Below are 88474 nucleotides of genomic sequence, written 5' to 3'. Positions count from 1 at the left end.
AGCTGAACACTTCCTGGCCTTCACCAGCATCGCCTGCACCCTCACTTGCTACCGCAGACTCACCAAATGAGATGGCTTCTAAAGGCGACTACGTCTGTGAGGATGGGGCCAACGGCGGTGTCCACAGCCAGCTCAAGATCACACAAACTGACGTCGGAGTCACCGGCGCCAACGGTCAATGGCGGCCCATCACCGACCACGCCGTAGCCGACCTCAACGACAAGACTGCCATCGCGGGCGTGAACGGCGACAGCGGATCCCCCATCTTCGCCGGCGTGAACAACTTCACCGCCGACGAGGCGCGCGGCACACTCACCACCTTCGATAACACCGTCAGCTGCGACAACACAGGCGAATCAAGGGACACCATCACCGATGGTGACCAGCGCGACGCGTGGTGCTTCAACGATGTCTACTACGTCCCGATCCGCCAGACTCTCGCCGACATGAACTGGACCCTCGTCACTTCCAGTTGACCTCACGGCGGAGGCAGAGCCCGCCCCGCCGCTTCCTCCCTTCGGTTCCTGGATGGCAGGCTTGGCGCCTGCCTGCCATCCACCAGAAGACTACGGAGTATGCGACCGTGCCCCTGAAGAACGTCCTCACCTTGCGCCGCGTGATCTGGGGTGGCGTCGCATTGGTCATCCTCGCGGGCATCGCGGGCGGCTGTATGGCCGTCGATCGTTCGCTCCGTCATGACGGCCCGGTGAAAGGCGACGTTCTAGTGAGTAACCATGGCCGTACTCTGACCGCGTCCCTCGCATGGTCGGGAGGATGCGAGGACAAACCTCACATCGAAGCCAGCGAATCCGGGCATGCCGTCACGCTAGTTGTGAAGCGGAAGTGGAGCCATTGGCAAAGTTCTCACGCTGGGTGCGACGGAGATGACCCGCAGGCCGGTCTGGCCGGCACCTCCCTCGGCAAGCCGCTCGGCGACAGGAAGATCATTGACGCCGTCACCGGCCACACCATCAACCCGTTCGACGACACGCACTTTCCTTACCCTCGATACCTGCCGCCGGGCTACACCCTTGAGAACAGCTCCTACTGCCCTTCCGGGTCCACACGTTCGATATTCCGGAACGCTACGCCCAAATGGGACTGCTCCTACCCCAGCGGACGACGCGACAGGAATGGTCAGGCCGGCACCGTGGACATCACAGCGGTCACTGGCGAGACCGGGCCCAAGGAGGGCAAGCCGATGACGGTGAACGGTCACCCAGGCAGGATCCAGGTATCGGACTCCGAACGGACTGCTGCATGGACGCAGAACGGGTACACCATCACCGTCCAGACCGAGGACCAGTCGATGACTGACGCCGAGTTCCTGCGAATCACGCAGAGCCTGAGGAACTAGAAAGCCTGCCCGGGCGACCAGAACAGGGCCAGATGACCATGGATGCGTCGGTGACCGTGCCGAGGAGGACGGAACCACGTCTGCCGTAGCTCGTGGCGACGGCTCTGTATGCCTTGAGCTTGTCGATGGCGCGGTCACGGTCGTCCTCGCCACCTGGATCGAGGTGGTGTCCGGCCAAGTGGTGTAGGAATCCGGACCGCCTCGCTCCGGCGACCACCTCCACGGCGATCACCGTCGAGGCTCCTCGGCCGGTGTCGATGCTGTTCCAGACCACCGGAGCGGCCTCTGCCCGGGGTCGGCCCTGCAGGCGTGCGTGACCTGCGGAGTCGTGAACTCCACATCGCTACACCACTTCGCGGGACGCGACCTGGATCGGGCCCTGAAGAAGGTCGCGAAGCAGGGCGGAGTGGTGGGGTCCTGATCGGCGCCACCCTCATCCCACCCAGCGCCGCACCGGAAAGGCAGAGCGGTCGTGATCGTCACCGGTGTCACCGTCACCCGCATCCATAGGCTCACACCGAGCCAGAGGACCGCCCACCGGGTCCTCGCCTTGGGACGGGCCCGCTCGAACACGGCTTCGCCCACGTGACGAACTGGCGGGTCCTCACCAAGCTCCGCACCGATTCCGAGGCACCCATCACCCGCAGGCCCTGCTCGTTCTGACGGACTTCGGAGTCAACCGCTGGCAGACGATCTACTCCGCAGACAGCCGCCCACGACCAGCGCGAGCACCCGGAGCACCAGCCACACCAGCCCTTTGACCTGCGACGTCAGGTTGGCGGAGACTCACTGTGCAACAGCACTGCCGGCACCGAGCAGATTACTCATAACGGGCTTGAATGCAGGCCAGGTTCAGGACGCCACCCGTGATTGTTGCCATAACCCACGCAGCTTTTTCAGCCAAACAGACGCGGCTAGCGTGCAGGGTGTACATCCACCACACAGAAGGAAAGGAGGCGAACAATGAAGCAGGAAAGCAGCATCCTCGAGCTCTCCGAGGAGGAGATTGCGATCGAGGAGCTCGACGCGCGCCCCAGCCAGCGCATCTGTTACCCGCCCACCTGGTAGTCAGCGGGGCCGAACTGCCCTGAAAGGCATGCGGCTTCACCATCACCCAAAGTGAAGCCGCATGCCGCATACCACGTCGGGAAGAAAGTCGGTCGTCATGGGTGATCCCCTCGTGTGCTTTCCGCGGCACATGGGCGTCGAAATCATACCGGGAGCGGGCGTCTACCTGATATCCGGTGGGCGCAAAACGGTGCTGCGCGGCAAACTCATTGAGCAATTGGCCCCGCTGCTCCGGCAGGGCGCGACGCGCGTGGCCCTGCGGCGTGCGCCGGCACCGCCGGTTCCCGGCACCGCCGTTGACCGCGGCCTGGACCGGCTGCTCGCTGCCGGGCTCGTGGTCGAGCGGCAGGGAGATCCCGGACGTGAGGACACCGGGTTCTGGGATCTTGCCGGCGTGGATCCCAACACCGTGTGCGAGGCCGTCGCGCTCCGCAGTGTCCGCGCGGTCGCCGTCGGCGGCGCGAGGACGGAGCCGTTCACTCAGGCCGCAGCGGCGCAGGGCCTGCGTCTCGGCGACGGTGATCCGCACCTCACCGTCGTACTCACGCCCGATTTTCTCCACCCCGGCATCCCGGCGTTCAACCGGGACGCGCTGAGGACTGGCACCCCCTGGCTCGTGGCCAAGCTGACCGGGGAGAGTGCCTGGATCTCGCCCGTCCTCGAACCCGGGCACACCGCTTGCTTCAGCTGCCTCGTGCAGCGCGCACGGGGCCACCGCCCGATCGAGGTCGCGCTCGCCGCAATGACCCATCGTGACCATGTCCCGGTGACTGGTGATGTGCGGCTCACCACGGCCACGGACCTGGCCGCGCGGCTGGCTGTCCTGCGGGTCACACAGTGGATGGCCGCCCTCCCCGACGACCCGTCGACGGTCCTGAGTTTCGACCCCCTGACCCTGGAAACCCGCAAGCACCGTCTCACCCGGCGCCCGCAGTGCCCGGACTGCGGCGACCCGGACCTGATGGCGTCTGCCGCACAGCTGCCGCTGACCCTGCGAAGTGTGCCCGCGGCACCGGACACAGACGGCGGTTACCGCTCGCACGGCCGGCATCACATGCTCGACCGCTACGGACACCTCGTCAGCCCCGTCACGGGCGTCGTGTCAGAGCTGACCCGGATGGAGACGTCGTCCGAGCTGCTGCACGTCTACTCCGCGGGCCACAATTTCGCGATGGGCCGGACCCTGCAGCCCGGCCGGGCACAGCGTGTACTGCGCACCGAGAGCGCAGGCAAGGGCATGAGTGATCTCCAGGCCCGGGCAAGTGCGCTGGGCGAGGCCATCGAACGGTACTCCGGCCTCTGGCAGGGCGACGAAGCACACATCGTAACCTCGGCACGCGCCCTGGGCGCCGACGCGGTGGCGCTGGACACCCTGCAGCTCTTCAGCAAAGAGCAGTTCCGCAACCGCGAGAAGTGGCGCAGCCGCGGCACGCCCTTCACTTGGGTACCCGAACCCTTCGACGAAACACGGGACATGGCCTTCACGCCCGTCTGGTCGCTGAGCGAGGAGCGGCACAAGTACGTGCCGAGCGCCTACCTGTACTACGGCTTCCCCTCCCCGCCCGGTCCCGTCGTCGCCCTGGCCGACTCCAACGGCAACGCGGCCGGGAGCAGCCTGGAGGACGCGATCCTCCAGGGCTACTTCGAGCTGGTCGAACGGGACAGCGTCGCCATGTGGTGGTACAACCGCACCCCCCGCCCGGCCATCGACTTGAACCGCACGGACATCGCCTACACCGGACGCTGGCAGGAATACTATGCGAGCATCGGACGAGAGACCTGGGTCCTCGACCTGACCTCGGACCTGGGGATCCCCGTCGCCGCAGCGGTGTCACGCCGGACCGGCGGCCCCACCGAGGACATCCTCTTCGGCTTCGGCGCGCACGTCGACCCGGCCGTGGCCGTCACCAGGGCCCTGACGGAGATGAACCAGTTCCTGGCCGGATACCGGGAGTTCCACCGCGCCCCGGACCGCTGTGAGAGCGGCCCGGAGACCGAGTGGTGGCAGACCGCGACGCTGGAGAACCAGCCGTACCTCGCACCCCGCGGCACTTCGGACCTTTTCACCGAACAGGCCCGTCGGGTGCCCACGCGCCTCGACCTGCACTCCGGCGTTCGGGAGGCCCAGCGGATTGTCGAGCGCAACGGCATGGAGATGCTGGTGCTGAACCAGACACGGCCGGACATCGGCCTGCCGGTGGTCAAGGTCATGGTGCCCGGCCTGCGCAGCTTCTGGCCGCGCTACGCGCCCGGCAGGCTGTACGACGTTCCCGTTGCCCTCGGCTGGACACAGTCCAGGGTGCCGGAAGCGGAACTCAACCCGATTCCCATGTTCCTCTGATCCGCGCCTGAACGCCCGCACACCGCCGCACGAGGAGGGGCTCATGCACACGGTCCAGGAGAGCCCGGAGCCGCGACAGCGCCGCCGCCGTCACGTCCCGCCCCCGTCACGTCCGCCCGCATCGCCGGCCTCCTGGGCGGACGCCGACGAACCAGCCGCTGCGGCGGAGGAAATGCACGCGCCGGAATGCGGTGTCCCGGCCGGACGGGCCACCGCCCAGGTGCGCATCGCCACACATGACACTGCCCCGTTCGAGGCCCGTGCGCTGCTGTCCGCCGTGACCGGGGGCTTCGCCGCGACTGCGCGACGCAGTCACCGGACCGTGCCGGCGGCTGGCTTCGCACACGGCACACCCCCACGCGGCCCCGGTGCGCCGATGGCGAGGCGCGAGGCGGACGGCACCGCCGCGGTCAACCGGGTATCCGTTCCGGGCGAGTACGGTCCGCCATGGCCTGATCGCGGCCCCGCACGTCCGGCACGCGGCGAGGCCCTCTAGGAAGCCGGCAGCGTTCGGCCCGGCAGGTGGCCCGAACTGCCGCCGTCCGACTCCCTTGACCGCGCGTACCGGTTCTGACGCGACCGCGCATGCCCGTCCTGAGCGGCCGGTGCCGCCGGATCTGGTCCACACCATCCCAGACGCATCAGCTGGAGGTCCGATGCCCGACGACGAACTCTCCGTATTCGAGAGCGCCGAGGTGTTTCTCCTGCGCGTCCCCGTCCTGCCCAACGATGCCGCGGGCGGGGAGCAGACCGACGCCGACACGGTCATGGCGCTGTCCCGCGACGCACTGGCCACCGAGGCGCTGCTCGTGTCCAGCGCTTCGCTGGCACATGCCCTCAGCGGTGTCCCCGCCGACGGCCGACCGCCCGTTTCGGCGCAGCAACGATTGTCCCGGTCCCTGCTCCGCTACCACTTGCGGATGTCCCGCAGGGCAACACCTTTCGGCCTGCTCGCTGGAGTGGCCGTGGGTTCCTTCGGCGACCGGCCCCGCGGCCGGCTGACCGGTCGGCGCACCAAACTCGTCCAGCCGGACAGGGCCTGGCTCGGCACACTCCTCGACGCCCGGGACATCACCGACCCCCCGGCAACCCTGCGCGTCGTCGTCAACAACACCTGCCGCACACAGGGCGACCGGCTCCTCCTGCCCCTCGCGGTGCGCTCCCCGGCGCCCACCAGGCGCAGCGTGCGCAGGACCCCGCCCGTCGAAGCCGTGCTGCGCCGGGCGAAGCGGCCGGTCGCCTTCACGGACCTGGCCACCGCGCTCACCGCGGACTGCCCCGGCATCACGCCGCAGGAGGCCTCCGGGCTGCTGTCCCGCCTGATCGCACTGGAATTCCTCGTCACCGACAGCTCGCCGCCTCCCACCGCGCCCGACCCACTGGAGCACGTGGCGCGCACCGCGCCGGAACACACCGGGCTGCGGAACTACGCCGCACGGCTGCGGAACTACGCGTCACGTGACGTCGGCCGGGGCGCGCCGGAACTGGCCGAGTTGCACCGGGCCGCCGGGTCGACCGAATGTGTACAGGTCGACCTGGCACTCGCCGCCGACGTCCAGCTGCCCGCCCAGGTTGCCCGCGAGGCCGCACGGGCGGCCTCGGCGCTGTGGCGGTTGTCCACGCCGGAGAGCGACGAACAGCGCGCGCTGACGGCATACCACCGGGAATTCCTCGAGCACTACGGACTGGGGGAACTGGTGCCGGTGAGCGACCTGCTGGATCCCGACACCGGACTCGGCCCCCCGGCCGGCTACGAGCTGCCGGCCGGTCATCGCATGCCCCTTGCGGGCCAGGCCGATCCGGACCGCGCGAGCGTCCTCAACACGCTGTACGCAAGCGCCCTGACTGCCGGACGGACGAGCATCGAACTCGACGAGTCCACCATCCGGTCGCTTCACACCAGGGGCGGGGATCAGCCGCCGTCTGCCGAGCTGTTCGTCTCGGTCCTCGCCGAATCCCCCGGAGAACTGGCGGCCGGCCGCTTCCTCCTGACAGTTTCACCTTTCCGGGTCTCCCGCCCGGCCGGCACGGCCTGGGGGCGGTTCTCCGGGCTCCTCGCCGCCGACGGCCACCGCGCCGCGTTCGCCCGGCGTACGCGGGGCGAAGACCCCGCCGCTCCGTTGCCCGTACGGGTGGACCACGCAATCCGCGACCGGAGGCTGCTGAATGTCACCGGAGCCCCCGACAACGCCGCCCACCATCTCGCCGTGGGCATCTACACCGACCCCGCTTCACCGGGCACCGTCGAACTCGCAGACGTCTGCGTGTACGCCGACACCCAGCGGTTCCACCTCGTCGACACCGCCTCCGGACGCGAGATCAGCCCGTTCGCCCCGCACATGCTCAACAGTCGGCTCGCCCCCAACACGGCACGCTTCCTCCTCGAAGTCCCCCTCATGGGAACGACTCAGCTGAGGGCCTGGGACTGGGAACACCTGAGCAGCTGCCCCTACCTCCCCGCCGTACGCCACGGCCGGACCATACTGAGCCCCGCCACCTGGCGACTGCGTCTGGGCGACCTCGCCGGCCAGGAAACCGCGCAACGCCTGGCGGCATGGCGCGAACGGTGGCGGGTCCCCGACCGCATCCACCTGGTCAGCGCGGACCAGCGGCTGGCCCTGGACCTCCGGCTGCCCCGGCACGCGGAGCTGCTGTGCCATCAGGTCCGGTTGGACCGGGAGTGTGTACTGCACGAGGACTACGCCCCCGAGCCGCCGTCGGGATGGCTGCGCGGCCCGGACGGCACGCATGACGCGGAGATCGTCGTGCCGCTCTTCGCGAGATCCCTCCGCGCCCGCGCGCCGGCCGCCTCGGCCCCGGCGCGCACCCGCCCTTCGGTACCGCACCTGCCCGGCGGACCGTGGCTGTCCGCCCAGATCCCGTCATCGGCCCAAACCCAGAGACTGATCCTCTCAGCCCACTTGGAGCCGTGGCTCGCGCGCGAGGCCGAACACGTGGACCGCTGGTTCTTCATCCGCTACGCCGATGCCTCCACCGGCCGGCCGCACCTGCGGCTCCGGCTGCACGGCCACCCGTCCGCCCTCGTCCGGCACGTGCTGCCGAGCCTGCGGGACTGGGCCCGGGACCTCGCGGCCGCCGGGCTCGTCGGCGACCTGTCTCTGCACCCCTACCGCCCGGAGACCGAGCGGTACGGGGGCAGCGCCGCCATCGACGCCGCGGAGCGTTTCTTCTGCGCCGACAGCCGGCTGGCCCTGCGCCGCCCCGGTGACGACACCGACCCGCTGCCCGTGGCAGCCGATGCAGTCCGCCTGATCCGCGGGTTCCAGGAGACCTCGGCGGTGGGCTGGGAACAGTGGCTGATCGACCACTACGACAAGGACGAGACCCGGCACCGGGTCTTTGCCCGCAGGCGCCGCGAAGCACTGGCACTGATCCCCGACGACGGTCCGGACCCCCCGGCCGACGACGCCGACTGGCACGCCGCCCTGGCCGCATACGCCGCCACGGTTCACAGCGCGGCACAGCGGGAGAACTGGATCCTGCCCGACGCGGTTCTCAAGGCGCTGCTGCACATGCACTGCAACCGGCGACTGCGCTTCGGAACGGCCATGGAACAGGACGTCTACGCTGTCGCGCGCGGCGCCGCAGCCGCCCACCGCGACCGGCGCAATGCCCTGGCGCGGCCTTTTGATCCGTTTGATCCGTCATGCCAGCAGTGAGCCGCCGCGTCCACGCGGGCCGACGGCCGAGGGCGGGAGCAAGATGCGAATCCCGGCTGGACTTGCGTCGGACCCGCATTGGTGTGGCCATGTCACTACTCCGTGGGCTCCGGTGCTGGTCTTGTTTGCGTCGTGAGGCGCTGATGCGCCGTGAGGCGCGGGGAATCGAAGGAGGTGCAAGAACCTCCTCGCCGGGCCGTCGCAGCGGTCCCGTAGGAGCTGAGCGCAGTCCGACCCGGGAGATGCCGGGGAGGGCGGGAAGCAGCGCTGACAAAGCCGGGACGGCTCGGAACTGCCGGACGGGCCGGGTCCTGAACCTGAACCTGTCCAGCTACTACCAGTGGCTCGCCGGTGCCCAGGGGTGCTCCCGCAGTGGCTCGCCAGTGCCCAGGGGTGCTCCCGCAGTGACTGGGCCTGCACGGTCCGCGGTCATCGGTGCCGGGGCCGAGCTGAGCAGGAATGCTCTCGGGCGGCGCAGAACGGGTACGGCGCGGTGACAGGACGGGCCCGTCGTCATCGCCGACACCGCTCTCCGGATACCTCTGGCTGCCGGACCTGCGCACCAGCCCGCTCCAGAGGCCGGCTGCTGATAGCCGACCACCCGGTTACTATCGAGGAATGCCGCGACCCGCCAATCCCCTCGTCCGCGAACGCCTCCTTGCCGCGGGGCTTGAACTCATGCACACGAACGGCTTCAACGGGTGCGGCATCAAGGAGATCACCGACAGCGCCGGTGTGCCCAAGGGGTCGTTCTACAGCTACTACGCCAGCAAGGAGGACTTCGCGGTAGCAGTGCTTGAGCACTACTGGGCGAGCATCGACCGGGACTTCGGCTTCCACCTGCGGGATGCATCTCGGCGGCCCATCGAACGCGTCACGGCCTTCTTCCTGGCTCTTACGGACCACAACGCGCATCGCAACTTCACACTGGGCTGCCTTGTCGGCAACATGTCCCTCGAGCTGGCCGACCACAGCGCGGAGGTCAGGAACAAACTGGACCACATCATGGACCGGTGGACCGCTTTGATCGCCGCATGCCTGCGGGAGGCCCGGACGAGCGGAGACCTTCCCGGCGACGGGTCTCCGGAGGAACTCGCATTCGTGATCATCGAAGCGTGGGAGGGTGCCGTCATGCAAGGACGCATCCGGCAGCATCGTGACTCGTACGAAAGGTTCGCGACCCTGGCCATCCCGCGCCTCCTCGGCACATCGGCTGTTTCGCTGAGGTAATCGGCTGTTTCGCTGAGGTAAAAGGTTCCCGCAACAGCAGGTGGGCTGCTTCCCACCTCCATAAATAGACGACTGGACAGTTATAGTCGTCCTCGTCCGCCACCCTGCAGCGCGAGGAGCGATCCCATTCATGTCCGACGCCAGCCTCTACGCCGAACCCGACAGCCCCGCACTCCCCGGAAGCGGGTTCACCCTCGACCCCGCGCGGGCAGCGCTGGTCATCACCGACCCGCAGATCGACTTCCTCAGCCCTGAGGGCGTGACCTGGCCCGTCTTCGGCGACAGCATCACGGACAATGGCACCGTCGCCCACATCGGCCGGCTCCTCGCCTCCGCGAAGGAGGCAGGAATCACGGTTGCCGTGTCACCGCACTACTTCTACCCCTCCGACCAGGAATGGCAGTTCGGCGGCCCGCTGGAGCGGTTCATGCACAGCGTCGGCATGTTCAGCCGGACCGGTCCGCTCACCCTCGACGGCTTCACCGAATCCGGGGCCGACTTCCTGCCGGAGTACAAGGAACACATCCTGGACGGGAAGACCGTCATAGTCTCCCCGCACAAGATCGTGGGTCCGGAGTCGAACGACCTCGTCCTCCAGCTGCGCAAGCGTGGCATCTCGCAGGTGATCCTTGCCGGCATGGCCGCCAACCTGTGCACCGAGGGGCACCTCCGGGAACTGCTCGAGCAGGGATTCGAGGTTGTTGTCGTCCGCGACGCCACCGCAGGACCCCGACTGCCCGAAGGCGACGGCTACCTGGCTGCGCTGATCAACTTCCGTTTCCTGGCAAGCGCCGTGTGGTCCACCGAGCAGACCATCAGCCAGCTGCGCTCGGCCTGACGGCAGGCAACTCCCCCGGAAAGCAGAAGGCGAGACATGAACAGAAGCGAAGTCACCGAACGGATCAAGGAATCGAAGATCCAAAACGGTATCCGGTGGTCAGACGTGGCCGCGGCACTCGGGGGGAGCAAGGAGTGGGTCACGGCCGGCTGCCTTGGCCAAATGGCCTTCACCGCGGAGCAGGCGGCCCAGGTCGCCGCCATCTTCAAGCTTCCTCACGAAGCGATTGCCGTGCTGCAGGTGCCCCCGGCCCGAGGCACGCTGGACACACCGGTGCCCTCGGACCCTCTCATCTACCGGCTCTACGAGATCGTGAGCGTCTACGGCACAACTCTCAAGGAACTCATCCACGAGGAATTCGGTGACGGCATCATGAGCGCCATCGATTTCCGCATGGAAGTGGTCCGGCACGAGGACGATGCCGGCGACCGAGTCGGCATCACCATGAGCGGCAAGTTCCTTCCCTACAAGCCGTACTGAGCCCGTGTGCCGACGAAGCAGCTCCCGGCGGAGATCCCTCCTCGCCGGGAGCGACCACTCGACCATCTCGGCGCGTCACACCGCGGCAGGGAGCGACATACGGCCAGGCGGGTGCTCCATGCGATGCTCCGCTTCGCAGGCGCCCAGGTAGCCTGCTGCCCGGGCCCGGTCCGCGCCGACAGCTTCACAGCCGCGAGCTGTCCCAAGGGCCGCTCGCTGCGGCTTCCCGGTTGTACCGGTCGAGCGCAGCCTTGTTGGTCGAGGCGTCCCGGAAGTCAGATCAGCTCCCAGGGACCGGTGTTGACCTCCGTCTCCCTGCCGACGCCGACACGCTTCCCCGCCATCCGGCGGCCGGTGGGCGCGGAGTAGGTCCGGGCGCGAAATCCTGTCGCAGGGCCATCCATTCGATCGAGCTGACGCACCGTCATTTGACGTCCCGCGTCGGGCCCCTGCTCTCAACCGCGACCTGCAGCTTCCCGCTGCGAAACGGTGAAGTCTGCATTCTTCAAGGTAAATTGCGGCTCATATTGAACCTTCAAGTCCGCGAATACGTTGAACAGATGCGCACTGTAGGGTCAATTAAGCCTGCCCTGGGCACCCCCGGATTCGCTTGGACTGGATTCGCAGAAACCCCTACCCGCAACACCACGGGAGGTCTACAGTTGGCCCCATCACGGTGGGCTGCGGCTAATTATGGCACGTCCCGCAGCAGGCGACTGACAGTTGTTCCAGGATTTGGAATGCGTTGTCCGGAGTGCGCGCACTGATTCACCCTGCGTCATCCGATGATTGCCACTGGAGCTCCGGATTGTCGGCACCTGCTCCCCCATCAGGAGAACTACCCAAGAATGGAGACAGACATGAAGAACTCTCCGAAGAAGATTTACGCCGGCATCGCGGCGCTCCTTGTCGGCACCTTCGCGGCGGGCACACTGGTCCTGACAACCGCCACGGCCCACGGTGACTCCGGCCACAAGGTTGAGGCGTCGTGCCGGTTCGGCTGCTACTGACCTCCTGTACAGCGCCGCCCAGCGGAAGGTTCCAGCGCTCGCGAACTCCTCGGAGTGCTGACCCGGCGGCCAGCAGACGGACTGACTTGCACTCGACGGCGTGGAGCGGGATGTCAGGCATGGCACGGTAGGCGACTGACGTGAAGCCTTTGGCAGCGGACATGACTTGGCAGATTGTCCATGCCAGGGGCTTCATGTCTATTTGTTTCCAGGCCCCGCGCACGTGGCCTGAACTTCCGCGCCACAAGGGGCTGTCCCTCTACAACGCATGCGAGCGGGTGAGGCAACGGTCAGCGTTATTTGACCAAGCCCCGGACACCCACCCATATCCACGATTGATCCACTGTCACCTCCCGCCTCGTCTCGGGGAAGCCTCAGGCAGCCCACCACCAGGCGGTTCCTGGGTAGGGCAGCGGGTCGGCGGACAATCGCGGTGCGCAGGCTACGACGTGGTCGGGAAGGCTGGCTGGATTGTCATGGTTGCGGTAGCGTCCGCTGCCGAAGCCCCAGTCCAAGTTGCCCCTGATCCACTGGTCGAGAAGTTTCAGATATCGCTGTCCCTCGGCTCCGAGGCGACCCGTGGTGGTCTCGCGTAGTTGCTGATAACGCGTGAGGATCCCGTCGCGTACAGTGATGGCCATCGGCAGGGCCTCCGCAGGCGTACAGGCGTTGTCTGCAGCCAGAACGTCGATCAGATTGATCCCATCGCCGCAGCGCAATGTTTCCTTCCAGTGCGACATGATGTCGTTGTCCACGCCCACCACGGCACAGCACATCTCCGTCAGCGCGCGCACGTCAGCCCGGTTGATCTCCTCTGCGGGGACCTCGAAGCCGCTGGTGATGTCCAAGACCGCACAGCAGACGGGCACCGAGCCGTTGGCTATGCGTGCGGTCAGGTAAGCGTCCGGCTCAGGCCTGGTTCCCAGGGCGCGGTGTGCAGCCTCCCACACCTGGTATCCCAGATAGGTGCGAAGTGCATCGATCCAACGCACGAGCTGCGTGGGGGAGGCTGTTGCGGCGATGCGGCAACGTAGATCCAACAAGGCGTGCTCTTGGGGGGTCATGCTTGACAGGGAAGCTCCGGTTTCGGCTATCCGGAGCAGTCGTGCCACGAGTAGGCTCATCGCTGCCGGATCCGAACTGTGGATTCCTTCATCGCAGTAGGTGTCGTCGAAGATGAACAGCCACAGCATGCTGTCAACGGAGATTTGGGCCAGGACTGTGGGAGCGTTGGGTTCGACGACTCTGGCGCCCAACTCGCCGCAGCCTATCGCGCGCGCCCGGCGTTCTTGCCCGGAATCCCGTGCGAGTTCCATGTCGCGCATCCAGTTGAGGGCTTTGGATTCCATCTCCTGCTGTGCCGGATGCAAGCCAGGAGCGAAGGGGCACCACAGGGCGGGAATGGCCAAAGGTGCGTTTGTCTGACTTGTCATGAGATTCTCCCACGAAGATTCTCGCTCAGAATTACGGCGGGTGTGACGACGCCCGCGTGGTGGAATGCCGGCGTCCGGGGTCGGACACCTAGACGATGCTGCGGTGTGGCCTGGGAAGCGCGAAGCTCACGGTTTCCGTGGCTGCGGTGATTTCGGTGACTTCCGTCCATCCATGGTCGTTCAGAAGTGCCAGGACGTCCTGGACAAGGATTTCGGGAGCAGAAGCGCCGGAGGTGACGCCGACGGTGGAGATCTCATGCAGCCAGGTCGTGTCGATGGCGTCAGCATGGTCCACTAGGCGGGCATGGGGTGCGCCGGAGTCCAGGGCTACTTCGACCAGGCGCCGACTGTTGGAGGAATTGGACGATCCGACGACGAGTACAAGATCGGCCTCGGCGCTCATCTTCTTCACCGCTAGCTGCCTGTTCTGCGTGGCGTAGCAGATGTCGTTGCGGTGCGGGGAGAGCAGGCGGGGGAATTTGCGCTTCAGGGCTTGGACCGTCTCCATGGTTTCGTCGACGCTGAGGGTGGTCTGTGACGCCCACACCACCCGGTTGGGGTCTCTGACCTGGATGTGCTCGATGTCGCTTGGGCCGGCGACCAGTTGAATGCGGTGCGGAGCGTGGCCCAGGGTTCCGGTGACTTCCTCGTGGCCCTCGTGGCCGATCAGGAGGATGTCGTAGTCCTGCTGCGCGTATTGCGTAACCTCACGGTGCACCTTGGTGACCAAGGGACAGGTGGCGTCGATGACCGTAAGACTCCGTCGAGCCGCTTCCTTGTGGACTTCGGGTGCAACCCCGTGAGCGGAGAACAGTACGACAGCGCCTTGCGGGACCTCGTTGGTGTGTTCGACGAACACCGCACCCTGCTTGCGCAGGTCCGCGACGACACGCTTGTTATGCACGATCTCGTGACGGACGTAGACGGGTGGCCCGTATTTCTTGAGCGCTTGTTCCACGGCCTGTACGGCTCGCACTACGCCGGCGCAAAATCCGCGTGGTACTGCCAGAAGCACGCGCTTGGGTCGAGCGGTCATGATGTCCTCCGCACCGCGCTGTCGGCCAGGATCCGCAGCTGCTGGACAGCTCGGGGGCTGAGGTGACAGACGGCATCGAGACAGGCACGCACCTGTCGGCAGCGGTCCAGGATCATCTGCTCGACCGCGCGGCGAGCTCCGCAGACGATAAGAATATTGCGGATTTGCTCTGCTTCGTCTTCAGTGAGGCCGGGCCTGCCCAGCAGGGCGTCGAGTCGGGCGCGGTGAGCTGGGGCGGCATCACGGTGCGCGATGGCGATCAACGCGGTCTTCTTGCCCTCACGCAGGTCGCTCAGGCGAGACTTGCCGGTCACTCTTGGATCGCCAAAGACACCCAGGAGGTCGTCGCGCAGCTGGAAAGCCTCGCCCAGCGGGATGGCGTATCGGGCGAGTTCCTCCATTTGCCGCCGTGTTCCGCCGGCCAGTGCAGCCCCGAGGTGCAGGGGGCGCTCGACGGTGTACTTGGCGGTCTTGTAGCGCACGACCGCCAAAGCGGTGCCCAGGTCTGCTGTCGGTGAGGATTGAGCTATGAGATCCAAGTACTGACCACCGATGACCTCGGTGCGCATGGCGTCCAGGATCGGCCGCACCGCGGTTCGCTGGGCCGCGGTGAAGCCGCAGGAGTGCAGCATCTCGTCCGACCACACGAGGGCAAGATCGCCCAGGAGGATGGCTCTGCCGACACCGTCCCGTTCCGCGCTTGGCTTGTCGGACAGCGTGCTTGAGTCCGCTAGAGCGCGGTGGAGGGCAGGACGGCCTCGCCGGGTATCGGAGCCATCCATGATGTCGTCGTGTATCAGGGCGAAGGCGTGGAACAACTCCAGTGAGGCGGCGGCCTTCAGTACAGCAGGGGTGGGGTTGTTCCCGGTGACGGCGGCGTATCCGACGCAGACCATCAGTGGGCGTACACGTTTGCCGCCGCGGAGCACGAAGTCGTGCAGCAGGCTGACGACGTGTTCCAGGCGCGGATCGTCGAAACGGTGGGCGCTCAAGAAGGTGTGCAAAGCCCGGTCAATGTGCACTCGTGCATCGGGCAGGGACAGCCTGCTGGGTGCGATGGGAGCGGTGGTCACGGCATCTCCTACTGAGGGGCGGCAGTGAGCTTGAGGGCCTCGTCAACCAGGGCCTCAACTATGCGGTGTTCGGAAACGGTGCGTACGACTTCGCCGCGGACGAAGATCTGGCCATTGCCGTTGCCGCAGGAGGCGCCGATGTCGGCATCCCGCGCTTCGCCGGGGCCATTGACCAGACAGCCCATGAGGGCGACTCGCAACGGGTGCGGGAAGTCGTCGAAGGCTGCTTCGACCTTCGCCGCAAGCTTGTGAATCCCGCCCTGCAGGCGGCCACAGACTGGGCAGGAGACGATCTCCAGTTTTCGCGGTCGGAGACCGAGCGAAGCCAGGATGTGGGACCCGGCCTTGACCTGGTCCTCAGGCGGGGTCGAAGCCGAGACGTGGATGGTGTCGCCGATCCCCTCGGACAACAGGATCCCGAAGGCGACCGCGGACTTGACCGTTCCCTGCACAGGGGTGCCTGCTTCGGTGATACCCAGATGAAGCGGGTAGTCACATTGCTCGGCCAGTTGCCGATACGCGGCAATCATGGTGAGGGGGTCATGGTGCTTGACGGCGATCTTGATGTCCCGGAAGCCGTGCTCCTCGAAAAGAGATGCCTCCCAAAGAGCGGATTCGACGAGCGCTTCGGCAGTGGCGCCGCCGTGCTCGGCCAGCAGACGTAGGTCGAGCGATCCGGCATTGACACCGATCCGGATCGGTACTCCTGCATCTGCTGCGGCGCGGCAGACGGGGGCGACCTGGTCGTCGAACTTTTTGATGCTGCCAGGGTTGACGCGTACGCCGGAGCAGCCGGCGTCGATGGCGGCCAGGGCGTACCGGGGCTGGAAGTGGACGTCGGCGACCACCGGGATGGGCGACCGGTTCACGATTTCGAGAAGTGCGTCCGCGGCTTCCTGGTTCGGGCACGCCACACGGATGATGTCGCAGCCCACGGACACGCACGCAGCAATCTGCTGCAGGGTGGCGTCGACGTCTTCCGTCCGTGTCGTCGTCATCGTTTGCACACTGACCGGCGCACCGCCGCCGACGGCAACGGTGCCCACATGGATTTGCCGGGATGAGCGCCGCGGGAAGCCTCGAGGAGGCATGGGCAGGCCGACATCGGTGGTCGTCATGCCGGCCTCCTGGTGGTGATGAAGCCGCTCGTGTCGCCGCAGGCCGTGAGGATGTGATCAGCGAGCCTGCTCGCGGACAGGCCTGCCTGGTCAAGCAGGTCGGTGCGATCACCGACAGGCGTGAACGCAGTTGGCAGGCCGAGGTTGTCGACAGGTGTCTTCACTCCCGCTTGGCGGCAGGCATGGGCCAAGCGGCTGCCTGCCCCGCCATCGGCGAGTCCGTCTTCGACCGTCACGACCCGCTCGTGTTGTGCTGCCAGCTCCATCAGTGCGCCGCTCACAGGCAGTTCCCACACGGGGGCTGCTACGGTGACGTTGATGTCACAGGCCTCGAGCCAGGTTGCTGCCTGGAGCGCCGGCTCGGCCAGTGGGCCATGGGCGACCAGCAGCACATCGTTGCCCTTGTGGGTCGGCGTCAGCAGGTCTACGTCGCCGTAGCGTTGCACGGCTGGAAGGTCGGCGCCCGCAGAAGCTTTGGGATAGCGCACCACCGTCGGCCCGTTGGCGTGAGCGACGGCCTCAGCGAGGGCAAGGCGCAGCGTATGGGGGTCGCGGGGCGCGGCCAAGCGCAGTCCGGGAACCATCGCCAGGAGGTTGACGTCCCACATGCCGTGGTGGGAGGCCCCATCTGGACCGGTGATCCCTGCGCGGTCCAGAACGAACGTCACACCGAGCCGATGGAGAGCAACGTCCATGAGCACTTGGTCAAAGGCGCGGTTCAGGAAGGTGGAGTAGATGGCGACAACGGGGTGAGCCCCACCCATCGCCAGGCCGGCGGCGGAGGTCACGGCGTGCTGCTCGGCAATACCGACGTCGAAGAATCGTTTCGGGTACCGGGCGGCGAAGGCTGCCAGCCCGGTGGGACCCGGCATCGCCGCAGTGATCGCAACAAGGTGAGGGTGTTGCTCTGCCAGCCGGCACAACTCCTCGGCGAACGCGTCTGTCCACGTCGACTTCACAGGCTTTGCGGCAGCTCCCGTTGCCGGGTCGATGAGACCGATCGCGTGCATGCGCTCTGCCGAGTCGTTCTCCGCCGGGGCGTAACCCCTGCCCTTGGCGGTTACTGCGTGCACCACCACCGGTCCGCCCAGGTCCCGGGCCCGGCGCAGCGCCCGTTCCAGCGCTTGTTCGTCATGGCCGTCCACGGGCCCGACGTAGGCGAAGCCCAATGTGGTGAACAGGTTGTCCTGTACGGCGCCGGGAACGCGTTCGTGTTGCGGGGGCACCCCTCGCTGACCAGTGCTCATGTCGGCGAGAAGCATGCCGATCCGGCCTGCAGTGGGCGCGTAGGCACGGCCGTTGTCATTCAGCACCACGATGACGGGCCGCTCGGGTGCCGCGCCGAGGTTGTTCAAGGCTTCCCACGCCATGCCGCCCGTCAGGGCGCCGTCGCCAATCAGTGCAACCACTCTGCCCTGATGCCCCTGCAATGCGCGTGCTTTTGCCAGACCGTCGGCATAGGACAGGACGGTGGAGGCATGGGAGTTTTCGATCCAGTCGTGGGGCGATTCCGCCCGCGACGGGTAGCCCGACAGCCCATCGGCCTGGCGAAGCGTTGAAAACCTCCCGGCCCGTCCGGTCAGAATTTTGTGCACATAACTTTGATGACCGGTATCGAACAGCAGCGCATCGCGGGGTGAGTCGAACACCCGGTGCAGCGCGATGGCCAGCTCCACCGCGCCCAGGTTCGAACCCAGATGTCCGCCGCTCGCCGCCACCTGAGTGACGAGGAAACTGCGGATCTCGTGTGCCAATCGGACCAGTTCACCGCGGTCCATCCGGCGAAGGATCCGTGGTTGCAATCCGTCGAGTTGAACAGACTTATCGGCGAGAGAAGTCACTGGCCGGCTCCTTCCTGTGAATGAAACAGGTGTCCACCTATCTCCCGGCTAGCAGACGCCCTGCGGGCCTCCGGTGGAGGAGCCCGCCGCCAACCGCGGCTGTAGCAGCCCAGTGAACCCAGGATTCAGCCTCAACGGAAGGACTCACCGCAGTCGAGATCGCGCAAAGCAGGCAAGTTTGCGACTTTGTGAAACGTGGTGCAGATATCGCTCATTGAGTGGTACCGTTCTCGACCCGTTATATCGATCACCGCCTTGATGTCGCTCGCGCGAATCGGGCTTCATTGGTGAAATCCGAAGCCTCAAGACAGTTGGGGTTGGGCCTCGGCCTGCCAGCTGAGGTGCAGGAGAGGTGCCGTGATGAAAACACCGAATACGCAGTTGCAGCAGCTATGCCAGGCTGCCGGCTACAGCGCTGCGGGGCTGGCCCGTGCGATCAGTAACCTGGCCCGTGAGCAGTCAACCCCGTTCTCCTGTGACCCCAGTACCGTGCGACGCTGGCTGGGCGGGACGACACCGCGGCCGCCTGCTCCGGCACTTGTCCTGGAATGCTTGGCCAGACGTTTGGGCAGGCCTGTCACTGCATACGAAGCCGGGCTCAGCAACGCGCCCCTCAGCGTCGCGGACCCATCCTGGGATGCCGACGCCGACCCACTCCGTCTCCTGGGTCGCCTCATCAAAGCGGACCCGAGCGGCCTCGCGATACTTGGCAGCAGAGCCTTCAGCTTCGCCGCCCTGACCCTGCCGCCCCTGCAGGTACAGTCCCAAGCGGCTCGCACGTATCCCGGCACACAATTTCACAACCGCCGCGTGACACAGTCCGACGTTTTTAAGATGCAGGCCGTGGCCGCCACCTTCCACGGCTTGGCAGAACAATACGGCGGCGCTCACCTGACTGCTGCGCTGACGGCGTACCTGCGCCAGGAAGCCGTGCCACGTCTCAGCGCCCCGGCCGAGGCCGGAATCCACCGGGCCCTGCTGTCGACCGCGGCTCAGCTCACGCTCATCCTCGCCGCTATGTACACAGACTCCGCTCACGACGGCACCGCACAGCAGTACCACCGCCTCGCCATTCGCCTTGCTGCAGAAAGCAAAGACCAAGCCATGCTGGCCATCGCACTCCGAGCCATGGCCACCCACGCCCACCAGCTCGGCCACCACGGCCCGGCCGTGCTGCATCTCGCCGAACAGGCCTCCACCCACGCCCGCCACGCCTCCCCCACAGCTCAGGCCTATGCGGCCGCCGAACTCGCCGCTCTCCAGGCCCACCACGACCGCCGCGCCGCCATCAGAACCCTGAGCGAGGCAGAGCGCTTCCACTCACGCGCCCACGGCGCTCCAGGCCCCTTCACGGATTACCCTGCGGGAGCTCTGCTCTACCAGCGCGCCCTCGTCCAGGAAGCCTTCGGCGACCACACAGCAGCCGTCCAATCCCTGGCCGATTCCCTGCGCCTGCGAGGCCCCGCCGAAACCCGCGCCACGGCCCTCACCCACGCGCGGCGTGCGCAAATTCTGCAGAAAATGAGGCGCATGGATGAAGCCGTTCACGATTGGCGAATATTTCTACAAGCCGCCCCCACTCTGCAGTCAGCACGTACCGGACGAGCTCTCAATAGCATGCACTGCAGCCTCCGCCCCCACAGACACAACCCCGCCGTCGCCGCACTTCTCAAAGATAGTAGTACCTGACTTTTTTCGGTGAAATTTCCGGGAATTGGGACTTCGCTCGCAGCCCATCCAACGGGTCGAACCCAACCGGCCCGGCAGATACCGCCGAGCCGCGGCAGAGAGCCGGGGGCAGGTCGGGGGAAGAAGCCAACTCACTCCGGAACGCAAGGAAGCGCCGGTTGGGTCTACCAGGGTCTGCCACTCACGCGGGGACTGCCGTACGCGGCGCGGAACGCCCGGCTGAAATGGGCGGGACTGACGAAGCCCCAACGCTGCGCCACCGCGGCCACGGTCGGCCTGGCGCGGTGCGGCCGGCCGAGTTCCCGGCGGCATTTCCCCAGCCGACGGCGCCTGATCCATCCGCCCACGGTCACGCCTTCCGCTTGGAAGAGGCGCTGCAGATGGCGCACGGAGATGTGGTGCGCGCCGGCGATCACCTCCGCCGACAGTCCCGGATCCGCAGATGCAGGATCCCTCAGGCCGCCGCGGTGCGTTGGGCGTCCCGGCCGAGGTGTTCGGTGAGGACGGTCGTGAGCAGATCCGCCACGTTGCGGCGAGCAACCTGTCGACCGCCGGATGGCAGGAAGCGGCTTCGGCTGCCGGCCTGGACAGGAACGGCATCACGAGCGCGGCCAAGCCCCCGTCGGGCCCCAGGATCATGCCGGTGACGCACCAGAGGTCGGACTCGGGGAGCCCGAACACATGCCGGGGCATCTGGAAGACCACCGTCTCGAAACGGTCGGGGAAGTCGAGGATGCAGCTCGAGTTGTGTCTTACCGGGCCAACTCCCCCGGGCGCAGCACCGCGGTCCGCCCGTCCTGGATCACCACGCCCGTGCTCCGGGTCTGCTGGCCGGTACCGAGCCTCATCGGCAGGCACATCAGCTGTCGCCCCTGCCAGGTGAGGCCCCAGGAACCAGCAGCCCCGATGAGGCTGGAGTGATGCCCACAAGGCATCACAGGGGACGCAAATGGTCTTGGACGCGATAGCGGTGAGCCCGCAACTGTTGAGTACACAAGCGGTCGACTGCCTGGCAGGCGTCGGCCAGGCCGAAAAATTGGGAAGGCATCACTGTGGATCTCACCGGGCCGCGCGTCGTGCTCATGGGCGGCGCCTCGAGCATCGGGCCGGCGACGACCAAGACCGTCGGCGCGCAGGGCGCTCGGGCCGGTGCCGTCTTCAGCCGGCAGTCGAGCGTGGCGTCCCGGAAGCCAAGTCGCCCAGCAGGTTCACCATGGTCTCCCCCAGCGAACAGCGAATCCCGGCCGAACGGGCCGGCCCTGGTGGACGGGTGCAATCTGGTCGTCGGGACGCCACGTAAGCGTGCGAGCCCTTGGTCCGGCTCGACGGCCATCGCCGGGCGATTCCTCCGGCACCACGGTCCGGTAGTCCTCGGACGCACACGGCCACGGGATCGCCGGCGCGGACTCGGACCCTATGCCATCGATCAGCCGTTCCTGGCCCGGGCGCCCGGCCGGCCTGGCTACTTGGCTTCGGCAACACCGGCTCCAGCACCCGTTGCGGTGTCTCTATGCCCAAGATCAGCGTCCGCCACGCACCCCGGCTGGACACCATGTTGGACATCGTGTCCAATCCACTCTAGCCTTTGAACTGCTGCAGCCACGACCAAACCTGCAGCAGTTGCAGCATCCGGCAGTCGACCTCCCCCATCGGCTGCCGGATGCGCATCAACAATCGTTGACACACCGGCGGGTTTCATTCCGGCCGAGAAGGCGGAGGAACGCGACGCTGCCACGGTTTGTCTCAGCAATTCAGGGAAAGTTGAGACCTCCTGCGTTCGGTGGTCCGCACACCAGCGCCCAGCCGCCGCTTGTCATGCACAGCCTCGTCCCTGGGCTGCGCCGACACAGCGTGTAACTGCAGCGCTTTATGGAAGCAGCTCCTTGACTCGTACTGTTCGCGATCCGCAGTTCCCAAAGTCACCGTTTTTCTGAACGGCTAGGAGATTCGACTTGGCTACCACCGAAGTACCCCGTCCCACTCTGCTCCTGGTGCACGGAGCTTGGCACGGCCCCTGGTGCTGGGAGAGACTGGAGTCCGCGCTCGCTGACGACGGCTGGAGGACTCGCACGGTCGCACTGCCCAGTGCTGTGAGGTCAGGCGTTCCGGCGAACGAGCCGCTCGCCGGCGTTCACAGGGACGCGCAGGCCGTCCAGGAGACCATTGAAGGCATCGAAGGTCCCGTGGTGGTCGTCGGTCACTCCTACGGCGGCATTCCAGTCACCCAAGCCATAGCCGACGCCCCAAACGTCTCACATGCCGTCTACCTGGCGGCATATCAACTGGACGTGGGAGAGAGCCTGTTCGGCTTCCACGGCGCTCCCGAACCGGAGAATCCGAAAGGCCTCATCCCGCCTGCGGAAAACAGCGATGCTGCTCTCTACGCCGATGTATCCGAGGCGGAGACTACGCGAGCGGTGCAGCAGCTGGTGCCGCAAAGTCTGAGATCCTTCAGCGAGCGCGTGACAAAGGCAGGGTGGCGAACCGTTCCCTCCACCTACATCATTTGCGAGCAGGACCAGGCTCTGCCGCCCCAGGCGCAGGAGAACCTCGCTGCCCGAGCCAAGAACATTTGTCGGCTGCAAAGCAGCCACTCGCCGTTCCTGTCGATGCCCTCGGAACTTGCGTCCCTTCTCGCGCACATCGCACTCAAAGAAGCTGGCTGACCCCAACAGCGGAGCTCGAGCCGGTGCGCGAAACTGCAGTGTCGCCCGTAGACATCTCAAGCGCTTCAACACGTCAGGCTGCAAAGGCGAGTTGATTCACCACGCGGAAGGCCGTTCCGGGCTGCGAGGTCGACGCCGAGAACACTCAGTGGATCGCCCAACTCGTCGAACGCCGCCTGGTCCGGCCCCCGTTTGTGCCGCCGGAGCCGATCCATCAGGAGCAGGACCTCAGCCTCTACCGCACCGAGGTCGTCCGCGAACGCGCCGGCGAAGCTCGGCGGCTGGAGAAGCTCCTCGAAGACGCGGGCATCGAACTGTCCAGCATGGTCTCCAACATCCTGGGCTCCCGGGCCGGAGCGTGCTGGAAATCCTTGATCGCCGGGAAACGCGCCCCCGCGTGCCGTCCAGGTCGGCCAGAGGCTTCATGCGCCGCAGACCGACGCCCGCATCGAGGTCCCGACCAGGAACCTCGACGATCACCATGCGTCCTCGGGCGAACCATGCCGGACCAAATCGTCGCCCGCCGCGCAACCGACAGTCGCCTCAGCGAACCCATCGGCCTGCAGATCACCCCCTTTCGCCGCCAAATCGAGCCCCTGATGGCCGTCCCCGGGGTCAACACCCGGACACCGATGTGATGCCCTCCGAGAGGGTCAAGGCGGCCTGAGCTGCGGAAACCGCAGAGCATTCGGAACCTTCGTACTAGGATGGGTGTATGGCATCAACCACTCGACGGCCCTCCACCGCTGCCGACCGACGCGCCGCGGTGGAAGCACGGATACTGTCCGGGATCGGCGAATTGCTGCGCGACGGCAGGACTTATACCGAACTGGGGGTGGAGCAGATCGCGGCTGCCGGGGGTATCTCCCGATCGGGGTTCTACCTGTATTTCCGCGACAAGGTGGATCTGCTCCTGCGGCTGAGTGGATTCCTCAAGTCGGACAGCTTCGAGATCGTGCAGCGCTGGCAGCCCTGCGGCCCCGTCGGCGGACTTGACGGGCTTGCCCACACGTATGAGCAGGTGTTCAGGCACTACCGCAAGCACGCGTCCCTCCTCGCAGCGATCAGCGAAGTGGCTGCTTACGACCCTTCTGTACGCGACTCATGGACATCGGCTCAAGACCGATTCATCGACCACACTACGAACCTGCTGATCGAGGAACAGTTGGCCGGTCGCACGCCTGCTGATGTCGATCCGCGGTGCGCCGCCGGCGTGGTGGTGCGAGGCGGCGCACAGGTCATCGCCCAACAGGTGGCCACAAGCGATGGACATGACGATGCCTTGGTCGCCCGTGAGCTGGCATGCGGCTACTGGTACGGCGTCTTCCGGCGGCCTGAGCGACCGTAAAGCTTCATGAGCGGTGCGTGGCTCATCTCCCGTGAGAACGGCGGAGGCTTCTCGCTACGCGGCTTGTGTTTCGCGACGGGCAAGCCCGGCCCGTCGGACGCCCGTCGGACCGTGAGCGCGCCCACCGTGTCCGCGTGCGCCGCGTGGTCACGTCCAACGCAGCTGAACCACTCAGATGTGGCCCGGTGTTCCTTGCCGATGCCCCGCATGCGCGACACCGCCCTGCTGCAGATGCTCCATGACAACAGTGCCCGCGGACAACGGCGTGCCAGCTTCCCCGGCGACTTCCTGACCGCGCTCACCACGCTGTACAACGAGAGCGCCGAGAACCTGTCCGCCTGCCTTAGAGAAGCGGTCGACGCCATCGATCAGGCCTCCGGCTGCGTCAAGGACTCCGCTGGAGAACGACCCAAGAGAGCCGGCGTGTACTTCGCCGCTCACGCAAACGGTGCCGCCCACCGATCCGACGGTTGCCGCACCTCTCCAGCGATGTGGGCGGGCTGGTAGCGCCGCGTCGCTGCCCAACCCGTCAGCGCCTTGTACAGGATGAACCACTGCGACATCAATGGGCGGTGGCAAGTCTGGTACCGCAACGGCGCGATTCACCTATGAACGACGATGACCAGCGGCACGTAGAGGAAAGAGGACAAGCGTCTGCCGCGCACCGAGGAGGAAGACGGCAATGGATGACGAATACTTTGGGGAAACACCGGATCTTATTGCCAGGACTCTGCAGGAGCTATCGCCCAACGCGTCCTTCTCCTTCGATGGCATACTCAGATACACCCCGATCGCCGATAAGGGGAAGGTCGAGGAAGTTGCTCAGAGTATGATCGAGGCTGGCGCGATCGTGCGGACCAAGCGGACTTGGTTCGACATCCGTTCCAGATCCACCCGCTTCGACCCGAAACAGCACTTTCGTGTCGTTCCCGAGGCGCTCAATCGGTACCGCGAATCCTTCGCCCCGCCCCCCGCCTATGAGATTGCTCGGTCCGGCGCACCTCCCGCATATTCGCGACCGCCGGCGAGGCTGCCTCCCACCGATGGCCACGGGAGAAAGCCGCGGCCGATGAAAGAGCCGCTGCCGCCGCTGCCGCCCATGTCTCTGGCCCTGGCTGCCGGGCATATCATGCGGGATCCCGAGCCGGGAGCTGCCCCGCGTGATCATTCGCCCACGATTGCGTCGGCAGCTTCCCTCCACGTACCGAGAACCGGTGATCAGCAATCGACTGAACCTGCGCCCCGCCATCAGCCATTCTCTACAGCCGCGCACCCCCACTCCATCGCGAAGCAACGCACTGGCCCTCAGTGAAGGAATGATGAAGTGACCAGGCGCGGGGACGTCGCGATGAGGTGAGGACCGTGTCGCTGCATCCCCGGGACCGGCGAAGTGCCGGAGCGGACGGCCGAGGTAGCGCGGCTGGTATTTCCCAGGGGCTGCTCGTGCATGCGGATCCGTGAGGTGCTCGGGCCGCTGTCCCGTGACTAGGACTTCGCGGAGCTGTATCCGCGACGCGATCAGCCCGCCTGGCCGCCCCACCAGCTCGCCCTCGCCTCGGTGCTCCAGTTCGTGGAGGGCCTGTCGGACCCTGGATCATTGTGTGATCGGGATCTGTCTGGGTTCGTCAGGTGAGACCGAGCGCTTGTATCGGTCGGTGGTAGTCGCGGCGGGTGTGGCGGAGGGCGGCGGCGATGTTGGTCTGGCCGTCTGGGCGGAAGATACTGATGGCGAGGTTGCGCAGGGAGGCCATGACGCGGGGCAGGTTGCCGGTGCGGATCTTGGAGTTGTCCTTGCGGAACGTGCGGTCCCGCACGTGGTGCAGAAGGTTCTCGATACCCCAATGGCCTCTGATCCGGGTGGCGAGCTCGGTGCAGGTGGCGTCGAAGACGCTCAGGCCGGTGATCAGGTAGAGGCGCTCGATGGTCAGCTTCCCGGTGCTCAAATCGCGTCGCCACCTGACCACTCGGATCGCCTGGCGGGCGCCGGGGTAGTCGAGGTGGCGGAACGCGGCGACCTTGAGCCGGCGGATCTCGTCACGGTGGCGGGCGTGGCCGCGCGTGCGGTGCCCGAGCAGGATGTCCCGCCAGGGCAGCTTCCCGACCTGGGCGTACAGGCCCGGATGGTTCTTCTTCCCGACGGCCACGTAGTGCGCGCCGCGACTGGTCAGATAGGTGCCGTGATCGTGCTGGGTGTGCAGGGCGTCGGCGGTCACCACCGTGTTCTCCAGCTCGAGACCGCCCAGCGACGGTGCGAAGGAGGGGATCTCATTGCTCTTGGCAGCGACCTGCCGCTGGGCCAGGACCACGCCGTGGTGGTCCATCGCCGCCAGCAGCTGGATCGCCGTGGCCGTTGCGGTTCGCGATCCGCGGACCACTTTGCCGTCGACCGCGATCACCCGTCGTACTGGCGCTTTCTCCGCCTCCGGTTCGGCCGGGGTCAGCGTTCTGGCCTGTAGATATGCGCTGATCGCTGTGTCCAGCGCGTCACCGTCCACGCACTGCAGCAGGCGGCGCACGGTTGCGGAGTGCGGCGCTGGCCGCAGACCGGTAAGCGGGTCGACGGCGAAGCCGAGGAGCCCAGCACATGCCCTGGGGCATCCGTGATCCACTCGCCGATCGCGGCGAGCGACCGCGCCCCGGTCAGCACCGCCGAGACGGTCGCGCACGGCAACGCGAGGGCCCGATAGCGCAGTCCGCGCGCATGGCGGGGATCGGCGACCAGGATCGGGAAACGTCGCAGTCCAACGACATCGCTTCAGGTGAGGGGATCACCAGGGAACCCGGTTGCTCCAGTGCGGAAGGGCTGCGCGATGATTTTCGGGCAGGCACGGTCTCGCTCGGTTCTCATGGGTCTCGACAACCACGTGATCACCAGCACCATGCCTGCTCTGCTCTGCGGGATTCCTTGCCGCACAGCGGACATGACGGCACGTCACCCGCAAGACCGGCGAACCCGGACCAATCCTCATCACGCAATGCCCCTGGGCGCGCCAGAGAGTGAAGATGGTGACGAAGGTTGGTGCTTGCCGGTCATCTTGCCGGGGGCTGTGACGCTCGTGATCGAGGTTCGGGGGAACCCGTGGTCTCGTATCGTGTCTCCCGCAGCTCAGACATGCGACCTCGCCGTCCACAGTTCGGGGAAGACATGTTTCTGAACCCGCTTCTGCAACCAGGCCAGTCCGGTGGACCCTCCGGTTCCCGCCTTGGCGCCCATGGCCCGGCTGACTGCGAGCAGGTGATCGTGGCGCCAGCGCCACATCAGTTCGGCGACGTCCGTCAGCGCTTCACCGAGGCGCACCAGTTCACCGCCCTCGTCACCTGCGTACAGGGTAATCCACACGGCCTCCACATCGGGCGAGGGCTCATAGCGGCGCGCCACGTCACGCCGCAGTACCGACTCGGGGATCGCGTGCCCGCGTCGGGCGAGCAGTCGAAGCGTCTGGTCGTAAAGGCTCGGATCGTGCAGGGCTTTCTGCAGCTCGGCGTGCAAATCCGGATTCGTCTGATAAGGGATGAGCACCGACGCAGATTTCTCGCCGAGCAGGAACTCCATGCGCCGGTACATCACCGACTGGAAGCCGGAAGCGTCACCGAGGGCGCCGCGAAAGGAGTTGAACTGCGCGGGGGTGAGCCGGCCGAGCGGCTTCCAGGAAGAAGTGAGCGCCTCCAGTTCCCGCACCGAACGCTTTAGGGCGGCCATGGCGACGGGTACCCGGTCCTGGCCAAGCGCACAGGCCGCGGTCTCCCACTCGTGCACGATGACGGTGAACCACAGCTCCATAACCTGGGTCGTCACCAGGAAGGCCATCTCTGCGGGATCTGCCGAACGCGGATGCTGGAGGTGAGTGAGCACGTCTGTCCTGACGTAGTCTTCGTACGGTGTCCTTCCCTTAAAGACACGAGTCGGGGTCTCGGGCTGTTGAGCCTGAAGAGGCATATGAGCCTGCTGGGACAAAGCTGTCTCCTGTCTTACTCCGAATCGCCCGTGTCTGCTAATACGACCAGGGCTGGTTTCCGGTTCATGGCTGCAGTGGCCTGTCCGGGTAAGCCCGGCCCGACGCACCGAGGTTCGCCCCCGGTCGAACGACCGTTCTGACCGATCGCCGGGACGCAAAGCGTTGTGGGTTAAGGGCCGGTGGTCTGTGCGGTCGCAGTCTTGGGAGGCCTGCCCTCGCGCGCGCCTGGCTTCGCTGTAGCCCCCTGCCTCCGTTCGTTCATGCTGAGGGCCACCCCGGCGATGATGATGACGCCGCCCGTCGCCTGGGCCGGCCGGATCGACTCACCGTTGATCACCATGGCACCGATGACGCCGAAGACCGGGACCAAGTTGAGAATGTTCACCGCGACGCTCGACGCCATCCTGCACAGACCGTAGTTGTAGAGCAGGAAGCCGCCGACCGAGCACGCCACGGTCAGGTAGATCAGCAGCGACGAGGCAGTCGCGCCCGGCATCCGCCAGTCGCCGGCTTCCAGCAGGGACGCGAGCAGGAAACCGGCCGCGCCCGCCAGCGTCTGGTAGTAGGTGACGCTCACGGCGTCCTGGCCGGCACTCGCCCGCTTGACAAGCACGTTGTAGCCGGCCCAGGCCAACCCGCCGAGCAGCAGGAGGATATCGCCCAGCCAGCACGAACTGCCGCCGAACTCTGCTCCGTTGCATACGACGAGGAAGGCGCCGACGATGGCCAGGAACACGCCCGTCACCCGCAGCAGCGACATCCGGGCGCCGAAGACGACTAGTTCAAACAGCATCGTCATCAGCGGGTACGTGGCCACGATCAGCGACGCGTCGCACGCTGTGGACAGATCGACGCCGACGTTCTCCAGCGTGAAGTAGACAGTGATGCCCAGGAGTCCGCTCAGGTAGAGCAGCCGCCGCTGCCGGACGTCCGGCTGGGCCGGGCGGCGCCGGTTCAGCCGGACCATCACGCCCAGGAGTAAGGCCGCGAGGGTGAACCTGACGGCGCCGATACTGAGTGGGCCGACGTCCTCCAGCACCCGCTTGGTCACCGCGTACGAACTGCTCCAGAACAGTGCGGCTGCTACAACCGCACACACCGCCCACACGTCGGGCCATCGTTCACGCATCCGAGGTCTGCCCCTTTCCACTGCCACCGAACACACCGCGACCGAACGAACGTCGGCCAACCAAGGCAGAAGCCAATGAGATCATCGAAGTAGAATCCGAATTACGTTCCAACCGGGACTTTGCCCACAAAATACGTTTGGAGCGGGGGAGGGTGAAGTTTGGCCTCTGAGGCGGGAAGGGGCCCGGATGAATTCACTTGGTATGGGAAGGGCCATTCGCAGCCCGGGAGATTAGGAACAGGTCGACGTGGCCGCTCCGGAAGAGGGGGCGTTGACATATTGAATGGTCCTCAATCGCAAAGATGACTTGTAGTTGGGCATGCTCTCCATACAGATCTACTTGTTTCTACGTATGCGGCGGCTGCAGGGTTCGCAGACGAGCCCGGAGAGTCCGGGTGGTCGTGGTGGGCGACATCGCCGCTGCAGTCATCAGCCGCATTCGCTGCATACATGCGCCTGTTTGTTGCAGTGGCCCAACTCGTGAGCGACATTCGCTTTCGCCCCACCTTGCGCCCCCGCGACCACGGTATGCCGTTTTCATGAGTTAAGCGCAGGGTGTGGTCTGGCCGCCCAACGCCAGGCTTTTTGGGAGCAGTTGCGCGCGGAGGCGGCTGAGCGGCTCGCCGGAGGGGACGAGACGGCAACTGTTGCTGCACGGGACCTGCGCGTGACCGTCCGCTCGCGGCAGCGCCGGCGGAAGGTCTCACCGTCTTCCAGATGCCCTCCTGCGCACCCGACCTCAACCCGGCCGAAGGCATCTGGCCTGTTGTCCGGCCGGTGCGGCTGTGGATCGTCGAACCGGTCGGGGACACCGGTAACTGGGGACAGCGCTACTACCCCCACCGGCTGCTCGCCCACCAGATCCGCGTCGTGGGGGAAACCGACGTCTGGCCGGCCCTCGGAGCCGGCGGCCGTCGTCCGGGACGTCACCGCCCACCAGCTCCCCGAGCGCGCCCACCGGTGGGCATCCGACTGGGACGCCGGCTCCGAGGGCATGCGCGAACGGCGCTGGAACTGGCAACTGTGCGGCGGCCGGCACGGCGGCAACGGTGCGTGGGCGCAGTCGGTGGCCCAAGCGACCGCCCGCGGCTGGCGCGAGTCCGCCGCCCACCGGTGGACCCGGCGCCTGGCCGGCGACACCGTCGACAAGGTCCTCGCCGCCTCCGGCGCCAGCCCGCAGGCCGTCAGCTACGCCCGAAGCCGCGCCACCGACCTGGCCACCGCATCCCAGCACCAGGCCCGCTTCGACACGTACGTGCTCGAGCGATGATGTTCGGGCAAGGCACGGTCTCGCTCGGTTCTCATGGGTCTCGACAACCACGTGATCACCAGCACCGTGCCTGCTCTGCCCTGCGGGGTTCCTTGCCGCACAGCGGACATGACGGCACGTCACCGGCGAGACCGGCGAACCCCGACCAATCCTCATCACGCAATGCCCCCTGTCGGACCGCCGGGCCACGGCCACTGCCCGGGCGCGCATCGACTGGAAGTTTCTCCTTGGGCTGGAGCTCACCGATCCGGGGTTCGATACATTCGTTACTGACCGGGTTCCGCGATCGCAATCTCGCGGGCAGCAGGCCGGAGCGGCTACTCGATCTGGTGCACCTCCGCTCAGCTGGGCGTTGCACCCCGCACCACTCAGCCTCCAGAATTCCGATTCGGTAGACGGTCAGCATAGGCCCGGCACGGTTGCGGCATCGCTCGCTGGGAAGACCTCGGCAGGCTTCCGAAAAGGCCGTTTCACACCATCGCACCCGTAGCGAACACACACAACGCATTCGTGGAGCAAATAGTTCAGCGGAAGCTCGAATTCGGGGGAATTGTTGACCCTCGAGCGAGGGCCGCTCTAACCTCAGGGCCGTCAAACGACACTCCGGTAGAAGACTGTCGGGGATCCTGTCGAAAAGAGGAGTCGAAATGAACTGCACTTCTGCCACAGCCATCGCGGAGCAGATCCTGGCGGGTGACCGGGACGTCGAAGTGCTCGATTTCACCGACGAGGAGGACTACACGGTGACCAACGAAACGGCCGGTCAGGGCACGGGGGTCTTCTGGTACTGCTGAATCGGCGAGCGTTGCTTCGCTGACTCAGCCCTCGTACGACGTCGTCGACCACGTCTCGTGGCTCGTCCAAGTCCGAAGGCGTGAACTCGCTTTCCGATGGCGCAGGCTGGGCTGCTTCAACCTCTGGATGGATACTCAAAGCGGCTTCGGCGACTGATGTCCCGCCCGCAAACGGTGCCCCGTGGCCTGTGAGGATGCAAGTGTCCAGGTCGCATCCAGAGTAGAGCCAGGGGCACCTTTGTGGTGGCAGAGCTTGAAGTGCTCTCCCGGCTGAGGCCGGGAGATTCCTGCCTACCTTGCGGTGGCGGGCTTGACGCCTCGGGGACGCCTGACGACTGCCCTCCCGGCAGCCGGGATGAGCCCGTGACCCATTCGGTACAGGTGCAGGATGTTGCGGGCGGCGTTGTGGTCGGCGTTGCCTGACCAGCCGCAGCCTTCGTTCTTGCACACGAACATTGCCTGGGACTCGCGGCTGCCCCGGGTGGTGAAGCCGCAGGCTGAGCAGCGCTGGGAAGTGCCGGCGGCGCGGACCGTGGCCACGGGCGTGTGACCGCGCAGGGACCAGGTCCGTGCCTTCGGCGGTCGCAGCACTTGCCCGACTCGTCCGCGAAGCACAGCCACGCGTTCTGTTCCCTCACCGTCTTTCCACCCGCGGCCACGTCTCTTCGATCCACGTGGCCACCGCGTCCTCGTCCCGTTCGGCCGCCCGGCCCAACCGAAACCTCTGGCCGGATGCGCAATGTCAGCCGAGAGAAGGACGCCGTGCCGCAACGCGTCGCAAGTGGTGCAGCACGACACGCCGAACATTTCGTCACCTTGACGCTAATCTAATAACCGGCTCCGGCTTGGTCTGAGATGCTGGGTGCATCGCGTGAGAGGGGCGGCGTTCATGCAGTGGAAGACCCATGGCGAGCGGCAGATCTACACCAATAAGTGGGTGAATCTGTGTCTGGTCGACGTTCAGCAGCCTGACGGGCGCAGGTGGGAGTACCACGTCGTCCGCCTTCGGCACCTGGCCGTGGCCGCCGTGGTCAATGACCGCCAAGAGGTCCTCATGATGTGGCGGCACCGCTTCATCACGGACTCGTGGGCCTGGGAGCTGCCCATGGGCCTGGTCGAGGAGGGCGAGACCCCTGAGGAGGCGGCCGCCCGCGAAGTCCTGGAGGAGACGGGCTGGCGCCCTGGCCCCATCAAGCCACTGATCTACGCCGAGCCGGCCAACGGGATCACTGACTCACAGCACCACGTCTTCCGCATGGACGGCGCCACCTACGCCGGGCCACCCACGGAGAAGAACGAGTCCGACCGCATCGAGTGGATTCCCCTCTCGGAGGTGCGGGGAATGATCGACCGTCGGGAGATCGTGAGCAGTGGATCGCTCGTCGGTCTGCTGTACCTGCTCATGGACGAAGCGATCCGCTGACTGGTGGGAGGAGCTCCCGTAGCCGCGCCTCGAACGCCAGCGCTACGGGCTCCTGTCTGTACGGGGCCAACTGGTCGTAGAACTCTCGGAGATGACCCGATACCCGCTCGGAGGCCACCGCCGCCGCGGGCTCCAGAGCTTGCGTAGCGGTGTGGCACGCCTGATCAAGCTTGCCTTGGTCCAGCTGCGTCCGTGCCAGCCAGAACGAGTGGAACGCGCGGCCTCGCTGGTTGGTCCGGTCCTCCCGCCGCAGAGCATCCGCGATCAAAGGTTCGGCAGCCGCTGCTTCGCCCAGTCGGCCATGGGCGATGCCCGTGTCCACGATGAGCTTCGGCTCATCGAAGTAGGTCACCCATGACGGGTCCGGGTCGCTCGCCTGGATCTGCTCGAAATGGCGGTGCGCTTCCCCGATCGCGCGGTGAGTGGCGTCCCGGTTGCCGAGGGTCGCGTGGGCGAAGGCTTCCCGCATGGACAGCATTGACAGGACGCGCGGGGTGGTGCTGAGTGCCGAGCGGGCCTGGTCCTGGGCAGCGGTCACGAGTGCCAGAGAGTCCGCAGGCTTGTCCTGGTAGGTGGCTTGCAAGCTCATGCAGGCAAGGACGTTGGCCATGCACTGCCGGTCGTCGATCTCTTTGGCCAGTTGCAGGGCCTCGGTGAAGTACGCGCGGGCCTGGTTGTACTGGCGGGCGTCGAAGTAGGTCCAGCCGGTGAGCCGAGCCAGCTCGGCTGCGATGCCGTACAGGCCGTTCTGGATGGACGGCGGTCGGTTCTCCTTCAGGAGCCCGACGACATACCGGAGCTGGCCGACGATGGCCGGCCGCAGAGCCTCGCCGCCGTGCTGGTCGTCCCGTCGCCAGTAGTCCTCGATGGAGGAACGGAAAGCTACAAGTGTGGCTGCGCTCATGCTCGTTCGCGTGGCCAGAGCCAAGATGCTGTCCATATCGGGACCTGGCAGAGACGCGGGCGTCTGCTGCTCGCGCTCCGGTACTACCTGGGCTGCCTCCCGCTCGGTGACGACGAGAGCCTGCGGCGTCTCCCACCCTCGGCGGGCAAGCCCGAGCATGTGTCCTGGGATGCGCAAGCCGTCCGCGATGCGCTCGATTACGTCCATGTGCTGCAACTGGCGTCGTCCTGCGATCACTTCGCCGACACGGCTTGGGGTCAGGTCGCAGCGCCTGGCAATCATCGAGGGATAGATGCCCGCCTTGGTCTTCACCAGCCGGAAGACCCTGGCGAAGTCCCGCACCCGACACGCGTTAATCATCTCGGGATCGGTGAGCAGCCTGGCAGGCAGTTCCTGCGGCCGGTCGGGGTCGGGCATTGGGTGGCTCCCCACTGCGAGGGCTACGCAACGTCGCTGGGTCTCTACTTCCAGCGATGTTACCCAAGTTGGGTAATCAGCCTGACCTTTTGGCGGCCGCCCCCGAATCGCGATGCTCCTGTGCATGGCGAGCAACCAGCAGACCAGACCAGGCATCGGTGAACTGGCGAAAGACAGCGCCAGTGGACGTATCGGCGTCGTCATGGGGGAGGTCGGCGGCCGTGTGCAGATAAGGCCCGTCGGTGGCGGCAAAGAGTGGGATGCCATGCCGGACAAGGTCGTGGCGTCGCGTGCGCGGGAGGAACTGAGCGCACGCCTGGCCATCCGGAACGGCAACAGCCGGAACGGGCTGTGATGCGCGCCAACGGCCGGCATGCGGGAGTCCTGTTCATCATCATGATCAGCGGGTCGTGCGGCCTGGTGATCGGCACGGCTCTCGCCATCGGCCAGTAGACCGGCCGCCCCGAACGGGTGCCAGTTCCCCGGCTCCCCCGTCCCCGTTCGGGGCCGGCCATCCAAGCCCGCGTCCTGGTCGCCCATGCTCGGCGACCGATGCGGCCGGTAAGTGCCATGCACCGCCACATACGAGGAGCATTCGCATGACGGCAACAGCGAACGATCAGAGGACCGGTCGCGCGGTAGCTGATGAGGAGCTGTTCGAAAGCCTCACCCGCTTCCTGATCGTCCACAACGGGCAGTCGCCCGAGCGTGCCGAGCGGATCGCGGACCAGGCGGTGGCCTTCGTGGTCACCGCAGCCACCGCCACCGTCCCCATGGTCCCGTCGGACGACGTGGACTTCGGCCTACACGCGCTCATCCTGCACACGAAGGAGTACGCCGCGCTGTGCGAGCGGTACGCGGGCCGCTTCCTGCACCACAACCCGATGCCGGGCGGAGGGGCCCGTGACCCCGAGAAGGTCGCCGCCTCTGCGCACGCCATGAAGGCAGCCGGGTTCATGGTCTTCGACGACCTGTGGACCGTGGACGGCACGAACCTCGCGCAGTGCGACTCGGACTGCGGCCGACCGTACGGTCAGGCGTAGCACACGACAGCAGCGACGCGGCCGGCCTCGACTCGTGGTCGGCCGTGTTCGCCCGGGAGGAGAAGAGACATTGTCCGGTTCACCCCCTGACCTGCCGATCGTGGTGCTCGACGCGCTGATGCCCAAGGCTCAGCGCCTGGTCCTGGACCGCCGGGGTTCCATGGTCTGGGAGGTCGAAAGCCATCGGGGCCACTACGCCGTGAAACTCGGCTACCCGATCGAGGCCACAGCCGACTGGCCCGGCCAGCCTTGGACCGCCCTCGCACCCGCGCGCGAGGGAGCCGTGCTGCATCGCCTCGGCTTCGATGACTTCGCATACGGCGAGTGGGAACGCGGGACGTGGAACCTCCAGCCGTGGCACGAGGGGCCGGACCTGTACCAACTCTGGGAGCCATGCCGTAGGCAAGCCTCACCCCTCGAACCGCACGCCAGGGTGGCGCTGGGCTGCGTAGAGGCTCTGGCCGAACTCCACGCCAAGGGCTGGGCACACGGTGACGTACAACCCGCGCACTTCCTCATCGGATCGGAACGGACACACCTCATCGACCTCGCCCTAGCCCGAGGCGGACAGGTCCCCGAGGGGTACGACTTCCCGTTCCGCGGCTGCCTCGTCCACTACGAGGCGCCCGAGATCGCGCGCAGCGTCCTCGCCACAGGGGAAGCCGAGCCGACGCAGGAAGCCGACATCTACGCACTCGGCGCTTCCCTGCTCATCTCGGCCACCGGCTGGCGAGCTGTCGAGTACCCGGACGACGCTCCGCGCCGTGTCCAGCGAGAGGCCGTGGCCGACGGCAGGCGCCGACCCGTGAAGGCGCCCGGTGAGCTGGGCGAGCTGATCGAGGCGATGCTCAGCCACGCTCCCGAGGATCGGCCAACCATCTACGAGGTGGGTAAGGCCCTGAGCTGCCTCTGAGGCGCCGGTTCACCAACGCCGCTCGCAAGACCAAGGCCAACAGCCAAAGACCGGACCACCCCTCAGCCTGGACAGCATTCCGGTTGGTCCGGTCGCGGAAGCCCTGCTCAGGACCCCGGTGCCGATGGTACGGGGGCAGTTGGCGTGCTCGGATGCGGGTGCTGATCCAACCCCGGCTCCACCTTGCGAATTGAGAGGGGTCCTGACCTGAGCCACCGAAAGTCAGCCAAGACGGCGGGTGCGCCGATCGAGCACCCGTCACGTGTGTTTCCAGCAACCCCGTACCGGCCTCAGCGACGCTACTTCCTGCGTCCCGGGCCGCACCTCGATCCGGCCTGGGCGCTGCCGACCTGGCATGTCAACTGGGCTGCGACTGCGGCTCTGTGGGCTATGCGGCTTGGAACGGTGGGCGGTTACTGATGATCTTTGCGTGATGTCGCGTCATGGCCGACGATCGTCGCAGTTCAAGCGGACGCCGTCTGCGACATTACGCGTGGAATCTCAGTAGATGGCGTGGTCGTGCTTCGGCGGGTGTCGGCCTGGTCCTGGTGCTCGGACTGGTCGGGTTGCTTCCTGGTCTGGCTGCCCGCTTTGGCGGTGCTGCGCGCTGAGCGGGTGGGGGCCGCCGGAGCGGTGGCGGAGACATGGAGCGGCGGGGGCCCCTGGCCGCCAGCGCGCGCGGCCCGCCGCACGCGGGCCGCCTTGATCCATTAAAGATGGCCCTGCTGCACGAACTGGAGGACGAGGACGTCCGTTCCGGCGTCTATGGGGCCTTTGACGGCGCGTCCGAGTTGCTGCGCGGCCTGCCTCCGGGGCGTGGGCGCTGGTGACCTCGAACTACCAGCACCAGGTGCGCGGCCGTTTCCTACGGGCGGGCCTGCCTGTGCCCGACGTGATCGTGGATGCGGTCGCGGTCGCGGTCGAGGAAAGCAAGCCCTCTCCCGTCCCGTATCTGCAGGCGCCGTGCGGTTGGGTGTCGAGCCGAGAGACTGCCTGGCCATCGAGGACGCCCCTTCCGGAGTGCACGCCGGGTTGCGCGTCGGCATGACGGGGGTGGGGCATGAACGCCACTGTCGCGGTGGAAGGCGTGCACACGTCGGGCTATGACGGGAACGCGCATCCTCGCCGCCCTCCGGGTCGGTCTGGAGGGCCTGGCAGGTCGGCTGGGTCAGGCGTCGGGTCATCAGAGGGATCGCGGCCCAGGTGATCAGGGCCTGACTGTGCTGCGGGAGCCGTCCGTCGCCGCAGGCCGGGCGGCAAGTGTGCATGATTCAGCCCAGGCCCCGTTTCACCGTGGGGACGGTGACGCCCAGCAGGTCCTCCGCCCAGTCCACGAGCTGGCCGGCGTAGGCGGAGTCCGCGCAGACCGCAGTGCGTTCGGGACTTCAGCCGGAACCCCGAGCGGACCATTCACCGGCGTCGAGGCCGCACAGTCAACGCATACGTCGATTAAGTAGTTCAGAGTGAACTCGAATCTATTTGAGCTTTGACGCTCAAATGACGGCCGCTCTACCGTCAACATCGTCAAACGACGCCTCCGGCAGGAGACTGTCGGGGGCTCCCTCGAAAGGTGGAGCTGATATGAACTGCACGACGGCTACGGCGAATGCAGAGCAGATCCTGGATGATGACCGAGACGTCGACATTCCCGATCTCGGCGGCCAGGTCGACTACACGGTGAGCAATGAAGAGTGTGGCGGCGGCTATGGCAACAATGCCTACTGCTGAGCGGATCTCACCTGGACCGGCGAGTGTGTCTCTATTTCCCTGATCTACACGCTTGCGAAGCGTGGGCCGTGAGTGCCGCGAGCTGGGGCGGATCATTTCCTCCGCCGCAATGCTCCGGCGCTCACGGCTCCAGCTCTCATATTCGAAGGTTTTCTGAGTTATGGCTATCATTGACGTCACCCGGGCCTACAAGGACCTGCTGGCCCGGGAAGAGGAGATTACGGCAGCAGTACGAACGTCCGTTGGCCTGTTCGGCGACGATCAACCCTTGCTCGCAGACGCCGTCGCGCGACTTCTTCACAGCGACTGCAGTAAGGCCAGCGTCTTCCGGCTGCTGCCAATTCCTGTCCTGGGCGCTCTTGGCGGCGACCCCGATCATGCGCTGCCGCTTGTCGTCGCTTCCCGCATCTGGTGGACGGGGGCGGAGGTCTTCGACGATCTGGCGGATGGTCAGTACGACGCAGTTGCGACCGGGGTGCCGGCAGCCCAGGCGAGCATCGCCAGTGCGGCGTGTCTCGCCCTTGTCCCTCTGACCGTGCTCGACCAGCAGGCACTGCCCCGCCACCTCAAATCGAGCTGGGTGCGGGAGTGCGTTGACAGCTCGCTGCAGGCCGCCGAGGGCCAGCTGGCCGATGTCTCCTCGGCCTCCGGTTTTCCCTCGTGGGCCACGGCGATGAGGACGTACGCCGACAAATGCGGAGCGCCGTACGCCAGGGACGCGGCGATGGCCGCTCAGCTGGCCGGTGCGAGCGACGAGTTGCTGCGCGGGTGGCGGGCCTTCGGCAGGCTCTTCGGTGTACTGCGCCAGCTGGCCAACGACCGGTCCGCGGAGTCGGCCGAGACCGACGAGGACCTGATCAACGGTACCAATACCCTGCTGCTCGCCCATGCGGCCGAGTCGGCGGCCGGAACCGCTGAATGGGATACGTTGACGTCGCTTCGCGTCCGGGCACGGCACGATCCGGCGGCGCGAGTGGCCTTCGGCGAGCGGCTCAACGCACCGGACATATCGGGCACGTACAACCAGCGCGTACGCTCACTGCACCGGAACCTGTGCGTTCTGCTCGAAACGCTGGCGGATCCGTCCGAGGACAGAGACCTGATCCGGTGGATGCTGGACGCGTCGGCCAAGGCGTCGCGGCTGGGCAGGACGGAGGACGCGGCGTGATTTCGGACAGCCGTATCCAGGAGCTGCGCCGCATGGCGGCGGCCATGGCGCCTGACATCCCGGTGTCAGGGAGCATGCTCGCCAGGCTCACCGACGACATCGTCGCGCGGGGCCCGATCAGCCGACTGATAGCACATCACCCGGAGGCGGGCGAGCCCTTGTTCTGTCTCAGGGCCTTGGCGGGAGTGCGTCTGCTGGTGCTCACCGGGCGGGCTCCGGATCTGGCCGCGCATCTGGAACGCCTCACACCCAACCTCGGCAACGCCGAGTACATCGAACGCACATGGACATTGTTCCGGCAGGCGCTGTTGAGTCACCCGGCCGAGATCCTGGCGGCCATGGACCGCCCGGTTCAGCAGCACCAGCCGACGCGCGCCGGGGTTCTGCTGCGCGGGCTCGGCATGCTGGGGGCGCCCCGGATAAGACTGCTCGAGCTCGGTGCGTGCGCCGGCCTCAACCTTCTGCTCGACCGGTATCGCTGGTTCGGTCCCGGTTGGGAGTGGGGAGATGCCAACTCGCCGGTCAGACTGGCGACGGACGGACCGGTGCCGGGGGACTTCGGGATCGTGGACCGCGCCGGGTGCGACCTGGCGCCCCGCGATGCCGCGGATCCGGTCGACGCGATGATACTGCGCTCGTTCATTCCGCCTGAGCGTGACATCGAGCAGATGGAACTCGATGACGCCATGGCACTTGCTGCTCGTACAGGGCTGCGCATCGACAAGGCCGACGTCATCGAGTGGCTCGTTACGAAACTCTCGGCCACGTACGACGAACCGGGCGTACTCACGGTGGTGTGGCACAGCCTCTTCTGGTGGTACCTCCCGCCGGAGAAGCAGGTGGCGATCGACAGGATCCTCGCCATGGCGTCACGCCGCATTCAGCTGGCCAGAGTGGCGTTCGAGCCCACCAGCTGGTCCGAAGCGGCACGGCTTCAAGTGCACGTCTACTCATGACACATCACGACTTTGGTAACCGTCACCGTCCCAGGAAGGCGCCAGTGCGCTCATGAGTGCACCGAACATTCCGCTGCATCTGCGCAGGAACCGCTTCGCTCTTACCGATGAACTCGCACGGCTGCGCGCCCACGAGCCCGTCACTCACGTCACTCTGCCGTCCGGAGCCACGGCTTGGCTGATCACTCAGTACGAGCACGTGCGTCACGTGCTGTCGGACCCGGTGCGGTTCGGCAACGACGGCCGGGCCGTGCCGGATCCGTCGAGCGGCCATGTGGGTGGGGTACCGTCCAACTTCCCGGCAAGGCACGGAGATCTCACCGCGTACGATCCGCCTGAACACGGCAGGCTGCGTCGCCTGGTCGCCGCGGGCTTCACCGCCCGGCGGGTCCAGCGGCTGCGTCCACGTGTCGAGAGCATCGTGTCGGCCGTTGTGGACGCGATGGAAGAGGCGGGACCGCCTGCCGATCTCGTGCAGTCCTTCGCAGCGCCCATCCCGTCCATGGTGATCTGCGAGTTGCTCGGGGTGCCGTACGCGGACCGCGCAGAATTCCAGCAGCGCACCATCACACGTTTCGACGGTACGCGTGACGTGCGCACCCGCATGTCCGCTGAAACTGCCTCCCTGAAATACATGGCCGCCCTCGTCGCCCGGAAACGGGCAGACCCTGACGATGGGCTGCTCGGCACGCTCGTGCGTGAGCACGGTGATGAAATGGACGACGGCGAACTTGTCGGCATTGGCGATCTGCTGCTGTTCGGCGGACACGAGACGACCGCCAACATGCTGGCTCTGGGAGCCCTGTTCCTACTGGAGAACCCCGAGCATGCCGAGGCAGCACGCGACGACGAGCGCATCGGCGAAATCGTCGAGGAACTGCTGCGCTATCTGTCCGTCGTCCAAAGCGGCGTACCCCGGATCGCGCGGGAGGACGTGACTCTTGCCGGCAGACGCATAAGACGTGGTGAACGGCTGCTGTGCTCCCTGTCGTCCGCCAACCACGACGACGCCCTGACGCCGGAAGCTGAACGTTTCGACGCCACGCGCAGGGCCGCGCATCTTGCCTTCGGTCATGGAATCCACTACTGCGTCGGAGCACCACTGGCCCGTATGGAGATGCGGCTCGCCTACCCGGCGCTCCTGCGCCGCTTCCCCGGCCTGGGCCTCGCCGTGGCGTCCGACGAGGTCGCCTTTCGCCCTTCGGTCTTCTACGGCCTGCGAGAGCTTCCCGTCACATGGTGAACGCGTTCCCCCTCACCCGCTGCGCCGGGGTGTGGGCCCAGGTTGAGAGGCATGAGAGAAATGACAGTTCTGGACCCGGAATCCACAGAGGGACGGCTCCTCAGGGCTCTTCTGCACCTGCGTGGACTCTTCACCGCGGATCAGCTCCACTTGATGGCCGGCAGGCCGATGGCAGGATCGTACGCCGCTTTCAGCCAGTTGGAGGGCAACCAGTTCATTCGCCGCGGCTACGGCGTGCCGCAGTCGTATCAGGTCTACTCGGCGACACCGAAGGGACTGGCGTGGGCCCGCGTGCTGGAAGACCTCGTCGCCAATCCGCAAGCGCTCGTCAAGAGTCCCTCCCATCCGTGGGGCAGGCTTCTGCTCGCCGCATTCCACCGGAAGCAGGGGCAGTTCACCGCAGAAGAGCTCGAGCAGGTCTTGGGGCTCGCTGTGGGCAGCCTGCGGGAGACCCTGATGACAAACGTTGTCTTCTTCGCCCCGGCCAGCACATCTGCAGGTTCTCCCGCGTACTGCCTGACGGCTACGGGGCTGCAGAACGCCGCGGTGCTCGACCGTGCGTGGCGCGAGATGTATGCGATGCACACCTCCTCGCATGCCGTCCACGAGACCGCACCCGTAGCCGCCGAGTCTGCGGGCCCCGTGAAACCGCTCCAACCTGGTCTGCGGCCAACACCATGGGCGCCTGGCCGCAACGAGCCGCTGATCAAGGCCCACGGTCTTGCACGGCAGTTTCGGCAGCGAGGCCGCAACGGCACTGCGGTGCACGCCGTTCGGAGCGTCGACATCGCCGTCGCGCGTGGTGAGCTGGTGGGCTTTCTCGGGCCGAACGGCGCCGGCAAAACGACCACCTTGCGTATGCTGACGACGCTGCTTCGGCCGACCGCCGGCAAGGCCGTCGTCGCCGGGTGCGACCTGCTGAGCGACCCGCGCGGGGTGCGCAGACGGATCGGTTATGTGGCCCAGGGAAGTGGCTGCTCACCGGAGAGCACGGTCGAGGAAGAGCTGCGGTTGCAGGGCCGACTGCATGGTCTGTCCAAGTCCGCCGCAATCGCACGTAGTGCTGAACTCCTCGAGCAACTCGACCTCCTGGGTCTGGAGCGAAGACTGACCCGAACGCTGTCGGGCGGCCAGCGGCGACGACTCGACATCGCCCTGGGCCTGGTCCAGACGCCTGAACTCGTCTTCCTGGATGAACCGACCACAGGGCTGGATCCGCAGAGCCGGGCGAACCTGTGGGACCACATCCGTCGGCTACGAGCCGAGCAAGGCGTGACCGCCTTCCTGACCACGCACTACCTGGACGAGGCCGATGCTCTCTGCGACCGGATCCTCATCATGGACAACGGGCGAATCATCGCCGAAGGAACACCGGACACCCTCAAAGCGAGCGTATCCGGTGATGTGCTGGAACTCCGCTCGGCGCCCGGGCACATCGCAGCCACAGCCGAGATCGCGGGTCGTCTGGACGGGGCCCGTGACGTCTCCGCCGCGGACGGACTGGTCCGCCTACGGGTGCCACGCGGCGACATCGCGCTACCGGTCCTCATGCGGACGCTGAACAGCGCACAGATAGCGGCGACGTCCATCCAGGTCAACCGGCCGAGCCTTGACGACGTATTCCTCGCACTCACCGGCCGCAGTCTGCGCGAAGGCGGACACGACGGATCCCCGAGAGTCCTGCAGGAGGAACTGGTCAATGCGTGACATCTGGCTGATCTTCTGCCGCGAGCTGAACCATCGGCTCCGCAATCCGGTGTGGCTCATCATGGGCCTCGTCCAACCGGTGCTGTACATGTTCTTCTTCGGTCCGCTGGTCGAGAAGTTCGTCGCCCACACCCCCGGGTTCCCGCCCGGCGGCACCTGGACCATCTTCGCACCGGCGCTGATGGTGCAGATGGTCATCATCGGCAGCACCTTCGTCGGCGTGAACCTACTGGTGGAGTACAGGGCGGGTGTGTTCGATCGGTTCCGCGTGACGCCTGCCAGCCCCGTGGCACTCCTCCTGGGCAAAGTGCTCACAGTGGCCACCACGGTGCTGATGCAGTCGTGCCTGATCGTTCTCGTGTGCCACCTGGCGTTCGGGCTCAACCCGTCGCTCGCGGGCTTGAGTGTGTGCCTGCTCATCGTCGGCCTCCTGTCCATGTCACTCGCCTCCTGCTCGTACGCGATCGCGCTGCGCGTCAAGAACGAGGAGGGCGTGCAGGCGCTGCTCAACGCCTTCGTGCTGCCGCTGTTCCTCCTGTCCGGGACCCTGCTGCCGATCACCGCGAAATTGGCGCCCCGATGGCTGTGGAACCTGTCCCGGTTAAACCCGGTGGCGCATGTCATGGATGCGAGCCGGGCAAGCTTCCGTGGTGATTTCGGCGCGGCCGCTCTGCCCTCCGGTCTGATCGCCCTCGCCGTCATGACCACGATCTCCCTGTGGTGGGGTGTGGCGACGTTTTCCAGGGAAAACAACTGAAGCCACTTCAGCAGGTTGTTGGGCGCTGGTTGATGCGTGGTGCGTCGTACGAACAGGCCGCTCCCCCGGGAGCCGACACCACCGCGTGCCGCGATCGCGACTGTCGGGGGGCCGCAGCTGCACGGCGATGAACCGCCAGCGGCGTGTCTTCGTTGAGGCACCACGAAGAGACGACAGCCCCCGGTCTGTCGAAGGGCGATTACTCGGCCTTTCTTGCGCTCAGTGACGGGCAGGCGCAGGGCAACGGCTGCAGCATCGGCGCGAGGAAGGAAATCCATGACCAGGCGGAACGTGACCGCGGCCAAGCATACTCACCGAGACGAGGAACACGACGCTCGCGCTCCGCGGCCCGTGCGGCAGACCTCGACCACCCGGAGCGTGATCAGCCCGGTCCCAGTCTTCGTACAGGCTTGGGACCCGATCTCGCTGGCCGGGGTCACCAGCCAACTCGAACTGCACCCATCGATCTCTCTCGTGACCCGTCCGGATGAGAGTCCTGGCACCGTAGCGGTGCTGGTCTCGGACATCGAGGATGACTCTGCGTCCGTCCTGCTGCACCGACGCCTCATGCGCAGCGGCTGCGCTCGGACAGTGCTCGTCACCAACGACATACGAGTGACCGAACTTCTCGATCTGATCGAGTGCGGAGTCAGTGCCGTTGTGTGGCGTCATGAGGCCTCTGCCGGACGGCTTCACCAGGCCGTCCACACAGTGGCCCGCGGTGAGGGGTGCATGCCGCCCGACCTCCTCGCCGGGCTCATGAGGCGGGTGGCGGAGCTGCACCGCCGGGCAGTTGGCCAAGTGGCCCCGCCGACCGTCATGTCGGCCCTCGAGATCGACATCCTGCACCTCGTCGCCGCGGGTATGGACGACAAGGAGATCGCGGGCCGACTCGGCCGTCCCGAATCCGACGTCAAGCGCGCTCTGCGCAGCATGACCGCCAGACTGGGCCTCCGCAGCCGTGCTCACGCCATTGCCCACGCGCTGCGTGAAGGTTACATCTGACCGGTCACGCGGAGCGCCCGAGGGGCAATCCGGCGGAGCCGGTTGGTGCTCGCACGTCGCTCAGGGCCACTGCATTTCCTCTACGCGAGCCGTGGTCCGCGTCGCGCGGCCGGGGCCGGCACGGTCGGGGGCCGGTGCGGGGTGGGCAGGGGTTGGTCCGTGCTGGCCGAGGCAAGGCGCGCACCAAGGTCGGATCTCATCCTCGCTGCCTCCGAGGAGAAACGCCTGGAGCGACCAAGTTCGCCCCGCCGGGGGGCGAACTCGCCTTCCGGCGCGGCCGCCAGTCGATACGGGTGGTTCGGATATGAATCAAAGGGTATGTCGCGGCGTCTTCCGGTTTCCATGTCATATCGGTCCCGGTCAACTCCCTCCGGCCTCGAAGAAGGAGAAGGCTGCGGCGGGCCCGCCGGCGACTGGTTGGCATGTGAGGCGTGCACGCCATGCGAGGGAAGTGCGTGCATCGGCAAAGGGGGGTAGTACATATCGGTTTGAGCGGGCAAGTACGGCTTGACGAAGCCACCAAGGCCGACAACGAGCAACCCAGCGCCAGCCCAGTCGGGGGGCAGTGCGCCGGCGCTTGAGGCACCGTACAAGGCGTAACCAGCCATATTCATGATCCCGTGGACGGCACGTGAGTAATCGGGCTTCACATGCCCCTTGTCAGGATATCGAGAGATATGGTAAGCGGCATAGAGCTGCCTTGACAGTTGATATAGACCATCCAGTCCGCCCAAACCTGTGCCGAGGCCGTAGATGGGCAGACTGTCCTCGAATTTCCCAAACGCTTTGAACAGCGGTGGCACTCCATTGATGGCGCCAATGATCAACGCGTCCCTGCTCTTCCATGTAATCTCACCCACTTGCGCCATCATCTCGGCTACGGAGGAAAAAGAAACGGGGGGCATGACGTCTCCAGGGGGCTCTGGCCATGAGATGCGGTCCAGCCAGTTGCGCACAGCATCCTGCAATGGCGCGAGGACAACACGAAAATTCTACTTAGCCCTTCAAATGACACTCAGTAGCGTTTGCGTAGAATTATTCAAGAGTTCAGGTTGCAGCTTCGGCGCGTCCCAGCGCGCACGGGCGGCGGGAACCTGATGACCCCAGCCGTGGCCTCGCAGCATCTGGCTGATGCCAGACGGCGTGCCGCGTTCGCGTAGGCCTGCTCGTTGGGGCCGCAGACGGTACACGCGAACCTGCTTGGCTCTTGCGAGAGTTGGCATCCACGCATCCGCACCGGTTGCACGTCTGATGAGAGCCGCTGCCACGACGCCCCTGTCGATGCCGATCAACGTGTTCGGGAGCGCGTTCGTTGGGGGTGTGGTGGTTTCATCGTCCACGACGTAGGAGACGAACCAGCGTCCGCCCTTCCGGACCAGCGTCCGCCCTTCCGGACAACGTCTGGTGTCCGTGCTCTGGGTCAATCTCACCATCAGACAGCGGCCGCGACGAACCAGACTCCTGGGACACGCGTAGAGCAGACCAGAACGGCTACCGGGAGAGGTCGACAACCATGACCAAGACAACGCCAGGCGCGGCACCCACAACTCAGCCTCCGAGACTACCGCCGCAAGTCGGCAACGCATGCCGCGCGACACCACAACAAACCACGTTCAAAGGCCACTTCACCATCCCTGCCGCCGTCAATCCCACCGACCTCGCAGACCACCATCTGGAAGTGGTCCGGCGTGGGTCCCATGACTCGTACATCAAGAAGGCGGGGCAACTGGTGATCGAACTGGTCGCCCTGACTGTGGGGTTCCAACCCGGAGACAACTTTCTGCCCGAAGCAGCCGATCTACGTTGGCGCGATGGAGCGCTCCTGCACACCTTCACCTACGGCCGGGACAGCGAGCTGGCCCACCAGCATCTGGCCTTGCTGCAGCACAGACTCGCCGCTTTCTCAGTAGCGCACTTCCTGGCCGCGCTCGCCGGCGACCTCAGCTCCCACAGTTCGACGACCGCGCCGGCGACACCTCAACGAGGCATGGGGCTTGCACCCCTGTCAGCCGGCCCTAGCCGGACCTTGCCACCTGGGCGCCTGGCGGCAGCTGTTCGCCGCCGCCCGCAAGGGCCGAGAAATGATCAAGGCCGATCTCAAGAAGACCATTCGTAACCTGTCCGCCGTTGCTGACACGATGCGTGTCACGCGCGCCTTGACCGCCGGATCGCCGCCAGCGGCAAGGTTCCGGCCGCTCCACGGGGCCACGTTCACCTGCACCTGTCAACAGGCCGGTGACGGCCACTTGCCCGGGCCGAAGTCGGCGGCGCGCCAGTGGACTTACTCATGGGTGCCGAGCCCAAGTCGGTTTGGATGTACGTCGGTTGCCCGCGTCGGTGCGCCTTGGGCAGGCTGGGCTGGAGCGAGGCAGACGGTGCCCGGACGGCCGCATGTCACCCGACTGAACCGATTACCGAGACCTCATCCAGACCGCTCACCGCCAACTTGCTGGCCCGATCGCGCTGTTGCGTTCGAGACAGGGCACTTGATGGGAAGTCGGCGTGAAGCCCCGAGCGGGCAGGGAGCGCGCGGATGCGTTAGGTCGCGGCCCGACCCTGTCCCAGGGCACGCTCAGAGCCGCGCGCGGAGGACCCCCGGGTGATGCGCCGCAAGAGCAATTCTGCGGGGCCGTATCGGGTGCGTGCCATGACATGTCTGGCGACCAGGAGCTGTGTTCCGTAGAGGACAAGGCAACCCAGTGCCAGCACGCCGGGGCCGACGCGTCCGTACAGTGCGAACCCGTAGCCGGTGAAGACGAACGCGAGGACCGCGGACTGAAGCAGATAGTTTGTCAGCGCCATGCGTCCCGCCGGGGCCAGCATGTCCCGCAGCCGCCTGCCGAATCGTGCACGTCCCATCAGCAGCAGAAGGCCACACACGTAGGCAGCGGTCAGTGCAGGAGCTGTCAGGATGCCGAAGGCCCTCCCGATGTAAGCGAAGCGGTCGTCCAGCGGGCCGTTCTCACACATCGCCATGAACATGCTTCCCGGAAGCCCGATCAGCGCGCCGAGTCCCAGTATCCGTTTCGCCCACACGGTGTACCGTGCCGGTTCCTCGAGAACCCGGTGTTTTCCGGCTGCGAAGCCGATCAGGAATGCGGCGAAGAGATGGCCCCCGTAGAGAATGGCTCCCCCGGCCATCTCTCGATAAAGACCCACGTTGGCATGGATGATGTCAAGCGGTCCGCCCCGATAGGCTGCGGTGTCCCTCGCGGCAAGATCAGTGGCAGCACCGGGGTCCGGCTTCGCCAGGACCACCGTCAGCAAGCCGATCACCAGGAAGACCGCCGTCAGGAAGGCGATGATCAGGCAGGCGAGACGCAGCGCGGTTCGCGCCCGCAGACGTCGTACGGCCGTCAACACCAGCCCCAGCGCTGCGTAGGTCATCAGGATGTCGCCGGGATAGAGCAGTACCGCGTGCGCGGCGCCTATGAGGAACAGTCCAAGAAGGCGTCGCCCATGGCGCCGGGCGAAGGGCACCCCGTCCCTGTCGGCAGCACGTATCTGCAGGGTGAAGCTGTATCCGAAGAGAAAGGAGAAGAGCAGATAGAACTTCATCGTGCACAGAGCCGTGACAAGCCATGCGGCAACGTGGTCGCCGACGGCGAAAGGACCTGTGGGCAAGCCGTACACGCCCGCGATGACCTGGGCGTTGACCAAACAGATGCCGAGCAGAGCGAAGCCGCGCAGGGCGTCGATTTCCTGAATGCGGGCAGCCGTACGCTCCATGCCGCTCTCAGGGGCCGGCTTTCCTCGCAGGGTGCCTGGCAGGTGAAGCGGAACCATCTCCATCGCCCTCCATGGTCGAGATGTGCTTGAGGCGAGCCGCCCGAGGCGCGATTCGGCCGGAGGCCCAGCTGATGCCGACCGGTTGATGAGCGTGGGACATCGGAAGTCGGGCCGGGCACCGAACGTGCTGACAAAGTGGGGCTGGATCCCCGCCCTTCAGGGCCCGGAGGATGTCAGGCGACGCCCCCTCGGGAACACAGCGGGTCGCCCTCGCTGTCACTCCATCCCGTCCTCGACGTACGGTGGTTCCTTTGGCCGGTGACCGCCCGCCTTGCACCCGGCGAACGGCCCGGAAGGATCGCGCAGGGAGGCCATCACCGGCTGGAGGAAGTCGCGGTGCCATGAGGCCGGCCCGGTCAGCGGTGCCTTGGACCCGGTGAGCTCCTGCCAGGCCATCCAGAGGCCGTAGAGCTGGGCGATGGCCTCCATGTGTTCCCACCAGCGTGGGCACCAGGGAGCGCTGGTGCTGGTCTCCCTGCCGTAGACCGGCAGCAACAGATGATTGACCCAGCGCATCAGATCGTGCAGCGCCGCCGTGAAATCCTCATCCATCTTGTAGAGGATGAAGGGGGATTCGGCGTCCTCGGGGGGCTGCTCGTCGCCGCCGGGGTCCGCGGTCGGCGGGGAGTGGGAGCCGGCCTCGTGTTCGGGGTTTGTATCGTACGTTCCCGCGATCTCGGGATTCCTCACCCTCGTGGGATATTCCTCATCCGCCGAAGACCGCGGATGTTCATCCGGTGTGGCTGATGCCCCGTCCATTTCTTCTTCGGGCGGCGTGGTTCCCGTCCCATCCGGCAGCACGCCCACCTGCCGGGGCCTACCGGTGACCGGCGGCGTGTTCGGCGCGGCAGACAGCTCATCGTTGTTCGACAGCATGTGTGGTCCATTTCTGTGCGGCGCGGAGGGTGATGGCCTCGGCCTCCTTGGCCGCCGCCGCCGAGATGGCCGCCGCGCCGGGCTCCTTGTACCAAGGGCGGAGGCGGATCAGGGCCGGCCTGATGCCGGTGGCCAGCAACAAAGCGGTGCCCTTGGGGAGGGCGCGGATCCGGTCGGGCGGGAGGATCGGATCCAGGCGGTAGGAGAGGGAACGGGAGGTGCCTTCCTTGCCTTTGGAGACGCTGACCGTGCTGACGTCCTGCTGGCCGACGAGCTTGGAGATTTTCTCCACGAAGTCGGCGTCGTCGAGCCCGGCACCGAGCAGCTTGATGGTCGCGGCACTCCACAGCGCGTCCATGCCGGCTTCTCCCCACACTCGGCTGCCCTGCCGGTAACTCTGCAGTAGGGTCACGACGTTGATGCCACGGGATCCCAAGTGGCTGTAGAGATCGGGCAAGTCGGAGATGCGGCAGACGTTGGCGGCCTCGTCCAGGACCGCTGTCATGGGCGGGTCGAGGCGGCCGCCCATACGCTCGGCCGCGCCCACCCCTGCACGCATGGTCGCATCCGCAAGACCGGCGATGACGCCGGCTGCCGAGCCGCCGCCGTCTTTGGACAGCAGGTACAGCGTGTCGTTACCGAGGACATGCTCGTGCGGCCGGAACTCCGGTAGGTCCGGGTCGGGCATCACCCAGGCGACGATTTCGGGGTCGAGCAGACAGGAGACGCACTGGCGTGAGGTCTCGTAGATGCCGTCGCGGGTTTCCACAGCGCCGCGGATGGTGCCCTGCAGTTGCTCGGCGAGGGCTGTCATGTCGGCGTCGCGCAGTAGGTCGATCGGGCTCCGGTCGGCCGGGTCGGCCAGCCAGGCAAGAAGGTCGTGCACTGTTGCCTTGCCGCGTGCGGCGGCGAGGAAGAGGGCGGTCAGCGTGTTCTGAGCGGCCGAAATCCAGAAGTCCTTCTTCGACGCGTCGTCGTTGATGGATGCTACGAAGTGACCGGCCAGGCGGCGCGCGCCCTCGACGGTCATGCATTCGGCGAGCATGTCCCACCACATCTCGCGCGGTGCATGGGCAATGCCTTGTGGATCGAACGTCCATACCTTGCCGACTTTGGCGCGCTCGGCCCTGGTGACCGTGTAGACATCGGACTTGTTGGAGGTCAGGAGCACCGAGCCGCGGGCCCTGAGGACTCGGGGGATCGCGATGCCCGTGGACTTGCCCGCGCGGGGAGCCATCAGATCGAGTTCGACGTCCTCGAAGGAGGAGCGCAGTTCGGGGCCGTCGGGTTCCAGGTTGCCGAGGAGATTGCCGGTGTCGTCGGGTTGCAGTTCCTTCTTGCCCTTGAGCGAGGGGCGCAGGTCGCGGGCGCGTCCGGCGATGCCCTGGGGTGTCAGGGCCGCCAGATCGCGCGCGTTTGCCAGTCCCTTGGGTCGTGAACTCGCCTTGAGTACTTTGCGCAGCACAAGGACCATCACTATGGCGCCCGCGGCGAACACGGCGACGACGCCGGCGAACACACCAGCAGGCGCAGCGCCTGGCCACAGGCGGCCGGGGCCGTGGGCAGCCAGCTCAGCGAAGGTCGAAAGGGTGAAGGGCGGTGGGTCCCAGCCTGCTCCGGTCACGGCGGCACCGAGGGTTCCGCCGAGCCAGACGCCGCCGAACACGATCAGGGACACCGCTGCCACGGCGACGATCGCCCACGGCGCCAGTTCGGAGCCGTACATCCTCCCCTTGGCTGCGGAGGTGGTTTTCATCTGATTTCCTCCCGGGTGACCCCGCCTTTCAGGGCGGTGGGGTATCGGACCTCTGCGGAGTGGGGCAAGGACGGACGGCTCTCCGCCAGGGCGGACCCATGCTCGTTCACAACTGCGCGCAGGTGGTGGAGTCGTGGGGGAGCCATGAACACGACGTCGCTGCACATCCGGCCCTGGACGTGCGCGGCCACGGCAGCACCCACGACCACGACGTGAACGCGGCATGGAACCTCTTGGCCGCCGGGCCGGCGGCATCGGTCTGTGGAGTCGGTGCGAGACCTCAAGGGAACACTCCGGGCGGGCAGTCGGCGATGAAGCAGGAGGCCCCACGGCGCGAGCCGTGGGAGTCCCCGCGCTTCAGTACCGGGACGATGTCAGACTTGTGCTTCCCAGCCCGAGTTGACGGGCCGGCTCTGCGGCTGGTTGGCCGTCCAGCGGCTGTTGGTGTCGTGGAGTTCGCGTTCCGTATCGGTGATCGCGACCTTGATGGGGATGCCGGGCCGACCGCCGACCTTGATCAGGAACCGGCCGCGACCGGGCGGCTCCTCGTGTCCTGCGCTCATCGCCCAGCCGGGCGGCGACGACCAGGAGGAGACCAGTTCGACCTCGCGTGCCGAGAGCCCGACGACCCGGCCGAGTTCCTCCATCTCCGTGCGGGGCAGCCCGGCGCAGACGACCATGCCCGCACGCTCGACGAACCCTCGTGCTTTGGCCCGGTCGGACTCGCTGCCCAGGGCTTCCGCGTCCTTCAGGGTGTGGGTGATCTTGGCGTCACCCAGGCCCAGGGAGCGGTTGAGCCGGGTGAGTGCGTCGATGCGGTCGACGATGCCGGAGGCGGCACGCAGCGGCCGCCACAGCTCGTCGAGCACGGCGAAGAACCAGCGGCGCGGGGCGAGTCCGGCATCGGCCAGAGCGTGGGAGGCGGCCACCGTGCCCAGGCCGTCCGACCACGCCGCCAGCATGGCTCCCGCCGTCAGCTGGGTGTCCGCCTCACCGATGCGCGAGATGTCGATGCACACGGCGGGTGCGTTGGGGTTGATGCGGGTGGAGGTCTCGGAGGCGAAGGTGTCGCCGAGCGGACCGTCGAGGATGCCGAGCAGGGAGCGGTGCAGCGGGTCGACGGCGTCGTGGTAGCGGGATTCGTCGCCCCGGTCGAGGGTCACGGAGCGGACCCGGTCCGGGCCTTCACGCAGCACCGCCAGCAGATCGGGCAGCAGCGGCGCCTTGCCCGTTGATGTCCTCTCCCGCAAGTGGTGCAGGGCGGCGGAGAGCACCGACTGCTCGTGGTCGTCCATCGGGCGGGAACGTACGACCGAGATGAGCGCGGCGACCATGTTGAGGACGCGGCCGTGGGTCTCGGCCTCCAGCGCCTTTCCGGCCTCGCCTCCGAGCTTGGCCGCCGCGGCACCCATCGCGCCCGGGTCGAGGATGTTGATGCCGCCGACGCCGCGCCCGATGGAGATCACCTGCCCGCCCAGCGCCCTTACGGTGTCGGCGTAGTCGGGCTTGAGGTCGCCGAGCACCAGCGGTACGACGCCGGTCGCGGACAGCCCGATGAGCATCCGGTTGACGAGGGTGGACTTGCCCAGGCCCGGCATGCCGAGCATGAACAGCGAGGGGTTGGAGATGTAGCGGGCGCGGGTGAACCAGGAGATCGGGTCCCCGCACACGGTGGCACCGGTGTGCAGGTGCTGGCCGAGCGGCACCCCGGTCATGGGCGCGCCGGAGCCCGCCGCGAACGGCCACAGCCCGCACGCCTGCACGGTGGTGGCGCGCCACATGGTCGGCGGATCCATATTGCCGATCTGCCCTCCGCCCGGGCCTGGCCAGCCGCGTGTGCCGGCGAGCGCGGCCCGAGAGGCGGAAGCACCTCGGCCGCCGTTGGTCCGGGACCGGCTCGACGAAGCCGAGGGGGCTGCCTTGCCGTTCACAGTGCCTCCTGCAGCTCGTGCGGAATGAGAGTGTGCTGCCACGGCAGGACGCCGACGGGAAGCGTGCAGGAGAAGGCCGCAGCCTGCATTCGGTCGGCCGGGCGCAGGGTGATGCGGGCGGCTGCCTGGAGGTTGCGTACGGTCACATTGGCATCCGAGAGCTGGTCGGCGGAGTCGACGGTCACCGTGAGCATCAGCGAGAACTCCACCAGACCGGCACCTGCTGCCTCCTCCGCCGCCGTCTGCTCGGCCGCCTGCATCTCCGAGGCCGCCCGCGCCTGGACCATGCCGCGGCCCGAGGTGGCCATGAACTGCGCGGCGCGACGGTCGGCTTCGACGATCCGTGCCGAGGTCGCCGGGTCGATCGGGCGGTACAGCAGGGCGACCCGCTTGCGCCGTGTGCCTGGCGCGTCCTCCAGGAGTCCGTGCAGCACGTTGGAGCGGACTGTGCCACGTGGGGCCAGGGTCAGCAGCCACGTGCGCGAGACACCGGAGTCGTGGTGGTAGGCGTTGACCGTCTCCACGCACGCGGCCGGACCGGCGTCGTCCCACTCGAGGCCCGTGCCGCCGTACTGGGCGCGGGCCTCGAGGACCTCCGCCGAGACGGCGGGATCGTAGGCGACCCGTACGACCTCGGCGATGCGCTCCGCCGACAGCGGCGTGGCCGAGCCGCCGCCGGCTCCGACCAGTCCCGCGAGCAGGCCCGGGATGCGGATGGCCAGATCTGTGATCACCTCGGCCTGGTCCCGTTTTTGCCCCTGGGGTATCCCGTAGGTGAGGGTGATGTAGGTGTGCATCTCGGAGGAGGCCGACGGATAGCGCTGGACCACCTCTTCCATGACCGCCCGCGCCGCGGGCGGCGCGTCCTGCCTGATGCGCGGCAGCACCTCGCTGGCCAGCCGGGTGCCCGGGTCGGGGGCCGTCTCCACGACGACGGAGGCACCGCGCAGTTCCGGCTCGTGCGACAGCCGGGCCAGCCATTCACCCCAGGAGGCCACCCACACGTCCACCTGGTCGGGGTCGACGAGAGAGCCGCCGTCCGGCTCGCAGCCGAGCACGATGGTGTAGAGGTTGCGGCCCCGGTGATGCAGTACGCCGAAGGGCCGGTCGTACGCGTCGCGCCCTTCGCTCACCGTGACCCGGCTGAGCAGCCCCGGGGGGCGGAACCGCCCGCCGGGGCGCTGGGACAGCGGTCCCGAGACGTAGGTATGGGACCCCTTCGCCTTGCGGCGGAACCAGCCGATGCGCAGGGCGAGCAACTGGTAGAGATTGCGCCCGTCCTGAGTACGCATCGTGAGGGGTACGAGGACGAGGGTGAGAGGGAGGGCCACGGCCAGCGCGGCCAGCAGGGAGGCCAGAGAGACCAGCAAGATCAGCACGAGCCCGCCGAACACTCCGAAGGTGCCGATCAGACCGAACGGGCCGAGCCCGGGACGTCTGGGCCGACGCCAGTTCCCGTAGGTGGGGCGCGCTGCCACTTCCGTGGACATGGAGATTCCTTCCCGAAGAGCTGTGCGTGTGCAGGTGCTGGAACTGCGAGTGCTGAGAGGGCGGGAGCGGACGCACCGGCCGGTCACCGGTCCCTTTCGTCCCGGGGAGCGACCGGGGGTGGCTTTGCCTGCGGGAGCGGTGAAGGCGACCGGAGAGTGCAGGGCCTCCCGCCCCCGCTGCCGTCCCGGTGGCCGCGGCGGGCGCACGGTCACCGGGACCTCCATGCAGCGGGAGCCATGCCCTTGCGCGGCCGGTGTTGCCCTGACGACCGGGCGGAGGCTGTGGCCCGGCCATCGTGGCGGCCGGCCTGCCGTCAGCGTTGGCCGCCATTGGGACCGTCGACCGCATTGGCGGCGTTCTGCCCGGCTGCCCTGGCAGTCTGCGCGGCCGCCCCGATCACCATCCCCGCGGGACCGCCCGCTGCGGCTGAACGGGCACCCGCGGCGCCGCTGGGCGCGTTGCCGCCCTGCCCTGCCGAAGCCCCGCCGCCCGCCGACTGGCCGGCGCTGCCGGCTCCCTCGGCCCGGCCGGCTCCCCCGGCGCTGCCGGGTGCACCGGCCGCACCGACCGCACCGGAGGCTCCCGAAGGGCCGGACCGACCGCCTGCGCCGGGAGCGGACATCATCCCGCCTGCGATCGACTTCGCACCGGAAGCCGCCACATTCTTGACTGCGCCCGTGGCCACCTCCGTTCCCCTTTGCCCGATGTCTCCGTCCAGCTCCGGGGTGGGCGAGACGAGTTTGAGCAGCGCCGGCAGAGCCAGCGCGGACAGGAGCATGACGCCGATACCGGCGATCTTCTCGTGGATGCCGCTCTGCGGACCGCTGTTGATCATGGCTGAACCGGCGAACATGACGAGTCCTGCAGAAGGTTTGTACAGCAGCCAGGCGAACATCCAGCCGATGTGCTTGCGCCACCAGGTACTGCCCCACTCCGTCATGGATGCGGCGGCGGCGACCGGCAGAGTCCCCAGCAGGATGATCATCACGCCCAGGCGGATGTACAGCAGGATGGTCTGCATGATCGCGGCGATGAGCAGCAGGAACGCCAGGATCAGCAGCAGGAATCCCTCGAGCCCGGTGCCGTCGCTGCACCCGATGCTGGTGAGCTGCTTTTGCGCGCCGGCCTGGAAGAGATGGTCCGCGTAGCGGTCCGACAGACTGGCGAGCGCCGTCATCACGGCCGTCGCACCGCCCGCCACCAGGACCACCCGCAGCAGGCCTTTGAGTGCCACCGTGCCCGGTTCTCCTCGGCGCTCCAAAGCCATTCGGGCGGCGGCGAAGAGGAGGGATCCCACGGCTGTATAGACGACAATCCACTGAGTCTGGGTACTGATGTCCCGTGCCGCACCGCCCGCCACCAGGGTGGGGATGTTCGTGGCCAGATCGCCGAAAACGGAGATGGCGGCCGAGAGCATGGCATTGGCGATTCCCTTGATGATGGTGCCGATGGGATCGCCCAGGAAGCTGAAGAATCCGACGACGACGTCGGTGACCGGATTTCCAGTGGGGCATGCCATGTCAGACCTCCCACCGGACGAATCCGTCGGCGCCGCTCACAGGGGACACCGTCGAGTGCAGCCCTCCATCGGTTCCCGGCTCGATCTTCCAGTCGCCGCCGCTCCACCGCACCGAGAGCGACGTCGTGTTGAAGCCGCCCTGCACGGTGTTGATGAGCAGGACCACTGTCGCCTTGTCACGGCTGTAGTCCGCGAGAGAGAACCCGGCGTACCTGCCTGTCTCGCGCTCCTTCACGCTGGCCTCCGGGATCGAAGCACGCTGCGAGGCGAACATGTCCCTGCCGAATCCGGCCACGACCTGCTCCTCGGCAACCGTGCGCCAGTTGGGCCCGCTCATCTGCGCGGGGATGACATGAGCGGCCATCACGGCCCCCATGGGGGTATGGGCGAAACACCACAGCACCGGTCCCTCGGAGAGGGTAGGCCCCGCCGAAGGCGAGGTCGGCACCTGCGTGCCGCCGATCGTTCGCCACTGCACATCGCGCGGCGCCGACCTGGGCACGGAGGTGTCGGTGTCGTCCGTGCGGCACGTCCCTGGCCGTCCGTGCGCGCTCGCGGACTGCGCCGACAGCAGCCCAGGGGCCGTGTGTTGCGCGTCCATTCCGTCACTGCCGCCGGCTGTGACCAGCGAAATCAGGGACAGGACAAGGACGGCGGCGAGAAACCCGGCCGCCAGGAGCCGACTTCGCTGTTTCCAGAACGGCGTACTTGCCTCGCCGTTGTCCTCGTACGGTGTCTGCATTTCAAATCCCGCCCGACTCAAGCGAAAACGAACTGGATCAAAGGTCCGGCGGTCGACACAAGGACACAGCCGCCGAGCACCATGCCCAGCCGGCCCATGTGTTCGGAGCTCTCACCCCGCTTCAGCGAGATGGCCATCATCGCGCCCGTCACCAGCACTCCGGCGACGCCCGCCGCGGTACCCGCCCATGCGGCGATGCCGAGTACGAGATTGACCTTGTTGGTGAGTTCCGCAGGGGCGTTGCGACCTGGGTTGGGGACGGCGGCAGCCAGGAAGAGCGACGCAGCCTTGGTGAGCATGACAAACTCCTGGGTGAGGTAAAGGTATTTCGGCGGCTAGGGTCAAATCGTGAGCGGGCCGAGGAATTGGATGATCGGTCCCGCGGTCGCGGCCAGGACGCATCCGCCGAGCACGATGGCGAGCTTGCGCATGTGGGACGCCCCCTCGCCCGGTTCTCCGCGGTGCAGCTGCAAGGCCAGCAGCATGCCCGTGATGATGACGCCGGCCACACCTGCCGCGGACGCACACCAGGCGAGAATCCCCAGCAACTTGTCGGCCTCGTCGCCGGGGTTGAAGGTGCCTGCGAGCGCGCGCGCCATCGATCCGTTGGTCATCATGAGCTTCTCCCCGAGACGGACATCCATGTTTGGACAAGCGCGGCGATTTCGGTGATCTCCTTCGGAGCCTTCTCCACCGGTCGGCCCATGCGCCAGGCCGGGACCCAGGGAACCCGCAACGAACGGACCGCCGAGCAGAGCACACGGACACGTTGTGCCAGTCCCAGAGGGAGGCGACCGGGCGCATCCGCGACAAGGACGAGAGCCATCAACTCGATGCCCGCCGGATGCCGGCCCGTACGCACAGACTCCAAAGCGCGGGACGCGGCTTGCAGACCCGCGGCGTGAGTCCTGGCCACGAACAGGAACCGGCCGGGATCGCCCCGCGTGACGTCCGGCCAGCGAGTTCCGATGTCGACACCACCCAGCGCCCCCGAGAGCGTCGTCGCCCCGGCTCCGCCGTGCGCGTTGACCCAGCCGATGCCGGGGCCGGTACTCCACCCATCAGCATGCGTGGCCATACCTGGAGAAGAGGCTTGCCGTGGTCCAGATTCGGGACGTGCTGCGACGGGTCCGCGCACCCAGATCTGTGCCGCGGATTCCGTAGCGGGAACGCCCATCGGTAACGCCTCTCTCCCAGACTGGTGGGATCTCCCCTCCCTCGGCCGCACCGAGCACACGGGAACCCCGGATGGTTGTCCAACAGCCGCAACGGGTCCTACGCCCGCCGGTGGGCTGCATCTCCTTCAGAGCACAGGAGAGAGGTGGAACGCCGCTTCGTCCGCCTCTCCGGCCCGGCTCGCCCTTCAGCAGCCACAACGGGCACACGTGGACAGCTGGTTCACGGCATTTATCAACGGATGACGTTGAACCCGAACCCGGCCGCACCCGTTTCGGCGAGCGAGAGCTTCGCACTACAGCGGGCGGCGGCGGCAGGGCGCACACCCGCCAGTTCACGGCAGGCGGCCGTCCCGTTCACCGGTCTTCGGCAAAGAAGGTGGTTCATCATGAGCGGCAGGGCGAGCACGAAGCGCCGAGGGGGTGCTGCCACGGGTACAAGCGTCGCCGTCAAAGCTGCCGCGGCGACAGGCGGCCTGGGCTGCCTCACCTCCCCCATCGTCGTACTCGTCGCGACCGTCGTGATCATCATCATGGGGGGCTTCGGCGTCCTCCTGGCTCCGCTGATCGCGTTCATCATGCTCTTCAAGGGGGGCGGGGGCCCGCATGTGGACCCGAACAACGTGGTCAATGTGTTCCAGAGCGACGGCAAAGCGCCACTCGACCCGACCACGGTGCCTCCGGACCTTGTGGAACCGATTCAGAAAGCCGGCACGTTGTGCCCGGAAATCAGTCCCGTCGTGATCGCCGCACAGATCGACCGGGAGTCCGGGTTCGACGCCAACCTGGTCGGCCCCGACGGTGAACAGGGCATCTCCCAGCTGTCGCCGGAGAACTTCGCGCGCTTCGGAAAGGACGAAAACGGCGACAACAGCGCCTCCGCACTCGACCCGGCCGACGCCATCCTCGCGCAAGGCAGATACCTGTGCTCATTGGCCCAGCAGGTAAGGCCGTTCGCCACCTCCGCGCAGCCCCCACAGGACGAGCTGAGCATCACTCTCGCAGCATACGACGTGGGCATCGACGCGGTGCGGGTAGCGCAGGGTGTCCCGAAGACCAACCGGTCACAGGCCTATGTCCTGGGCATCCGGGCCCAGTTCGCCACGTACGAGGGAATCGTGCCCAAGCCGTCCCCCTCGCCCTCCGGCTCGACCAACATCAGCGGACAGTGAGACCTTGTCATGCCCGCACGACAGCGGCCGCACAGCAGCTCGCCCCGACACGCCGGTCCACCGCAGGACTCTCCCGACAGGTTCCACGTGCTCGTCGCCCCCGACGGCACGGCGGCCGTCAATGGCAAACGCCTTCCGCCGACCAGCATGCCCGTGCAGACAGCGGTCCTGGACGAGCTGCACCAGCACGCACAGGTGCGGAACCTGGCGGTCGAGGCGACGGTCCTCGACCAGCAGCACAAATGGGCTCTGCGCCTTCGGGTCAGGCCCGACGGTTCGAGCGAACTTCTCGAAGAGCCCGAGACGATGCACCCCGCCGAACCCGTCGGGGCAGCCGGGGCCGGCCAACCCGTGCGCAGGCCACCGGACCCGCGCCCGGACGTGGGCGGCGGTGTCCCCGACGCAACGCCGCTGGACCAGGACACCACCTTGAGGATCACCACTGACCGGGTGGCGGCGACGCCCCGCCGGCCGGAGTCGTCCCCCGACGCCGAAGCCCGCGGGGGCGACCAGGCCGTGGCGCAGCCCCAGCACTCCGCCCCAGACGGGCAGCCGCTCGCACCCCTGCGGCCCCTTGCGGCCACACACGCACCTTCCACGCCGAGCGGCGATCCGATACCCGAGGAGCTTGCCGGAACGCTAGTACGGATCGGTGAGGCGGTGGCGGCCGGAAAGACCGCTCTCGCCGCGGATCTCGCCACCACGCTCAAACAGGAGGCCCTGCGCAGGTTCGGGCCGGAGCACCCCCACACCCTGGAGGCGTACGCCGTCGACGCCTACGCCGCCCACCTGGACGGCCGTCAGGAGCATTCCACCGCTGTCTCGCTGCGCCTGGCACGCCTCAGGTACGCACAAGGAGACCCTCGCGCCCGGGACGAAATTCTGCGAGCGGCCAACACCTGGAACCTGCTGAAGGCGCCGGACGTGGCTGTACCGCTCGGCGAGGAACTCCACTCCCTGTGGTTGCAGTTGGCGGCGGAAGCAGGAGACACCGCGGTCGATGCCCACGGGCTGCAGCATGTGCAGAGCCGGCTGGCGGCGCTCACGCGAAATGTCGGCCACCAGTCACAGGCCACCGATGCCCCACAGACGGCATCCGGTTGAATCCGAGGAGCCCGAAGGCATGACAGCGGTTACGAGCAGCGTCTTGGCTGTTGACCTGCGGCCGATTAGTCCCTCACGAGCCTTCTGGTGACGTAGGTGACGACCTGGTAGACCTGGTAGACCTGGTAGACCTGGTAGAGACTCAGCCCTGCGCCGCGTCTCATGGGGCCTGTGCCAAGCGTTGGAGTGTACAGAAGGCATGGGCGGCGGATGTGCGACGCCGGTGCAAACCCGGGCGGATGGGCAACCACGGGAAGCCTGGCAAAAGTCCATTGGGAAGTCTGGCGACTCCTGCGCAGGGCTCCGCTGCTCGACGACTCGGATCACGAGCCTCGTCCAGGCCGTGCTCGGCCTCCGTCCGGCCAGCTCAGACTGAGGATGGAAAAGGCGCAGTGCTCAAGCAACGCACTTTCGACGACAAGAAACGGTTGTAGCCTACGCGTCCGGGCGCACTACGCCTAGGATCTGCATGGAGGCGATAGGCGCAAGAGTGACCGTGCGCCCCGGCCGCGGTGCGTGAACTATCGAGCCGTTCCCTGCATACATACCGACGTGGCTGGCGTCGTCGAAATAGATGACCAGATCACCTGGCCGAATATCCTCGATCCCAACATGGGGCAGTTGACGCCACTGCTCCTGCGAGGTGCGCGGGATGGGGTGGCTTGCCGCGGCCCACGCCTGCGAGGTCAGGCCCGAGCAGTCGAAGGAATCCGGCCCCTGTGCACCCCAGACGTAGGGCTTGCCGATCTGCTGTAGCGCATAGGCAACAGCCGTCCCTCCGGCTGAACTCGCCTTCGCACTCGGATGCTTGACGATCCCGGACCTGAGCCAGGCGTTCTGGGCGTCTGCAGCCGCCCTCTGCTCAAGTTGTGCCAGGCGCGTCTTGTCGTCCGCCTTGAGGTCGGCCTCTATGCTCCTCGCCCGGGAGATTCGCTCTTCGATGTCCCGCCGCGCTGCATCCCGCTGCCTGCGGATTTCCTCCAGGCTCTTCAACTCGTTCGCAACGTCAGCAGCACGAGTGTGCAGGCTCTTCTCTGCTGTGTCCAAGGCCTGAATGAGTTTCTCGGTATCGTGTTGAGCCTGGACGGCCTGGGCCGCGTTGTCCAGCGCGTACCCGGGGGCACCGGCAAGCATCAGCTGGACTTCAACGGGTACTCCGCCACCCCGATACTGCGCACGGGCCGCTGCGCCTGCTTGTGCCGTCAGGCGTTGCAGGCGAAGTTGAACGACGTGGTCCTCCTCGGTCAGAACAGCAACACGCTTCGACTGCTTCCTCACCTTCTCGTCGGCTGCGTTGTACGCGTCTGTAGCAACTTCGGCGTCGTGGTACAAGCTTCCCAGTTCCTCACGCACGTATGCCAGAGCCGACTGCGGAGGCGGACTCCCAGGATCTGCCTCAGCTTTCGCAACAGTCATCGTTATGGTCCATGAAAGGGTCATTGCAGCAACAGCCCGGCATCTCAAGGAAATCATGTGCCATCTCTGTGTCCAGGGGCCAGCCGACGATAGGTCGTAGCGGTCAGCGGTCAACTCATGTCGCGCCTACATCGCGCAGAAAGGCACGAACACGCGCCGATCGCTACGACGCACCCCTCCGGCAGTCAGTTCACTGCCGATCGCGGTAGATCGTCTCAAGATGCAATGAACGAAAGCGTTGCGCCCTCCGTTGTGTCTTGTGGTACCCCCATCGCCACGACGTCCCGACACTCCGGAGCAACCGGGGACGGTGGACAGATATGTCTTCCCGGCAGTGTCGCTCGCGCAGCACGAGCGACGTACTACGGAGCAAAGACGTATCGAACAGAGGAGTCGACCTGAAAGCCTTCGGATCAGTGGTGAGGACTCGTTCGAGCAGGAACCGAACAGTTCCAGCTGCTCAGCCCTCTGAGACACCGGCTTACTTCGAGGTCCTGATTCCCCGTGAGGGCGAGGCCGTGATCAACGGCAAGCACCTCTCGGTCCTCGATGAACAAACTGTCCACAGTGCCGTACTCGACACTCTCCACCGGCATGCCATGTCCCTGGAGCAGCCGATCGTGGCTGATATATCCGACCACCCGGTAGAAGCGGCGTTCCGCATCGAAGTTGCACCGGACGGCTCGAGCCGCGTCCTTGAGCACCCCAGCCCGTGGCTGGGCTCGGACCAGCCTTCAGCCCTCGGTACGGACATCGGCCAGGTCAAGAGCCCAGACGAGGAAGAACCTGCCGCCGTTGCTCCGCGCCAGGCGAACTCCGGAGGAGCTCCACCAACAGGCGCGACTCAGACCATCTCGTCCGTTCGGCTCCTGCCAGACCGTGCAGTGCCGCCTGTTCCCGTTCCCGATTATCTGGCGAGTGCAATCCTTCACATCAACGAGCTGCTGGAGACGGGACATCTCAGCCAGGCGCTCGTCACCGCCGGCGCGCTCCGTGAGAAGCTCACGGAAGACGCCGGTGCCGAGCACCCTGACGCGCTGGAAACGCGTTCGCTCGAGGCTTACATCGCCTACCTGCTGGGCGATCACCGCAATGCGATCGTCTTGACGCTGGCTGTTGCCCGTATCCGTTGCCGGCAGCAGGATCCTTCGGCCATTGACGACGCGACCCGAGCTACGGCGATTTGGCAGAAACTCAGCGACGTGCAAGCCATTGCCGCACATGGATCCGAGCTGCTGGGGATGTGGCACGGACTGGCCTCCCGTGCTCAGCTGACAACCTGGCATGCTGTTATGACGCAGTACATCGAACAACGTCTGCGCGAGAACGCAGACGGACTTTCTTCCGCTACTTGGCGTGATTACCCGGTGCACGAAGGTCGGCAGCGAATGACCGCTTGGGGCTCGCAGTGAAGCACAGGGAACAATAACGCTTTCCACCGTGCGTGTTGCAGGCCGGAGTTGAGGTGGGTTCTGACCCACCCATTGGGAATCGGCCTTTCCAGCTCGGGCCTTCGGTTCCTGTCCGCCCTGCTGCGGGGCCGACCGCTGGAGCGGGGCGCCCGGCCGGCGCCGACGCCCAGCTGGTAGGCGGGCGATGCTCGTGTTGATCCGCCTGAAGTACGGGCACACGTACGAGCAGCTCGCGGCCGGGTTCGGCGTCGGGATCGCCACAGTATATCGGTGCGTGGCCGAATCCGTCGGCGTTCACCGCCTGCGCACCAGACCTCGCCGCTGCCTACGGCGCGGCCATACGCAAGGCGTTCGTCGTTCTCGACGGGACGATCCGGCCGATCGACCGGATCGTCGCCAACCGCCCCTTCTGCTCCGGCAAGGGGAGGGCGTCTCGAGGTGACGGCTGTTCGGTCCGCGTCCTCTCCGCGCCTCATCAACCTCGTCGACCTGTCCCGACCAGTCGTCTCGCCCGCGCAAACTGAGGGTTGGAAGGGTCTCGGTGAGGGTGTTTTCAGCCTCGGCCGCCCGAACCCAGCCGCCGTACCGTGCCATGATCCGAGCCATGCCCGAGGCCACCTCACCATCAGCCGGAGCCGTGAAGCTCTTCACGAGAGCCAGGGCCCTGAGCGGGGCTGGCGCGACGGGTGATGGATTTGCGAATCCCGCCCCCCCTTTGACCCTCAGGTGGGCGGAGTCCAGGATCGCCCGGGACAGCTCGGCGAGGCCCCGATCAACCAGCTGCTCACGCGCCCTCCGGTGCAACCGTCCCCATGCATCCGCTCCGGACCGGATCAGGGCACGCTGGTGGACCGTTGTCGGCTTCGACGCTCTGAAACACGGCGTCGGCGCTGCCCCCACGACCCGTGCCGCCGGCCTGGGGATGGCACCGGCGATACTGCTGCACCGATCGGTCGGATTGTCACGGATGTGTCCGCGTTCCATGGCCGTTGTGTTCCTGGGTGAGCCACGTGAGCCGCAGAGGTGTATCTCCTGGTGACCGTCCCGGACAGTGCGGATCGCGCCGAACCGGGCTGGAGGGAGCTGAACAGGCGGCCGCCGCGCGAATGCGACCGGTTCGGTCAGGTCTCCTTCTCGGCCCTCCCGTGCGCGCGGCGTGCTCACCGCGGACAAGACCCTCAAAGAGCGATTGGCCGTCAGATGTCGACGACATGGAATCAAAAAGAGGACGTGCCTTCGTCCTCTGACCGAGTAGAAGCCCTCCGCTTCGCGCTTCTCGGGCCCGTTCGGGCCTGGAACGGGGGCCGCGAAGTAAAACTCGGAACGCCCCAGCAGCAGGCGGTACTGCTGGCGTTGCTGCTTGGCCAGGGGCGGCCTGTCCCGATCCATGAGTTGGTCGATGCCGTTTGGGGCAGCGTTCCCCCGCTCGGCGCGGTGTCCACAGTGCGTACCTACGCCTCCCGGTTGCGTAGGGCTCTGGAACCCGACCGGCCGGCCAGCAGGCCACCGCGGGTGGTGCTGTCCGCTGGTGGCGGCTACGCGGTGCGGACCTCCGGAAGCGGCGCCCTGGACATAACCGAGTTCGAGGCAGGTGTCTCCCAGGCCGCGCGCCTACGGGGTAGGGGCGAGCACGCCGAGGCTGCGAGGTTGCTGGCACAAGCTCTCGATATCTGGCAGGGTCACCCTTTGGCCGGGATTCCCGGTCCTCTCGCCGAGGCCGAACGCGCGCGCCTGTCCGAACGGCGCTTGAGCGTGCTGGAAACGCGCCTGGAGCTCGACGTTCAGCTGGGACGTCATGACCAAGTGGTGGGTCAACTGGCCGCGCTGAGCGAAGTGAACCCACTGCGAGAGCGGCTGCATGCCCTGCTGATGCTGACGCTGTACCGATGTGGCCGGCAGGCCGAGGCGTTGGAGGTCTACCGCAGGACGAGCCGGATTCTGGCAGTGGAACTGGGCACCGCACCAGGGCTCGAGTTGAGGGAACTCCACGCCCGGATACTGGCCTCGGACCCGGCGATGGCGCACCCGGACCATGCCGACCCGACGGCCTCCCGCATCGACGTCACGGGCATGCTCCATACCGAGCCTGCCGCTTACGAATCCCGCAGGACAGCGGACGGCGGTTCACATGGCGCGGCGGCGGCCGCAGGACAGTTGGCCGCACGCACGTCGAGAGCGGGTTCCCGGCTCTCCGACAAGCATGCCGCGAGGCGACCCGGCGCCTCCCCCGAGGCCACCGCCGTCCGGCCGCGACAACTGCCGCCCGACCTGCCCATCTACACGGGGCGTTCAGGGGAACTCGCCCGCGCGCAAGGGTTGGTCCCTACTCCTCATGAGCCATCGGCCGTCGTCACGATCGGGGGTATGGCCGGCGTCGGCAAGACCGCGCTGGCGGTACGGCTCGCGCACTCTGTGGCGGACCAGTTCCCCGACGGACAGCTCTACATCAATCTCCGCGGTTTCGATCCCGCCGGTGCGATGGTCGACGCATCCGCGGCCATCCGCGCCTTCCTCTCTGCCCTTGGCGTATCCCCCAAGCATGTTCCGAAGGACGTGGACGCGCAGGCGGCGCTGTATCGCAGTGTCCTGGCCAACCGGCGGCTACTGATCGTGCTGGACAACGTGAGAGACAGCAACCATGTGCGTACCTTGCTGCCCGGCAGCCCTGGTTGCTTGGTGATCGTCACCAGCCGTGATCAGCTGGCGGGGCTCGTCGCCACGCACGGATCGCATCCGTTCACCCTTGACGTCCTCAGCGAGGAAGAGGGCGCCGTCTTCATGGCGGAGCGTATCGGTGCGGTGCGTGTGGCATCCGAACCACAGGTGGTGAAGGACATCGTTGGCGCCTGCGGGCGGTTGCCCCTGGCGCTTGCCATCGTGGCTGCCCGTGCTGCCATCCACGCCGGCTTTCCGTTGTCCACCATCGCCTCGGAGCTTTATGAGGCCAAGGGAAGTCTGGATGCTTTCGTCGGTAGCGATCCCACCATGGACGCGCGCGCCGCGTTCTCATGGTCGTACCAGGTGTTGACGTCGCCGGCCGCCCGGCTGTTCCGGCTGCTGGGCCTGCACCCCGGGCCCAACCTGACGATTTCAGCGGCGGCCAGTCTCGTTGGTCTCGCACCGGCCGATACTCAGCTCCTGCTCGCCGAACTGAAACGCGCTCACCTCCTGGTCGAATATGCGCCCAAGGCCTACAGCCTCCACGACCTGCTGCGCGATTACGCCGCTGAACTCACCGAGGAGTTCGACTCCGTTGAGGATCACCGTGACGCGGTGCACCGGCTGTTCGATCATTATGTGCACACTGCGCACAGCGCCGCGCTGTGTCTGTCGCCGAGCCTTCCCAGGCTCCCCCTCTCACCGCCCGTCGCGGGAAGCAGTCCGCAGACGTTCCGCGATCGAAATCAGGCTCAGGCGTGGATCGATTCGGCTCGCTCCACCGTGTTCGCGGTGGCCAAGCAGTCGGCGGATGAGGGATTCGAGACCCACGGCTGGCAACTCGCCTGGGCACTTGTGTACTACATGCAGCGACAGTGGGGTTCCGGACCGAGCAAGTGACCTCGCGCCAAGTCAGCCTGGAGACGGCGCGGTGTCGTGGCCACCCGGTACCGACGGAGTCTCGGTTGGAGGCCGTGACCGCGGGGCTTCCTGGCTGCTTGGCAGGAGTTGGCCTCGGGCTCGAGGGGCGGGATGTCCTGATCCCCACCCTCGGTGGGGACGGTAATGATTGCGCCAGTTTACTCGCTTGGCGGTGGCGAGTTCGACGTCCGGAAACGTCTTTGAGGGCGCTGCAGTTCGACGACTTCAGTCTTGTTACAGGGATCAGATGGTGTTCGGAACGGTAGCATCGCCTCCTACGGTTCCGACCCGAACGGATTCACGGGTGTGGGCGTGAACCCGAAGCCATGCTTTTGCGTTGACGGGTTGATGGGATCAGCCGATTCCGTGAGCCGCCGGCAAAGATGCCGCAGCGGATGGGGTGGTCCCTGGTAGCAGTCAAAGGGGACACCATGCCATGGACCACACCTCGTTCAGCTCCGGACCCAGCGTTCCCGTCCTCGCCTTCCGGTCAAGGGGCGACCACGCCCTCGCGGACCTGGCGAGCCGCCATCGGTACGGTCCCGGCCTCGCGGCCGGCCCCGGGGGATGGCGGGTTCCCGGATATGCAGTCTCCCGGCAGCCGGTCCTGCGCGGTGAGCATGGCCAGACAGCTGACGACGTGGTCGTCAGACACGGGCCCCGCAGGCGGCAGCGCCTCGTATGGCCGTCCAGCTCCGATGGCCATGACGGAACTGCCGGGAGCGGCGGCTGCCCCATCCGTCAAGGGCGATGACATACCCGGCTCGGGGTCCGAGGACCTATTGGCCTTGCACGCCGAGTGCACGGGCAGGACGGCCACAAACGGCCGCAGCCTGCACCGGCAGGGCCGCGCACCGGACGTCCTGCTGAGCGGGCAATGCCGTACGGTACCTGCCCACGCGCGCGGCGTGCCGTGCCGCATGCTTCCGCTGGGGCGGCAACGGGGCGGCGAAGCCTGATGGCGGCGGACCGTCCGATGAGCAACAGTGGCGCCGTTGACGGGAGCGGGAACGAGGCCGCCGGCGGGCGCACCGTCGGCGACACCGGGCGGCGACCGGACGTGGCTCCCCAGCCCGCTGCAATCGCCGCACCCGGACTGGGAGATCCACTGGACGTCGACCCCATGGTGCGCTCCGTCGGTGTGCCCAAAGACAGGCTTCCCGGCGTGCCGGAACTCATCGCCGAGCTGAGGCAACAGGTGGCGAAGGCCGGTCACCAGGTGGCGGACGACGTGTGGGAGGAGCTGCCGAAGAAGCTGCTCAGCACCTACCGCTATCTGCTGGGTGGCGACGAGGAGCTGGCGCAGGGCGGGCTGGTGGTCACGCTGGGACCGGTCGAGGCCCTGATCGTCCTGGACCTGCAGCAGCCACGTAAGGTGCCCCGCTCTGTGGCCTCGGTGGATTCGACTTCCGCTTCTCCGGTCTCCGGGCACTCTGGGGTGACCTCGGGCGAGACCCTTAACGCCGCCTTCCAGACCGGTGCGCACGTTCAGTCCCACTCCGGTACCACCGGCGCGGCCCGGGCCGCGATGGGGGCGTCGGTCGGCGTCGGCGTGGCGCCTGTCCGGGTCGGCGTAAGCCTGTCCGCGGTCGCCAACGAATCCCAACGCTCCACCCGCCACGTCGTCGACGCCGCAGCCGGGCATGCCGAGGACAGCCGGGATGAGTCGACGCTTGTGGAATACGTGCCGTGCTGGTCGTTCAAGACACGTGCCAGCACCGACCAGGAGTGGTCCTCACTGGACGCACACCCGGTGACGGCCTCACAGGACGCCAGGCTGCTGCTGTGGTTGCCCGACCACTACCTGGGCCGGGCGCCGGGCGATCAGATTGTGTGGGCTCGGGCCGACAACAAGCGGCTGCCGACGGTCTTCTACGCCTCCGGACTCACCCAACTGCCCGCGGTGTACGACGCGACGCTGAAGACGCTGCGTGCGCAGGGCCTGAAGCTGGACATCGGGAGCACGCTCACCGACGAGTTGCGGCAGAAACTGTGGAATCTGGACGCTCATCTCGACAAGGCCGTCAACGAGAAGCACGGCTACCGCTTCGCTCTGCACGAAAGCGGACGGCCGGTGGCCGTGATCGAACTGCACACGGTCCGACAGCGACTGAACGACACCACCGACACCGCACGGGTCGGCGAGACCAGCAACAAGGCGCACATTGAAAACGTGCGCACGGCCGTCGACGGGGCCGGCGGCACCCACGCCCTGAACCACTCGACCACGCTGAGCGCGAGCGTTGCAGTGGACATCGTCCCCCACGAAGTACCTGCGCTGACACTGGGCGGCACCGTCGGCCCGAGCTACACCTCGTCCTACTCCGACAGTCTCGGCGCGAGCCGTACGGGACTGAGGGTGGTGGATCTTCGCTACACGGGCCCCACCGCGGGATATGGGATTGTTCTCTTGCACTACGCCGACGTCACCGTCCGGGGCAGCGGAACCAAGGCCCGAACCGATCAGGTCAAGGGCCGTGCCCTGTTGCGTATACCCGAGCCCGAAGCCTTCGCCCACGGATTCCCCGTGGACCGGGCCGCGCTCGACAAGAGCCCCGACAGCGCCCCTCCCCCGGAGGCGTCCGGCGTGTCCACTGCAGGCAACAGCACGCGGTTGGCCATGAAGGTTGGTATCCCCGAAGACCGCCAACGGACCGCGATGGTGAACACCGGCCCGGGTGAGCTGCGCAATGCGGGCCGTCGTCCCATGGAATCGCCAACCACAGCCCTGCCGGATCCCATCGCGGACGGCAAGGGCATCGGCATGGGCCTGCCCGAGGTCGAGCAGCAGACCGTCAACGACGTCTACGCCGCGATCCGGCGCGAGGTCGAGAAGTACGGTTTCCTGCCTCCGGAGGACAACCCGTTCAAAGGACACGGCCCACTGGCCCACGGGAACGACCTCGACAGCCGGATCTCAAACGAGGAACTGCTCCAGAAGATGGTCTCCCGGGCCGGCTTCGCGTTGCACTGGGACGAGATGCACCAGGACGGGGTGCGTTTCACCCTCCGCCGCCGCCGGGGCTTTGCGAAAACCGACATCGACATCGACTCCGCCAGAATCACGATCACGGCGAAACCAGACGCCAAGAACCCTGCAACGTTCAAGCGCAGTACCAACGAGTTCGACACGGTGAACCTGGCCATGGGCATGGACACCGCCGAGCAGTCGGTCAGCGGCAGCAGGAAGATCGCGTTCGGAGGGAGGTTTCGGGCGGCGTTCGCCAATCTACGGTCGGCCGTGCTGGGCCTGGAGGTGCAGCGCACCGTCGGCGCCACCAACGCAGTCACTTCACTCAGCAGCCGAGCGGAACTGCTTGAATTCGCCGGCACAACGTATGAGTTCGACACGCCCACGGATTTCGAGGTTCGGATCGAGTTCCAACACAGCGGCCTGCAGGGGCAGCTGCGGCCGGGCACACGCGACCCTCAGCCGATCAGCCTTCCCGGCCAGAAGGCGCTCGCCCGTGTCGTGCCACTGACCGGCGGGGTATCGCAGCCGTCGGCGACTGCCCCACCGCCACGCATCCTCGACCACGCTGTCGTGTACCACCTGGACACCACAGGTGTCCGCGAGGCAGCGACCGCCGCGCTTCGTGGCCTCGCAGGCCCGTCCGCCGAGGCGGACCCCACACTGAACTCCTTCGCCGGCAACATCGCCATGCGTGCGCACACCAAGGAGATCTTCAACGGTGAATACGCTACGGACCAGCCCTTCGCCTCGGGGATATTCCGGGACACCCACGGCGCAGTGGATATCTCCGGCACGATGGGAAAAGCGGCCTTCATCGGCGCCACCGAGGACAAGTTCGTGCTCGGCATCATCAAGCTGGGGCTGACACAAACCGCCCATAACGACACTTCGTCGTGGGGTATCAACTGGGGCCAGCTCGACGTCAGCGCGGGTGACACAGCGGGGCCGACCGTCGAGACCGGCGGAATGGACTTCAGCCGTAGCTGGCTTTGGGACACTTCGGCCGGCCATGGACGGACCGGCGGCAAGGAGCTGATCCAGCTCGACTTCCATCACGCGTACGCCTACTCGATGCCTGTGTCGTTCACCGTGAGCAGTCGGCAGGAGAAGCACGCCAAGCTGCTGCCCAGCAGTCATCGGGCGAGCCGGCTGCCGGTGGACAACAAGAAGATGCTCTTTTTGCTGTCCGAGCCCGAGGCGCTGAAGCACTACGCCGACGGCACGCTCCCGGTCACCGACATCCAGCTGACGAAGGCGCTCAGCCGCTGGCAGCAGGGAGAGCTGACGCTTAGCGGCAATGTGGCAGCCGGCGTGCTCACCCGATGGACGAAGGAGCGTCCTGACCTGCCCGGCACCGACCGTCCAGCACTGGCCGGGCTCGTGTCCCAGCTGCACGCCGCCGGTGCCTCACCGGTGCTGGACCCAGCGGTGCGCGACGCTTTCAATGCCACCTTTCCCGACGACGGGCGACTGGATCCCCCAGGCGACCGGGGAGCGGGATTCCGGCTGCCCGAGTACCTGACACGTGAGGACCCCGGAGGTAAGGGCCTGGGGCACAGCGGGTTCACCTCCCTGACCTACGACAGCGGCAGGTCGACGTACCAGATCGTCAAAGAGCTCGTCGACAAGGCGGCACCGGGCCTGCTCGCAGCTGGAGCGGAGCTGTGGACCGCCGACGGCCGGGTCGTCGGTCGGATGCAGGGCGGCATCGACGCCCTGCAGGGACTGCTGGCGCGGGGCCGGGACCAAACCATGTGGCAGGACCTGCTCTCGACGAACGGGCGCTCGTTCTACCTGGTCAACCCGATCGGCTGGCTGCTGTCCGACGTCGTGGAAATCAACCTCTCCGACATCCTGCACCCACAGCCACGGTTTCACGACTTCAAGCCGCAGACCGGCCTGGAGAACTACGGCCACGGCTCTGTCAGTACGTCCGTCGGCCGGTCCGCGCACGGCGTGCAGGCGGTTACGGTGGGGAAGCAGAGCTCGGGATGGACACACGGCTCGCAAACCGCTGCGCTGAAACTGTCCACGGGCAAGCACCGGGGCACCGACCGGACGGAGACTGCGGTTACCAAGCAGACCGTCTACGACTGGGGCGGTCACTACACGGTAACGTTCCCCCACAGTCTGACGGCAAGGGTCCGACGCGTCCGTATGGGCGGTCGCCCGCTCAATGACATCCTGGCGAACTCCTACCGCGGTCTGACGGACCGAACCGAACCGCTGACGGCCACCGAGCACGGCTCGATCGAACTCCAGGTGCCCAAAGCGATCGCCGAGTCGTCGCCCTTCGCAGGACCGTCACCGCTGAACTCCCCCGTCCCGCTGCCCCAGCTGCCCGAAGACTCCACCATCGTCGAGGTGATGATGGACGACCTTCTGCCGGAGGGCCGACGGCTGCTGTCGAGGGTCTTCGGGCGGAAGACGGACGGTATCACCACACGCTCGAACGGCTCACTCGACGTGCTCCTGTCGCGCTCGCACCTGACGAACCATCTGCGGGAGGCCACGGGCGACAAGGGCTGCAAGCTCGCCGACAACCTGTTCATGCCGGGAGATTCCTCCAACCGCGCCACACTACGGCTGAAGGCCGAGTTGTGCGATCTCCAGGTGATCGCCCCGATCGACGGCAGCGGCACAGGCCGTTACAACAAGCACGAGAGCGGCACCACGGCGTTCAACTGCACCGACCAGTGGCGGCCGGAATTCAGCGTGTCCGGGTCCGGCACGGGCGGCCCCCACTCGCACACCGTGCCCACGGACCTCAAGAGCAGCCGCGTCGGCCCGGCGGGCCAGTCAAGCGGAAACACCGCCAACTACAGCCGTGAGCAGCACGTCAAGCAGCAGGGCCGTATGTACCTGGTACGGATGCGCGCCCGGTGCACTTTGTCGGCCGAACGCAAAAAGCACCACCTGTTCCGCAAACCGACTTCGAAGGGCACGTACCACAGCCATCCAGTCACAGGCGATGTGTATGCGGAACTCTATGAGGACGTCGTCGACGACCTGCGTGCCCGGCTCCACGAGGCCCAGAAGAAGGCCGCCAAAGGAGAACAACACCCCTGGCACTCTCCCACCCGCGCTACCGCCTACGACCTCGGCGCCCTGCTGGACACCGCAGCGCAGGAGCCCGGCGCGGACGTCTCCCGCGCTCATCTGTCTTTGGCGCGCAGGATCCGCGCCGAGGCGGGCAAGGACGTCCGCGCTCTGGCTCTGACCGCTGACCCACAAGACATCACCCGACGGATCCGCCGCTCCGTGCTGCAATGGGCCCACATCCTTCGGGCCCAGGGGCAGTTCGGCGAACTCCCGCTTCTCCCGGAAAGCTGCAAGGACCCCATCGGCGACGTGATCCGGTCGCTCAACAACATGTCTTTGCAGGGATCGGCGCCGCACGGGCCCCTGAAACTCCCGCCGCAGGTGTCCCTGCTCGGCATGGACCCGGTGTACCTGGCGCGGAAGCTCGCACTCGAGATGGAGGCGTCCGTCACCTTGGACATCGCCCGTCCGGACGGGACGTCACGTCGGCAGTGGATAAGCCCGGACGGTCGTGTCCACGCCTTCGACCCTGCATCCTTCGACGATGCGACACTGACGGCCGACCTCGCGCAACAGGCCGGACTTCTCACGCCGGCATTGCGGCCGAAGGTGGACGCCCTCCGGCTCGGCGCCACCGACTTGGGTGCGCTGTACCGCACCTCCTGGACCTGGCCCCGGACATTCGAACAGGCCGTCTCTGCCGAGATCGACCATCGCCTGGCCTCCCTGAGCCCCGAACTGCCGGCGCTCTTCGACCGGGCTTGCCAGGCCGACGGCCGCCATCGCAAGGAACTGGAACGCCTGACGGAGGAGCATGCCGCTGCTCAGCAGGCAACCCGGCAAACCCTCGAGGACATCGTCAAGGTCACCGTGCGGCTGGCCGAAGTGAATCAGGAACGTGTCAGTGCCGTCGACAAGGGGACGAGCATCAGTACCGAGCAACTCCTGAAACTCGATGTGTATACGCGCGAGCTGGAGAGAGAGCAAAAGGAGCTGGAGGACGGCCTGCTGATTGTCCAAGAACGCGAGAACGCGCTGGCTGATAAACTCCACATGACGAAAACGCAGCTGCAAGTCATCGCGAGTTGGTTCGACGAGGTGAGTCACCTCGCTCGTCCCCACATCGGCGACCGGCGGGCCGGGCGGGCGGACAAAGCGATGGTCGCCGGCAAAGAGATGTTTGATCCGCCGTCTGCACTCGCCAGCGTTGCACGGACCGCTCCGGTACCGAGTCGAACTCGGCGGACGTCGGTCCTGGACTTGCAAGGGCAGCTGCCGCCATTCCGGGCAGGAGCGGCTGATCGGACGGGAGCGGAGGTCAGTCGGAGTTCGATGGCCGAGGCTGGTTCACCGGCGGGCGGCTCGAGGGGGCGGCCCTGGGAGGCCGCGAGCCGGTGCACCAGGTAGCGGCGGGTTTCCGTCCACTCACCGGTCCATCCGGCCAGGATAGCGTCCATCAGGCACATGACGGCGATCCGTACCACGGGGATCCGTACCAGCGGCTGCGTCCTGAACCGGGACGGGGACGGGGCACGTCGAGTAAGAGAGGGTTTCGACCCTCGGAGTCGGCACGAAAGGGGTGCACGGTCATTCCACCACGGAGCCATGAACAACCACGTTGCCGCATCCGAATTCCCCGAGCCAGCAACAGTCGGGCACGGCACCGAGCGCTGGCGTAACCCAGGATGAATTTGCTTCACAATGCGGGGAGATGCACTCCGGCTGACAGACCTACGAGCGAGTCCCCCTGCTGTTCGCACGCCCCTGAATCCTTATACAAGCGAAGCACCCAGGATCACGAGGAACATCATGGCCACGCCACCCCAGCCTGAATACACATATGACAGGGCGAGCCGTCTCGCCAAGCAACTCATCGCCATTGACCGGGACTACAGCCCATCCTCCGATCCGGATGGATTCATGGCGGCCGTCGAGATCATGGAGTTGAGCGAAGCAGACCGCCGAGATGTCATCGCGGCGGTACAGAAAGAGATACTTGCCGACGAATGGCTCGGGAAGGACCTCTTTGCGGGGCAACTGCCCAACATCCGGACCCTGCTGACCGACAACTTCCCGAAACAGGTTGCTGGGGCGGGGCTGAAACGCAAACCTCGCATCAAGCGACCACCCAGGCAAGAAAGCATCGCTTCTGCCGCTGCCGCCAGGCCTTCCGCCGGTATCGCACCGACCGACGCGGCGAAGCCGCAACGCAAACCTCACATCGTGCGAAAGACAGCACCCGATCCGGTCAGCCCTGAAAGCGTCCAGCCAGCGCCTCCCCCTCCAGGGACCGGACAGCAACGGACGGCAGACGGCTCGGGGAAGAGCGTCAGGCGCCTTCCCGCCAGGCCCCTGCCTCCGACCCCTCAGCAACCATGGATCGCTTCTGCAGCTGCCACCAGGCATCCCCTCGGTAACCCAGAGCCCCGCAAGCAGTCCCCAACCCCTACCACGGCCGCATCGACACGGACCACCAGCACGCCGACCAGGGCTCCACGCAGGAACGTCCGGTAATCCCTGTTCACGTGCGCCATCGGCGGGTCCATCGCAACACCACGTCACTTGCTGGGCACCACCACTGGCTGTTGCCCGAACTTGCGCGATGCGACGCCGCGCATCGGCGCGGGCTCGTTGCCAACGGAAAACGCAGTCCGGTCAAACGAACGGCTCATGTAGAGCGATCAGCCCGAAGGCTGACGATCTGACTGTGAGGATGGCGGTGGCACCGTCCGAGGGGTCTGACCCTCATCACCGAGGCCGTCACCCACAACCACGCCAATGGCTAGTCTGCACGTTGTCACGTCAAAATGTGGTTGCATTATGAAGGCTTCGTCGACCGTGTCGCTCGGAAGGGATCGATCGCTGTGCGTTTCACCGTCCTGGGACCGGTGCAGGCATGGGTCAACGGCGGGGAGGCGTCCCTGGGGCCGCCTCAGCAACGTGCGGTTCTCGCGGCCCTTCTGCTGCAGCGCGGCCGGCCCGTCGGCGTCACTGAGCTGGTCGACGCGCTGTGGGGGGACGAACCGCCCTCGGATCCCGTCGCGATCGTGCGTACGTACGTGTCGCGGTTGCGCAGGGTGCTGGAACCGGACCGAGTGCCCGGCACACCCCCGCAGCTGGTGGTGTCCATAGCCGACGGTTACGTGCTGTGCCTCGATGAGTCCTGCCTCGACTTGGCCGTCTTCGAGGCGCGGCTCGCGGAAGCCCGACGACTGTCAAAGGAGGGCAACCCGGCGCGTGCCAGTGAGTTGCTGCGGTCTGCGCTTGCCGAGTGGGGCGGCACTCCACTGTCCGGAGTGCCCGGCCCGCTCGCCGAAGCCGAACGGTCCCGGCTGGTCGAACTCCGGCTGGGGGCGATCGAGGCCCGGTTGTCCATCGACCTCGTACTGGGCCGCCACGAGGACCTGGTCAGCGAGCTGACATCGCTGCGGGCTCGCCACCCGCTGCGGGAACGGCTCAGTGAACTGCTGCTGCTGGCTTTGTACCGGTGCGGCCGTCAGGCGGAGGCACTGGAGGTGTACCGCTCGACGCGCCAGATGCTCGTGGAAGAGCTGGGTGTCGAGCCGGGCCCCGCACTGCGTGAGCTGCACAGCCGTGTGCTGACCGCGGATCCGTCACTGTCCTTGCCCGGAGCGGTGTTGGCAGGTGGTGGCGTGGACGGCGTCGATGCAGTAGACCGCGACGGCGAATGCGACGGCTCGGTGCCAGATCGGGAAACCGGTGTCGACTCGGACGTTCCCTCCCCGGACGAGGGTGAAAGACACAGAGACGGAACAGACGAAGGCGCGATCACCGTGCAGCCTTCCCAGCTCCCTGCGGTCTTGAACGTCTTCAGCGGGCGTATGGCCGAGCTCGCCGACGCTGAGGCGCTCCTGTCGGAGAAGAGGCGACCCGCCGTGGTGACCATCAGCGGCATGGCAGGCACCGGCAAGACCACCTTCGCCGTCCACTGGGCACACCGGATCGCCTCGCGCTTCCCCGATGGCCAGCTGTTCGTCAGTCTGCGCGGTTTCGATTCCGACAGCACGGCAGACCCTGAAGCCGTGATTCGGCACGTTCTCGACGCGCTGGGAATGCCCCCGCATGAGATACCGGCGGATCCCCTCGCGCAGGCCGCCCTTTACCGCAGCCTGCTGGCAGAGCGCCGAATGCTGATCGTGCTCGACAACGCGCAGAGCGCCGAACAAGTGCGTCCGCTGCTTCCCGGCACGTCGTCGTGCTTCGTCATCGTCACGAGCAGGACCCAGTTGCAGGGGCTGGTGGCGAGCAACGGCGCCCGCCCCCTGTGGCTCGATCTGATGTCTCCGGACGAGGCCAGGGACATGCTGGCTCGCCGGATCGGTGCCGCACGCGTGGCGGCCGAGCCTCAGGCCCTGGACGCGATCGTAGACCTCTGTGGGCGACTGCCGCTCGCCCTGGCCGTCGTGGCGGCGCGGGCCGCCATGCATCCCTGCTTTCCGCTCTCCGCCATTGCCGCGGAACTCACCGAAGGCCAGGGCAGCCTGGACGCCTTCGCCTACGGCGATCCCGCCACCGACGCGCGAGCGGCGTTCTCGTGGTCGTATCGCGCCCTGCCTACCGGGGCAGCGCGACTGTTTCGGCTGCTCTCGCTCCATCTCGGACCGGAGATCTCCCTGCCCACCGCGGCCAGTCTCGCCGCGCTGCCACCGCGCGAGGCACGTACGTTTCTCGCCGATCTGGCCCGCGTTCATCTGCTCACCGAGATCGCCCCCGGCCGCTTCGTCTTCCATGACCTGCTGCGGTGCTACGCCGCCGAACTCGCCCGTGAGCACGACACCGAGGCGGAACGGCACCGCGCTGAGCGGCGCCTGCTCGATCACCTCCTGCACACCGCACTCGGGGCCTCCGCGCTGATCGCGCCGTACCGCGAGACCGTGAGACCACCAGACCTGCTGCCCGGCACGACCCTTGAGCAGTTCACCGACGTGCAGCGTGCCATGGGCTGGCTGCACACCGAGCGCCGGATGCTGTGCACCACAGTCGTGCAGGCAAGCACCGGTCCCTTCGCCGGGCATGCCTGGCGGCTGGCGTTCGCGATGGTTTCCTTCCTGGACAGACAGGGATACTGGCACGACTTACTCCTGACCCAGCAGGCTGCTCTCACCGCTGCGCGGCGCGTGAGCGACCGCACTGGACAGGCGCACGCACACCAAGCGCTGGGGTTTGCTTTCGTCCGGCTGCAGCGCACACAAGAAGCACGCCCTCACTTGGAGCGGGCTCTTGAGCTCTTCACCTCGCTCGGGGACCCTCTTGGGCAGGCCAAGACGCACCGCCTGCTGGCCCTGCAGGACATTCGCGATGGCCGGTACGAGGCCGCGTGCGGTCGCCATCAACTGGCGTACGCGCTGTACGAGGGCGCCGGACACCTGAGCGGGCAGGCAAGCGTGCTCAACGAACTCGGCTGGATTCACATCATGCTGGGCTGGTTCAAGCAGGCAGTCGACTACTGTGCCCGAGCCATCACCCTGCACCAGGAGAGCGGGGACTTGATGGGCGAGGCGGCCGCGCACGACGGCCTCGGGTACGCCCATCACTGCGCCGGTGACCACGCCACGGCCATCGACTGCTACCAGCGCGCCCTGGTGCCGGGCCGGCGCATCGGCGACCGGTGTCTGGAGGCCTCGGCCCTGGGCCACCTTGGCGAGGCCGAGCGCGCCTTGGGGAACACCGAGGCGGCCCGTGCCGCATGGCAGGCGGCCCTCTCCATTCTGGAGGAGCTCGACCACCCGGACGCCCGGAAGGTCCGGGACGGTCTTCGCCTCCTGGACCAGCCGCAGCCGAGCGGGTAGCCGCAGCCGGTGACGCAGGGGCGTACCGGAGCGCGGACGCGTGGTGCTGCGGGCGTGAACCATACGGTTCCTGGGAGCCGTAGGTGTTCCCCGTACAGCCCCTGCTTCGGTGACGGAGGAACATCTTGTCGAACTCACCGGCCGATCAGACCCCTGCACATGGCGTCGTCGGCTCCCTCGCCCTGTCACGTCGACTGTTGTTGTACGGGATAGGAGCGACGGCCATGACTCCGGTGCTCACCTCGTGCGATCACCCACTCGCCGATGTGCCCGGCTCACAGGCCTCCGGCGGCGCGGCTTCACCGTCGCCGGGGGTCAAGACCCGTGTCCTGGCGACGTCCTCGCCGGGCAGAGGCGTCCATCGGACGGACTTCCCCATCACCGCGGTCGGGATCACCTGGACCGGCCCGCAGCGTGGCATCAGGATCCGTCTGTACGACAAGACGGGCGCACCCGGTGCCTGGCAGATGGTGAGTGCGGGCTGCCCGTGTGGGAAGGACCCCAAAGACGCCTTGGTGAAGACGTCCGCTCCGTCCAGGGCGTTGGTACCTGGCCGCGGCAGCTTCGGTTATCAGATCGACGCGCCGTCGCAGGCGGACATCGTGAACGCGACCGCCGTCGACGCCGGTCTGGGCCCGTCGCCGGACGCGCCCGGCGATGGGTCCCCGACGCATGTCTCCGCAACGCCGACGGTGAAGCCGTCGCCGGCGTTCCCACCGGAGAATTTCGTCTCACGCGCGGGGTGGGGAGCCGACGAGAGCAAGCGCTTCTTGCCGAACGGCAAGGAGTCCTCCCCGACCCGCTTCTTCCCCCTGCAGGCGCTCACTGTCCACCACACCGTCACGGCGAACGACGATCCGAATCCCGCGGCGACGGTGCGCGCCATCTACGAACTCCACGCGGTCGGCAACGACTGGGGCGACATCGGCTACCACTTCCTCGTCGACCACAACGGCCGGATCTACGAGGGCCGTTGGTCGGGCAACGACGGCATTCCCGCCCATGACAAGGACGGCAAGGTGGTCACGGCCTTCCACACCATCGGCTTCAACTCCGGCAACCTCGGCATCGCTCTGCTGGGCGACTTCCGCACCGGGAGGCCCTCGCCGGCCATGCGCCGCTCCCTCACCCAGCTCCTCGCCTCGCTGGCCGACAAGCACGGCCTGGACCCCCAGGCAGGCATCGCCTACCGCAACCCGGTCAATGGAAAACGAAAGCAGGCGAGGACGCTGAACGGACACCGGGACTGGATTCCCACGGAGTGCCCCGGCACGACGGCGTACCTCGGCCTGGAGGCGATTCGCGCAGATGTCGCGCGGCTTCTGAAGTCCGCGGGGAGGTAGACGCCTTCCCGTCCGGCCGCTTCCGGAGGACCGCGGTTCGCGCGCAGGTCACTGAATCGCTGGTTCTGGCGTTCCGGTGTTGGCCCTAGGCACCGACCTGGACGGTGTGTTGACCAGACAGATGCATGGCTGCTGAGTGGATTCCCCAGCAGGCGCCGGTCTCCTGGCTGCCTACCTGCCCCGGTTTACCGCTGCCGTCCTGCAAAGCGGTGCCGCCGGTTGCTGCGACATCACCCGCGTCACCGTCCATCGATGGCTTGGCACTGGAAACACCCAGCACAGGCGGGCGATTTCGTTGAACAACAGCCCCGGTTCCGTCGTCGTAGCAAGCACAGGAGTGTGTGGCCGAAACAGGACGAGAGAAAGATCGGAGTCTTCTCGCATGGTCCCCAAGCGACGGTTTCGTCTGACCGCGGTGTTCATGGCCGTCCTCGTGGCCCTGTCCGCGTGCGGGCTGACCGATTCCGCACCAGGATCGGGGGGAAAGGATTCTCAGTCGTCGGCGAATCGATCGGCCGCCGGGTGGAAGGACTGGAGTCCCGCCCAATGGTTGCGGGATGCTGGGGACTTCTTCAATCCGGTGATCAAAGGACTGTGGAGTGCCGACCGGATGTCGCACTCCCGGAACCCCGACACTCCGGTGGCGAACGTCCTCGGCGATGTCGGCGTGTCGGATCCCGAGCCCACCCCCATCAAAGCGCAGCCGGAACCCACGCCGTACCACGCGAACGCCGCCGTGGTCGGCAAGGTGTTCTTCGACACCCCTGAAGGTCCCAGCGTGTGTTCCGCCACGGCCGTCCGGGACCCGGCTCACCCCGGGCAATCCAACTTGGTCTGGACGGCCGGGCATTGTGTACATGCAGGCGCTCGGGGCGGCTGGTACCGCAACATCGTCTTCGTCCCGTCGTACAACAATGAGGGGCTGTCGGGCCAAGCCCGGCACTACGCCTCCCTGGACCGCATCGCACCCTTCGGCACCTGGTGGGCGGACTGGGCCCAGACCTCCTCAGAGTGGATATCCGAGGGAGCTCCGACTGGTGGCGCGGGCGCGCCTTTCGACTTCGCCGTCCTACATGTGCGGTCACCGGCCGGTTTTGCGTCCTTGGAGGAGACGATCGGCCAGGCCGCACCCGTCCGCTTCGACGTGGCCACGCCGACCGCCGTCCCGGCAACGTCCGCGTGGGGTTACCCCGCGGCCCCGCCCTTCGACGGGGAGCAGATGTTCTCCTGCCCGAACCGGCCCGGACGGCTCTCCATCCGGGCGGACCAGCCGACGATGTACCGGATCGGCTGCACGATGACAGGCGGCTCGTCGGGCGGAGGCTGGTTCGCCCGCAACGCCGACGGGTCGCTCGCTCTCATCAGCAACACGTCCATCGGTTCCGTCTCCGCCACCTGGCTGGCCGGGCCCCGGCTCGGCCCGGTCGCAAAGGGCGTCTACGGTGCGGTGAGCGCGAGGTTTGCCCACACTTCTGACACGAGGTGAAGTCCGGCGGCATGGGGCCCCGCTGCGCCACCAGGTTCCGTGGCTCTGTGACCGGTTCCAGGCAGGAAGCCGGCGGATGGCCCAGGACGCCTGGCGTGTGCGTGCAGCACGCCACGATGTCTACGTCGCACGGACCGCGCAGCCACACCGGAGCCAATCCCCGGCAGCCTACGGAGCACCACGCGGTCACCCGGAGACCTGGCACGAGCACTGTCCGCCCGCGCTGCCCACAGCCGAGCCCGTGTGAACCCGTCCTGTGCGGGGTACAAGGTCAACGAGTCACGGTCGGCGCCCGCAGCACCTCACGTGGCCGCTGGGCGGTTGCGCGACCGAATCATTCGGAGAGCAGCCCCCACAGGCGGCTTGCCGCCGTACTGAGCCGGAAGCCATACACAAAACAGGCATAACATCCGGTCCGCCCTGACGTCAATCATCCATCAATCGGATGTGGCACAACGCCCCTCAGCATTTGTGCCGGGGCCGTGAGCGCCGATCCGGCCTCGCTACCCGTCAGCACGAACGGGCATCACGAGGAGTCAGCGATGAGCTGGAACGTCATCGGATCCACGGGCGCCGAAGAGCGCGAGCAGGCTCTGTTCGCCGAGTGCAGCGAACACGTGCCGGCACTGCTCGCTTATGTGTGCCGGATGTTGGGCGGTGACCGCCACAGAGCCGAGGACATCGTGCAGGAAACCCTGCTGCGCTGCTGGCGCAAGTACAACTCGGGCGAGGAGATGCTGCGCCCTTGGCTGTTCACCGTCGCACGCAACCTTGTCATCGACGGACACCGCAAGAAGCTGGTCCGCCCCCAGGAGGTGGACGGCGCTGCCTGGCTCGAACAGGAGGCCTGCGAACTCGACCACATCGAAAGAATGTTGTCCGCCGTGGTAGTAAGCGAGGCTCTCAAGGCCCTGTCTCCGATCCACCAAGGAGTGCTGCACGAGACGTACTACCTCGGCAGAACCGTCGAGGAGGCAGCCAAGGCACTTGGCATCCCTGTGGGCACGGTGAAATCACGAATTTTCTACGCCCTTCGTTCCCTTCGTCTCGCGCTCCAGGAGCGCGGTGCCATTCCCGTCGGAAGCGACGTGGCCACCGCACACACCATGCGCCACCGGCCAAGTTCCTCCGCCTGACCGGGACAGCGATGAATCCGCATGGAGCCTCCTACCGTGCCCACCACAGGGTGTTCAGGGGCACACCCACGGCCCCGGACACCGACGAGCAGGTGACCGTGGACTTGAACGGGGTCCCGGTCATGGTCCGCTCCCCGTTGTCGCCGACGACTGCGCCCGGACGGCGCGTGGTGGGGCTGCCGGGTGGAGGGCGCCATGATGGTGGTGCGTGTGGGAGATTCCCCGCCACAACCCGGCCCGGCCTCCGCGGATTCACTGCTCATTGCCTCATACACCTTTTCCATGCACGCACGCCATCCAGCACTCACCGCCCCCGCCCCGGCCGCTCGACTCCCGAGCGAACACACCCAAGGCATGGAGTCCCGCACCCCGCCCCCGAACACACAACGCACTCCCACCCTCATGGGTTCAACGATCCGTCCACCCGCTCAACGCGGGTCCGGGATCCTTCCACTGAACGGCTCTGACCGGCAGTCGGCTCTGTCCCGGGGATGCCGTTGGTGATCTTCAGGCGTTCTGGGTCCGGCAGAGCCGCAGGGAGTGACTGGTACGGCTCCGAGCGCCTGCACTCCGCCCTCGGCCACGTCCCACCCGAGGAATTCGAAGCCGCCTACTACTGTTCCCCGGCCAATGGGACGCCGCCTGAAAACAGGCGAACCGGCCGCTACGAAACCGAGGGCGGCTTACCGGCCGAGATCATTGGAGGCGGGGCGGCTTACCGGCCGAGATCATTGGACGCGGGGCGGCTGCGGCGGTCAGCAGGGAGGCGGACGCCTCGACTTTCGGGCCATTGCGGCAAGGGAGCGGTCATGCCTCGCGTAGATCCTTGACGCGGCGGAGCTTGCCCAGTGACCGCTCCAGGGTGTCCGGCTCGACGATCACGACCTCGACGCTCACGCCGACGCCGTCCTTGATGCGCTGCACAATCGTCCGGGCAGCGGCCTCGCGTTGGTCGGGAACCATGCCGGGGCGTGCTTCGACACGGACGGTCATGTGGTCCATGCGCTCGCGTCGGGACAGCTGGATCTGGAAGTGGGGGGCCACACCCGGGGTGCGCAGCACGATCTCCTCGATCTGGCTGGGGAAGACGTTCACCCCGCGCAGGATGATCATGTCGTCGCAGCGGCCGGTGATCTTCTCGATGCGGCGGAAGGCCGGCCGGGCCGTGCCGGGCAGCAGGCGGGTCAGATCGCGCGTGCGGTAGCGGATGATCGGCAGAGCTTCCTTGGTGAGAGAGGTGAAGACGAGCTCGCCGCCCTCGCCCTCGGGCAGGACGTCGCCGGTGACCGGGTCGACGACCTCGGGGTAGAAGTGGTCCTCCCACACGTGCAGGCCGTCCTTGGTCTCCACGCATTCCTGGGCGACACCCGGGCCGATCACCTCGGACAGGCCGTAGATGTCGACGGCGTGGATGTCCGTGCGCTCCTCGATCTCGCGGCGCATCTCCTCCGTCCACGGCTCCGCGCCGAAGATGCCGACCTGCAGCGACGTGGAGCGCGGGTCGACGCCCTGGCGCTCGAACTCGTCGAGCAGGGTCAGCATGTAAGAAGGCGTGACCATGATGATCTCGGGTTTGAAGTCCTGGATGATCTGCACCTGGCGTGCCGTCATGCCGCCCGAGGCGGGGATCACGGTGCATCCGGCCCGCTCGGCGCCGTAGTGGGCGCCGAGACCGCCGGTGAACAGGCCGTAGCCGTAGGAGATGTGCACCTTGTGTCCGGGGCGGCCGCCGGCGGCGCGGATCGAGCGGGCGACCACGTCGGCCCACATCGACAGGTCGTTCTCGGTGTAGCCGACCACGGTGGGGCGGCCGGTGGTGCCGCTGGAGGCGTGGATGCGGCGGACGTCGGCCATGGGCACGGCGAACATGCCGAAGGGGTAAGTGTCGCGCAGGTCTGCCTTGGTGGTGAAGGGGAACCGGGCCAGGTCCTCGAGCGAGCGGCAGTCCTCGGGCAAGACCGCAGCCTCGTCGAACTTCTTGCGGTACAGCTCCACATTGTCGTACGCGTGCCGCAGGGTCGCTCGCAGACGGCGGAGCTGGACGTCTCTCAGCTCCGCGCGCGACATCCGCTCGCCGTCGTCCAGCAGGTGTGCGGGCAGAGGGTCCCCGCGCCGGATCGTGGCGGGCGCCGAGGTCTTCCGTTCGCTGGTCATTGGAACTCCTTGGGCTGCGTGGTCTTGATGGCGCGGCTCCGGCCGCGGAACTCCGCGATCACCTCGTCGCCGCGCAGGACGCTCACGTCGTAGATGCCGCTGCGGCCGAAGCGGGTGCGCTCGCGAGCGGTGGCCACCAGGACGTCGCCCTCATGCGCGGGGGCTATGAAGTCGATGTCGGCTCCGGCCGCCACCGTCACGGGCCCGTGGCTGTTGCAGGCACAGGCGAAGGCGGTGTCAGCGAAGAGGAACACATAGCCGCCGTGAAGGATCTTGTGGCCGTTGATCATCGCCGCGGTCACGGTCATCCGGAGCACGGCGGTTCCTTCGCCCCGCTCGAGCAATTCGATGCCCAGCCGCCGCGACGCCTCGTCCGCAGCGAGCATCCTCTCGGCGGGCCCCGGTGTCGCCTTAGTGGCCTGCGTCACTGTTTCCACCACCTTGTGTACCGACCGAACGTTCGGTTAGCGTGCGGCGCAGCTAAGTAATCCAGCCACACCACTGCCTGTCAAGAGGTGGACCACATGCCGCACAAGAGCCCCGACGGCTCCGATGCCTTCGCGCGCCATCGCACTCTGCTGGAGCAGGCGGTGGCCGCCGCCGGGAGCCGGGAACACTGGACGCCGTACCCGGAGTCACCGAGCAAGACGATGTACGGCGAGGACGCCGCAAAGCTGGGGGAGGCAGCCTTCCGTGACCAGGTCGGCAGGCCGTTCGAACTGCCGGGCCACCCCGGCGAGGCGTACGTACCGCCCACGGAGACGTCCCCGTACGGCTTTCCGCTCGGCATCAGTTATCCCCGCATCGCGCCGGATGCGGCCGTAGCCGCCGCGAAGGCCGCCACCGGCTCCTGGCGGGACGCCGGCCCGGACGTCCGCGCGGGTGTCACCGCGGAGATCCTGGCCCGGCTGAACGCGACGAGCTTCGAAATCGCGCACGCCGTCCAGCACACCACCGGGCAGGCATTCGTCATGGCGTTCCAAGCCGGTGGCCCGCACGCCCAGGACCGTGGCCTGGAGGCGGTCGCCCACGCCTGGGCGGAGCAGAAGCGGCAGCCGAGCGCGGCCCGTTGGAGCAAGCCGCAGCGCACGGGCGGCCCGCTGGTGATGGACAAGAAGTTCACGCCGGTCGGGCGCGGGGTGTCCCTGTTGATCGCCTGCAACACCTTCCCGACCTGGAACGGCTACCCGGGCCTGTTCGCCTCCCTCGCCACCGGCAACCCGGTCGTGGTCAAGCCGCACCCGGGTGCCGTGCTGCCGCTCGCGATAACCGTGCGCGTGGCCCGGGAAGTGCTGGCCGAGGCCGGCTTCGATCCCAACCTTGTGATTCTGGCGGCGGAGGAGCCCGGCGACCGGACCGCGGGCACCCTCGCACTGCACCCGGACGTACGGATCATCGACTTCACCGGCTCCACCGCCTTCGGCGACTGGCTGGAGACCAACGCCCGCCAGGCCGTCGTGTACACCGAGAAGGCCGGTCTGAACACGGTCGTGCTCGACTCCACGGACGACTACCGGGGTCTCCTTGGCAACCTGGCCTTCTCCCTGGCCCTGTCCACCGGGCAGATGTGCACGACCCCGCAGAACCTCCTGATCCCCCGCCAGGGCATCACCACCGACCAGGGCGGGCGGAGCGCCGACGAGTTCGCCGCCGATCTCGCCGCCGCCCTGGACGCATTGCTCGCCGACCCGGCCCGCGCCGTCGCCACGCTCGGTGCCCTCGTGAACGACGGCGTCCGCGAGCGGCTGGAGCAGGCGGCGGCACTGGGGCGGACGGTGCGCGCGTCGGCGGTGGTCGAGCACCCGGAGCATCCGAAAGCGGACGTCCGTACACCGCTGGTCACCCGGCTGGACGCGGAAGCCGACCGGGAGACGTACACGCGTGAGTGGTTCGGGCCGATCTCGTTCGTCATCGGCACCGGCTCCACCGAGGACAGCCTGCGCATCTTCCGCGACACCGTCCGGGAGCACGGTGCCCTGACCGCCGCCGTCCACTCCACGAGCGAGGAAGTACTGGCTGCGGCCGAGGAAGCCGCTCTGGATGCGGGCGTGCACCTGTCGGAGAACCTGACCGGCGGCGTGTTCGTCAACCAGTCCGCCGCCTTCAGCGACTTCCACGGCAGCGCCGCGAACCCCGCGGCCAGCGCCACCCTGTCCGACGCCGCCTTCGTCACCGGCCGTTTCGCCGTCCTGCAGTCGCGCCGCCCGGCACCCGTCACCGCCGAGGAGGTGGCCCATGCCTGACGAGGTCTACCTGGTCGACGGAGCCCGCACCCCACAGGGCCGCTACGGCGGTGCCCTGGCCTCCGTCCGCCCCGACGACCTGGCGGCCCTCGTCGTCGGCGAGGCCGTGCGCCGCTCCGGCGTTCCTGCCGAGGCGGTGGACGAGGTGATCCTCGGCGCGGCCAACCAGGCCGGTGAGGACAACCGGGACGTCGCGCGTATGGCCGTGCTGCTGGCCGGGCTCCCCCACACCGTGCCCGGCTACACCGTCAACCGGCTGTGTGCCTCGGGCCTGACCGCAGTCGCCGCGGCCGCCCAGGCGATCCGGGCCGGTGAGGCCGAGTTGGTCGTGGCAGGCGGGGTGGAGTCGATGACCCGGGCCCCGTGGGTCATGGAGAAACCCGGCACGCCGTGGGCCAAGCCGGGCGCGGTCCACGACACCGCCCTGGGCTGGCGCTTCACCAACCCGCGCTTCGCCGCCGCCGACCGGGACATACCGCAGGGCGCCGGACCGGAGAGGATGAAGGTGACCCTGTCGATGGGCGAGACCGCAGAAGAGGTCGCGGCCCTGGACGGCATCACCCGGGCCGAGTCCGACGCGTTCGCCCTGCGCAGCCACCAGCGGGCTGTTGCGGCACGGGACGCGGGCCGCTTCGACCGTGAGATCGTGCCCGTTGCGGTGAAAGACGGGGAGGTCACCCACGACGAGGGGCCGCGTCCTTCCACCTCGCTGGACAAGCTCGGCACGCTGCGCACCATCTTCCGCAAGGACGGCATCGTCACCGCGGGTTCTTCTTCGCCGCTGTCCGACGGCGCCGCCGCACTGGTGGTGGCGAGCGCCGCAGCCGTGAAGCGGTACGGGCTCACCCCGCGGGCCCGGATCGTCACCTCCGCCTCGGCCGGTGTCCAGCCCCATGTCATGGGTCTCGGCCCGGTGCCCGCCACCGAGAAGGCCCTGGCCCGCGCCGGATGGCAGACGGGCGGCCTGGATGCGGTCGAGTTGAATGAGGCATTCGCCGCACAGGCGCTGGCCGTGATCCGCCGCTTGAAGCTCGACGAGGACAAGGTCAACGCCGACGGCGGCGCCATCGCGCTGGGCCACCCGCTGGGCTGCTCCGGCGCTCGCATCCTGCTCACGCTCCTCGGCCGGCTGGAACGCGAGGATGCCCGCCGCGGACTGGCGACTTTGTGCGTCGGTGTCGGCCAGGGCGTCGCGATGCTGGTGGAGCGGACATGAGCGAGGGCACGTACGAAACGCTCCAGGTCGAAGAGCGCGAGGACCGGGTCGTTGTCACCCTGCACCGTCCCGAGGCCCGCAATGCCATCAGCGGCCGCATGATCGACGAGTTGCACGAGGTGTGCGACCGCTTGACGCGTACGCCGAAGCTGCTGCTGCTCACGGGCCACGCTGGTGTCTTCGCGGGCGGCGCCGACATCGCCGAACTGCTGCGGCGCGGCAGCAGCGAGGCCCTGCAGGGCATCAACAGCCGCCTGTTCGAGCGGGTGCGGCGACTGCCCATGCCCACGGTCGCCGCCGTCGACGGCTGGGCCCTGGGTGGCGGCGCGGAGCTGGCGTACGCCTGCGACCTGCGTATCGCCGCAGAGGACGCCGTCTTCGGCAACCCCGAGCCGGGCCTCGGCATCCTCGCCGCGGCCGGCGCCTGCTGGCGGCTGCCCGAACTGGTCGGCGAGTCGGTCGCCAAGCAAGTGCTGCTCGCCGGGCG

General features: G+C 67.0%; 62 protein-coding genes and 5 pseudogenes (1 of these 67 running past the window's edge). 42 read left to right on the top strand and 25 right to left on the bottom strand.

Annotated elements, in window-relative coordinates; all coding sequences use genetic code 11:
* The 8 genes and pseudogenes from AAW14_RS21270 to AAW14_RS21235 form a co-directional block, all read left to right on the top strand.
* Positions 1-476, top strand: a pseudogene (locus tag AAW14_RS21270) (hypothetical protein); the annotation flags it as partial.
* A 107-nt stretch (positions 477-583) separates the two neighbouring features.
* Positions 584-1357 (top strand): hypothetical protein, encoded by a 774-nt coding sequence (locus tag AAW14_RS21265; RefSeq protein ID WP_265565494.1) that lies wholly within the window; start codon positions 584-586, stop codon positions 1355-1357.
* Between the two features lie 1165 nt (positions 1358-2522).
* Positions 2523-4766, top strand: coding sequence for a TOMM precursor leader peptide-binding protein (locus AAW14_RS21260; RefSeq protein WP_265565493.1), 2244 nt, complete (start codon positions 2523-2525; stop codon positions 4764-4766).
* A 656-nt stretch (positions 4767-5422) separates the two neighbouring features.
* Complete coding sequence (locus AAW14_RS21255; protein WP_265565492.1) at positions 5423-8446, top strand: lantibiotic dehydratase; 3024 nt, start codon at positions 5423-5425, stop codon at positions 8444-8446.
* Between the two features lie 618 nt (positions 8447-9064).
* The gene (locus AAW14_RS21250) at positions 9065-9676 is read left to right on the top strand and encodes a TetR/AcrR family transcriptional regulator (protein ID WP_265565491.1); all 612 of its coding nucleotides are present in this window, start codon (positions 9065-9067) and stop codon (positions 9674-9676) included.
* Between the two features lie 130 nt (positions 9677-9806).
* Positions 9807-10514, top strand: coding sequence for a cysteine hydrolase (locus AAW14_RS21245; protein ID WP_265565490.1), 708 nt, complete (start codon positions 9807-9809; stop codon positions 10512-10514).
* Positions 10515-10550: 36 nt separating this feature from the next.
* Positions 10551-10994, top strand: coding sequence for a cyanase (gene cynS / locus AAW14_RS21240; RefSeq protein ID WP_265565489.1), 444 nt, complete (start codon positions 10551-10553; stop codon positions 10992-10994).
* Between the two features lie 860 nt (positions 10995-11854).
* A complete protein-coding gene (locus AAW14_RS21235) occupies positions 11855-12004 on the top strand; it encodes a hypothetical protein (RefSeq protein WP_265565488.1) in 150 nt (49 codons plus the stop codon).
* Positions 12005-12378: 374 nt separating this feature from the next.
* Here AAW14_RS21235 and AAW14_RS21230 read toward each other — a convergent pair whose 3' ends face one another.
* The 5 genes from AAW14_RS21230 to AAW14_RS21210 all read right to left on the bottom strand — a co-directional run bounded on the left by AAW14_RS21230 (position 12379) and on the right by AAW14_RS21210 (position 18505).
* Positions 12379-13437, bottom strand: a complete 1059-nt coding sequence (locus AAW14_RS21230; protein ID WP_265565487.1) for a terpene synthase family protein — start codon at positions 13435-13437, stop codon at positions 12379-12381.
* A gap of 88 nt (positions 13438-13525) precedes the next feature.
* On the bottom strand, positions 13526-14473 hold the full coding sequence (locus tag AAW14_RS21225) for a 4-hydroxy-3-methylbut-2-enyl diphosphate reductase (RefSeq protein ID WP_265565486.1): 948 nt from the start codon (positions 14471-14473) through the stop codon (positions 13526-13528).
* A complete protein-coding gene (locus tag AAW14_RS21220; protein ID WP_265565485.1) occupies positions 14470-15546 on the bottom strand; it encodes a polyprenyl synthetase family protein in 1077 nt (358 codons plus the stop codon). The genes AAW14_RS21225 and AAW14_RS21220 overlap by 4 nt, the downstream gene beginning before the upstream one ends.
* A gap of 8 nt (positions 15547-15554) precedes the next feature.
* Positions 15555-16664 (bottom strand): flavodoxin-dependent (E)-4-hydroxy-3-methylbut-2-enyl-diphosphate synthase, encoded by a 1110-nt coding sequence (gene ispG / locus AAW14_RS21215; RefSeq protein WP_265565484.1) that lies wholly within the window; start codon positions 16662-16664, stop codon positions 15555-15557.
* Entirely contained in the window at positions 16661-18505 is a 1845-nt protein-coding gene (locus AAW14_RS21210) for a 1-deoxy-D-xylulose-5-phosphate synthase (RefSeq protein ID WP_265565483.1), read from the bottom strand. The genes ispG and AAW14_RS21210 overlap by 4 nt, the downstream gene beginning before the upstream one ends.
* An 843-nt stretch (positions 18506-19348) precedes the next feature.
* Between AAW14_RS21210 and AAW14_RS21205 the strand changes: the two genes are divergently transcribed.
* On the top strand, positions 19349-20194 hold the full coding sequence (locus AAW14_RS21205; protein ID WP_265565482.1) for a hypothetical protein: 846 nt from the start codon (positions 19349-19351) through the stop codon (positions 20192-20194).
* Positions 20195-20358: 164 nt separating this feature from the next.
* On the opposite strand, the gene AAW14_RS21200 is transcribed toward AAW14_RS21205, so the two are convergent.
* Positions 20359-20547: a helix-turn-helix domain-containing protein gene (locus AAW14_RS21200; protein ID WP_265565499.1), complete on the bottom strand. Its 189-nt coding sequence runs from the start codon at positions 20545-20547 to the stop codon at positions 20359-20361.
* 1599 nt (positions 20548-22146) lie between these two features.
* On the opposite strand from AAW14_RS21200, the gene AAW14_RS21195 reads away from it, so the two are divergent.
* The 3 genes from AAW14_RS21195 (at position 22147) to AAW14_RS21185 (ending at position 24715) form a co-directional block, all read left to right on the top strand.
* Positions 22147-22860: an alpha/beta fold hydrolase gene (locus tag AAW14_RS21195; RefSeq protein ID WP_265565481.1), complete on the top strand. Its 714-nt coding sequence runs from the start codon at positions 22147-22149 to the stop codon at positions 22858-22860.
* 715 nt (positions 22861-23575) lie between these two features.
* Positions 23576-24208 (top strand): TetR/AcrR family transcriptional regulator, encoded by a 633-nt coding sequence (locus AAW14_RS21190; RefSeq protein ID WP_265565480.1) that lies wholly within the window; start codon positions 23576-23578, stop codon positions 24206-24208.
* A 207-nt stretch (positions 24209-24415) separates the two neighbouring features.
* Complete coding sequence (locus AAW14_RS21185; RefSeq protein ID WP_265565479.1) at positions 24416-24715, top strand: hypothetical protein; 300 nt, start codon at positions 24416-24418, stop codon at positions 24713-24715.
* Positions 24716-25833: 1118 nt separating this feature from the next.
* Here the strand turns inward: AAW14_RS21185 and AAW14_RS21180 are convergent.
* From AAW14_RS21180 to AAW14_RS21170, 3 genes are all read right to left on the bottom strand, one after another.
* The gene (locus tag AAW14_RS21180; RefSeq protein WP_265565478.1) at positions 25834-26724 is read right to left on the bottom strand and encodes an ISAs1 family transposase; all 891 of its coding nucleotides are present in this window, start codon (positions 26722-26724) and stop codon (positions 25834-25836) included.
* A gap of 590 nt (positions 26725-27314) precedes the next feature.
* Positions 27315-28163 (bottom strand): tryptophan 2,3-dioxygenase family protein, encoded by an 849-nt coding sequence (locus AAW14_RS21175; RefSeq protein ID WP_265565477.1) that lies wholly within the window; start codon positions 28161-28163, stop codon positions 27315-27317.
* A 170-nt stretch (positions 28164-28333) separates the two neighbouring features.
* The gene (locus tag AAW14_RS21170; protein ID WP_265565476.1) at positions 28334-29293 is read right to left on the bottom strand and encodes a DMT family transporter; all 960 of its coding nucleotides are present in this window, start codon (positions 29291-29293) and stop codon (positions 28334-28336) included.
* Between the two features lie 994 nt (positions 29294-30287).
* Between AAW14_RS21170 and AAW14_RS21165 the strand changes: the two genes are divergently transcribed.
* Positions 30288-30563 (top strand): hypothetical protein, encoded by a 276-nt coding sequence (locus AAW14_RS21165; protein WP_265565475.1) that lies wholly within the window; start codon positions 30288-30290, stop codon positions 30561-30563.
* A 647-nt stretch (positions 30564-31210) separates the two neighbouring features.
* Positions 31211-31357, top strand: a complete 147-nt coding sequence (locus tag AAW14_RS21155; protein WP_265565474.1) for a hypothetical protein — start codon at positions 31211-31213, stop codon at positions 31355-31357.
* Positions 31358-31648: 291 nt separating this feature from the next.
* Here AAW14_RS21155 and AAW14_RS21150 read toward each other — a convergent pair.
* Positions 31649-31888 (bottom strand): annotated as a pseudogene (locus AAW14_RS21150) (zinc ribbon domain-containing protein); the annotation flags it as partial.
* Positions 31889-32246: 358 nt separating this feature from the next.
* Between AAW14_RS21150 and AAW14_RS21145 the strand changes: the two are divergent.
* The gene (locus AAW14_RS21145) at positions 32247-32780 is read left to right on the top strand and encodes an NUDIX hydrolase (RefSeq protein ID WP_265565473.1); all 534 of its coding nucleotides are present in this window, start codon (positions 32247-32249) and stop codon (positions 32778-32780) included.
* Here the strand turns inward: AAW14_RS21145 and AAW14_RS21140 are convergent.
* Positions 32758-34101 (bottom strand): hypothetical protein, encoded by a 1344-nt coding sequence (locus AAW14_RS21140; RefSeq protein ID WP_265565472.1) that lies wholly within the window; start codon positions 34099-34101, stop codon positions 32758-32760. The genes AAW14_RS21145 and AAW14_RS21140 overlap by 23 nt on opposite strands.
* A gap of 112 nt (positions 34102-34213) precedes the next feature.
* Here AAW14_RS21140 and AAW14_RS21135 point away from each other — a divergent pair, with 112 nt between their 5' ends.
* The 12 genes and pseudogenes from AAW14_RS21135 (at position 34214) to AAW14_RS21080 (ending at position 46737) form a co-directional block, all read left to right on the top strand.
* Positions 34214-34456 carry a hypothetical protein gene (locus AAW14_RS21135; protein WP_265565471.1) on the top strand — a complete coding sequence of 81 codons (243 nt, stop codon included), beginning with the start codon at positions 34214-34216 and terminating at the stop codon, positions 34454-34456.
* 244 nt (positions 34457-34700) lie between these two features.
* Positions 34701-35144 (top strand): glycine-rich domain-containing protein, encoded by a 444-nt coding sequence (locus tag AAW14_RS21130; protein ID WP_265565470.1) that lies wholly within the window; start codon positions 34701-34703, stop codon positions 35142-35144.
* A gap of 70 nt (positions 35145-35214) precedes the next feature.
* The gene (locus AAW14_RS21125; protein WP_265565469.1) at positions 35215-36057 is read left to right on the top strand and encodes a protein kinase domain-containing protein; all 843 of its coding nucleotides are present in this window, start codon (positions 35215-35217) and stop codon (positions 36055-36057) included.
* A gap of 716 nt (positions 36058-36773) precedes the next feature.
* A pseudogene (locus AAW14_RS21120) lies at positions 36774-37264 on the top strand (HAD family hydrolase); the annotation flags it as partial.
* 374 nt (positions 37265-37638) lie between these two features.
* Entirely contained in the window at positions 37639-37785 is a 147-nt protein-coding gene (locus AAW14_RS21115; RefSeq protein WP_265565468.1) for a hypothetical protein, read from the top strand.
* Between the two features lie 160 nt (positions 37786-37945).
* On the top strand, positions 37946-38953 hold the full coding sequence (locus tag AAW14_RS21110; RefSeq protein ID WP_265565467.1) for a polyprenyl synthase: 1008 nt from the start codon (positions 37946-37948) through the stop codon (positions 38951-38953).
* A complete protein-coding gene (locus tag AAW14_RS21105) occupies positions 38950-39909 on the top strand; it encodes a DUF2332 domain-containing protein (RefSeq protein WP_265565466.1) in 960 nt (319 codons plus the stop codon). The genes AAW14_RS21110 and AAW14_RS21105 overlap by 4 nt, the downstream gene beginning before the upstream one ends.
* Positions 39910-39961: 52 nt before the next feature.
* Positions 39962-41152 carry a cytochrome P450 gene (locus AAW14_RS21100; protein ID WP_265565465.1) on the top strand — a complete coding sequence of 397 codons (1191 nt, stop codon included), beginning with the start codon at positions 39962-39964 and terminating at the stop codon, positions 41150-41152.
* A gap of 168 nt (positions 41153-41320) precedes the next feature.
* Entirely contained in the window at positions 41321-42859 is a 1539-nt protein-coding gene (locus AAW14_RS21095; protein ID WP_265565464.1) for an ATP-binding cassette domain-containing protein, read from the top strand.
* The gene (locus AAW14_RS21090; protein ID WP_265565463.1) at positions 42852-43616 is read left to right on the top strand and encodes an ABC transporter permease; all 765 of its coding nucleotides are present in this window, start codon (positions 42852-42854) and stop codon (positions 43614-43616) included. Before AAW14_RS21095 ends, AAW14_RS21090 begins: the two co-directional genes overlap by 8 nt.
* A gap of 378 nt (positions 43617-43994) precedes the next feature.
* Positions 43995-44621 carry a helix-turn-helix transcriptional regulator gene (locus tag AAW14_RS21085; protein WP_265565462.1) on the top strand — a complete coding sequence of 209 codons (627 nt, stop codon included), beginning with the start codon at positions 43995-43997 and terminating at the stop codon, positions 44619-44621.
* 1513 nt (positions 44622-46134) lie between these two features.
* Positions 46135-46737, top strand: a complete 603-nt coding sequence (locus AAW14_RS21080; protein ID WP_265565461.1) for a hypothetical protein — start codon at positions 46135-46137, stop codon at positions 46735-46737.
* Positions 46738-47159: 422 nt separating this feature from the next.
* On the opposite strand, the gene AAW14_RS21075 is transcribed toward AAW14_RS21080, so the two are convergent.
* The 3 genes from AAW14_RS21075 to AAW14_RS21065 form a co-directional block, all read right to left on the bottom strand.
* Entirely contained in the window at positions 47160-48413 is a 1254-nt protein-coding gene (locus AAW14_RS21075; protein WP_265565460.1) for a DUF418 domain-containing protein, read from the bottom strand.
* 213 nt (positions 48414-48626) lie between these two features.
* A complete protein-coding gene (locus AAW14_RS39495) occupies positions 48627-49286 on the bottom strand; it encodes a DUF4913 domain-containing protein (protein WP_322741088.1) in 660 nt (219 codons plus the stop codon).
* Entirely contained in the window at positions 49267-51042 is a 1776-nt protein-coding gene (locus AAW14_RS21065) for a TraM recognition domain-containing protein (protein WP_265565459.1), read from the bottom strand. The genes AAW14_RS39495 and AAW14_RS21065 overlap by 20 nt, the downstream gene beginning before the upstream one ends.
* Positions 51043-51201: 159 nt before the next feature.
* On the opposite strand from AAW14_RS21065, the pseudogene AAW14_RS21060 reads away from it, so the two are divergent.
* Positions 51202-51383, top strand: a pseudogene (locus AAW14_RS21060) (RNA-guided endonuclease TnpB family protein); the annotation flags it as partial.
* A gap of 33 nt (positions 51384-51416) precedes the next feature.
* Here AAW14_RS21060 and AAW14_RS21055 read toward each other — a convergent pair.
* The 7 genes from AAW14_RS21055 to AAW14_RS39490 all read right to left on the bottom strand — a co-directional run bounded on the left by AAW14_RS21055 (position 51417) and on the right by AAW14_RS39490 (position 57803).
* Positions 51417-52838 carry an ATP/GTP-binding protein gene (locus AAW14_RS21055; RefSeq protein WP_265565458.1) on the bottom strand — a complete coding sequence of 474 codons (1422 nt, stop codon included), beginning with the start codon at positions 52836-52838 and terminating at the stop codon, positions 51417-51419.
* A gap of 131 nt (positions 52839-52969) precedes the next feature.
* Positions 52970-54463: an SCO6880 family protein gene (locus AAW14_RS21050; RefSeq protein ID WP_265565457.1), complete on the bottom strand. Its 1494-nt coding sequence runs from the start codon at positions 54461-54463 to the stop codon at positions 52970-52972.
* A gap of 314 nt (positions 54464-54777) precedes the next feature.
* A complete protein-coding gene (locus AAW14_RS21045; protein ID WP_265565456.1) occupies positions 54778-55983 on the bottom strand; it encodes a hypothetical protein in 1206 nt (401 codons plus the stop codon).
* A 1-nt stretch (position 55984) separates the two neighbouring features.
* A complete protein-coding gene (locus AAW14_RS21040; protein ID WP_265565455.1) occupies positions 55985-56725 on the bottom strand; it encodes a hypothetical protein in 741 nt (246 codons plus the stop codon).
* 17 nt (positions 56726-56742) lie between these two features.
* A complete protein-coding gene (locus tag AAW14_RS21035) occupies positions 56743-57024 on the bottom strand; it encodes a hypothetical protein (protein ID WP_265565454.1) in 282 nt (93 codons plus the stop codon).
* 42 nt (positions 57025-57066) lie between these two features.
* The gene (locus tag AAW14_RS21030; RefSeq protein ID WP_265565453.1) at positions 57067-57342 is read right to left on the bottom strand and encodes a hypothetical protein; all 276 of its coding nucleotides are present in this window, start codon (positions 57340-57342) and stop codon (positions 57067-57069) included.
* On the bottom strand, positions 57339-57803 hold the full coding sequence (locus tag AAW14_RS39490) for a DUF6668 family protein (protein WP_322741087.1): 465 nt from the start codon (positions 57801-57803) through the stop codon (positions 57339-57341). Before AAW14_RS39490 ends, AAW14_RS21030 begins: the two co-directional genes overlap by 4 nt.
* A 486-nt stretch (positions 57804-58289) precedes the next feature.
* Here AAW14_RS39490 and AAW14_RS21025 point away from each other — a divergent pair, with 486 nt between their 5' ends.
* From AAW14_RS21025 to AAW14_RS39790, 3 genes and pseudogenes are all read left to right on the top strand, one after another.
* On the top strand, positions 58290-59072 hold the full coding sequence (locus tag AAW14_RS21025) for a lytic transglycosylase domain-containing protein (protein ID WP_265565452.1): 783 nt from the start codon (positions 58290-58292) through the stop codon (positions 59070-59072).
* Between the two features lie 87 nt (positions 59073-59159).
* Positions 59160-60176 (top strand): hypothetical protein, encoded by a 1017-nt coding sequence (locus AAW14_RS21020; RefSeq protein ID WP_265565451.1) that lies wholly within the window; start codon positions 59160-59162, stop codon positions 60174-60176.
* Positions 60177-60458: 282 nt separating this feature from the next.
* Positions 60459-60552, top strand: a pseudogene (locus AAW14_RS39790) (IS5/IS1182 family transposase); the annotation flags it as partial.
* 59 nt (positions 60553-60611) lie between these two features.
* On the opposite strand, the gene AAW14_RS21015 reads toward AAW14_RS39790, so the two are convergent.
* Positions 60612-61508 (bottom strand): C40 family peptidase, encoded by an 897-nt coding sequence (locus AAW14_RS21015; RefSeq protein ID WP_265565450.1) that lies wholly within the window; start codon positions 61506-61508, stop codon positions 60612-60614.
* 602 nt (positions 61509-62110) lie between these two features.
* Between AAW14_RS21015 and AAW14_RS21010 the strand changes: the two genes are divergently transcribed.
* From AAW14_RS21010 to AAW14_RS21005, 3 genes are all read left to right on the top strand, one after another.
* On the top strand, positions 62111-63004 hold the full coding sequence (locus AAW14_RS21010) for a hypothetical protein (protein ID WP_265565449.1): 894 nt from the start codon (positions 62111-62113) through the stop codon (positions 63002-63004).
* A gap of 184 nt (positions 63005-63188) precedes the next feature.
* Positions 63189-63446, top strand: a complete 258-nt coding sequence (locus AAW14_RS39785; protein WP_416223347.1) for a hypothetical protein — start codon at positions 63189-63191, stop codon at positions 63444-63446.
* Between the two features lie 758 nt (positions 63447-64204).
* Positions 64205-66562 (top strand): AfsR/SARP family transcriptional regulator, encoded by a 2358-nt coding sequence (locus AAW14_RS21005; protein WP_265565448.1) that lies wholly within the window; start codon positions 64205-64207, stop codon positions 66560-66562.
* A gap of 511 nt (positions 66563-67073) precedes the next feature.
* On the opposite strand, the gene AAW14_RS21000 is transcribed toward AAW14_RS21005, so the two are convergent.
* Complete coding sequence (locus AAW14_RS21000; RefSeq protein ID WP_265565447.1) at positions 67074-67238, bottom strand: hypothetical protein; 165 nt, start codon at positions 67236-67238, stop codon at positions 67074-67076.
* A 321-nt stretch (positions 67239-67559) separates the two neighbouring features.
* Here AAW14_RS21000 and AAW14_RS20995 point away from each other — a divergent pair, with 321 nt between their 5' ends.
* The 5 genes from AAW14_RS20995 to AAW14_RS20975 all read left to right on the top strand — a co-directional run bounded on the left by AAW14_RS20995 (position 67560) and on the right by AAW14_RS20975 (position 82374).
* On the top strand, positions 67560-74006 hold the full coding sequence (locus tag AAW14_RS20995) for a hypothetical protein (RefSeq protein WP_265565446.1): 6447 nt from the start codon (positions 67560-67562) through the stop codon (positions 74004-74006).
* A gap of 1457 nt (positions 74007-75463) precedes the next feature.
* A complete protein-coding gene (locus AAW14_RS20990) occupies positions 75464-78409 on the top strand; it encodes an AfsR/SARP family transcriptional regulator (protein WP_265565445.1) in 2946 nt (981 codons plus the stop codon).
* A 224-nt stretch (positions 78410-78633) separates the two neighbouring features.
* A complete protein-coding gene (locus tag AAW14_RS20985; protein WP_265565444.1) occupies positions 78634-79752 on the top strand; it encodes a peptidoglycan recognition family protein in 1119 nt (372 codons plus the stop codon).
* A 610-nt stretch (positions 79753-80362) separates the two neighbouring features.
* Positions 80363-81238, top strand: a complete 876-nt coding sequence (locus tag AAW14_RS20980; RefSeq protein ID WP_322741086.1) for a hypothetical protein — start codon at positions 80363-80365, stop codon at positions 81236-81238.
* A gap of 542 nt (positions 81239-81780) precedes the next feature.
* Positions 81781-82374: a sigma-70 family RNA polymerase sigma factor gene (locus AAW14_RS20975; RefSeq protein WP_265565443.1), complete on the top strand. Its 594-nt coding sequence runs from the start codon at positions 81781-81783 to the stop codon at positions 82372-82374.
* Between the two features lie 807 nt (positions 82375-83181).
* On the opposite strand, the gene paaK is transcribed toward AAW14_RS20975, so the two are convergent.
* Together paaK and paaI are read right to left on the bottom strand one after the other, a co-directional pair.
* Positions 83182-84528 (bottom strand): phenylacetate--CoA ligase PaaK, encoded by a 1347-nt coding sequence (gene paaK, locus AAW14_RS20970; protein ID WP_265565442.1) that lies wholly within the window; start codon positions 84526-84528, stop codon positions 83182-83184.
* Entirely contained in the window at positions 84525-84956 is a 432-nt protein-coding gene (gene paaI, locus AAW14_RS20965; RefSeq protein WP_265565441.1) for a hydroxyphenylacetyl-CoA thioesterase PaaI, read from the bottom strand. The genes paaK and paaI overlap by 4 nt, the downstream gene beginning before the upstream one ends.
* Before the next feature lie 96 nt (positions 84957-85052).
* On the opposite strand from paaI, the gene paaN reads away from it, so the two are divergent.
* The 3 genes in view from paaN to AAW14_RS20950 are tightly spaced (each overlapping or abutting the next) and all read left to right on the top strand, a layout consistent with a single transcriptional unit that may run on beyond the window.
* Positions 85053-86771 (top strand): phenylacetic acid degradation protein PaaN, encoded by a 1719-nt coding sequence (gene paaN / locus AAW14_RS20960; protein ID WP_265565440.1) that lies wholly within the window; start codon positions 85053-85055, stop codon positions 86769-86771.
* Positions 86764-87987: a thiolase family protein gene (locus AAW14_RS20955; protein WP_265565439.1), complete on the top strand. Its 1224-nt coding sequence runs from the start codon at positions 86764-86766 to the stop codon at positions 87985-87987. Before paaN ends, AAW14_RS20955 begins: the two co-directional genes overlap by 8 nt.
* Positions 87984-88474, top strand: the 5' portion of a protein-coding gene (locus AAW14_RS20950) for an enoyl-CoA hydratase/isomerase family protein (protein WP_265565438.1). It continues 259 nt past the right edge of the window; only the first 491 of its 750 coding nucleotides appear in the window; its start codon is at positions 87984-87986; its stop codon lies beyond the right edge, outside the window. Before AAW14_RS20955 ends, AAW14_RS20950 begins: the two co-directional genes overlap by 4 nt.

The organism is Streptomyces hygroscopicus (genome assembly GCF_026168105.1).
Taxonomy (GTDB): Bacteria; Actinomycetota; Actinomycetes; order Streptomycetales; family Streptomycetaceae; genus Streptomyces; species Streptomyces hygroscopicus_D.
The sequence above is the reverse complement of the archived record's forward strand: the minus strand, read 5'-3'. Positions and strand labels throughout refer to the sequence as shown.

What these genes read in the sequence shown, in the direction of transcription:
- paaN (WP_265565440.1), top strand. Translation starts at nt 85,053, where the DNA reads ATGCCGCACAAGAGCCCCGACGGCTCCGATGCCTTCGCGCGCCATCGC.
- AAW14_RS39495 (WP_322741088.1), bottom strand. Translation starts at nt 49,286, where the DNA reads ATGCTGTCGAACAACGATGAGCTGTCTGCCGCGCCGAACACGCCGCCG.
- ispG (WP_265565484.1), bottom strand. Translation starts at nt 16,664, where the DNA reads ATGACGACCACCGATGTCGGCCTGCCCATGCCTCCTCGAGGCTTCCCG.
- AAW14_RS21230 (WP_265565487.1), bottom strand. Translation starts at nt 13,437, where the DNA reads ATGACAAGTCAGACAAACGCACCTTTGGCCATTCCCGCCCTGTGGTGC.
- AAW14_RS20995 (WP_265565446.1), top strand. Translation starts at nt 67,560, where the DNA reads ATGAGCAACAGTGGCGCCGTTGACGGGAGCGGGAACGAGGCCGCCGGC.
- AAW14_RS21075 (WP_265565460.1), bottom strand. Translation starts at nt 48,413, where the DNA reads ATGGAGATGGTTCCGCTTCACCTGCCAGGCACCCTGCGAGGAAAGCCG.
- AAW14_RS21040 (WP_265565455.1), bottom strand. Translation starts at nt 56,725, where the DNA reads ATGCAGACACCGTACGAGGACAACGGCGAGGCAAGTACGCCGTTCTGG.
- AAW14_RS20980 (WP_322741086.1), top strand. Translation starts at nt 80,363, where the DNA reads ATGTCGCACTCCCGGAACCCCGACACTCCGGTGGCGAACGTCCTCGGC.
- AAW14_RS21110 (WP_265565467.1), top strand. Translation starts at nt 37,946, where the DNA reads ATGGCTATCATTGACGTCACCCGGGCCTACAAGGACCTGCTGGCCCGG.
- AAW14_RS21055 (WP_265565458.1), bottom strand. Translation starts at nt 52,838, where the DNA reads ATGGATCCGCCGACCATGTGGCGCGCCACCACCGTGCAGGCGTGCGGG.
- AAW14_RS21250 (WP_265565491.1), top strand. Translation starts at nt 9,065, where the DNA reads ATGCCGCGACCCGCCAATCCCCTCGTCCGCGAACGCCTCCTTGCCGCG.
- AAW14_RS21245 (WP_265565490.1), top strand. Translation starts at nt 9,807, where the DNA reads ATGTCCGACGCCAGCCTCTACGCCGAACCCGACAGCCCCGCACTCCCC.
- AAW14_RS39490 (WP_322741087.1), bottom strand. Translation starts at nt 57,803, where the DNA reads ATGGCCACGCATGCTGATGGGTGGAGTACCGGCCCCGGCATCGGCTGG.
- AAW14_RS20985 (WP_265565444.1), top strand. Translation starts at nt 78,634, where the DNA reads ATGACTCCGGTGCTCACCTCGTGCGATCACCCACTCGCCGATGTGCCC.
- AAW14_RS21030 (WP_265565453.1), bottom strand. Translation starts at nt 57,342, where the DNA reads ATGATGACCAACGGATCGATGGCGCGCGCGCTCGCAGGCACCTTCAAC.
- AAW14_RS21025 (WP_265565452.1), top strand. Translation starts at nt 58,290, where the DNA reads ATGAGCGGCAGGGCGAGCACGAAGCGCCGAGGGGGTGCTGCCACGGGT.
- AAW14_RS20975 (WP_265565443.1), top strand. Translation starts at nt 81,781, where the DNA reads ATGAGCTGGAACGTCATCGGATCCACGGGCGCCGAAGAGCGCGAGCAG.
- AAW14_RS21135 (WP_265565471.1), top strand. Translation starts at nt 34,214, where the DNA reads ATGCTCCTGTGCATGGCGAGCAACCAGCAGACCAGACCAGGCATCGGT.
- AAW14_RS21185 (WP_265565479.1), top strand. Translation starts at nt 24,416, where the DNA reads ATGCGCGACACCGCCCTGCTGCAGATGCTCCATGACAACAGTGCCCGC.
- AAW14_RS21190 (WP_265565480.1), top strand. Translation starts at nt 23,576, where the DNA reads ATGGCATCAACCACTCGACGGCCCTCCACCGCTGCCGACCGACGCGCC.
- AAW14_RS21035 (WP_265565454.1), bottom strand. Translation starts at nt 57,024, where the DNA reads ATGCTCACCAAGGCTGCGTCGCTCTTCCTGGCTGCCGCCGTCCCCAAC.
- AAW14_RS21255 (WP_265565492.1), top strand. Translation starts at nt 5,423, where the DNA reads ATGCCCGACGACGAACTCTCCGTATTCGAGAGCGCCGAGGTGTTTCTC.
- AAW14_RS21080 (WP_265565461.1), top strand. Translation starts at nt 46,135, where the DNA reads ATGACCAAGACAACGCCAGGCGCGGCACCCACAACTCAGCCTCCGAGA.
- AAW14_RS21165 (WP_265565475.1), top strand. Translation starts at nt 30,288, where the DNA reads ATGCGCGAACGGCGCTGGAACTGGCAACTGTGCGGCGGCCGGCACGGC.
- AAW14_RS21140 (WP_265565472.1), bottom strand. Translation starts at nt 34,101, where the DNA reads ATGCCCGACCCCGACCGGCCGCAGGAACTGCCTGCCAGGCTGCTCACC.
- cynS (WP_265565489.1), top strand. Translation starts at nt 10,551, where the DNA reads ATGAACAGAAGCGAAGTCACCGAACGGATCAAGGAATCGAAGATCCAA.
- AAW14_RS21260 (WP_265565493.1), top strand. Translation starts at nt 2,523, where the DNA reads ATGGGTGATCCCCTCGTGTGCTTTCCGCGGCACATGGGCGTCGAAATC.
- AAW14_RS21235 (WP_265565488.1), top strand. Translation starts at nt 11,855, where the DNA reads ATGAAGAACTCTCCGAAGAAGATTTACGCCGGCATCGCGGCGCTCCTT.
- AAW14_RS21090 (WP_265565463.1), top strand. Translation starts at nt 42,852, where the DNA reads ATGCGTGACATCTGGCTGATCTTCTGCCGCGAGCTGAACCATCGGCTC.
- paaK (WP_265565442.1), bottom strand. Translation starts at nt 84,528, where the DNA reads ATGACCAGCGAACGGAAGACCTCGGCGCCCGCCACGATCCGGCGCGGG.
- AAW14_RS21095 (WP_265565464.1), top strand. Translation starts at nt 41,321, where the DNA reads ATGGCAGGATCGTACGCCGCTTTCAGCCAGTTGGAGGGCAACCAGTTC.
- AAW14_RS21115 (WP_265565468.1), top strand. Translation starts at nt 37,639, where the DNA reads ATGAACTGCACGACGGCTACGGCGAATGCAGAGCAGATCCTGGATGAT.
- AAW14_RS21100 (WP_265565465.1), top strand. Translation starts at nt 39,962, where the DNA reads ATGAGTGCACCGAACATTCCGCTGCATCTGCGCAGGAACCGCTTCGCT.
- AAW14_RS21145 (WP_265565473.1), top strand. Translation starts at nt 32,247, where the DNA reads ATGCAGTGGAAGACCCATGGCGAGCGGCAGATCTACACCAATAAGTGG.
- AAW14_RS20955 (WP_265565439.1), top strand. Translation starts at nt 86,764, where the DNA reads ATGCCTGACGAGGTCTACCTGGTCGACGGAGCCCGCACCCCACAGGGC.
- AAW14_RS21130 (WP_265565470.1), top strand. Translation starts at nt 34,701, where the DNA reads ATGACGGCAACAGCGAACGATCAGAGGACCGGTCGCGCGGTAGCTGAT.
- AAW14_RS39785 (WP_416223347.1), top strand. Translation starts at nt 63,189, where the DNA reads ATGCTCGTGTTGATCCGCCTGAAGTACGGGCACACGTACGAGCAGCTC.
- AAW14_RS21045 (WP_265565456.1), bottom strand. Translation starts at nt 55,983, where the DNA reads ATGGCATGCCCCACTGGAAATCCGGTCACCGACGTCGTCGTCGGATTC.
- AAW14_RS21050 (WP_265565457.1), bottom strand. Translation starts at nt 54,463, where the DNA reads ATGTCCACGGAAGTGGCAGCGCGCCCCACCTACGGGAACTGGCGTCGG.
- AAW14_RS21065 (WP_265565459.1), bottom strand. Translation starts at nt 51,042, where the DNA reads ATGAAAACCACCTCCGCAGCCAAGGGGAGGATGTACGGCTCCGAACTG.
- AAW14_RS21170 (WP_265565476.1), bottom strand. Translation starts at nt 29,293, where the DNA reads ATGCGTGAACGATGGCCCGACGTGTGGGCGGTGTGTGCGGTTGTAGCA.
- AAW14_RS21005 (WP_265565448.1), top strand. Translation starts at nt 64,205, where the DNA reads ATGTCGACGACATGGAATCAAAAAGAGGACGTGCCTTCGTCCTCTGAC.
- AAW14_RS21225 (WP_265565486.1), bottom strand. Translation starts at nt 14,473, where the DNA reads ATGACCGCTCGACCCAAGCGCGTGCTTCTGGCAGTACCACGCGGATTT.
- AAW14_RS21155 (WP_265565474.1), top strand. Translation starts at nt 31,211, where the DNA reads ATGAACTGCACTTCTGCCACAGCCATCGCGGAGCAGATCCTGGCGGGT.